This is a genomic window from Labrys methylaminiphilus subsp. lupini, from assembly GCF_051161885.1.
GTDB lineage: Bacteria > Pseudomonadota > Alphaproteobacteria > Rhizobiales > Labraceae > Labrys.
Genome location: NZ_JBMDIH010000001.1, coordinates 515,188 through 627,188 on the forward strand (window position 1 = coordinate 515,188; position 112,001 = coordinate 627,188).

Here is a 112,001-nt window from a genome sequence, read left to right on the forward strand (position 1 = left end):
CCTTCCTCCAGAGCGATGCGGCGGGCGAACTGAGCCAAGGCCGAGGCGAAATTCACGGTCGAGCCCGCGGTTTCGTCGATTTCCATCATCAGCGTTTCCATGTCCTGGCTGATAGCGGCGACGATCAGGGCCGTCTTGGTCGGGAAGTGGTGCAGCACACCGCCCTTGCTGACGCCGGCTTCCGCCGCCACCAGATCGATGGTGAGGTTGTGAACGCCGACGCGCTCGATCACGCCGACGGTAGCGGTCAGGATCTGCCCGATGGTTTCCATGCTGCGCCGTTGCAACTTGCGCGCGCGAAGAGTTTGGGGCGGGGGAGGAGTCTGGGGCATAATTCCTGAAACGATCTCGATATAATAAAAACCGTCTGGACGGTTTTGTTTTTAACTGATATGGGAACGCTGTGCAAGCGGAGAGTCCCGCTGCTGGCTGAGTGATCTTCCTAAAGCGTTTTGCGATTTGGCGGAATCGCCTTGAATCGCAGAGTCGCGTCGAAACAAGAAGTTGGAGCAGGACGGTGTTTCCATTTGAACACGGTTTGCTCCGGACGCTGCGGAGCGGCAAGGGCGATGCGTGGACTGCAAGGGCTCGGGCCTTCCCGTCGAAACGACCCAATCGAACGACATTCGCATGAAACAGCGAGGGCGACGATGATCTCAAACCTCAGCAATCCCATGCAATTGCGCCGTGCCCTTCTTTTCGGAGGCCTGGTCGCGGTGCTCTCGCCTGCTATCGCCTGGGGCGGAGGGCCGCCGGCGCGCGTCGGCATCGTCACGGCCCGGGCCACGGATTACCGGCCGAGCGTCAGCCTGACCGGCGATGTCGAGGCCCAGGTGCAGAGCGATATCTCCTTCCGCGTGAGCGGGCGCATCATCGAGCGGCTGGTGGATGTCGGCGATCATGTCACGCCGGACCAGGTACTGGCTCGCGTCGACGGGCAGGAACAACGCATCGCCCTCGACACCGCCAACGCCGCCCTTGCCTCGGCGCAAGCGCAACTGCAGCAGAGCCAGGCGGCCTATCAGCGCCAGAAAACACTGATCACCAGCAACGCCACCTCGCAAAGTTCCCTCGATGCGGCGCAGGAGAATCTGAGTGTGGCACAGGCGTCGGTTTCGGCCGCGACGGCCCAGGTCGAACAGGCCAAGGAGCAGCTCGGCTACGCGGATCTTCGCGCGGGTGTGGCCGGCACGGTGACGGCACGCAATGCCGAGACGGGGCAGGTGGTGCAGGCCGGCCAGACCGTGGTCAGCATTGCGCAGGACGGGCCGCGAGACGCGGTTTTCGACGTCTATGAGGCCTTGATCGACAAGCCGCCGGGTTCGCCCGAAGTCGGCATCACGCTGGTAGCGGACCCTCGTGTGAAAACCACCGGCCATGTCCGGGAGGTCTCGCCCATCGTCGATGCCCGCAAGGGCACGATCCGGGTGAAGATCGGCCTCAAGGAGACGCCACCCGGCATGTCGCTGGGCACGGCAGTGCGTGGTGAGGCGAGCCTTGCCCCGCAGCGGCGTTTCGTGCTGCCGGCTTCGGCGCTGTTCGAATGGCAGGGCAAGCCGGCGGTGTGGACCGTGACAGCCGATCAACATCAGGCGCAGCCGCGCGCGGTCACGCTCGACCGCTACACCACGCATGACGTCGTGCTGTCGGGCGGGCTCGAGGATGGCGAGGCCGTCGTCGTGCAGGGCGGCCAGTTGCTGCGCCCCGGCCAGATTGTCGAGACTGTCCAGATCGAGAAAGCCGTCCAGAGCGTGGAAACAATCTTGGAGCAAGGGCAATGAGGCCAACCACACTCGGCGCTGCCATATCCGCGCTGCTCATCGGCGCATTTCCCGTGGCCGTGGCTTTCGCCCAGGAGCCTGCCAGGCCGGTGCTGACACTGACGGCCCGCAGCGTCGATACGGCGAGTTTCGGGCCTTTCGTCGGCAGTGTCGATGCCCGTTTCCAGACCAATCTCGGCTTTCAGGTCGGCGGGCGCATCATCGCGCGCGAAGTGAATGTCGGCGACAGGGTCAAGCAGGGCGCCAGGCTGGCGGCCGTCGACGCCACCTTGCTGCGGCTCGCCGTGCAATCGGCCCAGGCCGACCTTGCCAACGCCAAGGCACAGCTCGCCAATGCCGTGCTGACAGAGAACCGCAGCCGTGCCCTCGTGGTCACCGAAACGGCTTCCCGGGCCCAGGTCGACACGGCGGTGGCAGCCCGCGAGACCGCCGCAGCCAAGGTGTCTCAGGCCGAGGCCTCGCTGCGGCAGGCCCAGAATGTCCTCGGCTATGCCGAACTGGTGGCTCCTTATGAGGGGGTGATCACCGCCGTGAATTCGGATGTCGGCAAGGTGGTGTCGGCCGGCGACATCATCGTCACCCTGGCCCGGCCCGATGTGCGCGAGGCCGTGGTCGATGTGCCGGATTATCTGTCGGACGAACTCAAGGCCTATGCCAGCTTCGACGTCGTCCTTGCGGGCGAGCCAAGCATCCGTACGACCGCCACGCTGCGCCAGCTCGCCCCCGCTTCGGACGCGGTGACACGCACCCGCCGGGCTCGCCTGGCGCTGCAGGATCCACCCAATGCCTTCCGCCTCGGCTCCACCATCTCGGTCTCGGCCACGCGAAAGGTCGCTCCCTACATCGCCGTTCCGGTTTCGGCTCTGGCTGGCCCTGCCGACAAGCCATCGGTCTGGATCGTCGATCCGGTCAAGGCCGTGGTCACGGCCCGGCCGGTGAAGCTGGTCTCCCGCAAGGCGGGCTATGCCGTTGTGGATGGCATAGAGAACGGCGACATCGTGGTGGAGGCCGGCGTCGGCACTCTGCAGGCCGGCCAGGCCATCGATCTCAAGCGCAGCCAGAACCCAGAGGGGCAGAAATGAGCGGATTCAACCTGTCCGACTGGGCGCTCAAGCATCGCTCCTTCATTTGGTATCTGATGATCGCCTCGGTGATCGCCGGAGCCCTCTCCTATGTCCGGCTCGGCCGCGAGGAGGATCCTTCCTTCGACATCAAGACCATGGTCGTCCAGGTGAACTGGCCGGGGGCGACGCTGGAGGAGACCCTCAACCAGGTCACCGACCGGGTCGAGAAGGAACTCCAGCAGATCGGCGCGCTCGATTACACCAAGAGCTATACCCGGCCCGGTACGGCCACCATCATGGTCAACCTGAAGGACACCACCAATGGCCGGGCGCTGAGCGATGCCTTCTACCAGATACGCAAGCATGTGAACGATATCTGGTACACCCTGCCGAGCGGTGTGCAGGGACCGTATTTCAACGATGAGTTCGGTGACGTCTACGGCAATGTCTATGCCTTCACCGCCGACGGCATCGATTTCCGGCAACTGCGCGACTATGTGGAGCAGGTCCGCGACCGTGCGCTCGCGGTGCCCAATGCCGGCAAGACCCAGATTCTCGGCGCGCAGGACGAGGTTGTATATCTCGACTTCGACACCGCGCGTCTTGCCAGTCTCGGGCTCGACCGCCAGGCGGTGATCGCCTCCCTGCAGGCGCAGAACTCCGTATCGGCCGCCGGTGTGATCCAGGCGGGCCAGGACCGCGTCAGCGTGCGCGTCGATGGCGGCTTCAAGTCGGAACAGGACCTCAGTGCCATCAATTTACGCGTCAATGACCGCTTCTTCCGCCTGAGCGACGTCGCCACCATCACACGCGGCTATGTCGATCCGCCGAGCTCTCTGTTTCGCTTCGATGGCAAGCCCGCCATTGGCCTGGCCATCGCCATGGCGCCCAACGGCAACCTTCTCCAGTTCGGCGAGGACCTGAAGGAAGCCATGGCCGAGGTTACCGCTACCCTGCCGATCGGCGTCGGCGTGCATCTGGTCTCCAACCAGCCGGCGGTGGTCGAGGAGGCGATCTCCGGCTTTACCCGGGCGTTGCTCGAAGCCGTGATCATCGTGATGGCGGTCAGCTTCGTCAGCCTTGGCCTGCGTGCCGGGTTGGTGGTTGCGATTTCAATTCCCCTGGTCCTGGCCATCGTCTTCCTGGTGATGGAATATACCGGCATCTCCCTGCAGCGCATTTCGCTGGGCGCGCTGATCATCGCCCTCGGCCTTCTGGTCGACGACGCCATGATCACGGTCGAGATGATGATCAGCCGGCTGGAGGCGGGTGACAACCTCCTCAAGGCGGCGACCTTCGCCTATACCTCGACCGCCTTTCCGATGCTGACCGGCACGCTGGTGACGGTGGCCGGCTTCATCCCGATCGGGCTCAATTCGAGCTCGGCCGGTCAATATACCTTCACTTTGTTCGTGGTGATCGCGGTTGCGTTGCTGGTGTCCTGGATCGTCGCCGTGCTGTTTGCGCCGCTGGTGGGCGTGACGGTGCTGCCGGCCACCATGAAGAAGCACGACGAGAAGCCGGGCCGCTTCGCCGCCGCTTTCAAGAGCGCGTTGCTCGCGGCCATGCGATGGCGCTGGGTCACCATTGCAATCTGCCTCGGCCTGCTTGGCGCCTCTGTCGTGGCCATGGGCCATGTGCAGCAGCAGTTCTTCCCCTCATCCGACCGGCCTGAACTCCTGGTCGACATGACACTGCCTCAGAACAGTGCCATCGGCGAAACCAAGGCGCAGATGGACCGCTTCGAGAAGGCTCTGGCCGGCGATGGCGACGTGGTGCGCTGGAGTTCCTATATCGGCCAGGGCGCCGTGCGCTTCTATCTGCCGCTCGACCAGCAGCTCTCCAATCCCTTCTTCGGCCAGGCCGTCGTGGTCACCAAGGATATCGAGGCGCGAGATCGGGTGCAGAAGAAGCTGGAGGTGCTGGCGCGCGACAAGTTCGTCGGCATCGACATTCTCGTGCATCCGCTCGAGCTCGGCCCGCCGGTCGGGCGCCCGGTGCAATATCGCGTCAGCGGCGCCGATATCCAGAAGGTGCGCGAGCAGGCGATCAAGCTGGCCGGCCTGATCGCGACCGATCCCAATCTCGGCACCATCACCTTCGATTGGAACGAGCCGGCGCGCGTGCTCAAGGTCGAGGTCGACCAGAACAAGGCCCGGCTGCTCGGCGTCACCTCGCAGGACATCGCCTCCATCCTCAACGGCACGCTGGCGGGGGCCGCCTTCACCCAGGTGCGCGACCACATCTATCTGATCAACGTGGTTGGCCGGGCGACGGCGGACCAGCGCAATTCGGTGGAGACGCTGGAGAACCTGCAGATCCCGCTTTCCGGCGGCACGGTGGTGCCGCTGCGGGCGGTGGCAAATATCGGCTACGGCATGGAGCAGCCGATCGTCTGGCGCCGTTCACGCCTGCCCACCATCACGGTGCGGGCGGCGCTGGAAGGCAATGTCCAGCCGGCGACCGTGGTCGAGCGCCTGGCGCCGAAACTGGCGCAGTTCAAGGCCCAGCTTCCCGACCACTACAAGCTCGAGGTCGGCGGCGCGGTGGAGGAATCCGCCAAGGGCCAGGGACCGATCATCGCCATCGTGCCGATCATGCTTCTGACCATGATGACCATCCTGATGATCCAGCTCCAGAGCTTCCAGAAACTGTTCCTGGTGGTCAGCGTGGCGCCACTCGGCCTGATCGGCGTGGTGCTCGGCCTGCTGCCCTTCAACCAGCCGATGGGCTTCGTTGCCATCCTCGGCATTCTCTCGCTGATCGGCATCATCATCCGCAATTCGGTGATCCTGGTGAAACAGATCGAGGATCACGAGGAAGAGGGCATGGATCGCTGGACGGCGGTGGTGGACGCAACCGTCCACCGCATGCGCCCGATCATGCTGACGGCCGCGGCTGCGAGTCTGGGCATGATTCCGATCGCCCGCGAAGTGTTCTGGGGACCGATGGCCTATGCCATGATCGGCGGCATCCTGGTGGCGACCGTGCTGACGCTCCTGTTCCTGCCGGCCCTCTACGTGGCCTGGTACCGGATCAAGGAGCCGAAGACACCGGCTGCCGCCTGACGAGCGCCTCTAGATCGTCCCAGGCATAGACGAGGTTATGCGAGCGCCAGAGCGGGCCGGGATCGGTATAGGATCCAGCTTTCCTGCCGCCCTGCGCCTCGTAGAAGGCGATCGCCGGCTGATTGCCGGCGACGACGCCGATGGCGGCGCTTCGGCGTCCCTGTTCGACCAGCCGTGCCGCGATGGCCTCGAGCAGGGTTCGCCCGATGCCCTGGCGCTTGTGCAACGGATCGACATAGAGGTGCTTGATCTCGCTGCGTCCGTCGAAGATCGCCTGCGAGGGGCGGCCCGCCGCGGCAAAGCCGACCAGTCCGGCTCCGCTCTCGGCCAGCAGCACGATCTGGTCTGTAGCGGCCGAGGTCAGTCGCTTGTGCCAACTGGCGAAGCGATGCTCTTCGTCGAGCACGACGAAGGCCTTGGAGGGCGCGAGGGCATGATAGGTGTGGCGCCAGACCGCGACATGCAGGTCGGCCATGGCTCTGGCATCGTCGAGATGGGCAGGTCGGATGCTGACTGCGCTCATTCCATCACTCCGAAAGCTTGTGCTGGGTCTTCATGGGACTGCGATCCGCGGTAGATATCGCCGGGATATCCACCGGCAAGGCCTCTGGCACCCCAGTCAAGCACAGCAGCGGGCGGGATGAAAGTATCGTTGGCGTGAGGGGGCGGAAGCAGCCGCCCTGCCGGAGACGTTCTACAATCGAGCTTGCGTAGTGCGCGGCGTGGCGAGCAGCAGGTGGGTCTCGGAGGCGGTGACGCCCTGGATCAGGCGCACGCGACGCAGCACGGCGTCAAGGTCGCTGAGATTGAGGGTGGCGAACTCCACCACGATGTCCCAGCGGCCATTGGTGGTATGCACGGCACTGATTTCCGGAAAGCCGCCGAGGATGTCGATGACCCGGTCGGCTGCCCGCCCTTCAACTTCGATCATCACGATGCCGCGCACCGGCATGGCGATCGCGTCGGCCTTGAGGATCACCGTATAGCCGATGATGTCGCCCTGGGCTTCCATGCGCTCGATCCGCGCCCGCACCGTGGCGCGCGACAGGCCGAGTTCGCCGGCGAGGTCGGAAATGCTGCGCCGGCCGTTATGGCGCAGCAAGGTGAGGAGCTGGCGGTCGATGTCGTCCATGAGCCTGCCGAAATGATCATGAGTTTATGCCAATTCGATAAGGTATATTGAGCTTTTTGCCAATTTGCATCGTTCATACCGCCAAGCCTGGGCGATAGACTGCCGCCGATTTTCAAGAGGCTCTCATGACTTCGAAACATTGTATCTTGCTGGGTGCGCCACTGCAGGAAGGCACGGGGCGGCTCGGCTGCGACATGGGCCCGAGCGCCTTTCGGGCCGCCGGCCTGGCCGGTGCCCTGCAGGAACTCGGCCACAGCGTCGAGGATCGCGGCAATCTCACTCCCACTCCCCAGCGTGCGATCCGCCACGCCAATCCCGCCATCAAGCACCTGCCCGAAGTGGTGGCGTGGACCGAGGCTCTCACCGAAGCGGCCTATCGCCTCGGGGCCGAAGGCCTGCCGATCGTCATCGGTGGCGATCACGGCATGGCCGCCGGCACGCTGGCGGGCTTCAGCCGCCGGGCAGCCGAGACGGGACGGCCCTTCTTCGTGCTGTGGCTCGACGCCCATCCCGATTTTCACACGCTGGACTCGACGGTGAGCGGCAATCTCCACGGCTGCCCGGTTGCCTATGCCACCGGCCAGCCGGGCTTCGAAGGGTATTTTCCCCCGCTTGCTGCACCGGTGAAGCCCGACCACATCTGCATGATGGGCATCCGCAGCGTCGATCCGGCCGAACGGACGGCGCTCGCCGCTGCCGGCGTCACCGTGCATGACATGCGAGCCATCGACGAGCATGGCGTCGGCCCGCTGCTGCAGGCCTTCCTGAGCCGCGTGGCTGAGGCGAACGGGGTGCTGCATGTCAGCCTCGACGTCGATTTCCTCGATCCCGGCATCGCGCCGGGCGTCGGCACCACGGTGCCGGGTGGTGCGACCTTCCGTGAGGCACATCTGATCATGGAGATGCTGCATGACAGCGGCCTGGTCGCCAGCCTCGATCTCGTCGAGCTCAATCCTTTCCTCGACGATCGTGGCCGCACGGCTCTGCTGATGGTCGATCTCGTCGCCAGCCTGATGGGGCGCCGCGTGATGGATCGGCCGACCCGCGCCGGCACGGCCTAGCCTTCAGCTCTCTTGCTGATTTCGGCGCTTTCTCAACCGTTCCTGCGAGCCTGGCCATTCATTCGATCGGCAAGGCTCGCAAAAACCCGGAAATCAAATCTTTCGCTGTAGTATCGGGGACGGGAGACCCGCGTCGCGATTTCGCCGAGGCGGACCGGCAATTCAGGGAGGCCGCATGCCACACAGTGTTCGTGATACCGGGGCCATGATTGCCGGCATGACCCCACGCCTCAAGGAAGGGGACTTTGTCTTCTGCACCACGACCTCGCCGGCCGTGATCGAGGCGGCTGCCAGGCAGGCTCTGTCATTCTTCCGGGAAGAGGAAGGCGTCACTTTGATCTTGCTGGTGGAAGAAGCCGCCACCCTCGGCTTCGACACCGCCATGGCGATGAAACGCATCGAGCTGGAGGTTTTCTCGGCGCTCGATGGTGTCGGATTGACGGCCGCGGTCGCCTCCGCCCTGGCTGACGCCGGAATCCCCTGCAACATGGTGGCCGCCTATCATCACGATCACGTCTTCGTTCCTGCCGGGATGGCCGAGCGTGCCGTCGCCATCCTGGAGGCCGCACAGCGGCAGGCTGGGGGCTGACGTCGCCCCATCACCCGCCGCGCAAAAGCCGCTCAGTCATGAACGCGCTTTGCTCCAGCGACATAGGGCAGCACGAACATATAGAGGCCGCTGAACAGCAGCAGGAAGAGCGGCAGCAGGGGCGCATAGACCACGAAGGCAGGCGGTTCGCCTAACGCCATGGCAACGAAATTGGCGATCACGCTTAATGTGAAGACAATGGACAGCCAGCGATGGGTCCGTCGAATCCAGGCATTGATGTTCAAGGAAGCCTCCCTTTGTCGATATCGAGCGGGTAACCCGCGATGGTATAGGGGCCAAGGCTTATTCCGACCGCGCCAGGACCCGCTCCAGATTGGCGAGGAACTGCTGCCAACCGGTCTTGGCGCCGCCATAGGCCTGGCGCTGGGAGGGCCGGAAGCCCGCCTGCTCCATGCGCAGATGCGTGCCCGCGCCGGTGGGCGTGAGCGTGAAGGTCACCACGCTTTTCAGATCGTAGGCGGCATCGTCATGGCTGAAATTCCAGCTATAGGACAGGCTCCGATGCGGCTCGACGGTGAGGACTTCGCAGTCGAGTACGCCGCCCCATTCGCCGCGCAGATTGAAGCGATGACCGACAACCGCGTCGAAGTCGTTCTTCATCAACCACTCCTCGATCAGGTGGGGTTGGGTGAGGGCGCGCCAAAGCTTTTCGGGCGGATGCGGAATCTCGCGCTCGACGACGACGGTACGGGTTTCGCTCGCGCTGTTGGTCATTGGTCCATCCTGTTCAGCAAATCTTCGAGATCGTCGAACCGGGCTTCCCAGAATTGCGTCATCTGGCTTGCCCAGTCGATGAGGGGGCTGAGGGCGCCGAGTTGCGCGCAATAATGGGTCTGCCGGCCTTCGTGGCGGTCGCGGACCAGCCCGGCTTGCTTCAGCATCGCAAGATGCTTCGAGACGGCCGGCTGCGAGACCCGGGCATGGGCCGTGAGGGCTCCGACCGTCTGCTCTCCCTTGCGGCACAAGCGCTCGAAGATCGCCCGCCGGGTCGGATCGGCGAGCGTTCTGAACAGGAGGTCGGGGGAGAGCGGCGTCAAAATCAATAACTCCTCAGCTATGGATTTAATCCATAGCTGAGGAGTTATGAATTCGTCAAGTCTGCAGCAAAGAGCGAGATCGCCGTCGATCCATGATATGGCTCGAAACTGGCCGCCCAGGGCACCCTCCGGAAAGGCAGTTCTGCCTTTCGCAAAGGAGACGCCTCAAAACGAGGCGCTGGATCGGGTGGAGCAGAATGCCACCGATGCCAGTGCAGATGTCATCCAGCGGCGCGCTATCCCGACGCCGCAAGCGTCAGGAGCAGGGCCACTTCTCCTGCAGGGCCGTGGTGGCAAGGACCACGAAGGGTTCCTTGAGCCGGTCTGGATGGGCATCGAGGAAGGCGGAGACGACGGCTGCCGTCTGTGCAACAGAGACGTCGACCGGCTTGCAGATACGCTTATCCGAGGTCAGCAGGCGCCCCATCGAGGCGAGATCCTCGATCTCGATGGCGCAGTCCAAGGAGGGAAGTACGAGTTCATTTGGCGTCGGCGCGGTATTGGCCGCCAGACTGCGGCATGCGGCGCGATAATAGTCGCCGCTGTTCGGCAGGGTCTGGGCCGCCGCGGGCACGCATAAGCCGGTCAGGCAAAGGGCTGAAAGCAGGAATTTTCTCACCATGGGAAATCCTCCATGTGCCAGCTGGTTCCCGGCAAGCTGACATTTCCGGGGCTACATGGTCAATCAAGGCCTGTACCCAGGTGCGCTTTAGCCCGGGATGCACCAAGCTCGGGGGGGCATCGTGCTGATCTTTCTCAGGCGGAGTGACGATACCGGATTTCAGCCTTAGGCCTCCAGGCGTCATCCAGGAGAAGTTGTAACCACTGAGGGAAACTTCCCGTTCGAAGGCTTCGTTCTGTTTGTAATATTTAAATTCTGCACATATTTTCTTTGATCTTAAGTATATATTCTATTGGAATTGAGTGTTCTAGATAACTATTTCTAGATAGTACTGGATTTTAGCAATTTTCAGGCCTATCAACGGCTCGTTAATTGGAATCTTGTCTTTCATCATGAAATCTTCGAGCCTGTTCTCCGCGGTTCTCCTCGCCAGCACCGCCCTCTCCAGCCATGCCTTCGCGCAGATGCAGCAACCCCTGGTCGAGATCGAGGGCGGCCTCTTCCAGAACAAGGGCTATGGAGGCATCGGCGTCTTCCTGCCGTTTCTCATCGATGATCGGAATGGCATCTTTTTCGATGCCAGCGGCAGGCTCGCCAAGGGCTCGGCCCGGCAGGCCTCCCTCGGCCTGGGCTACCGCCGTCGCTTCGGGCAGAACTGGGTGATCGGCACCTATGGTTATTTCGATCTCTTCAAGAGCGACTATGGCAATCGCTTCAATCAGTGGTCCTTCGGCGTCGAGGCGATCGGCCCGGCCTATGAGGGTCGCGCCAATGTCTACCTGCCCGGGAGCCGGGAGGCCTATCTGCCCGGCCTGAGCCGCGCCTTCGTCTCCGGGGACGAGCTGCGTTTCCAGGCCGGCCGCGAGTTTGCCCGGGCAGGCGGCGATGCGGAAGTCGGTTTCCGTGTGCCCGATTTCCTGGAGGAGATGGCAGCGCAGGTGAAGGTGTTCGGCGGCGCCTATTGGTATGACGGCCGCAATCGCGTCGACGATATCCCCGGGGTCAAGGCCCGGACGGAAATCACCTTCGCCAAGGTGCCGGGCCTTCCCGGGGCGACCTTCGCGCTCGGCGCCTCCGTCTCCTACGACAGGGAGGACCGCACCAAGTTCGGCCTGACGGCCCGGCTGCGCGTGCCGCTGGGCGGCAGCGCGCGTGGTGGAGACGGCGCCTTCGACGCCATGTTCCAGCGCGTCGAGCGCGCCAGCCTGGTGCGCACCTATGCCGGCGCTTCCGGCCCGATCGAGCGGGCCGAATATGTCGCCAGCGGCCAGGCCGTCGGCAAGGTCGTCAAGATTACCTCCGGCAGCGGTCGTGCCGTGGTGATCAACGACAGGCTTGCCGCGGGCGGCGACAACGCACTGGTGCTCGCCAATGGCGAGATTGCCCTCGACCAGTCGCTGCAACTGGGTCAGGGACAGCATCTGCTCGGCGGGGGCGGTGGGATCGCCGTGCGCGGCGCCTCCAGCCGGCAAGAAACCGTGTTCCGCAACCAGGGGCCGACGGCCCGGCTGACGGGTAGCAGCCCACTGGCCAATGTCGTCACCATGGCCAGCGGCAGCGAAGTCGCCAGCCTGGCGATCTCGGGCGGGCTGGCCGGCATTGCCGGCAGTGGCGCCAGCAATCTGACGATCCGTGACGTCGATATCAGCCGCACGGCGGGCGACGGCATTCGGCTCGACAACGTCACCGGCGCTCTTATCGATGGGGCCAGGATTCATGACCTCTATATCTGCGACAACAACAGCGAATGCGAATTCGCTGTTGGCAATCCCAACCGCGCGCCCCATGCGGCCATCAGTGCTCTCGGCAGCCGGGATCTCACCATCCGCGACACGGCGATCGACAGCGTGACCTACGGCATCTTCATCGGCAGCCGTATCGACGACAGCGACTGGCCTGTTGTCATCACCCATGCGGCAGAGAACATCAGCATCGACAATGTCGCCATCAGCCGCTCGCGGCGCGAAGGCGTGCTGCTGGTCGCCGCCAAGGGGGTGACGATGAACAAGGTCGGTGTCGACAATTCCCAGCAGGGCCTGGACATGGATCTGGTGGTGCTGCAGGCCACCTCGGATGTCACCATCAGGGACATGAACCTGAAGGGCGGCATCAATGGACTGATGCTGGTTACGGCCTCGACCCTGCCAGAGGCGGCCAGGACCACCAATTTGCGCGTGGATGGCCTGACGGTCGACGGCACCCGCAATGCCGGCATCTTCCTCAACCCGGTCTCCGACATCCATTTCAAGAACGTCTCGATCTCGAATGCCGGCACCTACGGTGCCTTCATCTATGGCAGTGACTGGGATTTCCTGGGCGGTCCGGTAAAGAATGTCAGCTTCGAGAATATGCGCGTCGACAAGGCCGGCACGGCGGGGCTCTATTTCATGGGCCCGGCGATCGACATCCGTGGTGACGTGGCGGTTTCCGGCACGCCCCGCAATTGCCTGGTCTCGAGTTTCGGTTCCTATGTCAATGGCTCGCTCACCCAGCCCGCGGGTTCCAGGCTCACGCTCAATGGCAGCGAACTCAACGCCGGCAATTTCGAAGCGAATTGCCTGTAACCGCCAGTGATGAGGGTGACCACGTCGGAGCGGAGCCAGGAGTGGTAACAAGGCGGGGGCGGTTGTCGTAGGATAGGGGAGGGGTCTGACGACCATCCTGCGAGGAGACTTGCCCATGCCGACACGCCGCGATTTTCTGGGCCTCGTGCTGCTGGGAGGCACGAGCTTCGCCTTCACGCAAGCGGCTGCGGCGGGTCCCGCTCGCCTTGCGCTCAGCGATGATGAATGGCGCCGGCGGCTGACGCCATCCCGTTTCGCCATTCTGCGAGAGGCTGGTACCGAACCGGCCTTCACCAGTTCGTTGCTGCATGAACAGCGGGCAGGGCGCTTCGTCTGCGCGGGCTGCGGCGCGGCCCTGTTCTCGTCCCGGACCAAATATGACAGCGGTACCGGCTGGCCGAGCTTCTGGGCTCCGATCAGCCGGTCGGTACGCACCAGCCGGGACACCAGTCTCGGCATGGTCAGGACCGCGGTCGCCTGCACCCGTTGCGAGGGGCATCTTGGCCATATCTTCGACGATGGTCCGAAGCCGACGGGGCTGCGCTATTGTATCAATGGGCTGGCTTTGGTTTTCGTGCCCGACAGGGCCTGATAAGTCGCTTCTGAAAAGAAACGGCCCTCGAGGCATGGCCGTAATTTGTTCGTGAATTGTTCTTGTTTCTGGCACGCGCCAAGGTATGATTGCGCATTCCTTCCTTTCGGAGAGATTGCGCAATGCCCACCTTCAGCCGCGCCGGCCTGGCCCTCATGGCGCTGATTGCCCTGCAAACCGGGCCTGTCCTGGCCGAGACGACGGCCTGCAAGCCGTTCAAATGGTCGCTTACGCGGGAACAGGGCTGGTTCCAGGCCTCACCGCCAACCTTGGCTTCGGGCGCAACGCTGGCCAAGGTCGACGGGGCCGCCGACCTCCAGCTCAGCCCGGTGTCGGATCTGAAATTTCCCGTGACGTCCGGCCGCAAGCCGGCAACCGATACCTATGGGGCCTTGCTGACCCTGCCGCCGATCGAAAAAGCCGGCCTCTATCAGGTCACGCTCTCGGAAGAGGGCTGGATCGACGTCGTGCAGGCTGGGGCAACGGTGAAATATTCGGCCGCGACGGGCCAGAAGGCCTGCACAGGCCTGCGCAAGAGCGTGCGCTTCAACCTGCAGCCGGGGCCGGTCTCCCTGCAGATCAGCGGCGTGAAGGCGCAGACCGTCAAGCTCGCTGTGGCGCCGGCCGAATAGCCGCCGGCGCGCGCTGCTCATCCAGTGTGGTTGCCCGCTGGACTGGACAGGTCCGGTCGAACATCGCACGCGCCTCCAAAATGGCGGCGCGGTTGGCGAAGGCCCATTGGCCGAGCGCATTCACCGGCATGCGCAGGGAATGGCCGAGTTCGGTGAGCTCATAGTCGACGCGCGGCGGAATACTGGGCGTCACTCTGCGGCTGATGAGGCCGTCGCGCTCCAGGCCCCGCAGTGTGAGCGTCAGCATGCGCTGGGAGATGCCGTCGATCCGGCGCTTGATCTCGCTGAAACGCAAAGGCCCCTGGCTCAGCGCCATCACGATCAGGATGCTCCATTTGTCACCGATGCGCGACAGGATCTCGGTGACCGGCCGGCAGCTCTCGGTGAGGCTGCCCTTGTCCTCGTTCATGCCGGTTACACCCATGTCACCTACGGCCATGAATGTGCCTCCTTGTGCCTTACATGCCTGTACCATATTTAGCCTCAGTTACGTTTTGTAACCAGAAAATTTCAACCTGGAAAACCCGGGACGCTTCGTTCCCGGTGAGGCGCGATACATATGGAACTCGGCCTGTACACCTTCGCGGAAACCACCGCGGATCCCGGCACCGTCATCGGCGCCGAGGAGCGCATTGCCAATCTGATGGAGGAGGTCGAGCTTGCCGACGAGCTCGGTCTCGATGTCTTCGGCATTGGCGAGCATCACCGTCCGGATTTTGCCGCTTCCACCCCCGCGGTACTACTGGCGGCGGCGGCTATGCGCACCAAGCGCATCCGCCTCACGAGCGCCGTTACCGTACTGAGTTCGGACGATCCGGTGCGGGTGTTCCAGGAATTCTCGACCGTGGACCTTCTGTCGGGCGGGCGGGCCGAAATCCTGGCGGGGCGGGGCTCCTTCATCGAGTCCTTCCCGCTCTTTGGCTACGACCTCAAGGACTATGACAGCCTGTTCACGGAAAAGCTGGAACTGCTGCTGAAATTGCGCGAGCAGACCGCGGTGAGCTGGCAGGGCGAGCATCGCGCGCCGCTCGACCGCCAGAGCGTCTATCCGCGGCCGGTCCAGCAGCCTCTGCCGGTCTGGGTCGGTGTCGGCGGCAATCCCCAATCGGTGATCCGCGCCGGCACGCTCGGCCTGCCGATGGCACTCGCCATCATCGGCGGGGAGCCGGCACGCTTCAAGCCGCTGGTCGATCTCTATCGCGAGGCGGCGCACCGGGCCGGGCACGATCCGGCCAAGCTTCCGGTCAGCATCAATTCGCATGGCTATATCGGCGAGGACGGCGACAAGGCAGCGGACGAGATCTTTCCCTACTATGCCGACGTCATGGGCCGCATTGGCCGTGAACGCGGCTGGCCGCCGCTGAGCCGGGCGCAATTCGAGGCCTCGCGCGCGCCTCGCGGTTCGGATTTCGTCGGCGATCCCCAGCAGGTCATCGACAAGATCCTGGCCGAACACGAATTGTTCCGGCACCAGCGCTTCCTGATCAAGTTCTCGATGGGCAGCATTCCCCATGCCAAGATGATGAAATCGATCGAGCTGTTCGGTACCGTGGTCGCCCCCGCCGTCCGCAAGGCGCTGGCTCCCGTCCCGGCATAGGGATCTCAAAGCAACACTTTTGCTTGAAAGTATACAAAAGTGTTGCTTTGCTGGGGCTGACGCCTAAGCTGGGCCTGTACCAGAGCAAAACGCGTTCAAGTGTGAACGCGTTTTGCTCTGGACTCTTCGGTTCGACGCGTCTTTGCGATTCTTGGCGGTCCCGCCAGATCGCAAACCGCTCTTGCAGGAAAGGCGCAGCCATGACACGTCGCTATCTGATCGGCCTCGACTATGGCACGGAATCGGCGCGTGGCGTGCTTGTCGATGCCGATAGCGGCGAGCAGGTCGCCAGCCATGCGCTGCCCTATCGGCATGGCGTGATGACCCGCCTGCCGGATGGTCCGGCCCTGCCGCCGCTCTGGGCGCTCCAGAACGCGGACGACTATGTCGAGACGGCCCAGGCGATCCTCTCGGCTCTCGGCCGAGACAGGCAGATCGAAGGCATCGGCCTCGGCTTCACCGCCAGTTCGCCGTTGCCCGTTACGGCCGAGGGCGTGCCGCTCTCCCGCCTCCACCCGCGAGAGCCGCATGCCTATGTGAAGCTGTGGAAGCATGGGGCAGCCCAGGCGCAGGCCGAGGCCATCAATGCTCGGGGAGGGGCCTTCCTCGACAATTTCGGCGGGAAACTCTCGGCCGAATGGCTGCTGGCAAAAGCGGCGCAATTGGCGCAGGAGGCGCCGCGGCTATGGCACGAGACGGAACGCTTCATCGAGGCGGGTGACTGGCTCGTCTGGCAATTGACGGGCGCGGAAACACGCAGCCTCGGCTTTGCCGCCTACAAGGCGCAATACGCCGAAGGGACGGGCTATCCCGACGGCATCGTTCCCGATCTCGCCGATCGCCTGACGCAGCCCCGGCGGGTCGGTACCTCGGCGGGGGGCATGTCGCCGGCCTGGCGCGAACGCACCGGGATTCGCGGGCAGGCGGCGATCGCCGTGGCGGTGATCGATTCCCACGTCGTCCTGCCGGCCGTCGGCGGCGTCAGCGATGGCTGCCTCGTCGGGGCGCTTGGTACCTCCGCCGTCTATCTGATGCTGGGGCGGCAGTTCCGGCCCTTGCCACAGGGGATCGAGGGCGTGGCCTTCGACGGATCGGTGCGGGACCTATGGTGCTACGAATCGGGGCAGGCTGGTTTCGGCGATACGCTCGCCTGGTTCGTTAAAACCTTTCCGCGCGCTGCTGAGACGGCGGAGAATTTCCGGCTCTACAATGCCGAGGCAGCCGGCCTGGTGCCAGGCTCCAATCACCTCCTGGCGCTCGACTGGTGGAGCGGCAACCGCGTGCCCCTGGCCGATTCAGGCTTGAGCGGTTTGCTCGTCGGCCTGACCACGGGCACGACGGCTGCCGGCATCTATCGGGCCTTGCTGGAATCCCTGGCCTATGGCGCGCGCAGCATCCGGGATCTCTTCGTCGCCGGAGGCTTTCACATCGATCGTCTCATCCTGTCGAGTGGCCTGGCCCGCAACAACCCGCTGCTGGTGCAGATCATGGCCGATGTCTTGGCGCAGGAGGTCGGGGTGCCGGAGATCGACAATCCCACCGCGGTGGGCGCCGCCATCCATGGCGCGGTCGCGGCCGGCGTGGTCGCCGACTATCCGGAAGGCGCGGCGCGGTTCGGCGCGCGCGAATTCAAGATCTATCGGCCGGGGAGCGAGGCGGCATCCGTCTATGCCGATCTCTATCGCAACTATGCCGCGCTGGCAGGCGATACATCCCTGCGTGGCGTGATGCATGCGCTCAACCGGATCGGCAATCCGCGCTAGCCAGGAAGACGCACGGGTTGTTATGCCTGAAAACAAGCAAAATATATTTGCATTCATTCAGCGATGATGCATTAATCCGCAGCCTACGATGGAAAGGCCATCGTCGAGAAGAGAGCGCCAAGCTCCATTCATAAATCTGGGAGGATTTCATGTCAGCGCTCCGCCTGAGCCGCATCTTCGCATCCACTGCTCTCGCCACCACGGCCGCCCTCGGCTTTGCCGTGTTTTCGTCCCTCGCCGTGGCCGACAAGGCCCAGGCGGCAGGGGAGGTGATCGTCGGCCTGGTCACCAAGACTGAGGTCAACCCCTATTTCGTCAAGCTGCGCCAGGCCGCCGAGGCCGAAGCCAAGAAGAAGGGCATCAAGCTGATCGCCCGCTTCGGCAAGTTCGACGGCGACAACGAAGGCCAGGTCGCAGCGATCGAGGATCTCATCTCGGCAGGCGCCAAGGGCATCCTGGTGACGCCCAACAACTCGACCGGCATGCTCGGCATCATCAAGAAGGCCCGCGACTCCGGCGTCCTGGTGATCGCGCTCGACACGGCGACCGATCCTGCCGATGCGGTCGACGCCACCTACGCCACCGACAATTTTGAGGCCGGCGTGAAGCAGGGCACCTATGCCAAGAAGGCCCTGGGCGACAAGAAGCCGGTGCTCGCCATGCTCGACGGCACGCCGGGCGGCACGGTCGATACCTTCCGCCACAACGGCTATCTGCAGGGCTTCGGCATCAAGGAGGGCGACCCGGTCATCGCCGGCTCCGCTATCACCAATGGCGCGCAGGACAAGGGCCAGACCGGTATGGAGAACCTCCTGTCCAAGAATGGCGACATCAACGTCGTCTACACCATCAACGAGCCGGCGGCGGCCGGCGGCTATGCGGCGCTGAAATCCTTCGGCAAGGCCAAGGGCGTGATGCTGACCTCGATCGACGGAAGCTGCCAGGGCGTGAAGGACGTCAAGTCCGGCAAGGTCGCCGCGACAGTGATGCAGTTCCCCTACAAGATGGCGGTCGCCGGCGTCGATGCCGTCGCCGAATACGCCAAGACCGGCAAGAAGCCGAGCGGCTTCATCAACACCGGTTCGGAACTGATCACCGACAAGCCAATGTCGGGCCTCGATTCCAAGGACACCGCCTGGGGCCTCAAGAACTGCTGGGGCGGCGAATAAGCCGCACTGGTATCTCAGTTTGTTGGAACCGGTATACCCGCATACCCTGCGTGCTCGGAATAGAGCGCAGGCTTTCCTTCCCCGGCTTTTCGGGGAAGGTGGCATTTCGAAGAAATGACGGAAGGGGGAGGGTGGCGTGACAGGGCAATAATCTGTCAGGTTGCGCTACTCTCCCCCTTCCGGCCCGGCTCTGCCGGTCCACCTTCCCCGAAACCGGGGAAGGATACTCGCGCATTATTCGGCTTGGCCAGGGGATGCGTACCGCCATCCGTATCGTCGAGGATTGTATGAGCACGACCACGGTTCCCGCGCCCGAAGAGAAGCGCAGCCTCCTGGCGCGTATCTTCGCGGTGCCTTCGGCTGGACCCTTCCTGGTACTGGCGCTGTTCTGCGTCATCTTCGCCAGCATCAACGAGCGCTTCCTTGCGCTGCAGAACATATCGCTGATCCTGCAGCAGACCGTGGTGGTCGGCACGCTGGCGATCGGCCAGACCCTGATCATCCTGACGGCGGGCATCGACCTCGCCGTGGGCGCGATCTGCGTGCTCGGCACCATCATCGCAGGCAAGATGGCGGCGCTCGGCTATGATCCCGTCCTGTCCATGGGCGTGGCAATCCTGCTCTGCACCCTGTCGGGCACCGTCGCTGGCGGCCTGATCAGTGGCCTGAAGCTGCCTCCCTTCATCGTCACGCTCGGCACGCTCGGCATCATCACGGCTGCGCTTCGCCTGATCTCGGCCGGGGGGGCCTTTCCGGTCGACGATGAATTCCTGAGCTGGACGGGCAATGGCGAGGTGATCGGCGGCTTCGTGGTCACCTATGGCGTCATCGCCATGCTGCTGCTTTATGCCCTGGTCTGGTATCTCCTGAACCAGACCAAATGGGGCCGCCATGTCTATGCCATCGGCAACAATGCCGAAGCGGCAAGGCTGGTCGGCATCCCGGTTCGCCGGCACCTGCTTTCGGTCTATGTGCTCGCCGGCCTGCTCTATGGCATCGCCGCCTGGCTGGCGCTCGGCCGCATTCCCAATGCCGATCCCAATTCGCTGCAGACGGCCAATCTCGACTCGATCACCGCCGTGGTGATCGGCGGTACTTCGCTGTTCGGCGGCCGCGGCGGCATCATCGGCACGCTGATCGGCGCGCTGATCGTCGGCGTGCTGCGCAACGGCCTGACGCTCGCCGGCATCGATCCGCTCTGGCAGGACCTGATCACGGGTGTGCTGGTGATCGTGGCGGTGGCCTTCGACCAGCTCTCGCGCGGGAGGCGCTGATATGACGGCACCTTCTTCTTCCGAGGTCATTCTCGAGGCCCGCAACATCATCAAGCGCTATGGCCATGTCACGGCGCTTGACGGGGTGGATTTCGAGCTGCGCAGGGGCGAGATCCTTGCCGTTGTCGGCGACAACGGCGCCGGCAAGAGTTCCCTGATCAAGGCGCTGACCGGAGCGCTGCGGCCCGACAGCGGCGAGATCCTGCTCGACGGCCAGACGGTGCATTTCAAGGGGCCGCTCGATGCCCGCCATCGTGGCATCGAGACCGTCTACCAGGATCTGGCGGTGGCGCCAGCTCTAGACATTTCCTCAAATCTCTTCCTCGGGCGCGAGCTGCGCATGCCCGGCGTGCTCGGCTCCGTGTTCCGTCGCCTCGACAAGACACGCATGCGCGAGGAAGCGCGCAAGGCCATGGCGGAACTGAAGTTCCGGTTGCCTTCGATCCATAATGCCGTCGAAGCCCTGTCGGGGGGCCAGCGCCAGGGCGTGGCGGTGGCCCGCGCCGCTTTGTTCGCCAAGAAGCTGGCGATCATGGACGAGCCGACGGCGGCGCTCGGCGTGCGCGAGACCGGCCAGGTGCTGGAACTGATCCGCACTATCCGCGATCGCGGCCTGCCCGTCGTGCTGATCAGCCACAACATGCCCAACGTCTTCGAGTTGGCCGACCGCATCCACATCATGCGCCTGGGCCGCCGGGCCGCCGTGGTAAGCCCCAAAACCCATTCGATGGCCGACGTGGTGGCCATCATGACCGGCGCAATCAAGGTCGAGGATTTCGAAAAGCGCGGGCAGGGGTGATGCCGCCGAAGCGATCCTTCCGGATCGTACGTCGTGGCCGGGATTTGTAGCTCGCAACGGTCTGAGATAGGGCAGAACAAGGCGCGACCCGCCTTCTCCACGCAGTGGGGAAGTCCGCCACATCTTCGAAACGAAGATGTGGCTGTTCATTTCGCAGAAATGACGGATGGGGTGTAGCGGGCAGCGCACGGAACTCAAAAGACTGGCACGACCGTCGTGCCAACCTTCGAAGGATACTGCGCGGCACGCCACACCCCATCCGACCCGGCTTCGCCGGGCCGCCTTCCCCGCTGCGTGGAGAAGGCGGGTCGCGCTTTATTTACCGTGGATGCGGCTATTACACGCTGTACGTCGAACGATGCCGCCCGGCGTTCGTACGCGTCCATAAGCCCATACCAAGGTATGGTTCTCACACACCAAGGCACGGTTGACCCTGCTTTGGGGCAATGACAGAAGGGCTCTGTATTCGCGGTGCCCGACACCTTGGATATCCATCGAAAAATCAGCTGTGGAAGCACATGGACAACGATCGCAGTAGCCGTCCGGCTTCGGTCCTAGGCCGTCGCCGGAGGGGTGCGCCATCGATCTGGAACGCCGGCGGTCTCGCGCGCCGGGCGATGACCGGCCGGCTCTAAAGCGTTTTGCTCTAGTCCGCGCCGGCTTGCCTCGCGGGTCTGGCCAAAGGCGGCCCGACGAGGTGAAACATGAACAACGTCATTCCGTTCCGCGGCCGTATCTCGGCCGCCACGCCGCATGTTCGCGGCGCCGTCATCCTTGCCTTCCAGGCCAAGGCCCGTGCGGTTGCACCTGGCGCATCATTCAAGGAATTGGATGCGTCTTTCCGATCCGGTCGGATGGAAAAGCGCCCTGGCGCGATCCGTAGCGGTCTCCTGGCATCCTGGCACCTGAATCCGGATACGGGGCGGCTCGAATGCCGCTGGAGCCCGTCCGGCGCCGGTGAAGAGACGGATGCCTCCCAATCCCTTTGTTCGAAATGCGCCGGGATGGCCGGCACGCACTGAGCGTGTCTCGGGAGGAGCCCCCTGCGTCCAGAGCCCGTCTGCCTCCCGACATCCCGCCTTTTCCGACCTTGCCCTCCAACGAGGTTCGCCATGGTTTTCCTACCCCATGACCGTTCCGGTCAGCGCTCAGTCGCAGCTTTCGCCCGCGGGCGCCTCCTGCCCAATCTCTACGATCTGATCGCCTGCGGGCTGGTGATCGCGCTCATCGCCCTGGTGCTGCATGGCGCTGCCGCGATGCGGACACCGCTCGATGCCCTCTCGGGGGCTCCGGTCTCGCTCGATCCGGCCCGCCTGCCGGAATATGCGCTGCGCACCACCTTGCGCATGTTCGCCGCCATCATCGCCTCGCTGGTCTTCACCTTCGTGGTGGCCACGCTGGCGGCCAAGAGCCGGCGGGCCGAGCTGATCATCATCCCGGCCCTCGACATCCTGCAGTCGGTTCCGGTGCTGGGTTTCCTGACCTTCACGGTCACCTTCTTCATGGGCCTGTTTCCCGGCAGCCAGCTCGGGGCGGAGTGTGCCTCGATCTTCGCGATCTTCACCAGCCAGGCCTGGAACATGGCCTTTTCCTTCTACCAGTCCCTGCGCACGGTGCCTGGAGACCTGGACGAGGTGAGCCGTGGCTTCAGGCTGTCCGGTTGGCAGCGTTTCTGGCGCCTGGAGGCGCCGTTCGCGGCGCCGGGGCTGATCTGGAACACCATGATGTCGATGTCCGGCGGCTGGTTCTTCGTGGTCGCCTCCGAGGCGATCACGGTGGGCAATACGACCGTGCAGCTTCCCGGCATCGGCTCTTTCCTGGCGCTCGCCATCGACCAGAAGAACTTCGTCGCAGTCGGCTGGGCCGTGGCGACCATGGGCATTCTGATCATGCTCTACGATCAATTGCTGTTCCGGCCGGTGGTCGCCTGGGCCGACAAGTTCCGGGTCGAGCAGACGGCCAGCCAGCAAAGGCCGCGGTCCTGGGTCTACGATCTCATCCGCCATACCAGGCTGGTGAAGCGCCTGATCGCGCCGCTGGCCTGGATCTGGCAGCGCCTGATGCTGGTGCGCGTCGGACGATCGGACAAGGCATCCTTTCGGTCCGGACGGGCGACCTCGCCTTTGATCGATCGCCTCTGGCTTGGCCTGGTGCTGGCCGTCACGGCCTGGGGGATCTGGGTGGCGATTGCCTATATGCGCCAGACGCTGTCCTGGAACGACGCGCTCGAAGCGCTGGGCGGCGGCCTCGCGACGCTGCTGCGTGTCATCGTCCTCATCGCAGTGGCAAGCCTGATCTGGGTGCCGATCGGCGTGCTGATCGGCCTGCGCCCGACTCTGGCCGAGCGGGTTCAGCCTTTGGCCCAGTTTCTGGCCGCCTTCCCGGCAAATGTGCTGTTTCCCTTCGCCGTCATCGCCATCGTCGGCACCGGGGCAAGTCCCGACATCTGGCTGTCGCCCCTGATGGTGCTGGGAACCCAGTGGTACATCCTGTTCAACGTCATCGCCGGAGCAAGCGCCTTTCCGACCGACCTCAGGGAGGCGGCTTCGGTCTACCAGATCCGGTCCTGGACCTGGTGGCGCCGGGTGATCCTGCCCGGGATCTTTCCCTATTACGTGACCGGCGCCCTCACGGCTTCGGGTGGCTCCTGGAACGCCAGCATCGTCGCCGAACTCGTTAGCTGGGGAAATACCAAGCTCGAGGCCTATGGCCTCGGCTCCTACATCGCCAGGGCGACCGAGGCGGGAGACTTTCCGCGCGTCGTGCTCGGCATCGCCGTGATGTCGCTCTTCGTCACCTTGTTCAACCGCCTGCTGTGGCGTCCGCTCTACGTCTTCGCGGAACGCCGCCTGCGCCTCGACTGATCTTCCGGAGATATCGCCATGAATGCTCCCCTCACAATGAATGCTCCCGTCACCATCAAGGATACCCCGCTGGTCTCCGTCCTCGGCGTGCGTCAGACCTATGACAAGGGCGGGTCGAGCCCGCTGGTCGTGCTCGACAGGGTCGACCTCGTGCTGCAGGCCGGCGAAATCGTCGGCCTGCTTGGCCGCTCCGGCTCCGGCAAGTCGACGCTGCTGCGCGCCATCGCCGGGTTGCTCCGGCCCAGCGAGGGGCAAGTCTCTTTCCAGGGCGAGCCCGTCCGCGGCACACGCAGCGGCATTGCGCTGGTTTTCCAGAGCTTTGCCTTGTTTCCCTGGCTCACCGTGCAGCAGAATGTCGAGTTGGGGCTCGAGGCACAGGGCGTCCTGCCGGCCGAGCGCCGCAAGCGAGCCCTGGCCGCGATCGACCTGATCGGGCTCGATGGTTATGAGAATGCCTATCCCAAGGAGCTTTCGGGCGGCATGCGCCAGCGTGTCGGCCTTGCCCGTGCCCTCGTGGTGCACCCCAAGCTGCTCTTGATGGACGAGCCCTTCTCGGCACTCGACGTGCTCACCGCCGAGACCCTGCGCACGGATCTGCTCGATCTGTGGTGCGAAGGCCGCATGCCGATCGAAGCCATCCTGATGGTCACCCACAACATCGAGGAGGCGGTGCTGATGTGCGATCGCATCCTGATCTTCGGCTCCAATCCCGGCCGGGTGATCGGCGAGGTCCGGGTCGATCTGCCCCAGCCGCGTAACCGGCTCGACCCGGCCTTTCGCGCCTTGGTGGAGGATATCTATGCGCGCATGACGGCTCGCCCGGGTTCGGCTCCGGCGCGGGATGGCCTCTTCCCCGGCACCGGCATCGCCATGGTGCTTCCCAAGGTCTCCTCCAACGAACTCGCCGGCCTGATCGAGGCGGTGGCGGCGGCCCCCTATCACGGCAAGGCGGACCTGCCGCCCTTGGCCGCAGGCCTGCATCTGGAGATCGACGAACTCTTCCCGGTTGCTGAAACCCTGCAGCTGCTGCGTTTCGCCGAGCTGGAGGGCGGCGACATCCGCCTCACCGCGGCCGGCAAGCGCTTCGCCGAAAGCGAGATGGACGAGCGCAAACGGCAGTTTGCACAGCAATTGGCGACCTATGTGCCGCTGGCGGCCCATATTCGCCGCATCCTCGACGAAAGGCCGAGCCATCAGGCGCCGGCCCGCCGCTTCCGCGACGAGTTGGAGGATCACATGTCCGAGGACTATGCCGCCGGCACCGTGCAGGCCGTGATCAGCCTTGCCCGTTATGCCGAATATTTCGCCTATGACGAGGCGGCTGATCTCTTCACGCTGGAGAATCCCAGTTGAACGCCTCGACGGCTTGATCATCGTCGATATCGTGGTCGTGCTCCCGCCACCGGCGCCGGCGGGAGCCTTGCCATCCTTCATGGTGAAGGCAGGTGAAACATGCTCCGGGACAATGAAGAACTCGCGCGGGCCCTCATCGCGCTGCAGGAGGCAGGCGGTCGGGTCGAAAACAGGGCATCTTTGCTGGCCATCGGCCTGCTCCTGTCGGGAGCGGACGGACTCTCCCGGCTCACGCGCCGGCTTTTCCTCCGCCGCAAGCTGTTGCCATCGGAGACACGAGGCTTGCTTCGGATTGCCGGAGGCTTCAACAAGATGGGTATCGTGCTGTTGCGCCGACATCTGAGGCGGCATTCCCGCCATCGCGCCTGATCATCCTGGTCATGCGCTTCGTGCGGATGGCGGCGGCAATATCTGGCAGGAAAGTGCGATTTCTCCGAGGAGCGCTGCTGGTGAGACGCGAACGCCTGGAATCGATGGTCGACACACCCCTGCTATGGCTCGCCATGGCAGGGTTGGCCTTGCTCATTTTCGTCGCCGATACCGTCACCGATCTGGAGATCGCCGTTGCCGTGCTGCATGTCGCCGTGGTGCTGATCTCGGTATGGACAGGGCGGCCGCGGACCGTGTTGATCGTCGGGCTGGTCTGCAGCATCCTCACCGTGCTCAGCTTCTTCATGACGGTGAGGGGCGATACCGAGGCCGGCATCGCCAATAGCTGTCTCAGCCTGCTGGCCATCGGCGCAACCACCTATCTTGCCATCCGGATCGAACTCGCCGATCTGGCGGTGCGCCGGGCGGAGGCCGATCTTGCCCGTATCTCGCGCATCACTATGCTCGGTGAACTCACGGCTTCCATTGCCCATGAGGTGAGCCAGCCCCTGGCGGCAATCGGTGCCAGCAGCAATGCTGCGCTGCGCTGGCTCTCGGCCTCGCCGCCCAACCAGGCCGAGGCCCAGCATGCCCTCAAGCGGATCGTGGAAGCCGCCGAACGGGCAGGCGAGGTGGTGGAACGGGTCCGTCGCCTGGTGCGCCGGGCCCCTCCCTCGCGCGAGCCTGTCGACATGGTCGACGTGATCGACGAGACCTTGGCGCTGATGCGGGGCAAGCTGCGCGCGAATGCCATCCCGCTGCGGACCGAGCTGCTGCAGGGTCCGTTGCCCGTCATGGGCGATCGGGTCCAGTTGCAGCAGGTCCTGCTCAATTTCATCACCAATGCCATCGAGGCGATGGTGGAAACGAAGCAGGGAGATCGGGAGATAACGATCAACACCTCCGCGGACGACAGGGGGGTCACCATCGGTGTCACCGATACCGGGTCTGGCCTGTCGCCGCAGGCGATGGAGCACGTCTTCGACCCCTTTTTTACCACCAAGGAAGACGGTATGGGGATAGGACTGGCCATCAGTCGTTCCATCATCGAGGCACATGGCGGCAGTATCGAAGCCAAGGCTGCCGCACCGCGCGGAAGCGTCTTTCGCTTCACTTTGCCGTTGGCACGTGGACGCAAGGATTAGACCCATGTCGGAAGAAATCGCGACCGTCTATGTGGTGGATGATGATCCCATGGTCCGGGATGGGCTGGACAGCCTGCTGAGATCGGTCGGCTATCGTGTCCGCTGCTTTGCCTCACCCCGCGAGTTCATGCAGCAACCGCGCTCGAAGGGGCCTGCCTGCCTCGTGCTCGATGTGCGCATGCCCGGACAAAGTGGGCTTGACTTTCAAACCGAACTGGCCGGGGCAGGGGATGCGATCCCGATCGTCTTCCTGACCGGCCATGGCGACGTGCCGATGTCGGTCCGCGCCATCAAGGCCGGTGCCATGGAATTCCTGCTCAAGCCTTTCCGCGAGCAGGATCTTCTCGACGCTGTGACAGCATGCCTGGAGAAAAGCCGTGCGGAGAGTTTCGAAACGGGTTTGGTGGCAGACCTGCGCAAGCGTTATGCCACCCTGTCGCAGCGCCAGCAGGAGGTGATGGCGCTGGTGGTGCAGGGGCTTCTCAACAAGCAGACGGCCGCGGAACTGGAATTGAGCGAGATTACCGTGAAGATCCATCGCGGCCAGGTGATGCGCAAGATGCAGGCCGATACGCTGGCCGATCTCATCCGCATGGCGGACCGCCTCGGGCTGCCGGGCAAACCGGCAGGTCGGGGATAGCGGCAGCTATGTCGCCAAAGCGCTTGACGGGCCTTGCGACGCGGCCCCATATCCGGGCCGAGATGATAGCTGAAAAACCCGCCCTCACCATTCTGCTCTGCTCTCCCCGCGGTTTCTGCGCCGGGGTGGTGCGGGCGATCGACGCCGTCGAGCAGGCCTTGAAGATCTATGGCCCGCCGGTCTATGTGCGACATGAGATCGTGCACAACAAATATGTGGTCGAGAATCTCAAGTCGAAAGGCGCCATCTTCGTTGAGGAACTCGACGAGGTGCCCGAGACGCGCGCGCCGGTGATCTTCTCGGCCCATGGCGTCGCCAAGTCGGTGCCAGCCGCCGCCGCCGATCGCAATCTGTTTGCCATTGACGCGACCTGCCCGCTGGTGACCAAGGTGCATCGCGAGGCCGAGATCCATCACAAGCGCGGCCGCGAGATCGTGCTGGTCGGGCATCGCGGCCATCCCGAAGTCATCGGCACGATGGGGCAGCTGCCGGAGGGGGCCGTCAGCCTGGTCGAGACGGTCGCCGATGTCGCCGCCTTCACGCCGGCCAATCCGGACGCTCTCGCCTATGTGACGCAGACCACCCTGTCGGTCGACGACACCCGCGACATCGTCGCGGCGTTGAAGACCCGTTTCCCCTCGATCGTCGGCCCGCACAAGGAAGACATCTGCTACGCCACCACCAACCGCCAGGAGGCGGTCAAGGCGGTGGCGCCGCGGGTGGAAGGCTTCATCGTGGTGGGAGCGCCGAACTCCTCCAATTCGCAGCGCCTGCGCGAAGTGGCGGAGCGCTCCGGCTGCCTCATCTCGGAGCTGGTGCAGCGCGCCTCGGATATCGACTGGAGCCGGTTCGGTACCCTTAAATCCCTCGGCGTCGCGGCCGGCGCCTCTGCGCCGGAAATCCTGGTCGAGGAGATCCTCGATGCCTTTGCGGAGCGCTACGCCATCACCGTCGAGACCGTCTCGACCGCCGATGAGAGCGTGTTCTTCCCGCTGCCTAGGGATTTGAGGGAGAACGACGTGCGTAAAATTGCAGAAGATGTTGCTCGCTGATGGCCGTTTACACTGAAGTCAATGACGAGGATCTCGCCTGCTTCGTCGCCGAGTACGACATTGGCGGCGTGCTGGCCTGCAAGGGCATCGCCGAGGGCGTCGAGAACACCAACTACATCCTGCGGACCGAGAAGGGCGTCTATATTCTCACCCTCTATGAAAAGCGGGTGAAGCGGGACGACCTGCCCTTCTTCATGGCCTTGATGGAGCACCTTTCCGAAAGTGGCGTGACCTGCCCGACGCCGATCCGGCGGCGCAACGGCAAGGTGCTGGGCGAGCTGGCCGGGCGGCCCGCCGCCCTGATCAGCTTCCTGGAAGGCGTCTGGATCAAGAAGCCGAATGTAGAGCATTGCGGCGCCGTCGGCCGTGCGCTCGCCGCCATGCACAACGCCACGCTCGGCTTCCCGATGGAGCGCCCCAACGCTTTGTCTCTTGCCGGTTGGGAGGCCCTCTACCAGCAGGCGGACGGCCGGGCCGACAGCGTGCAGCCGGGGCTCGATGCAGCCATTGCCGAGGAACTCGCCTTTCATAGGGCCCATTGGCCGCAGGGTTTGCCGACGGGCGTCATCCATGCCGACCTCTTCCCCGACAATGTCTTCTTCCTGAACGGGCGGCTTTCTGGCCTGATCGACTTCTATTTCGCCTGCACCGATAGTCTGGCCTATGACGTTGCGATCTGCCTGAATGCCTGGTGCTTCGAGCCGGATCATGCCTACAACGCCACCAAGGGCAGGGCGCTCCTGGCCGGCTATCGTGCCATCAGGCCGCTTTCCGATGCCGAGGTGGCAGCCATGCCCGTGCTGGCCCGCGGCTCGGCTCTGCGCTTCATGCTGACGCGCCTGGTCGATTGGCTCAACGTGCCGCCCGGCGCCCTGGTGAAGCCGAAGGATCCGCTGGAATATTGGAAGAAGCTGCGTTTCCACCAGCGCATCGCCAGCCCGGCCGAATACGGGTTCGAGCCATGACGACCAAGAAGGTGACGCTCTATACCGATGGCGCCTGCTCGGGCAATCCAGGCCCTGGCGGCTGGGGTGCCATCCTGATGTTCGGTGAGCACCGCAAGACCTTGTGCGGCGGTGCCCTGGAGACCACCAACAACCGCATGGAGCTGCAGGCGGCGATCGAGGGCCTGGAAGCCTTGACACGCGGCTGCGCGGTCGACCTCCATACGGACAGCCAATATGTCAAGAACGGCATTACCGGCTGGATCCATGGCTGGAAGCGAAATGGCTGGCGCACCGCCGACAAGAAGCCGGTGAAGAACGAGGATCTCTGGCGCCGCCTCGATGCGGCACTGGAGCGCCACGAGGTCGAGTTCCATTGGGTGAAGGGCCATGCCGGCCACCCCCTCAACGAAGAGGCCGACCAGCTCGCGCGTGAGGGCATGGCGCCCTATCAGCAGGAAAAGCGGGATAGGGCGGCGGCTTTGTCGTGAGGGGCGGTGGGCCGGCCTTCTCAGCTCCATCGAGAGATGGAGGGGGGCCGGCCTCTTTCCGAAGGCATGGTGTTTCTATGCCGGTCCGAAGGCACACCGAGCGATCAGATCGCCCCGAGCAGCGTATCGGCGCCGGAAATGTCGAGCTTGCCGCCATCGTCAAGGTTGAGCACCTTCACCACGCCGTCATCGACCAGCATGGCATAGCGCTGCGAGCGCACGCCCAGGCCTGCCGCGACCCGGTCGAGTTCCATGCCGGTCGCCTTGGCGAAGTCGCCGCTGCCGTCGGCGAGGAATTCGATCTTGCCGAGGCCACCCGTGGCCTTGGCCCAGGCCTGCATGACGAAGGCGTCGTTGACCGCGGTCACCGCCACCGTATCGATGCCCTTGGCCTTGAAGGCATCGTAATGCTCCAGATAGCCCGGCAGATGATTGCGGTGGCAGGTGGGGGTGAAGGCGCCGGGAACGGCGAACAGCACCACCTTCTTGCCGCCGAAGATGTCGGCGGTGCTCTTGGGCTCTGGCATGTCCTGCGTCACCGCACGGAAGGTCACATCGGGGAGTTTGTCGCCGGGCTTGATCGTCACTGATATCTCCATTGCGATGACGAGAGTCTACGGCAACCGATATAGGCTTTCGACGCCTGCCTCGCCAGTCGAGAGCGTGAAGCGCAGTTCTTTTCCGGCGATGGTCGCGCCTTTCGGCAGGCCCTCGAGCGGCAGCACGAAGCGCTGAGGATTGGCCTTGTCGGCATCATCAGCCGGCTCCGGCATGGGCAGGTACCACTTCATCGGCCCTTCCACGAACAAAGCGGAGGAGGAGGGAGCCGTTACGTCGATGGTCAGGTGCGCCGGGTTGGTCGAGGTGTCGAGGCGGATCTGTTTGACGGCGAGGGGAGCGACCGCGCCGATCTCCTGTGATACCGGTACTTTCTTCAAGGCTTTCGCGATCTCGGCGCTGCCTCCCCCTTCCGCAGGCGTGCCGGGCGAAAGGGTGATGTCGGCATTGCCCTTGGCGGGGACGCAGATCGTCTTGCAGGCGGCATAGTCGAGGCCGAGTGCCAGCTTGACGGGCTTGGTCGGATCGATCGCGCTGATCTTGAGAGGCAGCATGACCTCATCGTGATAGACGGCCGACGATGCGCCCTCCTGGTCGTAGCGACTCGGCGCCGGCCAGAGCACCGTCACCTCGCGGAGATTTTCCGATCTGGACCAGTCGAAAGTCGGGGGAATGCCGGCATCGCCCGGATTGCGCCAATAGGTCTTCCAACCGGGCGCGAGCTGGATTTCAAGGCCCGCCAGGCCCTCCGGATGGGCTTGTCCCGGCAGCAGCCGGATCACGGCTTCCGGATCGGACTGGCTCGGATCCGATTGGCCGGCAAGGGCTGGCTGGCAGAGCCCGGCGAGAAGCCAGGCGAGAGCAGGAAGGGCAAGACGGCTGAACATTCGGATAGCTTGCGGCTCCAAGGAGGGATTATCGGCAGACGGATAACTACGAATGGTCAATAGCGCCATGCACGAAGGCGTGACACTCTTGTGAGGCTCGCCTTTGGCGCTTCGCCCAGGTTGGCCAAATTTATGCCTTAACAAAGCCGATACGATACGGCACGATCATGTCCATGACAGGCTACATTCCATTCGGCAGCGATTCATCCGGCGGTTTCCTCGACGGTAAAATGCTCGTGGCCACGCCGTCCATGCAGGATGAGCGCTTCGCCCGCACGGTGATCTACATCTGTGCGCATTCGTCCGATGGTGCCATGGGCATCGTGGTCAACCAGCCGGCCAAGAACATTCGCTTTCCGGACCTGCTCAAGCAACTCGGCGTCATCGACGGCGTCTCGGACATGCGGGCGCCGAGGGGCGCGCCGATCCGTATCGTCAATGGCGGGCCGGTCGAGTCCGGGCGGGGATTCGTGCTCCACACCAACGACGTCTTCATCGACAATTCGACCATGCCGATCGAGGACAATATCTGCCTGACCGCGACGCTCGACATCCTGCGCAGCATCGCCATCGGCGAGGGGCCGGAACAGGCCTTGCTGGCGCTGGGCTATGCCGGCTGGGGCGCCGGGCAGCTCGAGCGCGAAATCCAGGCCAATGGCTGGCTGCATTGCGATGCCGATCCCGGGCTGCTGTTCGACGATCAGGTCGCGACCAAATATACGCGGGCGCTGCGCAAGCTCGGCATCGAGCCCGGCCTGTTTTCGCGGGATGCCGGCCACGCGTAGATGCGGGCCGGCCACGCCTGATCTTGGAGCGCGGATAGGCTGCATACGCGACCTGGTCGATGCCTGTATCAGCCTTAAGTCCAGAGAGGCAACGTGGAGTATTTTTTCTACGGCCGCGACAATCCTGGTGTGATGCCGCTGCGCCAGCGGCTCGTCGAGGCTCACTGGTCCTTCATGGACGGCTACGCCGATGGGATGATTGCACGCGGACCGACGTTGGCGGAAGACGACCTGACCCCGACCGGCAGCGTTCATATCGTCGATCTGCCGGATTTTGAAGCAGCGCGCGTGTTTGCTTATGAGGAACCTAACTTCAAGGCTGGCGTCTACGAAGATGTCATGATCAGGCGCTGGCAGAATACCGTCGATCGCAAGATGTGGACATTCCCAGGCAATCCCACTGCCAATCAGCGCTTTCTGGTCATCGCCCATGGTCGAACGGGTGCGAATGCGGCCTGGAATGGTCTATCGGCGGCCTGCCAGACCTTCCTGCGCGAGCAAGATCGGCTCGAACGCCTGATCGTGGGAGGGCCGCTGTGGTCCGATGATAGTCTGGACTGGGCAGGTTGCGCTCTCATGCTGGAGCTCCCGTCCCGTGATGCGATCGAGATCATGTTGACTGCCGATCCCTGTTTGAGGGCCGGACTTTACGAACGTATCGAGATCCATCGCTGGCGTTTTGGCGGGCGGCCTGACGGGGTGCACGTTCTTTAGCTTCCCAGGCAATCTTAAACGCTCCGAGGTCCGCGCTCTGGATTACGCTCTCAGTCGTATCGGGCCGGCGATCAGCCTGCGGGCTTCTTCCGCCGTGACGGGATCGCCGAAGGCTTCGCCCTGGGCGAACTGGCAGCCGAGCTCGCCGAGCTCCTCCGCGTCGTTGTCGGCCTCGGCACCATCGGCGATGATCTCCATGCCGAGGTCGCCCGCCATGGCGATGATCGAGCGCAGGATCACCGGGCGACCGCGCTCGCCTTCCTTCACGAAGCTCGGATCGATCTTGAGCATGTCGAAGGGGAAGCGTTGCAGATAGGACAGGCTGGAATAGCCGGTGCCGAAGCCATCCATGGCGAGGCCGACGCCAAGATCGCTGAGCTGGGCCAGGATCTGTGCCCCATATTCGGGATTTTCCATCACCAGGCTCTCGGAGACCTCGAGCTTGAGCGAGCCGCGCTCGATGCCTGCCCGCGCCATCACCGCCTTGATGTCCTGGACGAGGTCCTGGCGCAGCAATTGCCGGCTGGAGATGTTGACCATGCCGAACAGCGGCGGCTCGACCTCGACGAGGCGCTGCCAGATCGACAGCTGGCGAGCGGTGCGGTCGAGCACGAAGAGGCCGACATCGACGATCAGCCCCGTCTCTTCGGCCATGGCGTTGAATTCCCCCGGCGGCAGGCGGCCGAGCTTGGGATGCTCCCAGCGCACGATCGCCTCGAAGCCGGCAATGGTGCGATCCTGCAGGCGCACTACCGGCTGGAACAGCACTTTCAGCTCGTCGCGTTCGATCGCCCGCCGGAGATCGGCTTCGAGGGAAGAGCGATCCGGCCGTTCGACCCGCATGGCCGCCCGGAAGATCTCGATGCGATCGCCGCCGATCTTCTTGGCGTTGTACATGGCGATCTCGGCATCCTTGATCAGCTCGTCCGCCTTCACCGGGGCCTGGGGATCAAACATCGCTACGCCGATCGAGGCGGTGAGGAAGATTTCGCGGTCGGCCACGGCGATGGGTGCGCGCAGCGAACGGCGGATCGACTCGGCGAAGGCCGAGATGCGTTCCGGGTCGGGTTCCGACATGAGAAGCACGCCGAACTGATCGCCGAAGATGCGGCAGACGCTGTCGCGGGGCTTCATCAGGCGTGAAAGCCGACGCGACACCGTCAGCAGGATCGAATCGCCGACCGAATGGCCGACGGCGTCATTGACCTGCTTGTAGCGGTCGAGGTCGAGGATCAGCACGGTCGGCTTGGTGGTACCGTCCTGCCTGGCCTGGACCAATGCTGCTTCCAGCCGGTCGGTGAAGAGCTCGCGGTTGGGCAGGCCGGTCAGGTTGTCGCGCACGGCGTCGTGCAACAGGCGCTCCTCGGCCGTCTTCTGCTCGGTGACGTCGGAGACGGTGCCGACGCAGCGCACCACTTCGCCGTCCGAGCCCACCACGGGCCGGGCCTTGAGGTTGAGCCACATATAGTGGCCGTCGGCGGCGCGGATGCGGAAATCCAGGCTGACGCGGCCGCGGCGCTGGTCGATCACCGCGTCGAGGGCGGTGCGGAAGCGGTCGCGGTCGAAGATGTGGACGAGCTCGAGCCATTCGCTGGCCGGTCCGTCGAGGGCGCCGGGGGCGACGCCGAGCAACTGGTCCGCCTCCGGGCTGACATAGATGCGATCGGCCGGCACGTCCCAGTCCCAGACCACGTCGCCCGAGCCGGTGAGGGCGAGGGCCTTGCGTTCGGTATCGGTCATCAGCCCGGGTGCAAAGGCACTGCCGGCGAAAGCGTGCTGCATCACCGTGAAGCCAATCAGCATCACCACCAGCACGAGGCCGCCGGTGAGGGCCGGCTGCACCAGGTCGTTGGTGAGATGGCCCATGATGGTCAATCCCGCCGCCGCCACCCAGCCCAGCAGCAAGGTCCAGGTGGGTATCAGCATCACGGCCCGGTCATAGCCGTAGAAGGCCAGCAGCAGGATGATCAAGAGGCCGACGACGGCGAGCGTGGCGATGGAGATGCGGGCGATGCCGGCGGCGACGGGCGCGTTGATCACCGCAAGGCCGACGAGGGTGGCGAGCGCGACCAGCCAGAGCGCCGAGACTACGGAATAGCGCACATGCCAGCGGTTCAGATTGAGATAGGCGAACAGGAAAACAAGGAGCGTTGCGGAGAATACCGCCTCGGCGCCCGCGCGCCACACCCTGTCTCCATCCGGCGGGATGGCGAGGAATTTGTGCAGAAAGCCGAAATCGATGGCGAGATAGGCCAGCACCGCCCAGGCCAGCGCGGCGGCGGCGGGGAACATCGCCGTGCCCTTCACCACGAAGGCAATGGTGAGGAACAAGGCGAGCAGGCCGGCAATGCCGAGCACGATGCCCTTGTAGAGGGTGAGCGAGTTGACCTTGTCCTTATAGGCATCGGGATCCCACAAGAAGAGCTGGGGCAGCTTGGTGGTACGCAACTCGGCCACGAAGGTCACACGTGAGCCCGGATCCAGTGTCACCCGGAAGACGTCGGCGTCGTCATCCTCCTGCCGTTCGGGCTGGAAGCCCTGGCTGGGCGTGATTTCCGCGATGCGCGATGCGCCGAGATCCGGCCAGACCAGCCCGGAGCCGACCAGGCGGAAATGCGGCGCCACCACGATGCGGTCGATCTGCTCGTCGGTGGTGTTGGCGAGGGCGAACACGATCCAATGCGGATTGGTTCCCGGCTGCTTCGAGCGCACTTCGATACGGCGCACGATGCCATCGGCGCCCGGCGCGGTCTGGATCTGGATGCGGTCACCCTGGCTGGAATAGTTTTCGACAGCGGGCAACAGGTCGATGGCATCGACCTCACCGTTGACGTCAACCGGCTCCAGGGCATGCGCAACGCCGCCGACCATTGCCATGACGAGCATCATGACCACAGAGGCTGCGACGACGCGAATGAACTGCAACATACGATCTCCAGCCAGGCTTCCCGACGCCCCCTTGCGCGGGTCCTGGTTCATCTCTCTTCGAAGGGCCTGCCCACCTGCCACTCAATTGTGTCGAGAAGCAGTAGCCAGCAATGTGAAATTGGGCAAGCTGCACCGGTCGGATTCCTGTTGGCGGAATGATCGGGATGGTGAATGCGATCTCCATGCCCCTCGTCACATCCGGGCTCCAACGGGCAGAAATCAGTGGGAAGTTGGGGGCGATTTCGAATCCACCTCATTTTTGACGCTTGGGGCAGGCAAGGGCGAGATTGCTGCAAGGCCAGACTCTGAGTAGGGTCTCTTAAACTGTTCCTTCATCCGAGGGGGCAATAAGAACAATCAACCTTCCCCAAGGGCATGTATCAAAGGTTTCCAATGACGCGCATTCGCAAAGCTGTATTTCCCGTCGCCGGCCTCGGCACGCGCTTTCTGCCTGCCACGAAGTCGGTGCCGAAGGAGATGCTCACCGTGGTGGACAAACCCGTCATCCAGCATGTGGTGGATGAAGCCCGCGAAGCCGGCATCGAGCACTTCATTTTCGTGACCGGCCGCAACAAGGGTGTGATCGAGGACCATTTCGACATTGCCTTCGAACTCGACGCCACGCTCAAGGAGCGCGGCAAGATGGAGGCCTATGAAGAATTGCAGCGTTCGCTGCCGGGCGCCGGACAGACCAGTTTCACGCGCCAGCAGGCGCCGCTCGGCCTCGGACATGCCGTCTGGTGCGCCCGCGAAATCGTCGGGCGCGAGCCCTTCGCCCTGCTGCTGCCCGACATGCTGCATCACGGCAAGGGCAAGGGCTGCCTTGCCGAGATGGTGGAGGCCTATGACAAGGTCGGCGGCAACCATATCGCCGTGTTCGAGGCGCCGGAGGACCAGACGCATCAATATGGCATCGTCGGTAAGGGCGAGAGCGTGGGCGGCAATGCCTTCGAGATCACCCAGATGGTCGAGAAGCCCAAGAAGGGCACGGCGCCGTCCAACCTGGCGGTCTCAGGCCGCTACATCCTGCAGCCGGAGATCTTCGATCTCCTGGAAAAGCAGGAGCGTGGCGCGGGCGGCGAAATCCAGCTCACCGATTCCATGCTGAAGCTGGCACAGGGGCAGAAGTTCTACGGGTCGGTGTTCAAAGGCCGCATCTACGACACCGGCATGAAGATCGGCTTCCTGACCGCCAATGTCGCCTATGCGCTGGAGCGCGAGGGGCTGGGCGACGAGCTGAGGGCGGAATTGAAGGCCCTGCTGGGCTGACAAGGTTTTGAATGAAATGGCCCGGGAAACCGGGCCATTTTCCTGGGCGCGGACATCATGGCGACGATATCCGGGTTCAATCGGGAAACTCGTAGACCACGTCCGAAAAGCGCCCGGTCGGGAAAACATAGAAGAGCCGGAGTTCGGTATCGAGCTCATTGCGCAGCGCATGCCAGGCATTGCCGGGAATGAAGATCGCCGCTCCCTTGCCGACGAGGCTCTCCACGCCATCGACCGTGAGCACGCCGCTGCCTTCCAGGATCAGGTAAAGTTCTGGTTCGGCATGGCGGTGCGGCGGATTGTTGCCGCCGGCCGGCAGGATGGCGATCCCTGCGCTGAGGCTGTCCGTCGGCGTGATATCCGCACTGAACAAAGTGTGCCAGGCCACGCTTCCTTTGGCAGGATCGTCCCAGGCTTCCCGCGGCCGCTCCTCCGCTCGGGTGATGACAGTCCGAGATCCCATGATCATGTTGCTCTCCGCGCGGTGATGCCCTGAAGTTATACCAGATCGCCTTGGGATCGAATCTTCCTGGGAGCGCGGACATATTGTCCGCTCTTTGAAAACGCGACGCTCGCAAAAGGAAAAGCGGACATCGCGACATGAAGGCATGTCGCTGGGATGTCCGCTCTCCGGAAAACCCGTTACCGAATCTCATCACCCGACAGGATGGCGTAGAGCAGATGGTCGCGCCAGGCGCCGGCGATGCACAGATAGGAGCGGGCATAGCCCTCGCGGATGAAGCCGACGCGCTCCAGCAACCGGATCGAAGGGGCATTCTCCGGCAGGCAGGCGGCTTCGACACGGCGCAGGCGCAGCGTGCCGAAGGCATAGGGTAGCAAAGCGCGCACGGCGTCGCTCATCAGGCCCTGGCCGGCATGGGCCTCACCCATCCAGTAGCCGAGCGAACCGGTTTGCGCCACGCCGCGGCGAATCTGGCCGAGCGTGAGGCCGCCGACCAGCGCGCCGTCGCTCGAACGGAAGATGAAAAAGGGATAGGCGGCATCCGCCCTCGCGTCCTGGCCATAGCGCTTGATCCGGGCTCGAAAGGCCGGGCGCGTCAGGTCATTGGGCGGCCAGGTCGGTTCCCAGGGGCGCAGGAATTCCCGGCTTGCGCCGCGCAGGGCGGCCCAGGCCTCGAAGTCGCGCATTTCCGGGGCCCGCAGCTCCACCTTCTCGCCCCGAACCGGCGGCAGTACGTCGGCGAAGGAGAAGGGGCGGAGGAAGGACATTCTTTACTCGTCAGGCCAGATGGGCACGGATCTTATCGAGACGGGGCAGTTTCCTGACCGGTCCGAGGGCTGTCAGGGTCGGCGACGATGCCAGTACGGCTTCGCCCGCCTTGCGCACGTCCTCTGCCGTAACAGCATCGATCCTGGCAATCAGTTCGGCCGGCGGCAGAGGGCGCCCCCAGATCAGCATATGGCGGGCCATCTGTTCGGCCCGCATGGCTGATGATTCGAGCGCCATCAAGAGGCCCGCTTTCATCTGCGCCTTGGCGCGGGCGATCTCAGCCTCGGTGGGCGCGGAGGCGGCAGCGGCCACCGTATCCAGGATCACGGGCACGAGATCCTTGAGTTCACCGGCGCCGGCGCCCGCGGAAATGCCGAAAATCCCAGTATCCGCATAGCCCCACTGGAAGGCATAGACCGAATAGCACAGGCCCCGTTTTTCACGGACCTCCTGGAACAGGCGAGAGGACATGCCGCCCCCGACCAGGTTGGTGAAGATGCCCAGCGCCGGGCTCAAGGCGTCCCGGTAGGACCGGCCGGCAAAGCCGATCAGCACATTGGCCTGCTCGTGATCGGTCTCGATGACATCTTCGCCGCCCCGATAGACGGCTGGCACCGGTTCCGGACCACTGCCCTCGGGCAGGCCTGCGAAAAGGCGGGTTGCCTCCTCGACGATGCGCTCATGGTCGACCGCGCCGGCGGCTGATACCACCATGCGGCCGGCCCGGTAATGGGTGTCGAGATAGCTCTGGATCGCCTTGCGGTCGAACGACATCACCGTCTCGGGCGTGCCGAGTATCGGACGGCCGAGGGGTTGGTCCGGAAAGGCCGCCTGGTTGAACATGTCGAAGACCAGATCGTCCGGCGTATCCTCGACGGCGCTGATCTCCTGCAGGATGACGTTCTTCTCTCGTGCCAATTCGTCGGCATCGAAGACGGACTGGGTGAGAATGTCGGCCAGGATGTCGAAACCGAGGCCGACGTCCTCCTTCAGGACCCGGGCATAATAGGCGGTCTGTTCGCCCGACGTAGCGGCATTGAGTTCGCCGCCGGCGCTTTCGATCTCCTCGGCGATGCGCTTGGCGTCGCGGGTGCGAGTCCCCTTGAAGGCCATGTGCTCGAGCAGATGGGCGAGGCCATGCTCCTTCTCGCCTTCCGAACGGGCACCGGCACCGGCGAACACGCCAAGCGAGGCGGTCTCGAGCTCGGCCATCGCATCGGTGATGACGGTCAGGCCGGACGGGAGGCGGGTAACCTGCACGCTCATGCGGCTGCGCCCTGGGCTGCGCGGGAATGCTTGCGAACGAAGGCTTCCAGCACCCCAAGATCGTTGGGCAGGACCGTGAAGCGCTCGGGCCGCTCATAGAGATCCGCCAGGGCGTCGGGCAGCTTGGGCTCGATGCCGGAGGCATCCTTGACGGCAGCGGGAAACTTGGCGGGATGGGCGGTGCCGAGTACGACCATGGGCACGCTGCGATCCGGCTCCGCTTTCCAGGCGGCCATCACGCCGACGGCGGTGTGCGGGTCCAGGAGATAGCCGGCGGTACGCCAGATCATGCCGATGGCCTTGGCGACTTCCCTCTCGTCCGCGCGCTCGGCGTCGAATTCCGCACGGATGGCCTCATAGGCACCCTCGTCGATCTCGAAGGCGCCGGATTGAGAAAGATTGCCCATCAGGCGGCGCACCTGGCTGGCATCGCGCCGATAGGCGTCGAAGAGCAGGCGCTCGAAATTGGAGGAAACCTGGATATCCATCGAGGGGGAGGAGGTCTCCTTTACGCCGCGCGCCTCGTAGACGCCGGTGGCGATGGTGCGCGCGAGGATGTCGTTGACATTGGTGGCGATCAGCAGCCGCTCGATCGGCAGGCCCATGCGCTTGGCGACATAGCCGGCGAAGATGTCGCCGAAATTGCCTGTCGGCACCGAGAAGGAAACCTTGCGATGGGGGGCGCCCAGCGCCACTGCCGCGGTGAAATAATAGACGATCTGGGCCACGATGCGGGCCCAGTTGATGGAATTGACGCCGGTCAGGCCAATCTCGTCGCGGAATTCGAGATGGTTGAACATCGCCTTCAACTGCGCCTGGCAATCGTCGAAATTGCCTTCCAGGGCGACGGCGTGCACGTTGGGCGCGTCGATCGTGGTCATCTGGCGGCGCTGCACCTCCGAAACGCGGCCATGCGGATAGAGGATGACGATGTCGACCTGGTCGAGGCCGCGGAAGGCCTCGATGGCGGCACTGCCGGTGTCGCCCGAGGTGGCGCCGACGATGGTGGCGCGCTTGTTGCGGGCCTTCAGGGCGTGATCCATCAGGCGGGCGAGCAATTGCATCGCCACGTCCTTGAAGGCCAGGGTGGGGCCGTGGAACAGCTCCTGCACGAACAGATTGTCGCCGATCTGCACCAGGGGCACGGTGGCAGGATGGTCGAAGCCGGCATAGGCATCCTGGATCATCCGGCGCAATGCCGCCGGCTCGATCTCGTCGCCGACGAAAGGCGAGATCACGGCCTCAGCCACCTGCCAGTAGGGTTTGCCCGCGAAGGAGGCGATCCTGGCATGGGAGAGAACCGGCCAATGCTGCGGCACATAGAGCCCACCATCGCGGGCAAGGCCGGCGAGGAGAGCGTCGCAAAAGCCGAGGACGGGAGCTTCGCCCCGTGTGGAAACATAGTGCACGGTTCTATCCTTTCGGTGTCGGCGGCGCTCCTGTGGCAGTGAAGCGCCGTCTTCGACACAAGTCTTCATCCTGTAATCCGCTCGGGCCTGACGGGCAAGGCGCGTATCGCCGCCTCCTGGCCTGCTAGAGCAAAACGCGTCCAAATATGAGCGCTTGTTTGCTCTCGCTCCTTGGTTCGACGCGTCTTTTCGATTCTTGGTGATTCCGTCCAATAGCAAAACGCTGCGCGCCGCCTCTATCGCCCCGGCCGTCGCTTCAGGCGCAGGACGAAGGCGATGTAGACCCCGACCAGGCCGAGAGCGAGGCCGAACCAGGTCAGCGCATATTGCAGATGGTTGTTGGGGAAGGTGAGGATGGTCTCCCCGCCCTGGGGCAGCCCGCCGGGCCCGCTGGCATCGGCATCGATGAAGAAAGGCGCGACGCGGGTCAGGCCCTCGGCCTTGGCGATGCCGGCGATGTCGCGGGTGAACCAGTTGCCCTTGCCGGGGTCGTCAGACGGCGTGAACAGATTGCGGTCCTCGGTCCAGCGGGCCAGGCCTGTGATGGTGACGGGACCTGCAATCTGTCCGGCCTGGCGGCTTGCGGGATCCTTGGCATCCTCGGGCACGAAGCCGCGATTGACCAGGATGGTGGAGCCGTCCGGTCGCAGGAGAGGCGTCAGCACCCAATAGCCGACGCCGCGAAACCGCCCCTTGGCGTCCGGCAGGTTGGTGAAGGACCGAATCTCCTTGGCATGGTCGAAGGTTCCCGCGACCTGCCAATGCTTGTATTCGAGACCGTCCCGCGTCAGGCCGGGCCAATCGGCTTCGGGCGGCGGAGAAACGGGGGCGGCGGTGGTGCGCTCGGCGATTTCCCGCAACAGGCCCTGCTTCCACTGCAGGCGTTCGAGTTGCCAGACCCCGAGCCCTATCAGGAAGGCGCACATCACCAGCATCGTGAGGGTCAGCGCGATGAGCGAGCGCGGGTGTGAGGAAACTGCGGACGTCGTCATTCTTCCAGCCGGCCCTCCGCCGCCTTGTTGGTGTATTGCAGGGCGACCAGCACGCCTTTCATCCAGCGCAGCAGGCCCAGGCAAACGATGAGCGAGAGCGGCAGCCAGAGCACGATGTGCACCCAGACCGGCGGCGAGAAGGTGAATTCGACATAAAGCGCCGCGCCCAGCAGGATGAAGCCGGCCACCAGGATCACCAACACGGCCGGCCCATCGCCCGAATCGGCGAAGCTGTAGTCCAGACCGCAGGCGCTACAACCAGGCTTGAGGCTGATGAATCCATCGAAGAGCCTGCCCTGCCCGCAGCGGGGGCATTTGCCGCGCGAGCCTGTCTGGAAGGGCGAAAGCGGCGCGTAATGGTGATCTTGCGGCATCGTGGGAGCCCCAAAAGGAAACGGCCGGGTGACCCCGGCCGCCCCGTTGATCCTAGAGCAAAACGCGTTCAGGTGTGAACGCGTTTTGCTCTAACTCTTTGTTTGGACGCGTCTTTGCGATTTTTGATGACACCGTAAAATCGCAAAACGCTATGTGAAGGCAGCTCAGCCGTGCACGCCGCCGGGACCATAGCCCCAGATATAGATGCAGGCGAAGAGGAACAGCCAGACCACGTCGACGAAATGCCAGTACCAGGCGGCAAATTCGAAGCCCAGGTGATGGCGCTGGGTGAACTGGCCGAGATTGGCGCGCAGCAGGCAGACCGCCAGGAAGATGGTGCCGACGATCACATGGAAACCATGGAAGCCCGTCGCCATGAAGAAGGTCGAGCCGTAGATGTGGCCCGAGAAGGAGAACGGGGCGTGGGCATATTCATAGGCCTGGCACAGCGTGAAGATCACGCCAAGGACCACCGTCAGGATCAGGCCGTTCTTCAGGCCCTTCTGGTCGCCTTCAAGCAAGGCATGGTGCGCCCAGGTCACCGTGGTGCCCGAGGTCAGCAGGATCAGCGTGTTGAGCAGCGGCAGGTGCCAGGGATCGAGGGTCTCGATGCCCTTCGGCGGCCAGACGCCTCCCGTCAGGGCTGTGCGGGCGACCTCAGCCGCATCACCCGGGAAGAGGGCGACGTCGAAATAGGCCCAGAACCAGGCGACGAAGAACATCACTTCCGAGGCGATGAACAGCATCATGCCATAGCGATGGTGCAACTGCACGACCGGGGTGTGATCGCCCTCGGACGCTTCCTTGATGACGTCCCACCACCACATCAGCATGGTGTAGAGCACGCCGATCAGGCCGACGCCGAACACCAGCGGGCCATAGGAATATTTATGCATCCAGGTGATCAGGCCGATCGCCAGAACGAAAGCCGCCATCGCGCCGACGAACGGCCACGGGCTCGGATTGACGAGGTGGTAATCATGGTTCTTGGTTTGAGCCATGGTTTTCTCCAGATGCCGGTCGCCCGGGAACTTATAACTGCGGTTTGCTCGAATTGTCGGTTTTCGGTTCGGCCGCCGCGACCGGTGTCACGGGAGGCTTGGCCGGATAGTAGGTATAGGAAAGCGTGATGGTGTGCACACCGGCGAGATAGTCGGCCTTGTCGATGGCGGGATCGACGAAGAAGACCACCGGCAATTCCTGGCTCTCACCCGGACCCAGCTTCTGGTTGGTGAAGCAGAAGCACTGGATCTTGGAGAAATAGGCACCGGTTTCCTGCGGCGTCACATTGTAGGCGGCCGCGGCATAGGTGGTTTCCGAGGAAAGGTTGGTGATCTTGTAATAGACCGTCTTCACCTCGCCGGCCTTGACCGTCACGGAGCGCTGCTCGGGCTCGAACTTCCAGGGCAGGGCCGGATTGATGTTCGAATCGAAGCGCACCTCGAACGTGCGGTCGAGGACCTGGCTCGGCGCGGTTTCGGCTACGCGCGTGGTGCCCCCGAAGCCGGTAACCTGGCAGAACAGCGTATAGAGCGGCACCGAGGCATAGGCCGCGCCCACCATCGATGCCACGAAGGCGATGCAGGACACCGCAATCACGCCATTGCTGACCTTGGGGCGGGGAGGAGGGGTGTCGGGCATTCCGGTCATCCTAGAAGCCCTTGTCCAGAACGCCGGGGCCTTTGACGAAGCTCACGGCATAGACGAGCAGGACGAAGGCGATCAGGGCGGCGGCGATCGCGATGGAGCGCCAATGCAGTTTGCGGGCCTGGTCAGGCGGCAACTGCCCCACCCAACTGTCCCGTGGCGGGCGCTGAAAGGCGAGGGGACGGAACAGGATGATCAGCAGCAGGATGATCAGCGCCGGCCCGACAAACCACAGATGATGCGCCATCATGCCAGTATCCTCATCATCAGGGCCTCGCCGAGCAGACAGGCGAACAGCACGAACAGATAGAGGATGGAATAGCCGAACATGCGCTTGGCCGGTCCCATGTCGTCGGGCTTGCGCCAGATGTCGACGGCCAGCCACAGCATGCCGAGACCGCCCAGCCCCGCGACCACGCCGTAGCTCCAATGCGCATAGCCGAGCAGCCAGGGCAGCATGCCGATCGGGGCGAGCAGCACCGTGTAGATCAGGATCTGGCGCCGGGTCTCGCGGGCTCCGGCCACCACGGGAAGCATCGGCACGCCGGCCTTCTCGTAGTCGCCCGACTTGAACAGGGCCAGCGCCCAGAAGTGGGGTGGCGTCCACATGAAGATCAGGGCGAAGAGCACGAGGCTTTCCACCGTGACGGTGCCCGTCACGGCCGCATAGGCCACCACCGGGGGAAGGGCACCTGCGGCGCCGCCGATGACGATGTTCTGCACCGTCCAGCGCTTCAGCCACATCGTGTAGACGACGACGTAGAAGAAGATGGTGAAGGCCAGCAGGCCGGCGGCGAGGAAATTGGTGAAGACGGCGAGCGCCAGCACCGACAGGCCGGACAGGATGATGCCGAAGGCAAGCGCTTCGCCGGGACTGACTCGGCCTGATGGTACGGGCCGGTTGCGGGTGCGCGACATCACCGCATCGATGTCGGCGTCGTACCACATGTTGAGGGCGCCTGAGGCACCTGCGCCGACGGCGATGGCGATCAGGGCCGCAAGCCCGACGACCGGATGGATATGGGCGGGGGCTACCACCATGCCGGTGAGGGCGGTGAAGACCACCAGCGACATCACGCGCGGCTTAAGCAAGGCCAGGAAGTCGCCAACCGACGCGATGCTGATCACGGGGACAGCATCGTCAGCCTCGCCTTGGATGGGCATGCCGATATCGGTCAATGAACGTTCCTTTTCGTCGTGCCGGCTTCAGTGGAAGGCTCTGAGGCCGGTTGCTTGCTCGAACTTTCGCAGAAGGCTCGAGGAAGCAACGGAAATCCGGTGGAGGCGTGAGGGCGGCCGTCGAAGCGGCCGCCCTCACGAAAGCTCATAGTTCGAGGGGCTCAGCGGATGCGGGGCAGCGTCTCGAACTGGTGGAACGGAGGCGGTGAGGACAGCGTCCATTCCAGGGTGGTGGCGCCTTCGCCCCACGGATTGCCGGCGGCCTGCTCCTTACGCACGAAGACTGCGTAGAAATTGATGGCCAGGAACCAGATCACGCCGATGAAGAAAATGAAAGCGCCGAGAGAGGAGACCCAGTTCCAGCCGGCAAAGGCCGGGTTGTAGTCGACGAGGTGGCGGGGCATGCCGGCCAGGCCGAGGAAGTGCTGCGGCATGAACAGCGTGTTGGCGCCGACGAAGGCGATCCAGAAATGCACCTGGCCCATCCAGTCGGGGATGATATAGCCGAACATCTTCGGGAACCAGTAATACCAGCCGGCGAAGATGGAGAAGACAGCGCCCAGCGACAGCACATAGTGGAAATGCGCCACCACGTAATAGGTGTTGTGCAGCGAGCGGTCGACGCCGGCATTGGCCAGCATCACGCCGGTGACGCCGCCGACGGTGAACAGGAAGATGAAGCCCGTCGCCCACACCATCGGGGTCTTGAAGTCGATCGAGCCGCCCCACATCGTGGCGATCCAGGAGAAGATCTTCACGCCGGTCGGCACCGCGATCACCATGGTGGCGAACACGAAATAGGCCTGCGTGTCGACGTCGAGGCCGACGGTATACATGTGGTGAGCCCACACCACGAAGCCGACGACACCGATGGCGACCATGGCGTAGGCCATGCCGAGATAGCCGAAGATCGGCTTGCGCGAGAAGGTCGAGATGATGTGGCTGACGATGCCGAAGCCGGGAAGGATCATGATGTAGACTTCGGGATGACCGAAGAACCAGAACAGATGCATCCACAGGATCGGGTCGCCGCCATTGGCCGGATCGAAGAAGGCGGTGCCGAAATTACGGTCGGTCAGCAGCATGGTGATGGCGCCGGCGAGGACCGGCAGCGACAGCAGCAGAAGGAAGGCGGTGATCAGCACGCCCCAGGCGAACAGCGGCATCTTGTGCAGCGTCATGCCCGGTGCGCGCATGTTGAAGATGGTGGTGATGAAGTTGATGGCGCCCAGGATCGAGGAAGCGCCGGCCAGATGCAGCGACAGGATGGCGAAGTCCATCGCCGGTCCGGGCGTGCCCTTGAGCGAGGACATCGGCGGGTACGCCGTCCAGCCCGTGCCCACGCCGAGGTCGTCGGCACCGGGGCCGCCGGGCACGAACATCGAGATGAGCAGCAGGCCGAAGGCCGGGATCAGCAGCCAGAACGAAATGTTGTTCATGCGCGGGAAGGCCATGTCCGGCGCGCCGATCATCAGCGGCACGAACCAGTTGCCGAAACCGCCGATCATCGCGGGCATGACCATGAAGAAAATCATGATCAGGCCATGCGCGGTCACGAACGCATTGAACGTGTAGGGGTTGGTGAAGAATTGCTGGCCCGGATACATCAGTTCCGCGCGCATCGCCACCGACAGGAGGCCGCCAATGACGCCCGCGACCAGCGCGAAGATCAGGTAGAGCGTCCCGATGTCCTTGTGGTTGGTCGAATAGACATAGCGGCGCCAGCCGGTCGGATGATCATGCGCGTCATGGGCATGATCATCATGCGCCGATGCGTTCTGAGCAGTGGCCATCACATTCAATCCTTTAGTCGAGCCGTCAGGCCGTTACTGTACTACGACGGAGGTCGCGGCTGCGACCTTGTCCGGGGCGGCGGCGTTCATTGCAGTCTTCTTGCTGGCCACCCACTTCTGGAATTCCTCGTCGCTCACCACGCGGAAGGCGATCGGCATGAAGGCATGGTCGCGGCCGCACAGGCGCGAGCACTGGCCATAATACATGCCTTCGCGCGTTGCCTTGAACCAGGTCTGGTTCAGTCGGCCGGGAATGGCGTCAACCTTGATGCCGAAGGAGTTCACCGAGAAGGAGTGGATGACGTCGTTGGAAGTGACCTGGACCACCACCGTCTTGTTGACGGGCACGACGACCTCGTTGTCGACCTTGAGCAGGCGCAGCGGGTCGGTCATCGGCAAGTCGCGCACCATGGTGGACGAGAAGGAAATGTCGCCATTGTCGGGATATTCGTAATCCCAGTACCACTGGCTGCCGGTCGCCTTGATGGTCAGGTCGGCCTTCGGAATCACTTCCTCCATATAGAGGAGCTTGAACGAAGGCAGGGCAATACACACCAGCACCAGAATCGGCAGCACTGTCCACGCCACTTCGAGGATGGTGTTGTGCGTGACCTTGGAGGGGACCGGATTGGCCTTCTTGTTGAAGCGGACGATCACATAGAGCAGCAGGACCATCACGAAGAGGGTGATGGGAACGATGAACCACATCACATAGGTATGGAACCAGTTGATATATTCCATGACCGGCGTGGCGGGTTCCTGCAGGCCCATCTGCCAGGGCTGCGGCTCGCCGAGGCCGCCCTTGGCTGGCTCTTCGGCGAAGGCCGTGCCGATCATGAGGCCCCACAGCAGCGATGACAGTGCCACCCCGCCCATTTTCTTCCTAGCCTGGAAAGCCATCCGCCTTCTCTCCAATTCCCCGCCGATACGACGCAGCCGATACGGCACGTAGTACGCCACCTGGCTCGTTACCGGTCGGGAGCGCCAATCGCGCAAAACTATCTGGCGCGCAGATTTCACGGATTGGAACTCATGTAAAGCACACGGTCACTCAAAAACCATAATCCACAGCGCATCGCAATGGTTCGACAGCCCCGGTTTGTGCGGCAATTGGGCGCGAAAGCGCCATGATGTGCGGTCAACCTGGGTCGGACGCCGTCGCGGCGCTAAGCTTGACAGGCAGGACCCGTCTGCTACCCGTCGCGGCTGAAATCCAAACCGGGCCCGCGGGCCCTGATTCGGCGAGGATGTAACTTGTTGGCACATATGCTGGACCATGCTCTTGCGGCCCGAGGTCTTGCGGCCCGAGGTCTTGCGGCTCGAGGCCTTGCGGCTATGGCGCGTCGCACCGCCGGCCTCTCCCTGGCGGGCCTGCTCGCAGCTGTCGTGCTCGGCGGTCCCGCCGTGGCGCAGCAGACCGATCAGCTCGGCGTGCTGCGCTCCACGCACGACAATTGGCAGGTGCGCTGCGATACCCCGCCCGGCGCCCAGCAGGAGCAATGCGCCCTGGTGCAGGCGGTCACGGCGTCCGATCGTCCGAACGTGGCCTTGTCGGTGCTGGTGCTGCGCACGGCTGACCAGAAGAGCCGGCTGTTGCGGGTGATCGCGCCGCTCGGCGTGCTGCTGCCTTCCGGCCTTGGCCTTAAGATCGACGGCAAGGATGTCGGCCGCGCCGCCTTCGTGCGCTGCCTGCCGACGGGCTGCCTGGCCGACGTGGTGCTCGACGATTCCCAGATCGGCATGCTGCGCACCGGCAAGGAAGCCACCTTCATCATCTTCCAGACCCCGGAAGAGGGAATCGGCATTCCCCTGACCCTGAAGGGCTTCGGCGAAGGTTTCGACAAGCTGAAGTGAAGTCGGAAGGCACCCGGTCATTGTCCCGGCGGACCGCCGGGCCGTGCGGTTTTCGGGGCGTTTACCAAATTTCGAGAATGCCGGCGGGCCCGGCATGACTCAGATTCTCGCACGATCCAGAATCGGCTGCAGGCTCAAGCCGGTGGGCAGGGCTCCGTAGCAGCCGCGCATGCCACCATTGAGACGGCCCGCCACGAAAGCCTCAGCCATCGCTGGGGGGCCGTGGCGGAGCAGCAATGAAGCCTCCAGCGCCAGGGCCAGGTCTTCGACCAGGCGACGGGCCAGCACTTCCTGCATCCCATCTGCCCGCATTCCTGCCTCGATGGCTGTGATGAAAGCATCGTAGCGCCGATCCAACCCGCGCGCGGCTTCCAGTTCAACGCGCAGGGCCTCGGCGGTCGCGGGCTCACGGCCGAGTGCGCGCAGTACGTCGAGCGCGTTGACGTTGCCGGAGCCCTCCCAGATCGCATTGACCGGGGCCTCGCGATAGAAGCGGGCGAGCGGACCTTCCTCGACAAAACCGTTGCCCCCGAGACATTCCAGCGCCTCGTAGCTCAGATTGGGCAGGCGCTTGGTCACCCAGAACTTGGCAATGGCGGCGCCGATGCGCGCGAATGCGCTCTCTTCCGGGCTATCCCCGTCGAAGGCGCGGGCGACGCGCATCACCAGCATGGTGGCGGCTTCCGCCTCGATCGTGAGGTCGGCGAGAACCGGCTGCATCAAGGGCTGGTCGATCAGGAGCTTGCCGAAGGCTCGGCGATGGGCGGCATGATGCACCGCCTGGACCGCGCATTGGCGCATCATGCCGGCGCAGACCAGGGCGGCATCGAGCCGGGTCTGGTTGACCATGGCCATGATGGTGGCGACGCCGCGGCCCTCCTCGCCGATACGCCAGGCCAGGGCCCCGGCATATTCGATCTCGGCCGAGGCGTTGGAGCGGTTGCCGAGCTTGTCCTTGAGACGCTGGATGAAGATGGCGTTGCGCCGGCCATCCGGCCGCCAGCGCGGCGTGAAGAAGCAGCTCAACCCACCGGGAGCCTGGGCCAAAGTGAGGAAACCATCCGACATCGGAGCCGAACAGAACCATTTGTGCCCGGTGAGTTCGTAGAGATCCTGGTCGACAGGCCTGGCGAGCGTGGTATTGGCCCTGACGTCGGAGCCGCCCTGCTTTTCCGTCATCGCCATGCCGATGGTCGCGGCCGCCTTGTCACCCGCCGGCCGGGACAGGGAATCATAGGCGTTCGCCAGGATGCGAGGTCCCCATTCGGCATAAAGATCGGGAGCCTGGCGCAGTACGGCCAGACTGGCGCCGGTCATGGTGATCGGACAGCACACGCCGGGTTCGATCTGCGTCAGCATATATTCGAATGCGGCATGAGCGACGAAGCCTCCGGCCTGCCCGGAGGCGGGCAAAGAGTGGATGCCGGCCTCCAGCCCACTGGCCATCAGGGCATGATAGGCGGGATGAAACTCGACATGATCGATACGCTGGCCGAAGCGGTCGAAACGATGCAGCTCGGGTGTATGCCGGCCGGCCGCCTCGCCGAGGGCGATGGCATCGGCGCTTCCGATCGACGCCCCGAAGGCGCTTGCGGCGTCCCGGGCCCAGCCAGCGCCTTCGCGCTCCAAAGCGGCCTGCAGGCCGGGATCGCTCTCGAACAGATTGTAGTCGAGCAGAGGCGGGACCTGGTTGGTCACCTGATGGGTCGGCAGGTCGGCGATCGGTTCTTGCGCAATCATGGCGTGGCTTCCCAGCCAGGCAGGATTCGTCAGCTTCGCCCCTAAAAGGCGTGAGCCTGGCGAGGCCCGCAAAGATTTGAAGTCCCTACAGAATGTGGCCGATCGAAACGGATGTCCAACCGTCCGCGTTCCGCTTGACAATAGGCTACCGCGTCGGGCCGCTTGTGGCGAGGGGCGCGAGAAGGGGCGAAAGGATTGGGGTTTCCCACCGTGGGATATCGGCCTATATCGAAGCCCTGACCGCCCGGCCACGGGCAAAGGGCAGGGCCGACCCGCCGCTGCGAGCCGCTTCGGGCAGCCTGTCCGTTCGAACTGGACTGAAAATGCGCCATCCTCAAGCCGACGACGACGCCTCGCCCGCCGAGGCGCCGGCGCAGCCGGCCTCCCTGTCCCCGACGGCAAAGTTCGTGACCGGCTCGATCATGCGTCATGTCGTGGTGATGACCACGACGGGCTCGATCGGGCTGATGTCGGTGTTCGCCGTCGACCTCATCAACCTTTGGTACATCGCCCATCTCGGCGATACTGCGGCGACGGCGGCGGTCGGCTATGGCGCGGCGGTGCTGTTTCTGGCGACCTCGATCTGCATCGGCGTGATGATCTCGGCGGGCGCTCTGTGCTCGCGCGCATTGGGAGCCCATAATCGCGAACTGGCGCGGCGTTACGGTGCTTCCATCCTGGTCTGGATGATCCTGATCAATGCCGGCGTGGCTGCGATCGCTTTTCCGCTGATTCCCTGGTTGCTCGCACAATTGGGGGCAACTGGCCGCACCCTGGAGCTTGCCACCATCTTCCTCCAGATCAGCGTGCCGAGCGGCGTGCTCATGGGCAGCGGCATGGCACTCTCCGGCGTGCTGCGTTCGGTCGGCGACGCCAAGCGGGCGATGTATGTCACCCTGTCGGGAGCTATCGCTGCGGCGATTCTCGATCCGATCTTCATCCTCTGGTTCGGCCTCGGTGTCGAAGGGGCGGCGATCGTGATCGTGATCTCGCGGCTGGTTACCGTCTGGGTCGGCTGGTATGGCGCCTCCCGCATCCACGATCTGGTCGGCCGGTTGTCATTGCGCGGGGCGCTCGCCGATACCAAGCCGATCATGGCGATCGCCGGCCCGGCCATGCTCGCCAATCTCGCCACCCCCGTGGCGAATGGCTACATGACGGCCGTGCTGGCTCCCTTCGGTGACGGCGCCGTGGCAGGCAATGCCGTGATGGGGCGCCTGATCGCTTTCTGCTTCGGCGGCATCTTCTCGCTCTCCGGCGTCGTCGGGCCGATTCTCGGGCAGAATTACGGTGCCGGGCGGCTCGACCGGGTGCGCCGTGCCCTGACCGATGCCTTCACCTTCACCACCCTCTATGCCCTGCTGGTATGGGCGGTGCTGGCGGCCGCCCACCAATTGGTGATCCGCCTGTTCAACATCGTCGATCCGCAGGCCGCCCAGCTCATCACCTTCTTCTGCCTGTTCGCGGCGGGATCGTGGGTTTTTCACGGGCTGCTCTTCGTTGCCAACGCTTCCTTCAACAATCTCGGCTTTCCTCTTGCCGCGACCTTGTCCAACTGGGGCAAGGCCACGCTGGGAACCATTCCCTTTGCCATGCTCGGCGCAAAATACTGGGGAGCGGAGGGGGCGTTGGCCGGGCAGGGGCTTGGCGCGGTGATCTTCGGCGTGTTTGGTGTATGGTGGGCCTATCGCTCGCTGCGGTGGCTCAAGATTCCCGAACAGGTCTGAGAGCCGCAACGGCGGTGGAATGGGAAGCGGCATGAACACACTCTTCGATCTATTGAACACCGCACAGAACGGGCAGGCGATCGACAATCTGGCCCGCCATTTCGAGCTCAGCCAGAAGCAGGCCCTGGCGGCCGCCGAGGCGCTGATGCCGGCTTTTTCGCTCGGTCTGAAGCGAGAGGTGGAGAAGGCGAAGACGGCGTCCGAACCGCCTGATTTCTTCGGCCTGTCGGGCGTGCCGCAGGTCGACAGCTTCCAGGACGCCGCGCTGGCCTTCACCCAACAGGCGACTCAGCAGGGCCAGCGCGTGATGGCCGCTCTGTTCGGCACGTCCGAGATGACCAAGGCGCTATCCCAGCTTGCCGCATTGCAGAGCGGTGTCGCCGCCCCAGTGATCTCAGCCATGCTGCCGTCCCTGGCCTCCATCCTGGTCAGCGGCCTGGCGCGGGCGGCCGTGCCGCCGGCACCCAGCCATCCGCTGGGCGAGATGTTCGATGCGATGATGCGGGCCTTCCAGCCCCCTCAGGCCAAACCGGCGCCCTGGTTCGATAACAGCGCCCTATCGGCCTTGTGGGCGCCGTTCCTGGCGCCGATGTCGGCACCTGCTCCCAAGAACGATGCGACGGCGGTGATGGATCAGATGCTCGAAGCGGGCAGCCAGATCCAGAAGGCGCAGGCCGAGGCGATGCAGTCGCTGCTCGAAACCTGGTTCGGCAAGAAGTAGCGGATGTGACATGAAAAAGCCCGCTTCAGGCGAAGCGGGCTGAGGTGCGGAAGTCACGCTTCCGGGGCGTTCTGCCGCAGGGGAAGCGGCCAGAAGTCGTGCCGGTCATGCATCAGACGTGCAGACCGACGAAATTGTCATGCTTGGCGGCTTTGACCGAACTGCGCCAATCCATTTGCGCAGCGACGAGCTGAGCCGACGGGTCGCGCCAGAGCGGCTGCGACAGGGCACCTTCGACATCGGTCGGCGTCAAGCCGAGATCGCGCAACATCGCCGCATCCGCAGTGGCCAACTGATTGATTTCTCGGCGATTGTGAAGCGCGACGGCGAGACGGGTTACCTTGCCGAACACAGCGCGCATCATCTCGACGAGGGTCGAGACGAGAGAGGAAGACTGGCTGTTGACGACAACGCTGTTCATCGGATTCTCCATCGGGCGGCCGGTGATGCTGCGCTCCCGGATGGACCGCTCAACTCATCACCAATACTGAACGGTAACACTATGAAACATTGGTATTGATCAATCCAACGAATGTTTCTAATGTTCAGCATAAGCGATTGTTATCGTACCCTCGATGGCTCAGCGAGGCACGCACCTCAGGCGATGTAGGGCGGAACGCGCTTTGTTCGAGGGGAGGGTGCCATGGCCGTGCTGTTGGATATCGATCAGCTCAGGACCTTCATCGCCATTGCCGAAACGGGCAGCTTCACCCGAGCCGCCGACATCGTCTTCAAGACGCAATCGGCCGTCTCCATGCAGATGAAGAGGCTGGAGGAGCGCATCGGCAAGCCGATCTTCGAGCGTGACGGGCGAGCCTCCAAGCTGACGGAAGACGGCGACAAGCTGCTCGACTATGCCCGGCGCATCGTCAAGCTCAACATGGATGCGGTCTGCGCCTTCTCTCAGAACGAACTGACCGGGCGCGTCCGCATCGGCATTCCCGACGATTACGCCGATCGCTATCTGCCGGAGATCATGGCGCGGTTCTCGCAGGCCAATCCCCGGGTCGAGGTGACGATCGTCTGTGAGCCGACACCGATGCTGATTGATCGCATCAACGCCAATGATCTCGACCTTGCCATCATCACCCATGTCGAGCACAAGGGGGCGGCCGAATTCGTGCGGCACGAACGCCTGCTCTGGGTGACCTCAAGCCGGCATCAGGTCCATACCGAGACGCCGCTGCCGCTTGCGCTCGGCCGAGCGAGCTGCGGCTGGCGGCAGGCGGCGCAGGAAAAGCTTGAAACGATCAATCGCAGCTATCGCGTGCTCTATTCGAGCTGGAATTCCACCGCGGTCGGCGCCATGGTCCTTGCCGGCCTTGCGGTCTCCGTGCTGCCCGAAAGCGCGCTGAAGCCCGGCATGCGCGTCCTCGGCCCCACCGACGGCTTCCCCCCGCTGCCGTCCTGCAAGATCGGCCTGGTGCGCAATTGGCGCGAGCAGACCTCGCTGGCCGATGCGCTCGCAAACCTGATCATCCAGAGCCTCGACAATCTGGCGCAGAACGAAGCGGCGGAATAGGGCGATGGACTGGCTCAAGCCCCTTTCCTATTTCCGCGACAATCTGGGCGGCGATGGCAAGCCGTTCTTCACGGGCATGGCGCACGGCTCGATGACGGTGGAGCTCTACAAGCCCGTCGGCCGTGATCTGCAGACGCCGCACGGACAGGACGAGCTCTATATCGTGATTGCCGGCAATGGCACCTTCTCCAAGGCCGGCGAGTTGCGAGCCTTCGCGCCGGGCGATGTGATCTTCATCGAGGCCGGCCTCGAGCATCGCTTCGAGAGTTTCAGCGAAGACTTTGAGACCTGGGTGATTTTCTGGGGGCCGAAAGGCGGCGAGTCCGCCGCCTGACCCGATCCCTCTCAAGCCACGCTCTTCAGCGGGCTCGGCGAACCCTGGTTCGCCAGGACCAGGGCCGAGGCGGGATTGAGGCTGTCCACCATGGACGTCGGGATCAGGATGGTCGCGCCCCGTTCCTTGGTCGTCTCGTAAATGATGTTCATGGCCCTGAGCTGCAGGGCGGCCGGATGGTTGGCATAGGTTTCGGCCGCTTCCACGAACTTGCTGGCGACTTCGGCTTCCGCCGAGCCGAGAATGACGCGGGCCTCTCTTTCCCGCTCGGCCTGGGCCTGGCGCGACATCGCATCCTGCAGGGCCACTGGGATTGCGACGTCGCGGATCTCCACTGACATTACGGTGACGCCCCATTCGGCGGTCTTGCCGCCGATGACGGCGCGCAGGCGCTCATCGGCCGCCTTGCGATCGGACAGCAGGGAGGACAGCATCGCGGCGCCGATCATTTCGCGCAACGAGGTCTGCGCCACGCGATCGATCGCCTCGCGGTAATGGGTGATCGCCAGCGCTGCCTTCTGGGCATCATGCACATGCCAGAAGATGATAGCGTCGACATTGACGGGCACGGTGTCGCGCGTCAGGGCCTGCTCGGCATTGAAGGCGGTGGTCTGGATGCGCTCGTCGATCACGGCGACGACATTGTCGATGACCGGAATGATCAGGAACAGGCCGGGGCCGTAGACGCCTTGCAGATTGCCGGCGCGCAGCACCACGAATTTCTGCCAGGTGTTGGCCATTTTAAGGGAGGCGGCGACGATGAGGGCGAGCAGGAACAGGAGGCCGGCGAGCCAGTATTGTCCGATATAGGCCGAGCCGGCGCCAGCCAGGGCGAGGACACTCGTGGCGAACAGGGTGATGGGGTTCATGGCGATACTCCCGGAGCCGAGCAGATCGAGGCGTAAGCGCTTCCTTGCTCTGGCTCTTGGTTCCGCCGCGTTTTGCGATCCGCGATGCCCCTGAATCATCAAAACGCCATGGCGGAGCAATCCCGAGCATGGCGGGCCGGGGCCGCATTCCCGCCTGTGATATGGCCCTGGCGGCCTCGAACTTAAAGGGGAGCGCCGGCACCGCTCGTGGAGTCCGGATCCGGCATCAGGGACGCGTCATCAGCTGGCTGATCAGCAGGCGCCGGTATAGCAAGGCGAGCACCACGGCGAAAAAACCGTCGAACAGCGCGAACCACAGGAAGCCGCCGCCGCAGAGGAGCCAGATCAGCGCCATCCACAGGCGGCCCGCGATGCCGATCAGATTGGGCATCCGGGCAATCAGCGGCCTGTACCAGCCGGGGACATACAAGGCGGTGACGAGCAGGAGCGTTGCACCCCAGCCGCGTTCCCAGCCCACCGGCATGGCTTCCGGCAGGCCCGCCATCTGCGAAACCCAGCCGGGGCAGAGAATGCAGGCGAGCCCGATCAGCACATGCACGGCCATGTTGAAGCCGAGGACGAGCCGGTAGCTGCGCAGGGCCCTGGCGGCCTGCGCCATGGTCCATCCGAGGGTGAGAGTCTGATCGGTCATGGCGGGTTTCTCCCGGTCAGAAGGTGAGCAGATAGGCAAGCAGGTCCGATTTGGCGGATGCGGGCAGATCCGTGCCGTAGAGATGGCCATCCTTGCCGTTGCCAGGCTTGGCGGTATCGAAGCAGAAGCCGGATGCCGGCGGCGGGGCCTTGGGATCGCAGGGCGGCGAGAGAAAGCCGCCATTGACGGGATCGACCACGTCACTGCCGCGTAGATAAGCAGCCGGACGCTGGGCGGGCGGCGCCAGCAGGTCCTTCAGCGTGGGTATGGCACCGTTGTGCAGGTAGGGCCCGCGCAGCCACAGGCCGTCGAGCGGCAGATTGGCATAGCCGTCTGTCTTTTCGAAGGATCTGAAGGCATAGGGCGTGCCGGCGAACAGTTCGGTGAGCTGCCTTTGCCGGAAGGCCGGCGTGTAGCTGTCGAGGCGGGCCCTGTCGGTGCCGAGGCTGGCGATCGGATCGACCTTGCCGATCGCGTCGCCCCGGAACTGGTAGCCTGCCGGATCCTGCTCGCCGTGGCAGGAACTGCAGGCAGCCTTGTAGGTGGCGCGGCCCCGCGCAACGGCTCCGGCCTCAGGCTGGTTGGGGGAGGGCGGCGGCTTGAGCGTGAGCAGCCAGTCGGCAACGCGCTTGATGGCGGCATGGTCGACCGTCTCGGGGGTGACGCCGGCGCCGAGCGCGGCCGAAAGGTTGCGTTCGGCCAGCGAGGTGTTGTTGCCGTCCCAATGCAGATGCATGCCCTCACGCGGCCCTTGTTCAAAGACCGCCGGGAAGTCGGCGGCGCCGATCACCTCGGCCGGCGTCAGTGTCGCGGCGGGGACCTTCATTTGCACCACCTTGTAGGGATTGAAGGTATCGACCCGGCCGGGGCCCCAGTCGGGCTGGTGGGCCAGCAGCGATTCGAGCCTTGCATGCCGAGCGATCAGGCCCTCGCGCAGGCTGGGCAGCACGAGATAGCGCCAGGCGACCTTCTCGACCGCGCCGAAGCGATGGCCGGCAGCTTCGGCCGCGGGAATCAGCGTGTCCGGAGCCATGCGCTCGTCGGCTGCGGTCGAGAGGACGAAGCTTACGAACCGCTCGAACTGCAAATTGTTGGACGGCATCGCCGGCACGATGATGCGGGGGGCATCAGCGCTTATGCGGTAGGTGCCGGTGTGGCAGACGGCGCAGTTGAGCCAGACCATGTCGACGCCGCGTACCGTCCTCCGCGAGACCCCGATGGGCAGGTCCCGCTGGCGCCCCAGGGCGTCCTTTTCATAGAGGAAGCCGAAGGCGCTGTAGTCGTCGCGCTTTTCGAAGGCATCCGGGAACATCCTAGGCAGGGCTTGCCAGACCCGGTAGGGGATGCCGCTTTCCGTCTCCGAGCCGATCGAGCCATATTTGAAATGCTCGATCGCCTCACCATAAACAGGCGTGTCGTTGCGGGTGAGGAGAATGGCGGCCGTCAAAGCGAGATAGAACACTGTCACCAGGGCAGCGATGAGCACGAGCCGCACCGGCTGCCATTTCCGGCGGCGCTGCGCCAATTGGCGCTCGACTTCGGTGACGAAATAGGGTTGCGGCATCGCGCTTTTCCTTGGCCGTGTTCGGGCAGCAGCCTCCGATCGGCTCATGAAACGGGGTGAGGGGTGTTGCGCTTTCTCGTGGTTCGGGCGGCGTTGGCCGGTGCGGGAGCAAGGCTCGAACTGGACGGCTCCATGCCGGGAATGACCAGATTGGGCTTCGTCGCGTAGATCGAGTAGAGGGCGGCCAGCATGGCGTCGCGGTCGGGAAAGCGCTGTTCCTCGTAGCAACCCAGCGGGTTCTTGGCCGCATTGACCAGGCATTTGTTGCAATAGGTGCAGGGATTGGCGGGGCGGTCGTGCCCCGCCTGCCATTGCTGCGGCAGATCGTTGTTGGCGATCAGGGAACGGGCGATCGCCACGCCGTCGCACTGGCCCGAGGTCAGGGCCTGCCTGACCACCGAGGCCGTCTGGAAGCCGCCGGTGACCAGCACCGGGATGGCAAGGGCCTGCTTGAATTGGCGCGCCTCCTCCAGGCTGATGCCTTCGATGCCATGGCCCTTCTTCATGCGGAACCACAGCCAGCGGAAGATCGGGCGCAAAGCCGGGTAGCGGAACAGCAGGAAATTGCGCAGGCCGTACAGGCCGGAAGCGATCATGGCGTCATAGACGACGGCCAGGGTCTCCAGCGAAAGGTCGCCCGGCGGGTTGAGCGGGTGGGGAAACAGCGAGCCGGTGGAGACGTGGATGGCATCGACCCCCGCCGTCTGGCAGTAGCGCGCCACCTCGATGGTCTCGTCGATGGTGTTGCCCTTCTTTTCCCAGGGAATGACGTTGTTGCGATCGACCGCGGAGAGCTTGACCTGCAGATGGAAATCCCGGCCGACATGGCTGCGGATCGAGCGGATGACCTCCAGGAGGAAACGCGCCCGGTTGGGCAGCGAACCGCCATAGTGGTCGGCGCGGTCGTTGATGCCGGAGGAGAGGAACTGGGTGAAGAGGTAGCCGTTGGCCGCATGCAACTCGACGCCGTCGCAGCCTGCCTCCCGAGCCCGCCAGGCGGCTCTCCCGAATTTCTCGACCAGGATGGCGATCTCGCCTGCGGTCATCGCCTGGGTCGGGAAGCCGTGCAGCGTCTCGCGCGCATTGGTGGGGCTTGCCACCGGGCGATGCTGGTTGGTGACACCGGGTACGTCCATCTGCCGGCCCGAATGGCTGAGCTGCATGATGAAGCGGCAGTCATGGACGTGGACTGCTTCGGCGATGCGGGCCCAGAGCGGGATAAAGGCATCGCGATGATTGGTGGCGTAGTTGGCTGCGATCCGTCCCTCGATCGCCACCGGCACGAAGGAGGTGATGATGGCGCCGATGCCGCCCCTGGCGAATTTGCTCTCCCAGTTGAGACGCGTCTGGGTGGGCGAGCCGTCCTCATTGTCCCAGCGCCCGGAAATGCTGGAGCGGAAGATGCGGTTCTTCACCGTGAGGCTGCGGAAATGAAGCGGCGTGAAGATCGGATCCTGGGTCATGGCGATGTTTTCCTGCGCAAGGGCTCCAGGCAGATTCCTCCTGATCGCGCCACAGGCCCGATCAGGAGGAATCTGCAAGATATCAAACATTTGCAGAGCTTCTGGGCGAGACCCATCCGTGGGTCTCGCCCAGAAGCTCTGCTTAGCGGCGCGCTCGCGTCCAGATCTGCTCCAGCAGCCTGAACACGAAGCCGGAGGCAGGGCAGGCGCTCCAGGAGGCCGACTGAAAGGCGGTGGCGGGGTCGAGCGTGCGCGCGGCCGCATGAGCGAGTTTGAAGCGCACCAGGGTCCCATGCGTCAGGGAGCCACCCGGGACGTCGGCGACGCCCTTGGCCTGGCGCAGCACGGAATCAGGCGCCGCCAGGCAAGCCATCGCCGCCGCCTTGCCGTCGAGAGCATGGCGGCTGGCGCTATCGTCATGGAGGGCGCGCAGGCGGTCGAGGCTCGCCATGATGTTGTGCACGGCGATGCCGATGGCGTGGATGGCCTCCGGATTGCGTCCGACCGCGGCAGCCAGGATGTTCCTGTCGGCATGCAGGGTGCCGAACACGGCCTGCTGCAGCCAACGCAGCGGATTGACTGTTCGCGCGGTGGCATCGAAGCGGATCGCGGCTTCCCAGAGGCGTTGTGCCGCCGCATCGTCCAGGGTGAAGCCAGGAACGAATTGCTGCGCGATCAGGGCCTGCAGGGCCGGTCCCGCTCTGTCGCGCGTTACGTCGCCGCGCACATAGGCGATCAGGGCATGGTTACCGGCGAGATCGGGCAGGAGGACATGCCGCAGCCTGTCGGCCAGGGCAGCCTGGGCCGCGCGCCGTCCGGCGTCGTCGCGGCCGCGCATGGTGGGCAGAAGGGTCCCGTCGATGCTGAACACCCGGGTCAGCCGCCCGGCCAGCATCCGGTTGAACAAGGGGCCGGCCTTGTCATAGGCACGGTCGAGACGGGGATCCCGGTCGATCGCACCGATGGTGGCGGCATCGTCGACCTCGAGAAGATCAATCAGCAAGGGGATATGGATGCGGCGGGTCATCTCACCTGCTCGCCTTGGTCCAGGGGAAGAAGACGTTGCGCGTCGCGGTGAAGGCCGGCGCGAGTTCCGGGGCATGGCGCTGCAGCACGGTGAGGAGCGAGTTCTCCTGGACCCAGCGGAAGCCGGCCGGCGTATAGATCTCGGGACGAAAATCCTCGGTGAAGAAGCGGTCGCTCTTGAGGCGGCGCGAGGCCATCAGGATGAAGATGCGGAAGGCCGTGTCCGAAAAGCCGAAGCCGGGCGGCGAACCATTATGGGCATTACTCTCGACCAGGGTGCCGACCAGGAGGTCGACCTGTTCGACCGTGCGGTAGACTTCGGCAAGCTCCGTGCGCCAGGTCGTGTCATTGGTCAGTTCCTCGAAATTGCGCGGTACCGGCGCGCCGATCTGGCGCCGGAACTCGCAATAGCGCGGCACGCCGCGCTCGCGGTCACGCAGAATGTCGATGGCGGCGAGGTCGACGAAGATGTTCTCCTCCACCCTCTTGTCGAGCCTTCTCAGCGTGTTGGGGAAATTATGCAGCACCAGGGCGCCGGGGTGGGAAGTGCCGAGCGAATAGACGACGTTGAGAAAGCCGGCTTCTTGGTAGACGGTGCGGGTCTTGCCCGCGAAGACGTCGGTGAGGTTGCGCTTGAACAGGGCGTCGTCATCCTCGTGACGGCGGAAGGAAAAGCTGTCCGGCATCAGCGAATGCAGGCGGTAGCAGGCGGCGAACTCCTCCGTCATGGCATAGGGCGCGCCGTGATGGTTCTTGGGGGAACCTGGGATGCCCGACAGGATCTCCCCGTCGCTGATACGGCCGAAGCTGTTCTTGTAGGTCTCGCCGAGCAGGCCGAAATAATTGCCGCGCATGGCAAAACGGCCGGACGGGGAGTTCATCAGGGCCGGGGTCCACTCGGCCGTGTGGATCTTGGCAAGCAAGGCGGCGTTGACCAGACGGGCCTTCTGGAACAGCCATTCGCCGGATTTGTCGGGATGGTCGATGCGCAGGCGGTCGACGATGGCGTTGTGCTCGCGGGCGAACAGCGTATGCAGCACGGAGAGGCCGACCCACCAATTGCCGTTGACGCCGGACAGTTCCGATCCCGCTTGTTTGGCTTCGGTGTCGACCGGCAGATGGCCGTGTTCGTCGAGATGGATCTTGCCGTCGGCACGGATCGCGCCGGTCGCGGGATCGCTGCGGATGCGGGTCTGCAGCGCGAGGCTGGAGCCATAGATCTGCGAGGCGTCCCACCAATGGCTCTCGGTGTTGGTGTAGGTGGCCGGCCGTCCAGGCTGGTCCGCCTCCGTCAGATCCGTCGGGGTCCGCAGCACCTCCATCGTCCTGGCCGGCCAGTCATCCCCCTCCGGGACGTCGAAGCGATGGGGATTTTCCTTCAGATTGGTGCCGTGGCTCAGCCAGTCATGCACCATGAACTGGATCCAGGCCGCCGCCAATACGTTCAGATGCGGTACGGGAACGAAGGCCTGGCGCGCCAGCAGTCTGGAACTGACCAGCCGCGGATTGGGCTCGTACAAGGTTGGCGCCACCTCGCCATAGGTCTTGTTCAATGCGACGTTTCGGCCGAAGCGTGTCTTGGCCCGCCCCATCCAGGGCTGGGCGAGATCGTTGTAGCTGCCGTCGGCCGTGCGGAACTGGAGAATGTCGAAGCCATCCGCCGGGTCGGGCCGCGCGGGTGCCGTCTCGGTATCGAAGAGGTTGTTCTGTCTCAAGATTCCCCGGCTGCCGAGCATGATGGCAACGCTCACAGGGAAGGGCCAGCGGTACCAGATGCGAAAGCGGCTCGTTCCCCGTGCCAGCAGGATCAGCAAGCGATCGACAATTCCAGTCATTGCATCCCCCTTAGTGGCAGCAATGATGGGTAGGAAGCGCAGGTTTGTCGACTTGCAAATCCCGGATGATCAATCCGGAATCACGGTATTGTCACGGTATTTAACGCAATGAATTCTTCAGCATCGAGAGCATGGTGGAAGATTATACCTCGAAGATGAAAATCTTCAGGGCGCGGATTTTGTTTGTCTGATTTCTGATGAATTTACATTGACGCAAAGGGAGGGGTGACCCTTCTTGTCTGTTCAAAAGTCGTCGCGCAGTTTCAGGCTGCGCGCGGGCGCTGATGCCGAAGGATGGTGCGCTCGATCGTTTCGAGGCGCGTCTGCATTTCGATGACGAGCAAGGCGGCCCCGAGCAGCAATCCGGTGGGCAGATCGGACTGGGCCGGCGCGATGGTGAGGTTGCGCGTGGCCAGCGGCAGCGAGCGCTGATAGACCAGCTCGCGAATGCCCGACATCAGGTCCTCGCCGGCCAGTGCGAGCGTGCCGCCGATCACGATCACGCTGGGATTGAGCACGCTGACCACGTCGGAGGTCACCTCGCCGAGCACGCGTCCGGCTTCGCGCACCAGCCGCACGGCTTCCGGCTCGCCCGCCTGGGTCAGCGCGATGATGTCGCGGGCGGCCGAGGCCTCGATACCGTGGCTCCGCAGATCGCGGGCGATGGCCCAGCCGGCGGCCCGTGCCTCGACGCAGCCGAGTTTGCCGCAGCGGCAGAGCGGGGCGGGGGCGTGGGTGAGCTGAATATGGCCGATGTCGCCGGCCGCGCCCTGGGCGCCGCGATAGAGACGGCCATCGGTGATGATGCCGCTGCCGATGCCGGTTCCCGCCTTGATGTAGAGGAATTGGCCGACACCGGGCCAGAAACGACGATATTCGGCCAAGGTCATCAGATTGACGTCGTTCTCGATCGCGACCGGGGCGTCGAATTGGCGGCGCATCCAGGTGCGGATCTCGAAATCGTCCCAACCCGTCATGACGGAAGGGCCAACGACGCGGCCGCCTTCGTGGTCGACCGGCGCCGGCAGGCCGAGACCGATGCCGAGTACGTCCCCGCTGTCGCGCCCGATCTCAGCAAGCAGCGCTCGGAACTGCTCGACGATCCAGCCAAGAACCGGCACTGGGCCGCGGCGAATATCGATGTTTCCCACCGCTTCCGCCAGGATCCGTGGTTCGAGATCGGTGACGGCCAGGCGCACATGGCTCTCGCCGATATCGGCGCAAAGCGTCACGCCGAAGGCGGTGTTCAGTCGGATGAGGCGCGCGGGCCGGCCGCCGCTCGGCATCGCATCGGGTGCTTCCTCGATCAGCCCGGCGGCGAACAGGGCGGCGAGGCGTTCGGTCACGGTGGAGCGCGACAGGCCGGAGGCTTCGATCAGGGCAGAACGCGATCGCGCCTTTCCGGAGGCGATCAGCCAGAGGATCGCGCCGGCTCCCGCCGCCGAGCCTGCTTCCTGTCCCGACCTGACGCTATCCTTCACCGCGGCTCCTCGCTGCCATACCTGTTTTGCCGGCCGGCAACCTTATGACCAGAATCAGTCATAAGCCAGGAGAGAAGGGTCCATTTTCGCGAGCTCGGACGTCCCCGTCCGCTTTTTCTTGCTGCAAGCGTCGTGGTTCCAAGCTGCGGATCGTCCGACACTCTCTCAAGTGTCGTAGGGACGTCCGCGCTTCCAGGGGCATGATCAGCGCCGCCCGGTCAGCATCAGCAGATTGCCGGCGAGCACGACCGCGAGGCCTGATATGGCGAGCGTGGTCCAGACATAGCCTTCGAAGATCGTCGAAATGGCCAGCGCGACCACCGGGAACAGCACGGTGGAATAGCCGGCCCGGCTGGCTCCGATGCGCGACAGCAAAGTGAGATAGGCGGCAAAGGCGGCGACCGAGGAGAGCAGGGCCGACCAGAGCAGGGCGCCGAGATAATGCAGATTAGGCTCGATGATGAAAGCCTGACCGCGTGCGATGCTGAAGACAAACAAGAAAAGCGAGCCGTAGACCATGCCCCAGGCGGTCGCCGAGGTCAGGGAAATGGCGCGTTTCTTCAGGCTGAGGGTCAGCATGTTGCCGAAGCAGAAGCTGAGGGTGCCGACCACGCACAGAACGAGGCCGGTGAGGGCCGCGCTCGAAAGATGGTCGCCGGCGAGTTGCGGCGCGAACATTAAGCCGACGCCGGCAAAACCCATCAAGGCGGCGATGACCGAGCGCGGGCTGGGCTTCTGGCCGAATATGAGGGCGCTCAGCACGATGTTGAACACCGAGGTCAGCGAAAAGACCACGGCGAGCAGGCCGGATGGCGTCGACAGGCCGCCATAGTAGAAGCACAGGAAATTGCTGGAGAAGAGCAGCAGGCCGAGCCCGGCGAAGCCGAGATGGTCCTTCCAGGCGAAGGATAGTGGGCCACCCGATAGCATGACCCAGCCCAGCATCATCACCGCGGCGAGCAGGAAGCGCCACAGCAGCGAGACTTCCGGCGCGACCACGCCGAGTTGCATGTGCAGTGCGATCCACGAGGTTCCCCACACGAAGACCACCCCGGCATAGAGGCCGAGATCGATGGCTCCGAGCGGTGCTGCCCCGCCCGGCCCTGCATTCAAAGTCGTACTGCTCATGGCCTCGATTATCGGGGGATTTGCCGGATCGGTCCAATCAAGCTCGCGAATGGAAGTCATCGCGCCGATTGATGGTTGCGGGACGCGGACGCTTCAACCGGGCCGGAATGACGGGCCTGCCAAACAGGCTTCGATACCGGCAGTGGCGGTTGGGCGATCCGAATTTTCACTGGCCCGATTGACAAGGAGCTGCAGGGATTTTTACTTATATGAATATTTTTTTCTAATTAGTGAAGCGTTGTATTGGGAGCTTTCCGCTAACCGATAGGAGAAATGCGTATGTTGAGGCGTACCAGGTATCCAATTCGTCTATTTTTGACTGCCGCGGTCGTTGCTTTCCTATTTTCCTCAGTGCCGCACGCGATAGCGTTTGAAGACACCAACAGATATCTGCCGATCACCGAGGCAGAGGTCGAAAAGACGGTCACGCTGACGGGACGCGATCTTACCTACCGGCAGGTTGTCGAGATCGCCCGCAATGGCGCCAAGGTCGAGCTCAGCCCCGAAGCGCGTCGACGCTCGGCCGATGCCTATGGCCTTTTGCTGCAGGGCGCTGCCGAGAACGTCACGATCTATTGGTTCAATCGTGGTGCGGGAGATCAGCGCGAGACGGTGATATTCTCGGGCGATCCGACGACCCCGGAAAACACCAAGCTCTTGAAGGATCAGCAGCTCGCGCGCTTCAAGGACGGTGTCAGGGATGGCTATGGGCCGGAGATCCGGGAAGAGGCTCTTGTGCGGGCCATCATGGCCATTCGCGCCAATACGATGTCATACGAGGCGGCCAGTCCGCCTCTGACGCAAATTCTCGTCCACATGCTGAACAAGCGGGTCACTCCCGTCGTGCAGTCGCGCGGCACGCTCGGCGAGGGGGATCTGAACACGATGGGCAATATCGGGGCCGCGATGGTCGGGGAAGGGGACGCCTATTATCGCGGCGTCAGAATGCCCGCCTCCCAGGCTCTCGCCCAGGCCGGCATCAAGCCCCTCGAACCTTTTGCCGCGGACGAGGCGGCGTTGATCAGCACCAATGCCTATGCGCAGGCGCAAGCGGTTCTGCTGCTCGAAGACTCCCGGAGGCTCTTGGAATGGGCAGATCTCACTTACGCAATGGACCTGCTGGGCATGAATTCCAGCGTGACGCCGATTTCGGCTCCGGTCCAAGCGATGCGTCCCTATGACTGGCTGACCTGGGACGCCGCCCGCATCATGGACATGATCAGGGGCAGCTATCTGTTCGATGACGATCCCGCGCGCATCATTCAGGATCCGGAGAGCATGCGGGCCTCGAGCCAGCGACAGGGATCGGCCTGGCATGCCTGGGCGGAACTCAGGGATTCCGTCAGCCTTTCCATCAATTCATCGGACCACAATCCGGCCACCATGCCGGGGCTCACGCCCGAAAGTTCCTGGGAACTGAGCACACCCCAATTCATGAAATACCATGTCAAGGGTGGGCCTCTCAGTGGCGGCAAGCAGGGTTACATCTTCTCCAACGCGAACTGGGACCCCTATCCCCTTGCCAATCAGGTCGAAGCGTTCACCATTGCACTGACGAATATGGGCGCTGCGGTCTCCCAACGGATCGAACGGTTCAAGAACCCGTTCTTCACGGTGGTCAAGCCGGCCGATATCCTGAACGCCGAAACACGCAGGAACACGCCAACGTTCGGCGGATATCTGCCGACCGACCTGTGGCAGGAACTTTCGGAGATGGGTACGCCCGTCACGCCGGCCGGGCAGGCCATCGTCTCGACGGTCGAAGACCTCCAGGCGCAGACCAGGATCAAGACCGAGCGCGCCCGCAAGGCCGTCGACCTGTCCTTCGAATTGCTCGCACATGACCTGCTCACGGCGAGCTATTGGATGGAAATCCGAAAGATCCAGAATCCATCCCGCAATTTCGGCAAGGCACCTTCCGAAGCTCTCGCGGCCTTGCGGCAAGTCGTGCCGTGGCAACAGCCAGGGGCGGAACGCCCGAAACGGCCGATCGGGATGGTGGTGTATGATTTCCTGCAGGCCAATCCGGCATCGAAATTCTATGGCGGCGGCCCAACACCTCCGGCGGCCCGACCCTTGCCGAAGGCCGGGCTGCAATAGCTGCCTGACGAATGGGTGCTGGGCCAAGCAGCACCCGTTATTTCGCAGCGCCAGAGCGTTTTGATCGAACGGACTTTGCCCGGCTGGTTCAATAGGCCTTTTCGTCGAAGACCGGATCGATCTTGCCGCCCCATTCGCCATGGAAACGGGCCAGCATCTCATCGGCGGCGGTGACGCCGCTTTCGACGACATCGTCCAGGCCGTCGAGGAAATGCTCCTCGTTGCGGCCTTCCCAATCCTCGATGTTGCGCGCCTTGAGTCCCTGGCGCGCGATGGCGAGGGTCCTGAGGGCGATGTCGCGGATGCTCTCGCGGCGGAAGGGAGTCTTCAGGGCCTGCCGGCTGACGGAATCGCGCAGGGCCTGGCGTTCGGCCTCGTTCCAGTCCTTCACCAGGTCCCAGGCCGCGTCGAGCGTCTCGTTGGAATAGAGCAGGCCGACCCAGAAGGCCGACAAGGCCGCGAGCTTGCCGGTCGGCCCGGCATCGGCGCCGCGCATTTCCAGATAGCGCTTCAGCCGCACTTCCGGAAATAGCGTGCCGAGATGGTTGGCCCAGTCCGACATGGTGGCGCGCTCGCCCGGCAATTGCGGCAGGGTGCCGGCCAGGAGATCGCGGAAGGAAGAGCCGGCCACGTCATGATAGACGTCGCCGCGCTTGACGAAATAGAGCGGCACGTCGAGGGCATAGTCGACATAACGCTCGAAGCTCATGCCATCCTCGAAGGCGAAGGGCAGCATGCCCGTGCGGTCGAGATCGGTGTGGCGCCAGACTTCCGAGCGTAGCGACAGGAAGCCGTTGGGTTTGCCGTGCAGAAAGGGCGAATTGGCGAAGATGGCAGTGGCGATCGGCTGCAAGGCGAGCGAGACGCGCAGCTTCTTCACCATGTCGGCTTCGGAGGAGAAGTCGAGGTTCACCTGCACCGTCGAGGTCCGGTACATCATGTCGAGGCCCATCACGCCGACCTTGGGCATGTAGTTCGTCATGATCTCGTAGCGGCGCTTGGGCATGCGCGGCGTTTGCTCCCGCGTCCATACCGGCGACATGCCAAGGCCCAGGAAGCGGATGCCGAGCGGGCCGCCGATCTCGCGTACCTGGGCGAGATGGGCGTGGATTTCCGAACAGGTCTGATGGATCGAGGGCAGGGGCGCGCCGGAGAGTTCGAACTGGCCGCCGGGTTCGAGCGAAATGGCGCCGCCGCCGGTAATGTCGAGCATGCCGATGATATGCTCGCCTTCCATGATCGGCTCCCAGCCGAGCATCGCCTGCATGCCCTCGAGCAAGGCGCGGATGCCGTTGGGACCTTCATAGGGAACGGGCTGGTGCGTGCCGGCCCGGAAGGGGAACTTCTCGTGCTCCGTGCCGATCCGGAATTGGGACGGCGGTTTGACGCCCTTTTCGATCCAGGCGACGAGTTCGTCGCGCGAGCCAATGGGGGTTGAATCGATTACGTCGCGGGCCATGCGGGGAGAACCTTACAAAACGGCCCGGACCATAGACAGTGCCATCCGGGAAAACAATCAGGCGCCGATACAAGATCGCGTCAAAAGTGAGAAGGGGTACTGGAGCGCGGACATGGCAGCGATATGCTCGCATGTCGCGATGTCCGCACTTTCCTGTCTCTTGAGAATTGTGAGTCCAAGAGCGGACTGGAAGTCCGCGCTCCATAGGAGATCCCGCCTCAGCGCCAATCTCCGCGGACAGCCTGCACCAAGGCGAGGGCTGCCACCGCCGCGGTGTCGGCCCGCAGGATGCGGGGGCCGAGTGAGAGGCGGGTATGGCTGGGAATGCGGCCGATGGCGCTGCGCTCGACATCGTCGAAACCGCCTTCCGGGCCGATCAGCACGGCGAGCGGCCCCCTGGGAACGGCAGCGAGCGCCTCGAGCGGGCTGGCGATCGCAGCGCTCTCGTCGCAGAAGATCAGATGCATGTCGGGGTTCCAGTCTTCGGCAAGACGCATCAGGTTCTGTTCCGGCTTGATCTCAGGCACGGAAATCACGCCGCATTGTTCGGCCGCCTCGATGGCATTCGCCCGCATGCGCTCGAGATTGACCCTGGAAACCTGGGTGCGGCGGGTGATCACGGGTTGGATGGTGCCGACGCCCATCTCCACCGCCTTCTGCACCATGTAGTCGAGCCGGGCGTGCTTGAGGGGGGCGAACAGCCAGCGCAGTGTCGGTATCGGGGTCTGGGGCCGGGTCTGCTCCTCCACCTCCAGGCCGATGCGCTTGCCTTCATGCGCGACCGCGGCGGCAAATTCGCCGTCCGTGCCGTTGAAGACCAGGATGCGCGCACCCGACTTCAGGCGCAGGACATTGCCCAAATAGTTTTGTTGCGTCTTGTCGAGCGCGACCGGCTGTCCTTCGCCGAGCGGCGCATCGACGAAAAGCCGGACGGAAAGAAAATCATAGGCGGCCATGTACCGGGTCTTTGTTCTAAGCAGAGTATTTCGAGGTCGCCCACCAGGGGGCAATATCGAGATACTCTGCAAATGTTTGAGATCTTGCAGGTTCTTACCGACCGAGCCACGTGCTCGGTCGGTAAGAACCTGCTTGCAGAAAAATAGGGGGTGGACACGCCATCAAGCTGCCCCGAACTTGCGAGATCAATAGTTCCTCTGTATCGAGAGTGTCACCACCAATCTTGCGGATGTCCTCATGTTGCGTCTCGTTTCGATTTCCCTCGTCGCCGGCACCTTGCTGGCCGCAGCACCGGTCGCAGCGCAGGAGTCGGCTCCGATCGGCAACCAGTTCTGCAACAAGGACCTGCAGCCGATGATCGATCGCCGTGGGAAGATCGCACTGGCTTTGCAGGCGATCAACAAGCGCGGGCGGCCCAAGACCTTCGAACAGGCCAAGAAGACATTCAACGAGTTCTGCGGCAGTCTCTCCTCCTACATCGAGAACGACAAGAAGATGCTGGACTACATGCAGTCCAACAAGGAGTTCTGCTCGATCACGGACGAGAATGTCAGGCAAATCTCGGCAGACCTGGCCCAGACTCAGAAAACCAAGGCGAAGATCTGCGCCCATCCGCCGCGCCAGCAGGCCGCGCCGCAGCCTGGTCGCGGCGGGGGTGGGCCTGCAGCGCCCAAGCCACCCGTCAATCTGCGCCTGCAGTAAAGGGAGAGTGCCGGCATGGTGCCGCGTCCCGCCGAGGCTGGTCTGACCGGGCTGGCGAACAAGGTGGCCGACGCACCCACCGGCAACTGGGTCGATCGCCACGCGCCGGCTGCCTGGCGACCTTTTCTGCGCCTGTCGCGCGCCGATCGCCCGATCGGCGGCTGGCTCTTGATGTGGCCCTGCTGGTGGTCGGCGGCCCTCGTTGCCCTTCATCATGGCACGGCCGGCCAGACACTCTGGCATCTGGCGCTGTTCCTGATCGGCGCCTTCGTCATGCGCGGCGCCGGCTGCACGCTCAACGATCTCGCGGACCGGGACATCGACGGCAAGGTCGAGCGCACGCGCTCGCGGCCAATCCCGTCGGGGCAGGTCACCGTCCTTGCCGCCGCGGCCTGGCTGGGGGCGCAGGGCCTGATCGGTCTTGTCATTTTGCTGCAGTTCAACCTTTTCGCCGTCCTGCTGGGGATTTCCTCGCTGGCGGTGGTGGCCGTCTACCCTTTCATGAAGCGGATCACCTCCTGGCCGCAGGCCGTTCTTGGCCTTGCCTTTTCCTGGGGCGCGCTGATGGGCTGGGCCGGCGTCGCGGCGGGGCTGGCCCTGCCGGCGCTGCTGCTGTTCGCTGGATCGGTGCTGTGGGTGATCGCCTATGACACCATCTATGCCTGCCAGGACAAGGAGGACGATGCGATCGTCGGCGTGCGCTCGACGGCGCTGCTGTTCGACGACAAGGCGCGCGGTGCGGTCGGTGCGTTCTACGCCGGCGCAGTGGTGCTGATCGGGCTGGCGCTGGCCACCAATGGCGCCGGCCTCCTGTCCTATCTCGGTCTTGCCGGCTTTGCCGTGCATCTCGCCCGGCAGGTCATGCGCTTCGATCATCGCGACGGCGCGCTGAGCCTGATCCTGTTCCGCTCCAACCGCGACGCTGGCGCCATCCTGTTTGCTGGTCTGATCGCGGATTGCCTCTGGAACTGGCTCTAGGGCGGCTGTCAGGTCATCATCGCCGGCAGGGCTGCAGCCAGGGCATCGACCGTCACGCGCACCTTCAGCGGCAGATGCGGCGTTTCAAGCCATAGCGCATAGGCGTCATAGAGAAAATCGGGCCGGTCCGGCAGGAGCTTGACCAGGGCGCCGGCCTGAATACGTTCGCGGACCAGCCAGGAAGGGAGCCAGGCCAGCCCCATGCCGGCCGCCGCCGCATCGGCGATGGCGTCGAGATCGTCCAGCCGCAACCGGCCGTTCGGCATGAATTCCCGCGGCTGTCCCTGCGCCGTCGGGAAAAGCCAGGGACGGATCCGGCCCGAGCGGCGATAGATGACGCAGGCATGACCGGCGAGGTCCTCGACCTGCATGGGCGTGCCATGATCGGCGAGATAGGACGGGGCGGCGCATAGGATCATGCGCTGGCGCGCGACGCGGCGCGCGATGATGCCGGCCCTGTCGTCCAGGGTGCCGGTGCGGATCGCCAGATCACAGCCATTCTCGGCAAGATCGATGATGGGGTCGCCGAGCGAAAGATCGAATGCGAGGGCGGGATGCCGCCGCGCCAACTCCAGCAGGACCGGCATGATGCAGTGGCGGCCGAACAGAGCAGGCATCGCGACCCGCAGCGTGCCTCGCGGTTCGGACAATTGGTCGGCGGCAAGGGCGTCCGCGGCCTCGGCTTCGGCGAGCACGATGCGGCAACGCTCGTAATAGGCACGTCCGAACTCCGTCAGGCTCTGGCGGCGGGTGGTCCGGTTGAGCAGGCGGACGCCGAGGCGCTCTTCCAGGAAGCGGACATGCTTGCCCACCATCGGCCCGGACAAGTCGAGCGCGGCGGCCGCCGCCGCAAAGGAACCGAGATCGACGGCCCTGACGAAGACGGCCATGCTCGCGAGGCGATCCATTATTCAAAACCAATGGTTTCTTCTGCTCTTCCTGACACAGCATTTATCCCGGAAATGAGGAGGTGCATACCATATTCGGTTCCATTGATTAGGAGTTCTACCAAATGGCTCGTATCGTTCGCTTCCATAGCCATGGCGGCCCGGAGGTGCTGCGCATCGAGGAGATCGCGCTTCCCACACCGGGCCGGGGCGAGATCCGCATCCAGGTCAAGGCGCTGGGGCTAAACCGGGCGGAAGCCTTGCTGCGCAGAGGCAGCTATATCGAGACGCCGGTCCTGCCGTCGGGCCTCGGCCTGGAAGCCGCCGGCGTGGTCGAAGGCATCGGTGCCGGCGTCGACGGTTTCTCGCTCGGCGACGCCGTCAGCATCGTCCCGCCGCAATCGATGGTGCGCTGGCCTGCCTATGGCGAGTTGGCGAGCTTTCCCGCCGAACTCGTGGTCAAGCATCCGCCGTCACTGGGCTGGGCCGATGCCGCAGCGCTCTGGATGCCTTATCTCACCGCCTACGGCGCCCTGGTCGACATTGCCGGGATCCGGGCGGGGGACTTCGTGGCCATCACGGCGGCCTCGAGCAGTGTGGGGCTGGCGGCGATCCAGATCGCCAATCGTGTCGGCGCCAAGCCGGTCGCGATCACCCGGACTTCCGCCAAGAGGCAGGCCTTGCTGAATCATGGTGCAGGCGACGTCATCGCTGCCGAGGAGGAAGACCTCGAAGCGCGGCTAGGGGCGATCGCCGGTCCGCAAGGGGTGCGCGCGGTATTCGATCCGATCGGCGGCCCGCTCTTCCTGCCCCTCACGGCAGCCATGGCGCGTGGCGGCATCTTGATCGAATATGGCGGATTGAGCAGCGCGCCGACCCCCTTTCCGTTGTTCACGGTGCTGAGCAAGAGCCTGACGCTGCGCGGTTATCTCGTCCATGAGATCACGGGTGACCCCGCGCGCCTCGAAGCCGCCAAGGCTTTCATTCTCGCCGGGGTACGGGAGGGCGCGCTCCGTCCCGTGATCGCCAGGACATTCGCCTTTGACGAGATCGTCGAGGCCCATCGCTTCCTGGAGAGCAACCAGCAGTTCGGCAAGGTCGTGGTGACGTTGTGAGCGAAACCCCTGGCTCTGGCCGGAACAAGGTCCGGACCGAAGCCAGGGGGCGACTTGTGAAGCCTCAATGGTCCTGCAACTGCTCGGCGAAGCGGATCAGATTGCCATGGCAATCGGTGATCGAGAACTCATGCGTTCCCCAGGGCTTGGCCTCGAGATGGCCTTTGCGGTGCACGATGTTGAGCGCGTTGAAATGCTCGTAGAGGGCCGCGATGCCGGTGACCTCGAGCCAGCAGCTTGTGGCCTGCGGCACCCGGCGGTTGCCCGTCAGCCAGAAGCTGAGACGCACGCCGTCGCGATGCAGGAGCAGGAAGGAGATGTCGCTGTGCAGGACCTCGAAGCCGAGCCTCTGGTAGAACTGCGTGGTTTCCTCGAAGCTGAGCGAGGCGAGAGTAGGGATCGCACCGGTGAGGCGCGCGGTCACGGCCTGGTTCATGACGTCACCGCCTTCTCCAGGATGCCGCGCCAGGATGCCTGCTGATCGGCCGTGGCGCCGTCATCGGCCTGCAGCCGCGCCGCCTCGCCGCCCGAAGCGAGGTGCAACACGAGGATCGGCCTGTCGCCGAGCTCGATGCTGCCGCCTGACAAAGGCTTCTCGTTGAGGTGCCAGTCGAAGCCGGGATCGAGCACGTTGAGCCAGGGGCCCATCCTGACGATCCTTGCCAGCGGCCCACGATGGCTTTGCCTGACACCGTGATTGGCGACTTCCAGCCTGACCGGAATGGCCTCGGCGGCGGCGGCCTCCAGCACAGCCTGCAGGTCGGTCGGGTTGCCGGCCGGAGCGGCGTCCGTCGATGCTGAGGCGGGGCGGGAGAAGGGAATGGGTTGAACGCCGTCCGGCCAGGCGAGTTCGGCCAGCAGTCGCTCGAAAGCGGCGTGATCGGCCTTGTCACGGGCATAGATCTTCCAGAGTGCACCGCCCGCCGCATCGAACAATTGGATGCTGCGCAACGGTCCCTTGGGGTTGGCATCCTCCACATAGAAGGCGTGTGCAACCGAAGATGGTATCAAGGTAAGGCTGAACCCCTCGCCGGCGAAGCGAATTTCGCCATCCGACTCGGCTCCGGCGGGAAAGGCGACATCCTTTTCGTGCACGGCCGACTCATTGCGGATGAGTGACATTACGGTACCCAGATGCGGCAGGGCGGCGCAGAGCGCGTCGACCCGGACGGCCAGGCGCCTCGCGCCTTCGTCGATCCGGGTCTCCAGCAGGGCGGCTTCCGAAACCCCCAATTGCGCCGCGGCATCGCGAATGCGCAATCCGGACTGACTTTCCCGGAGAGCCTGCCACCGTTGTTTTAACTCGCTCATTTCCCTTCTTTCCCTCGGTTCTGATCGGCGCAAAATAGAGAAATTCAAAACTGGGACCTAAGCTTGTTATTGCAGTTTAGAACTAAGCAAAACTGCGCAGATTATATCAATATAATCAGGCATTAATCCCTTGACACACCCCATTTGCTGCCGCAAATCGCTGAAAACTGTATGAAACGGCGCCTGCTTCTACAAGATAAATTATCTGCAGCGCAGTTTTGAATAATTATACGTTGCGGAGCCGAGATGGTCAGGTCGAATTACATGCGCAGTCGCAGCCTTGCGACGGTAGCCGCTCTTGCCTTGCTGGCGGGAAGCGTGACGTTGGCGCGCGCGCAGCAGGCTCCCGCCGGCCAGGCCGCCGCAGCCGACGAACCGGTGGTGCTCGACACCGTAACGGTGACGGCGACCAAGACCTCGGAAAAGCTGATCGACACGCTGGGTGGCGTCAGCCAGATCACCCAGGCGGAGATCGACCGGGCCCAGCCCGCTTCGGTTTCGGATCTGTTGAAGACGGTGCCGGGTGTCGCCACGCAGGTGAGTTCGAACGATCCCATGCAGTCGATCAACATTCGCGGCATGCAGGATTTCGGCCGCGTCAACGTATTGGTCGACGGTGCGCGGCAGGACTACCAGATCACCGGCCACAATGCGCAGGGCAGCTTCTATCTCGAGCCTGAATTCATCAACAATATCGACATCGTGCGCGGCCCGATCTCCAATATCTACGGTTCGGGTGCCATCGGCGGCGTGGCCTCCTTCACCACCCGCGGCATCGATTCCATCCTGACGCCTGACCAGAATTGGGGCGTGGAGCAGAAGGTCGGCGTTTCCTCCAATGGTCTGGGCGCCTTCACCTCGACCTCGGCAGGCATGCGCTTCGGCACGGTCGCCGACATCTATGGCCAGTTCATCTATCGCGGTGCCGGCGATTATCGTGACGGCAACAACGATCGCGTCACCTATACCGGCAAGAACAATTTCGGCGGCCTGCTGAAGTTCAACTATCATCCGGGCGACGGCCAGACCGTCAGCCTGAGCGCGATGAGCCAGAAGTTCGACTTCGACAACAACAATACCAGCCGCGGCAATTCACGCTGGCGCAATGATGTTGTCACCTCGACCTTCACGGCCGGCTACAAGTTCGAAAGCCCCGACAACCCGCTGATCAATTTCAACGCAAAGGTCTATTATTCGGAAACCGAGAACGAGAAGACGATCATCGTTCCCGGTACCTATGCCAGCCTGGGCGTGCAGCCGGGGGACAAGCTCTCCGACAAGGTCGGGACGTTCGGCTTCGACGTCTACAATACGTCGCGCTTCTCGACGGGCGCCTTCGACCATGCCTTGACCTATGGTGTCGACGCCGCCTTCGATCGGGTCGAGACGCGGGACGGGGCCGGCGGCTTCGTCACCGCCTTCACGCCGTCGGGCACGAGGCGCCTTCTCGGCGCCTATGTCCAGGACGAGGTCCGCTACGGCGATTGGCTCCGAGTGGTTGGAGGCCTGCGCTACGATCACTACCAGCTCGAAGGCGGCAAGTACGAATCCGACGGCAGTCATCTGTCGCCCAAGATCACCATCGGCGTGACGCCGATCAAGGGTATCGAACTCTACGGTACCTATGCGGAGGGCTACCGTTCGCCGTCGATCAGCGAAACGCTCATGGACGGTATTCATCCCATCCCGTCCTTCCCCATCAAGCCCAACCCGAACCTGCGGCCCGAAGTCGGCCACACCTTCGAGATCGGCGTGAATACCAAGTATGACAATGTCTTCCGGGAGGGCGATACGTTTCGTGCCAAGCTGAACGGCTTCGTCAACAATGTCGACGACTATATCGATATCGTCGCCGGTGCTCCCTATGTGCCGGGCTTCCCGGGCATTCCCCCGTTTGTCTGCAACGTCCCCAATCCGAACCCGCAGATCTGCTTCCCCACCCAGCAATATCAGAACATTGCCAAGGCGCGCCTGATGGGTGTCGAACTCGAGGCCGCCTATGACTGGGGTGCCGGTTTCGTGTCGATCGCCGGATCGCACACCAACGGCAAGAACCGGGTGACCGACCAGCCCCTGAACTCGGTGGCGCCCAACAAGGTCAGCGGTACCGTCGGCCTGCGTTTCTGGGATGATCGCCTGACCGTCGGTTCGCGGGTCACCCTGGTCGGTGCGACCTCCCGCAGGGTGACCGAACCCAGCGGCGGCTATGGCTTGGTCGACGTCTTCGCCAGCTACAAATACAGCGATAATGTCAGCGCCAGCCTGGCGGTCGATAACATCTTCGATCGCCGCTACAAGGCGTTCCTCAATTCCGATTACTCCACCGGACTGGCGGCGAAGTTCGCGCTTACCGTCAAGCTCGCGGGCAAGTGAGGAGGCGGTGATGAGAACTTCCGAACTCAGCCGTCGTGATGTCCTGGCAGGGGGCGTCTTGGCCGGCGCGCTCGCCTTGCTGGCCCTGCCGGGCATAGCTCGCGCCGAAGGCATCCAGCGCGTGGTCTGCGCCGGCGCTGATGTCACCGAGATCGTGGCCAAGCTTGCCGGCGTCTCGGTCATCCAGGGCGTCGATACCACCTCCAAGGCGCCGCCTGAGGTGACCAAACTGCCGTCCATCGGCTATCTCAGACAGATCTCGGTGGAAGGCATCCTCTCCCTCAAGCCGGACCTCCTGATCGCCAATCGCGATTTGGGACCGCCGACCGCGGTGGAGCAGCTGCGCAGCACCGGATTGCGCATCGAGATCGTTTCCTTCCCCTTGAACGGGGAGGGCATGGCCGCCAAGATCAAGCATGTCGGCGGCTTGCTCGGGCGCGAGAAGGAAGCAGAGGCTCTGGCGGGCACGGTGATTTCAACCATGGCCGATGTCTCCAAGCGTCTCGACGGCATCACCAGCCATCCCAAGATCGGCTTCATCCGTTCCATCGACGGCGGCACGCCGATGGCGGGCGGCAAGATGGGGCTGGTCGATGCCACCTATGCCCTGGCCGGCGGCGCCAATGCGTTCGGAGACTTCCCCTTGTTCAAGCCGGTGTCGCGCGAGGTGCTCGCCGCGACGCCGCCCGATTTCATCCTGGCGGATAGCGCTGTCGTCTCCAACACCGGCGGCGCGGCGGTCTTTCTCGAGCAGTTGGGACTGACCTCGGCCTTTGCAGGCAGGCCCGACCGGCTGGTCGAGACCGATCTTTCCACGCTGTTCAGTTTCGGGCCGTCGGCCGCCACGCAGATCCAGTCGCTGGCGCGCCGCCTGCATCCGGACCGCTTCTCGGGGTAGGGTGATGAGTCTGGTGCAAGCCACGCCGCGAAGCCTTTCCCAAGCTCTCTCGCCACGCCGGCGCGAGGCACTGGTGCAGGCTGGCCTTGCGCTGCTGCTGGCAGCGGCCCTGGCCATGGGCCTCAGCTTCGGCGGCGTGCGTATCCCGGTCTCGACCTGGTTCTCGACCGCGACTGGCAGCTGGGACCTCTATTCGGGCATCCTGGTCAATATCCGTCTGCCACGCGTGCTCCTGGGCATGCTGGTCGGAGCGGGCCTTGCGATGTCCGGTGCCGGCATGCAGGCGCTTTTTCGCAACCCGCTGGCCGATCCCGGCCTGACGGGGGCTGCTTCGGGTGGCATCCTCGCCGTGGTCGCCGGCATCGTCTTGCTGGAACATGTCGGCGGTACGGGTGGTCTCGGCAGCTATGCGCTGCCCGCCGCCGCGGCTGCGGCCTGCGGGCTGACCACAGTGCTCACCTACCGCATTGCGCGCGACCGTGACGGCCATGTCAGCATCGCCAATCTCCTACTGGCCGGCATCGGCATCAACGCCCTGGCGATGGCGGTGATCGGCCTGTTCATCACTATCGCCGACGATACCCAGCTCCGGTCGATCCAGTTCTGGATGATGGGCTCGCTCTCGGGCGCCAATTGGGTCGCCGTCGTGGCTACGGGCGTGGCACTCGCGATGGCGACGGTGTTGCTGGCTCGGCAGGCGCGCGGGCTCGACGCCTTCACGCTCGGCGAAAGCGAAGCCTTCCTTTCCGGCGTCGACACCGTCCATCTCAAGCGCACCGTGATCGCAGCGACCGCCCTTGCGATCGGCGCGGCCGTCGCCTTTACCGGTCTGGTCGGCTTTGTCGGCCTGATCGCGCCCCATTGCGTGCGCCTGCTGGGCGGGCAGCGCTACCGTTTCGTGCTGCCGGCTTCTGCTCTGCTCGGGGCCGCTCTGGTGGTGGCTGCCGATACGGTGGCCCGGGTCGCGATCACGCCGGCTGAGCTGCCGATCGGACTGGTCACCAGCCTGATCGGCGGGCCGGTCTTCATCGCCATTCTGAAAAAGGCCCAGCGCGCATGAGCCTCCAAGATGGCAATCTCCAGTTCGGCAATCTTCTGGTCCGTAACCTCACGGTCGAACGCAGCGGCCGCCCGGTGCTGCACGAGATCTCGTTCTCAGCCATATCAGGCCGCGTTCTCATCGTGATGGGACCGAATGGTGCCGGCAAGACGACATTGCTGGCGGCAATCGGCGGTGCCATGAGCCCGGCCGGCGGCGGGATCGACTTCGATGGCCGCCCGCTCATCGGCCTGCGCCCGCAGGCGATGGCGGCCCAGCGCGCCTATATGGCGCAGCATTTCGATTGCCCCTTTGCCTACAGCGTCGAGGACATCGTCGCCCTGGGCCGGCTCTGCCATGCCGGCACGCCGCGCGCCGCGCGGGACAAGGCCGCGATCGCGGCAGCGCTTGCCAGCGCCGATCTCGCTTCCCTGGCCCGCCGCCCCGTCACCATGCTCTCGGGCGGCGAGCGCCAGCGCGTGGCCTTCGCCAAGGCCGCGGCCCAGATCTTCGACCGCAGCATGGCAGGCGAGCCGCATCTCGTCATTCTGGACGAGCCGGTCTCCAGCCTCGATCCCGAGCATCAGCACCGCCTGCTCGGCCAGGCCCGGCAATTTGCGAAACAGGGCGCGACCGTGGTGGTCACCCTGCATGATCTGACGCTGGCCTCGATCTATGGCGACGATGCGCTGGTGCTCGATCGCGGCCGCATTGCGGCGCAGGGCGCCATGGCGCAAACCCTTACACCTTCCCTCATCGAGCGTGTCTTCAAGGTGCGCGTGGGCACGGCCATCCAGGATGGCGGCCCCAGCATCATGCACGCCGTTCCACAGGATCAAGCCGCATGATGAAACCGTCCCGCCTCGCCGCCGTTCTCGCCGTGCTGGTGCCCGTCATGGCGCCCCTGCCGGCCCTGGCTGCCGATGTGTCGATCGATCTCAACAAGCTCGAGACCCAGAATGGCAATTGCCGGCTGACCATGGTGCTGGTGAACGGGCGAGCGGAAGCGGCGCAGAGCCTGCGCGCCGATCTGGTGATGTTCGGCGCGGACGGCGTTGTCGCCAAGCGTCTGGCCGTCGATCTTGCCCCGATCCCTGCCAACAAGACCATCGTGAAGGCCTTCGACGTCGCGGGACTCGCCTGCGACGGCATCGGCAGCATCCTGCTCAACGACGTACCGACCTGCCAGTTCGTCAATGCCAAGGCGGGGGAAGCTTCCTGTCTCGAGGCGGTCAGCGTCAGTTCGAAGGCCGGACCCAAATTCTTCAAGTGAGGCCAAATTCTTCAATTGAGGCCTGATTCAAGCAGGCGTCGAAACAAAGAGTGAGAGCGAGAGTGCCATGACCGAAACCGCCACGCATTTTTCCTTCGTGAATATGCTGCTCAACGCCGATCCGGTGGTGAAGGCCGTCATGCTGATCCTCGTGATCTCCTCGGTGCTGTCCTGGGGGCTGAGCTTCGAGACGGTAAGGCGACAGGGGAGGCTGCGCCGGCTTCTCCGAGCCGCGACAGCCAAGGGCCTTGGCGCCGCGCCGACTTTGGCCCAGAGCCTTTACGGGCAGGGGGAGCAGTCGGCGCAACTCGCCGTCCCCGGCGAGACCGGCGGCGAGTATCGGGGGCGCATCGAGCGGGCGATGCGCGAGGCCGCTGGCGGGCTGGTCGGCGCCAGCGATGCCGGCCTGTCGATCCTCGCGACCATTGCCGCCGTGACGCCGTTTATCGGCCTGTTCGGCACGGTGTGGGGCGTGATGAATTCCTTCTCCGCCATTGCCGGCGCCAATGACACCTCGCTGGCGACAGTGGCGCCCGGCATTGCCGAGGCTCTGTTCACCACGGCGCTCGGCCTGGTGGCGGCCATTCCCGCGCTGATCGCCTATAACCGCCTGTCGCAGGGCATGGCCGGCCTCGGCCGGCTGTTCGAACAGATCCTGCGCCGCGAGGCGGAAGCCATGGCGACCCGCCGTGGCACGTCCGTCAAGGTTGCCGGCTTCAGGGAGGCGGCGGAATGAGCTTCTCCCTCCAGGAGCCCGAAGGCGGCGAAGGGTCTGGCTATGGGTCTTGGGCGCCCAAGGCCGTCTCCGACATCAATGTGACGCCCTTCGTCGACGTGATGCTGGTGCTGCTCATCGTCTTCATGGTGACGGCGCCCATGCTGGCGGCCGGCGTCAAGGTCGATCTGCCCAAGGCGAGCGGCGTGGCGGCGATGTCGCCCACCAAGGAGCCGCTGGTGGTTTCCATCAAGGCGGACGGCTCGCTCTATATCGGGCAGGACGCCCGCAGCGGCGAGGCTTTCGACACCGATATCCGCGCCCGTCTCGCCGCCGATCCCAAGGTGATGGCCCATATCCGTGCCGACGCCAGCGTGCCCTATGAGAAGGTGCTGGATCTGATGGCCAATCTCAGCCGTAACGGCATCAGCCAGCTCGCCTTCATCGGCAAGGCCGACAACGCGGCCCCGCGGCCGTGATCGTGCAGCCATGACATCGATCGACATCTTCAGGGACTGGCGCGTCGGCATGATCGCGGGAGCAGCGCTCCTGCATCTGACTGTCTTCGCCGGTGCCTGGGTAATGGTGCCGCATGACGGCGTGGAAACGCGCCTCGATCGTCCGATCGAGGCATCGCTGATGCCGGCACCGTCGAATGATGCCGTGAATGAGGCGAGCACGCCGTTGTCGCAGGAGGTCGTCTCGCCGGTGGCCGAGAGCGAAACGCTGACCGAGGATACCGTCACGGCGATTCCGCCCGATGCGGTGGCTGCCGAGCCGGTGACACCCCACGAGCAAAGCGTCGAACCTCCGCCCGCTCGGGCGGCCGAAGAGGCTCCGCCGACACCTGTCGAGCCAGAGAAGTTGGCAGCTCTGGTGCCTGACGTCGTCACCACGACGTCAACGCAGCCCAGTGCGACCGTCGCGACCGTTCCCGACACTGTGCCGAGCGAGACGGTGACTGAGCCGAAACAGCCGGTGATCGAGAAACCCGCTCCGGAAAAGCCGAAGAAGAAAGTGGAAAAGCCCAAGGACCAGCCTGTCAAGAAGAAGGCGGTCGAGGCGCCGGTCAAGGACAAGCCAGAGGTCAAGCGATTGGCCAAGCTCGATACGACCACGCAGATTCGCCGCGCTCAGAAAGGCGGGGAGGGGGCCATATCGGATATCGGTGTCGCGGAGAGTGCGCACACGCGTGCTGCGGCTCTGCAAAAATATAACGCTATTCTCGTTGCCGCGGTGAATGGACGTGTAAGGGCGATGGGCGGCATTGCTTGCCAGGGTGGTAAGCGAAGCACCGTTGCCTTCAACGTCTCCGCCTCCGGCAGTGTCGGCGGCATACGCCTCAACAGTGCGTCGGGGGATTCTGCATTGGACCGAGCTGCGCTTGCAGCCGTCCGCGCGATATCGCCGCCGCCTCCACCGGGAGGCGCCGTCTCGCGCATCGTGCCCGTCCAATGTCCAAGATCTTAACTCAAGAAAGGAACTATCCATGTTCATCGCTATGAACCGCTTCCAGGTGAAGAAGGAGTCCACCGCGGACTTCGAGACCGTCTGGCGCGATCGTGAAGTGCATATCGACAAGCTGCCGGGCTTCGTCTCCTTCCATTTGCTGCGTGGTCCGGAGCGGGAGGACCATGTGCTGTATTCCTCGCATGTGGTCTGGCGTTCCAAGGCCGATTTCGAGGCCTGGACCCAGTCCGAGGCCTTCCGTCTGTCGCACCGCAATGCCGGCAAGGGCCCGGCGCTGACGCTCGGCCATCCCGTCTTCGAGGGCTTCGAGGTCCTGCAGACGCTGGATGCGCCGGCCGAGAGCAAGGCGGCCTGATCATCACGCATTTCCCCCTGCTACGAGGGGAATGACGGGCGGGTTTCGGCCTCGTCCTCCCGGGAGAAGGCGACCTCCAGCTTCCGGGTCGACGAGGGCAGGGATCCGCCCGTTCCTATGCGGTGCTTTCACACTAGAGCAAAGCGCGTTCATGACTGAACGCTTGTTCGCTCTAACTCATTGTTTCGACGCGTCTTTGCGGTTCTTGGTGGCTCCGTCGAATCGCAAAACGCTTTAAGTTGCATAAAGTCTGACTCGTGTGTGCAACCTATAGTTCTGTCATTCTCAGCCCCGACTTGCGATGCAAGTCGGGGCGACGGCGCTGCTGAAGGCGGCGGGAAGGGAATCCAGAGGCCAAAAGTCGAGCCCTGCCGCCCCTGGATTCCCTTCCCCTCGCTGCGCTCGGCCGGGAATGACAGGTCAAACTTCATCCGACCTGGTATCAAAAGGTGCTCGTCTGGGATCGCAGGCATCTCAGCGACATGCTTGCTGCTCTTCCCGTCCATCTGCCGAAGTGCCCTTAAGGCAGGCAGGGACACCTGCGATCCCAGAAGTAGCGATCCCTCTCACAGCGCCGTTCGCTTGAGGATCTCCGCTGTCTCCGCATTGGCCGGATAGAAACATTCCAGCGCCAGTTCCGACAGGGTGATGTCGACGGGTGTGCCGAACACGGTGGTGGTGGAGAAGAAGCACATCAGGCCCTGCGGTGTCCTGAGCTCGAAAGGCACGACGATGCCGCCGAGATCGGCGCGGGGCTTGCCGCGCGAGGCCGGTACCGGATAGGCGGAAAGCTCATCGAGGAGCTCGGCCAGGATCTCGTCGCCGCTGACGGCGATCTGCTGGCGCAGGCGCTCGAGCAGATGATCGCGCCATTCGGGCAGGTTGGCGGTGTGGGGGGCCAGGCCGCCCGGGTGCAGGCCGAGGCGCAGGACATTGACCGGGGGCTCCAGCAGGCTCTTGTCGGAAACCCCGACCAGCAGGGGCGCGATTGCCTTGTTGGCGGCGACCAGCGTCCAATGGCGGTCGACTGCAAGGGCGGGGTAAGGTTCGTGCCCCCCGATCACCAGCTCGATTGCCTCGCGGGCCGGGGCGAGGGCCGGGTCGTCCAGCCCGCGCTCCTGAAAGACAGGCGCATAGCCGGCCGCGAGCAGCAGGGCATTACGCTGGCGCAGCGGTACTTCGAGCCTTTCAGCCAGATGCAGCACCATTTCCCTGCTTGGCTTTGAACGCCCGCTTTCCATGAAGCTGAGATGGCGTTGCGAGATCTCAGCTTCCAGCGCGAAGTCGAGCTGGCTCATGCGGCGATGCTGGCGCCAGGCGCGCAGATGGTCGCCGACCCCCCGGGCGGCCCTCGCCTGTGGCGAGGCGCCCGGGCGGCGGACGGCCTGGATGTTGCCGCGGGCGCTCATGCGGCCGCCGGAACCTGATCGAGGAAACCGCTGACTTCGTGCAGCCTTCCCTCGTCGAGCCGGGCGAAGTCGGTGCCCTTGATCGGCCCATCGGCGCCCGCCGGACCGAGCTGCCAGGAGAAACGGACATGATCGCCATGGCCATCCGCTTCGCCGATCAGGGAAAAGCGAAAGTCCGGGAAGCGCTGCTGCACGGCCGTGATCAATCCGTCGATCTGGTCATGACCCTGGCCACGCATCAGCGGGTCGACATAGAGGGCGTCCTGCGTCCAGGAAGCATCGAGCAAGGCACGCCGGCGGGCAGGATCGGTCTCGTTCCAGGTGGCGATATAGATGCGGGCGATGGTGGCGGGATCGGTCATCGACGTGTTCCTTTTGGCAAGCCTGATTGCTTCAGGCCCGCTCAGCATGGCCGGGAGAAGGGGGCGTCTCAATTACGCGTCAGGTAATCAAGGCTGCCTTCTTTGACGAATCCTGCCACAGGCACATTATCGCCGTTCTCGATTGCCCGCATCGCCGGGCGGTCTCAAATTTGGGACCGCACGGCGATGGCATGATTCCCTCCCCAGTTGGCGGGGATGCCCCGGTCGGCAGGCTGCAATTGCGTGAGCGGAGAACAATGTGTCGCTTGATCCACCGCCCATCGCCCTGTTCGGCGAGCGCCTTCTGCTCAGGTCCTTCGAGCCTGATGACGCAGACGAGATCTTTGCCTGCATCACGCCGAGCCTGACGCGCTTCATGGCATGGGAGCCTTCACCGTCACGCGAGGCCTTTGCTTCGATCTGGCGCAACTGGGGAACCTTGGCCGAGGTCGGCAGCGATTATATTTTCGTCGTCCGGCGGCGGGACGGATTGTTTCTCGGTCTGGCAGGGCTGCATCGGGCCGGAAGCAAGACGCCCGAACTCGGCATCTGGATCCGGGAAGACGAACATGGACGCGGCTATGGCCGCGAGGCCGTCGCTGCAGTTGCCGCCTGGGCGTCCAGGGATCCGGCCATACAATATTTCCAATATCCCGTCGCAGAGGCCAATCTGGCGAGCCGGCGCATTGCCGAGGGCCTGGGCGGAATCCCGGCGGCGGAGCGGCGCGACAGGAAATACAAGGCCGTGATTTATCACGTTCCGCGGCGAAGCCAGTAAGCGCCTTGCCCTGCCAACCGCTTCGAACCCATGGTTCTTGCTTGCACGCGCCGGTCTGCTCGCCTAAATCCGAGCCATGATCGAGAAGGATGGGGCAGGGCGTATGGCCCGGGCGTTGGGTGCGGGCGAGGCGTTGCCTCTGCTGGTCGAGGCTGTCAGGGAAGCGGGAGACATCGGGCTCGGCTTTGCGCGCGACGGCGCCCGCATCTTCGACAAGGCCGACAAGTCGCCCGTCACCGAGGCGGATCTTGCCATCGATGCGCATCTGGCCAAGCGCTTGCGTGATGTTTCCAGCGCGGTCGGCTGGCTCTCCGAAGAGGCTGTCGACACGGCCGAGCGCCTGGACAAGCGGCAGGTCTGGGTGATCGATCCCATCGACGGAACGCGTGGCTTCATCGCCGGCAATGGCGAATGGGTGATCTCGGCCGCGCTGGTCGAGGACGGGCATCCGCTGGCGGGCGTGCTCTATCGCCCGAGCAATGGCGATCTCTATACAGGCGGGCGCGGTCTGGGCGCCTTCAAGAACGGCGTCGCCCTGAAGGCCAGCCAGGGTGCCCTTGCTGCAATCCGCACGCTGGCCGGACCCAAGCCGATGTTCGATCTGGCGCAGCGTGCCCTGCCGCGGGTCGAGCGGGCCTCGTCGATGTCCTCGCTGGCCCTGCGCATCGCCATGGTGGCGGAGGGAAGCGTCGATGGCGCTTTCGCGTCGGGCTCCTCCCATGATTGGGATATCGCGGCTGCCGACATCATTCTCAGCGAAGCCGGCGGGCTTCTTACCACCGTGGCTGGCAATGACATCGTCTATAACCGCCCCGACCCCGTGCACCGGCCGCTCGTCATGGCCGGGCGCGAGCGCCAGGGCGCTTTGGTTGCCCTGTTCGAGGGCATGAATTGAATTTTAGAGCAAAATGACTTCTCTTCGAATCGTCATTTTTCTCTAACTCTTTGTTTTAGCGCGTTTTCTTGATCGAAAAGTCTGTCAACTTTTTTGGAAAACGCTATAGGAGTATGGGATGAGCGAACCTCAGAAACAATTGCTGCACCTGGTTTTCGGCGGCGAGCTGAGCTCGATCGAGGGCGTTGAGTTCAAGGACCTTCAGGGCCTCGACATCGTCGGCATCTACCCCAATTACGCCAGTGCCCAGGCGGCGTGGAAGGCCAAGGCCCAGGCGAGCGTCGACAATGCCCAGATGCGCTATTTCATCGTGCATCTGCATCGGCTGCTCGATCCCGCCACCGACACGACGAAACGCTGATAATCCTGCATGATCAAGGATATCGGCCGATCCCGCTTCGTCCAGAAGGCCATCGGCGAAGGTCTCGCCGCGTGGCTGAAGCTCGTGCACGGCACCAGCCGCTTTGCCGACAGTCCGGCCGATCTCTACGGGCCCATTCGCGATCAATATCCCTATATCGTGGCGATGTGGCACGGGCAGCATTTCCTGGTGCCCTTCATGCGCCGCGAGGGACATGAGTTCCGCATCCTGATCTCGCGCCATGGCGACGGCGAGATCAATGCTGTCGCAGTGACGCGTCTCGGCCTCGGCCTGGTACGCGGCTCGGGCGGCAGGCCCCAGCGCCAGCACCACAAGGGCGGCCCAGCGGCCCTGCGCGAACTGGTGGCCACCCTGAAGGACGGGCAGTCGGTGGGGGTGACGGCGGACGTGCCGCGCACCGGCGGCATAGCCGGGCTCGGTATCGTCACGCTCGCGCGGCTGTCGGGACGGCCGATCGTGCCGGTTGCCGTGGCGACCTCGAACATGATCCAGCTCTCCACCTGGGACAAGGCCGTGATCAACATGCCATTTTCGCGGGGCGCCTTCGTGGTCGGCGATCTCGTGCATGTGCCCGAGGATGCCGACAAGGCGCTGATGGAGGCGAAGCGCCTGGAGGTGGAACACGCCCTCGATGCGGCGCATCGCACCGCCTATGCCATGGTTGGCCGAAAATTCGTGAAGGCGGGCACGTGAGCGCGGTACTTCCCCTCAGCCTCAAGGCCTACCGGCTGGCGACCAGCTGCTTTCGCCCGTTCGCCGGCCTGCTGCTGGACAAGCGTCAGCGCCGCGGCAAGGAGGACGCTTCGCGCCGGTCCGAACGCCTCGGCATTGCCGGCCGGCACCGCCCCGAGGGGCGCCTTGCCTGGCTGCATGGCGCCAGTGTCGGTGAAGCCATAACCCTGTTGCCCCTGGCTGCGCGCCTGGCGGCGGAGGGTTATCGCATCCTGATGACGACCGGCACCGTCACCTCAGCCGCCCTGATGGCTGAACGGCTGCCGGCCGGTGCGATCCATCAGTTCGTGCCTCTCGATATCCCTGCCTATGTCAGCCGTTTCCTCGATCATTGGCGGCCTGATATCGTCTGTTTCCTGGAATCGGAACTCTGGCCGGGGATGATCGTCGAAATCAAGGCGGCGGGCATTCCCCTGGCGCTGGTCAATGGGCGGATGTCGCCGCGCTCCTTCGCGCGCTGGTGCCGCGTGCCGCGTACCAGTGCCGCCCTGCTGGGGAGTTTCGACCTCATCGCCGCCCAGAGCGAGGATGACGGCCGGCGCTTTGCCTCGCTCGGGGCGCCGCGCGTCGTCGTCACCGGCAATCTGAAATTCGATGCTCCGCTCCCGCCCGCCGATCCGGGCGTGCTGGAGGGGCTGCGACGGGCCGTCAACAGCCGCCCGCTCTGGCTCGCAGCGGTGACGCATGAGGGTGAGGAGGCACTGGCTGGCGAGGTGCATGCGACCTGGAGGGATCGTTTTGCGGGCCTGCTGACGCTGATCGTGCCGCGCCATCCCGAGCGCGGAGAGGCGATCGCTGCCGCATTGCGGGAAAAGGGCCTGACTGTCGCCCTGCGCTCGCAGGGGATCGCTCTCGAACCACAGCATGATGTTTATGTTGCCGACACGGTCGGCGAAATGGGCGTGTTCTATCGCCTTGCCCGCATCGTCTTCATGGGCAAGTCGCTGCTCGGCAAGGGCGGGCAGAACCCCATCGAGCCGGTCAAGCTTGGCGCGGCCGTGCTGCACGGACCCCATATCCAGAACTTCGTCGAAGCCTATGGCGCACTCGACGGCATGGGCGGCGCCGTGGTCGTGCACAGCGTGGCTGAAATGTCCGATGCCGTTGCAAGGCTGCTGGCCGAACCGGCAGAGGTCGAACAACTCGCCGCCGGTGGCGCCAGGGCGATCGCAGCGCTGACCGGAGCGCTGGATCGTACGCTTGCCGCCCTGCTGCCGCTCGGAGCGAGGCGAACATGAGCCTGCGGCGGCTCTTCAGCTTGAAGGCGCCAGCCTTCTGGTACCGGCCGCGCGGCTGGCTGGCCGGCCTGCTCACGCCGCTGGCTCGTTTCTATGGTGGCAAGGTCATCGCGCGCATGCGCCAGCCAGGCAGCCGAGTGAGCGTCCCTGTCGTCTGCATCGGCAATTTCACGCTTGGTGGGGCCGGCAAGACTCCGCTGGCGCTGGCGGTCGCCGATATCCTGATCGAGGCCGGCCAGCGCCCAGCCTTCCTGACCCGCGGCTATGGCGGCAGCGAGAAGGGGCCGCTGGTGGTGAGGCCTGATGATGCCGCCGACAAGGTGGGCGACGAGGCCCTGCTGCTGGCCCGCAAGGCCCTGACGGTGCAGTCCGTCGACCGGCCGGCCGGGGCGGCGCTCGCCATAGAGCAGGGCGCCAGCATCATCATCATGGATGACGGCTTCCAGAATCCGTCCCTCGACAAGGATTGCTCGATCATCGCCGTCGATGGCGAGACGGGCATCGGCAACGGGCTTTCCTTTCCTGCCGGGCCGCTGCGGGCCGATATCCATGACCAGATCGGCTTCGCTTCGGCGGTGGTGGTGATCGGGCCAGGCGATGCCGGAACGGCCGTCTATGATTTCGCCCGCGGCTCGAGCGTCGCCGTCTTCCGGGCCCGCATCGGCCTCGATCCACAAGCCCCGTCTCTGCGCGGCAAGCGGGTGCTCGCCTTTGCCGGCATCGGCCGTCCCGAGAAGTTCTTCAAGACCCTGGCGGATATGGGGGCGATCATCGCCGCGACCGAAGTCTTCGCCGATCATCATGCCTTCAGCGAGGAGGAGGCGGCCAGGATCGCGGCGCGGGCCCAGGCCGCAAAGCTCGTTCCGGTGACGACGAGCAAGGACATGACCCGCCTGGCCGGAGGCCCCGCGCGCACTGGCCTGGCCTCGATCAGCGAGATCGTGCCGATCCGGCTTTCCTTCGACGACGAGGAAGCGATGCACGATTTCCTGGTGAAGCGCTTCCGCCTGGCGGGGTGAGGGCGCTCGGAGCGCGGACATCCTGTCCGCTCTTGGAAGCGGAGCGTCTACAAATGAGGAAGAGCGGACGTCGCCGCCACATTGAACGAGGTTCAATGTGGCTGTTGTCCGCGCACCCGGATTCTCAGATCTCGCCGAGGCTCTTCAGCCGCTCCAGCACGGCCTCGCGGCTGGCATAGGCTTCCTGGCGGTCGACGTTCCAATAGCGCAATTCGTCGATCGGGATGTGGGTGCCGGTAACGGCGCAGCGCACGTAATTACCCGGCTTGAGGATGCGGAAATCGGAATCGAGGTACTGGACTTGTGCTTCGCCGGGCAGAGTCATGCGGCTTTCGTGACGGTTCATGGAGGCGCTGGCCTATGCGTTTGCAGAATTTCTCGAAACTATAACAGAGCCAATTCTAATCGTCGAACAGGCTCGGTTGCGTGCGGGCCGGTCCGCCCTTTGCTTTGGCTTTCGCCGGATTTGAGGTTGGCGTTGGAGCGCCGTTGCCCACGATGACATGGCCGTCGGCAAATTGCAGGTCAAGGCTCGAGGCAGCTTGCGCGGAGGCAACATTGCGTATGGGTCGGCCTTCCTCGTCGCGTACCAGCGCAAAACCGCGCTGCAGTACGCCCTGGTAGGAATAGGCCTCCAGCAGCACGGCGAAGCGGCCGAGCCTTTCGCGCTGGGCCGATGTGCGCGCGGCTGCGGCCTGCAGCAGGCGGCCGGCGAGGGTCTGCAGGCGCTCGCGCCCGGCTTCGCTGCGGCGGGACAGCAGCAGTGGCGTGAGCTGTGCCGCACGGCCGGTAAAGGCCTCGCGCTTGCGGGAGAGAGCGATGCGCGCCGAAGCCTCCAGGCGTTCGGCGACGGCATGAAAGCGATCGCGGCTGCGGTCGAGCCGGTTGGCCGGGCTCTGTGTCAGCAGCCGGCGGGTCAGGGCGTCGTAGCGCTGGTGGTGACGGCGGGTGTTGAGCGTGAGTGCGTGCACCAGGCGGCCGGCGGCAAGGTCGAGTTTCTGGCGCGGCGTCGCCAGCAGCGCCTCGCCACTGGGCAGGGCCCTGCCGAGATTGCGCAGATCCTGGCGCCGGCGCTCGATCATGCGCAGGGCATGGCCGGTGAGCCGAGCACCGAGATCGTGCAGATTGGCGAAGAGGTCGGCCCTGACCGGGACGGCCATTTCGGCGGCACCGGTCGGCGTCGGCGCGCGCCGGTCGGCGACATGGTCGATCAGCGTCCAGTCGGTCTCATGGCCGACCGCCGAGATCAACGGGATCGAACACGCCGCGGCGGCACGCACCACGATTTCCTCGTTGAACGACCACAGATCCTCCAGGCTGCCGCCGCCGCGCGCGACGATCAGCACGTCCGGCCGCGGGATGGGGCCGCCGGCGGGCAGGGCATCGAAGCCGGCGATGGCATTGGCGATCTCGGCGGCGGATGTCTCGCCCTGCACCCGCACCGGCCAGACGATGACCCGGCGCGGAAAACGATCGGTGATGCGATGCAGGATGTCGCGGATCACGGCGCCGGTCGGCGAGGTGACCACGCCGATCACGCGTGGCAGGAAGGGCAAAGCCCGCTTGCGCCCCTCGTCGAACAGGCCTTCGGCGGCAAGCTTCCGGCGGCGCTCCTCCAGAAGCGCCATCAGCGCGCCGAGGCCTGCTGGTTCGAGCCGGTCGATGATGATCTGGTAGGAGGACTTGCCTGGGAAGGTGGTCAGCCTTCCGTGGGCGATCACCTCCATGCCTTCCTCGGGACGCTGGCGCAGACGGGCGAGATTGCCCTTCCAGATCACCGCATCGATCTTGGCGCCTTCGTCCTTGAGGGCGAAATAGGCATGGCCCGAAGCGACCGGGCCGCGATAGCCCGAGATCTCGCCGCGCACGCGCACATAGCCGAAGGCATCTTCCACCGTGCGCTTAAGAGCGCCGGAGAGTTCGGAGACGGACCATTCGGGGGCGTTGGAGGGCTGAGAATCAGGAGGTGTGTCGGGCATGGCGGCCATCTTATACGGAGCGCGGACATCTCAGCGACATTAAGAAATGTCGCGATGTCCGCTCTTCGCTCCGGACCCCGACGGTTCAAGAGCGGACGTCACGACATGCAAGCATGTCGCCGTGATGTCCGCGCTCCAAGGAAATGACATGCGCCGGCACTATCCCGCAGACACGAATCCGGCCTAGAATTGTATGAACAATCAAGACAGCAGGCGGAGGCAACGATGAAGGCGGTGCGGCTCGACGCAGTGGGAGAGCTTTTTCTGAAGGATGTGGACAGGCCCAAGCCGGGGTCTGGGGATCTCCTCGTGCGGGTCGAGGCCTCCGGCATTTGCGGCACGGACCGCCATCTCCTCAAAGGTGAATTTCCCTCCAAGCCGCCAGTGACGCTGGGCCACGAATTCTGCGGCATCGTCGAGGAGGTCGGCCCGGGCGTGCAGGGCTTTCGCCCCGGCATGCGGGTGACGGGTGATCCCAACATCGTGTGCGGGCGCTGCGTGCACTGCCAGAACGGGCGGATCAATCTGTGTCGCAATCTCACCGCCATCGGCATTCACCGCGACGGCGGCCTGGCCGAATATGTGATCGTGCCGCAGCAGCAGGCCCATGAACTGCCGCTGTCCCTGAAGGCCAGCCATGGCGCCTTCTGCGAGCCGATCGCCTGCTGCCTGCACGGCATCGACATTGCCGACATCCAGGCCGGCTCTTCGGTGATCGTGCTCGGCGGCGGCGTGATCGGGCTGATCACGGTGCAACTGGCCAGGCTTGCCGGTGCGTCACGCGTGGTGCTCTCCACCCGCCAGGCCGCCAAGCGCGAGCTGGCCGAGCGCGTGGGCGCCACCGCCAGCATCGATCCCACGCAGGGCGATTTCATCGCCAACGTCACCGGTCCCGACGGCCTGCTGCCAGGTGGGGCCGACGTGGTGATCGAGTGCGCCGGCGTGGCCGAGACGGTGGAGCAGTCTTTCCAGCTCGCCCGCCCCGGCGGCACCGTGGTCATCCTCGGCGTGATGGCGCAAGGGGAGAAGGTGGCGGTCGAGCCCTTCGACATCCTGTTCCGCGAGCTGAAGGTGTTCGGCTCCTTCATCAATCCCTTCACGCATCGGCGCGCGGCCGAACTGGTGGCTGCCGGGGCGCTCAATCTCGACGAGCTGATCTCGCGCGAGGTCAGGCTGGAGGAGGTGCCGGCCATCATCGCCAGGCCGGCCGGACCGGGCGAGGTCAAGATTCTCTACGTGCCCTGACAACCCGCTGGACCGTAAACATTCCGTGAACAAAATGGTGGCGCGGGGCTGGCGACTCGGCTGGGAAGACCTATCTTGCAGGGCATGAGGGCTGAGAGCGTGCTCCCAGCCGCCCCGTATCCTGGCGAGATTGCATGCCCCGTAAACCGCCTTCCCTCGACAAGACGCAGGCCCGGCGCATCTGGCTCCGGGCTCAGCGTCTCGACAGCCTCTCCCCCTTCGGCGACGGCCCCCAGGCGACCCCTGCGGCGACCGCGCATCTGGGCTATGTGCAGATCGACACCATCAACGTGATCGAGCGCAGTCACCATCACATCTTGTGGACGCGCATTCCCGACTATCGCCGCGACCATCTCATCCAGGCACAGAGCGCCGACAAATCCGTGTTCGAATATTGGACGCATGCGCTTTCCTATATTCCCACGGCGGACCTGCGCTATTTCCTGCCTGACATGAAAGCCTATCTCGACAAGCCCAATGGCTGGTTCGAGAACGTGGCGAAATCAGATCTGCGCAAGGTCCTGACCCTGATCCGCAAGAACGGGCCCCTCACCATCCGCGACATCGACGACGACGTGCTGGTGGAGAAGACCCATCCCTGGGCGAGCCGCAAGCCCTCCAAGAAAGCGCTGCAGCTGGCCTTCTATACCGGGGTGCTGACCATCAGCGCCCGCATCGGCATGGTGAAGACCTATGAGCTGATGGAGCGCCATTTCGGCTGGGCCGAGCAGCAGGGCCTCAGGCCCAAGCCCGCCACTGAGCGCCAGCGGCTCGACTACATCATCGACAGGGCATTGCGCTCGCAGGGGCTGATCAGCCTCGATTCGATCTGTCATCTCGATGCCGGCCGCAAGGGCGCGGTGCGCGAGCGCCTCGAAACCCGGGTGCGGCGCAAGGAACTCGTCGCCGTCGAGGTCGAAGGGGCGGGGAAGACCGAGCATTGGGCCAGCCCTGCGACTCTCGACGCCGTTGCCGAGGCGCCACCGGCCGAGCTCGTGCATATCCTCTCGCCCTTCGACCCCCTGGTGATCCAGCGCAAACGGCTGAAACTCTTCTTCGACTATGATCACCGTTTCGAGGCCTATGTGCCGAAGGAGAAACGCGTTTTCGGCTATTTCGCCCTGCCGGTGCTGGTGGGCGAAGAGGTGGTGGCCGCCATCGATCTCAAGACGGACCGCGCCGCCGGCAAGGTGCTGATCCAGCAATGGAACTGGGTGGGCGATGCAGCAGCCCACAAGCCGGCGATCGAAGAGGCGCTGGGGCGGTTCGAGGCCTTCCAACTGGCGGAGTGATGCTGGGATGGCAGCACCGACGAACTGCAAATGGAGAAGCTGCCGGAGCATCAACGGGCGGTACCGTCATTCGCAATTGCTCGCCGTGGTGCAGCCCCTCAACGACAGGAGTGAGCATATTCTCGGTCGCCCAATGCTCCTTGCGTTTATTGGTGGTGCGATTTGAGAGTGAAATGCTCCGGGCATTGCCGTGCCGTTTCACCGGCACGGCAAACCGGGCAGGCTATTTTGCGTCGGCACTCAGCTTGTCGTTGTCGCGGTTCTGGTCGGGGAGCTTGTGGTCGGGATCGAGGGTGGCCTGCACCACCTTCTTGCCGGGCTCGACGACAATGGTTGTCGCGCCCTGCCTGATCCAGCTTTCGGCGGGCAGGCGATAGTCGCGATGGCTGCCGTCGGCGAAGTCGACCCGCAAGGTCACCGGCATGACGAGCTTGTCATGGCTGCTGACGGTGATGGCCGTGCCCTTCGGCTCCTTGGCCTTGTTGTCCTTGTCGTCGGTCGCCGGCGCGATCTTGTCGATGGCGAGGTCCAGCGTCCAATTCTGGTCGTACCAGCCCCGCCACCACCAGGACAGGTCCTCGCCGGTGCTGCTTTCCATCGCCCGGAAGAAATCGTCCGGCTTGGGATGCCTGAAGGCCCAGGCGGCGATGAACTGGCGGAAGGCCGCGTCGAAGCGCTCCGGTCCCAGGATCTGTTCGCGCAGCAGGACGAGGCCGAGCGCCGATTTGAAATAGGTCACCGGATGGCGGTATTTCTCGATCACCGTATCGGCGCGCGAGAGGATCGGCGGTGCCTCGCGGTCCTTCAGCACCGGGATGATCTCGTCGACCGGATTGCCGCCGCCCGGCGCATATTCGACGTCGCGCTTGGGCGCATATTCGCCATGGTTGAAGTCGTCCGATTCATAGACGTCGATGAAGGTGTTGAAGCCCTCGTCCATCCAGGCATCGCGCCGCTCGTCGAAGCCGACGACCATCGGAAACCAGGTGTGGCCGATCTCATGGGCGGTGACCCAGAACAGGTCCTTGGTCTTGTCGCCGATGCCATCGAAGAGCAGGCCGGGATATTCCATGCCGGCAAGATCGTCCGGGCCGGCGATATTGACCGCGACCGGCCAGGGATAGGGATACCAGCGGGTCGAAAAACGTTCGACGGCATCCTTGAGATATTCGGTCGAGCGGCCCCAGCGCTCGCTGCCCTGGCTTTCAGCCGGGTAGAAGGACATGGCGAGCGCCGACTTGCCGGCCGGCAGGTTGATGCGCGCGGCGTCCCAGGCAAAGGCGGCCGAGGCTGCGAAAACCACGTCGCGGCTGTTCTTCATGCGATAGTGCCAGGTCAGCGTGCCGTCCTTCTTCGGGCGCGACTTGGGATCATCGATCTCCTGGACGCTGCGGATCGTCACGGTCTTGTCGCTGGCGCGGGCCTTTTGCAGCCTGCTTTGCTGCTCTGCGGTCAGCACCTCCTGCGGGTTCGCCAATTCGCCGGAACCCGCAACCAGCATGGCGCTCGGTGCCGTCACCCAATAGTCGAAATTGCCATAGTCGAGATAAAACTCCTGGGCCAGATAGGGCAGCGTATCCCAGCCGCGGATGTCGTCGTAAACGGCCATGCGCGGATACCATTGGGCAATCTCGTAGACGGGCCCGGCCTTGGCCTTGCCCCAGCCCATGCGCCCGCCCCACTCGCCGGGAATGGTGAAGTGATAGCGGATATGGAGCTTGACCTGCCCACCCTTGGGCTCCAGGGGCGTCGGCAGGGCGATGCGCATGCGCGTGTCGCTGACGGTATAGGGAACCGGAGCTGCCTTGCCGCCGCCGATCGCGACGCTGTCGAGGACGAAACCCTCCGTCGTGCCGTCGCGCGCCTTGCCGTTGGCGTAGCCGCTGCGGCTGTCGGCCTTGTAGATGTTCTGGTCGAGCTGCAGCCAGAGCTCGGTCAGCCGGTCGGGGCTGTTGTTGGTATAGGTGATGACTTCATCACCGCTGACGGCCGGCTGGTCGGGCCGAAGGGTCGCATGAATCTGATAATCGGCCTTGTTCTGCCAATATTGAGCACCGGGCAGGCCATCGGCCGAGCGATAGGCGTTGACGGCCTGCGTCATCGGACGCGGAGCAAAGGTTTCCCGAGGCTGATACTGTGCCAGGGCCGGCGTGGCGGCCAGGCAAAGGAATACAATCGAAGAAAGGCGCGCGGGGCGCAGTCTACGGCGCAAGAAGTGTCGGTATGTTTCTACCATATTCATGGAAATACCTGCTGTCGATGGACTGTCCCCTCCATCCCAATCGGATATCCCCGATCGCTTCTTAGAGCATGAACGCTTTCCTCGCCATGGCTTGTATGACTGGCGCACCAGAATTGCGACATCGGCTGGAGGCAGCCCGATCCCGGTATCTTGCCGGCCCTTGTCGGCGCGAATAGAATGGGTGCGTCGATCGGATATTATATGTGCGACGTCCCGACATGGGGGGCCCAGGCGTGAGCGAAGCGGGGACAAGGAAGCCGGTCAGGCCCGAGAAGCGGGCGCCGCGGCTGTCCGTCGGCTTCATCCTGGCGCGGCACTTCACCCTGAATGCCTTCGCCAATTTTGTCGACGTGCTGCGGCTGGCGGCCGATGAAGGCGATCGCAGCCGGCCGATCCGTTTCGAATGGAGCGTGCTGTCCGACACCATGAGCCCGATCGCCTCCAGCAGCGGCGTGGTGATTGCCCCCACCGAGAGGCTCGGGGAACCCGGCAAGTTCGACTATATCGTGGTGGTGGGCGGGTTGATCGACGAGATCCCCAAACTCAGCCCCGCTTATTCGCGCTATCTCCAGCGGGCCGCCGCGGCGAAGGTGCCGCTCGTCGGCGTGTGCACGGGCGCCTTCATCCTGCACCATGCCGGGCTGATGGACGGCTATCGCTGCTGCGTGAGCTGGTTCCACCACACCGATTTCCTGGAGCAGTTCGACGGTCTTCAGCCGGTGTCCGACCAGATCTTCATCGTCGATCGTGATCGCCTTACCTGTCCGGGCGGTGCCAGTGCGGCCCATCTGGCGGCCTTTCTGGTCGAGCGGCATCTGGGCAAGGCCGCCGCGACCAAGAGCCTGCACATCATGATGATCAACGGGGCGGAGGTCGGCGAGGCACCGCAGCCGAGCCCTACGCTCGATTTCAACACCTCCGACCCCTTCGTCAGGAAGGCGCTGCTGCTGGTGCAGCAAAGCCTGGATGCGCCGCTCTCCGTCGGCCAGATCGCCCGGCATCTGGGAATTACCAAGCGCCGCCTCGAACGCCATTTCGAGAGCGCGCTCGCCACCTCGCCGCGTGCGGCCTTCATGGAGATGCGGCTGTCGCTCGCCCGGCATATGGTCGAGACGTCCAACAAGTCCTTCGCCAAGATCGCCATCGAGTGCGGCTTCTCGGATTCGGCCCATTTCAGCCGGCGCTTCCGCCAGCGATTCACGACGACGCCGAGCGAATTTCGCAAGAAGCAGCAGGAAGGGCAGGATGTTGCGTGAAGCCTTAGGCCGAGGCTCCCGGTCGGCGATGATCAGCCGTCGATCGCGCGTCCGGTTGCAGGGCTGTCATGCCCGCCGTCCGCACAATCGAGCATCCACTGCACGCCGAAGCGATCGGTCAGCTTGCCATAAAAGCTTCCCCAGGGCTGTACCGCGAGCGGCGTCGTGACCGTGCCGCCATCGGCCAGGCTGGCGAAGAGGCTGGCGGTCGTGCCGCGGTCACGCATGATCAGCATGTGGGCGGAGCCGCGCATCGGCTCCGCGTCCTGATTGTCCGAGGCAAAGAACAGGATGCCCGGGCCCTCGAAACGGGCATGCATCACTTTTCCCCGCATTGCCTCGTCGGCAAGAGGGATGCCGAGGTCGCCATGGCGCAGCAGGATCGAGGCCCGCCCCAATCCGCATTGGGCGTAGAAAGCGAGCGCTTCCTCGCAATGCCTGGTGAAGAACAGGTAATTGGCAAGCTGCATGGTTCATTCCCACCGAGATGCCGGATCTTCGAGATCAATGGCTTGGTGAAGCAGCCTGAATGGCATCGACGAGGTCGTTGTTGCCGAGACCGCGGCCGGCGATGCCCCACGCCCATTCGGGCGCGTAGACGATGTTGGTCCAGATGTGCTCGCGTTTCAGCCGGCCTTCGGCTGCATGTTCCAGGATATCCGTCGCTTTTTCGATGAAGGCTGTTTTCGCCTCGGGTGAAGCCAGGGCGATCTCGGGCAGCTTGAGTTCGATGAAGGCGGCGGGCGCCGGTTTTCCCGCGGCGAACACGTGGTCCCGCGCAAGCACGTTGATGGTGCCGACGATATTGGCTGTCATGAAGTTGTTGCCGGTGAGGCCGGAGACTTCGAGAAGCGCGTTCGTCAAGGCGGCAAAGGCCTCGGCCTGAGCCTGCGGGGACAGCAAGCCGTCTGGCAGGGTGAGCGTGATCGGCATCGAAAGCTCCTTGTTCGAGGGATGGCTGACGTCATATATATCGATTGCTCTCTATGGATACAGACCGATCGCTCTCTTTGCAAGCAATAAAGAGCGATCGCTCTCAATAGGTGATATCATGCGCTATAACGCCGAGCATAAGCGGGAAACCCGCGAGCGGGTGATCGCGGCGGCAGGACAGATCTTTCGCAAGGAAGGCTATGGCGGCGCCGGCATCGATGCGCTGACCAAAGCGGCCGGCGTGACCAACGGCGCCTTCTACGGACATTTCAAATCCAAGAGCGAAGCCTTTCGCACGGCCGTGCTGACGGGGCTGGACGAGTTGCGGCAGGGGATTGCGACCTTGAAAGCGGAGCAGCCGCGCGGGTGGCTGAAGAGCTTCGTCGGCTATTATCTCGGCTACAAGCGCACCTGCGGCCTGGACGAGGCCTGTGCCCTGCCGAGCCTGTCGCCCGACGTCATGCGCGCGGATGACGAAACGCGGCGCATCTACACGGCCGAGCTGCGCCGACTGATCGAAGAGGTTGCCGGCGGCCTGTCCAAACGCCCGTCAGGTACCAACGATCCGGGGGGTGCGGAGGAACGGGCAATCTTGCTGCTGGCCATGCTCAGCGGTGGCGTCACGCTGGCGCGCGCCGTTTCCGATCCGGGCCTCTCCGAGCAGATCGCCGCCGCCGTTGCGCGTATGGCGCTGGCCCTGGAGGGCCCGGAGGATGCGCCCGGCTGAGCCGAAAGCAGCTCCCAGGCCGTCGGGTGTCCGACCGCTCGGAGGAGAGTGACGGCGGGTCAATCATAGGGGCAGGCCATGACGATGGCCTGATTTCCGAACCAGGTCGTGCGAAAGACCTCCTTGCGCCCTCCCATCGTATGGAAGGTATCGGTCCGGCCATCCGCCGTCGTGCCCTTGCAGAACAGCTCATCGGTCGTTTTCTCCGGCGGTCTGCATTTCAAGGTTCCTATCTTCGCCACCGGGCTTTCGACCGTAAGAGTCGCCGTCTGGCCATCCATTGCAGCTGTCAGGGACGTTCCGATGAGTTTGGTCAATCGGAAGATGCCCTCGCCATGTTCGTCGATGATCCATGCTGCTTCGATCTTGCAGGCGATGGTTTGTGCAAGGGCCGGAGCTGGCGATATGAAAGTCAGGGAGGTGGCAAGTCGCGCGAGGCCGGCGACTACGCTCGTTGCGCTGGTGGGGCGGGAAGTGGGTTGGATGCTCATGGCTGTGTTCAATAACAGGCGACATCGCATGATGTGGTGCAGATGATGGCGAGAATCATTGCATTTGAAGTGGAGATTTGGCGCAGGGCATCCCTCTCCATTCCCTTCGGACCAAGTTTGCATCGCCATAGCTGCGTCAGCCCAGATGGCTCGTCATTTCTCACGGTATCAGATCGGTGTCCTTGACCGATTCCATCACCACGAAGGTCGAGGTGTTGGCGACATGGGGCAGGCTCGAGATGCGCTCGCCCAGCACCTGGCGGTAGCGGCGGATATTGGCGGTGCGCACTTTGAGGAGATAGTCGTAGGAGCTTGCGATCATGTGGCATTCCTCGACTTCAGGGATCTTGAACACCGCCGCGTTGAAGGCCTTCAGCGCAGCCTCGCGCGTGTCCGAAAGCTTCACCTCGGTGTAGGCGATATGGTCCAGGCCCATCTTGCCGGAGTCGAGGATGGCGCGAAAGCCGCGGATATAGCCCTCGTCGATCAACCGCTTCAGGCGCTGATGGCACGGCGTCTTGGAAAGTCCAATCTTTTCAGACAGTTCGGTAATGGAGATGCGGCCGTTCTCGACCAGCGCGTCGATGATCTTGCGGTCATAACTATCCAGATTTCCTGTTTCTGTCGATTTTGACATTCAAAAATCCTGCATAATTCGAGAACAAAAGATTTAATGCCTATGGATGCACATATCGTTGGTGAAAAAGCAACATCGGGCTGTGCTATCTGATCGTCGAAACGCCAAAGCGTTTTGCTTGAGGTATCATCGCCGATCCGGGCCAATGGCACCTGACGTTTTCAAGAGCGAGACCGCCATGACGACATCTGCCGCACTCAGCCAAAATCCTCAGTCAGCCGCCATGCCCTTCGCCGATTTTGCGCCGCCGATCCGGCCGCAGACGCCGCTGCGCCAGGCCATCACGGCGGCTTATCGCCGCTCCGAGGAGGAATGCGTGGCGGCGCTGCTGGAACAGGCCAGCCTGCCCGTCGGAACCCGGGAGGCGATCAGCGCCACGGGCCGCAAGCTGATCGAGGCGTTGCGTTCCAAGCGCCGGGGCGGCGGCGTCGAGGCGCTGGTGCATGAATATTCGCTCTCCAGCCAGGAAGGCGTCGCGCTGATGTGCCTTGCCGAGGCCCTGCTGCGCATCCCCGACATGGCCACGCGAGATGCCCTGATCCGCGACAAGATCTCTGATGGCGACTGGCGCTCCCATATCGGCGGCGGGCGCTCGCTTTTCGTCAATGCCGCGACCTGGGGCCTGGTCGTCACGGGCAAATTGTCGAATACGGTCAACGACCGTGGTCTTTCGGCCGCACTGACCCGGCTGATCGCCCGTTGCGGCGAGCCGGTGATCCGTCGCGGAGTCGACATGGCTATGCGCATGATGGGCGAGCAGTTCGTCACCGGCGAGACCATCGAGGAAGCCCTCAAGCGCGCCCGGCCGCTGGAGGAGAGGGGCTTTCGCTATTCCTACGACATGCTGGGCGAGGCGGCGACCACCGCCGCGGACGCGACACGCTATTACAAGGACTACGAGACCGCCATCCATGCCATCGGCCGCGCCTCGGCCGGCCGCGGCATCTATGAGGGGCCAGGCATTTCCATCAAGCTTTCGGCGCTGCATCCGCGCTATGTGCGCGCCCAGGCCGAACGGGTGATGGCGGAATTGCTGCCCAAGGTGAAGGCGCTGGCGGCGATCGCCAAGCAGTATGACATCGGCCTCAACATCGACGCCGAGGAGGCCGACAGGCTGGAACTCTCGCTCGATCTGCTCGAGAGCCTGTGCGAGGACCCCGATCTCAAGGGCTGGGACGGCATCGGCTTCGTGGTGCAGGCCTATGGCAAGCGCTGCCCCTTCGTGCTCGATTTCATCATCGATCTGGCGCGCCGCACCGGGCATCGCGTCATGGTGCGCCTGGTCAAGGGCGCCTATTGGGATGCCGAGATCAAGCGGGCGCAGGTCGACGGCCTCGCCGACTTCCCGGTCTTCACCCGCAAGGTGCACACCGACGTTTCCTACATCGCCTGCGCGCGCAAGCTGCTCGAAGCCACCGACGCCGTCTTCCCGCAATTTGCCACGCACAACGCCCAGTCGCTCGCCACCATCTACAATCTCGCCGGTGCCGACTTCAAAACTGGCCAGTATGAGTTCCAATGCCTGCACGGCATGGGCGAGCCGCTCTATGACGAGGTGGTCGGGGCACACAAGCTGCGCCGGCCGGCCCGTATCTATGCGCCCGTCGGCACGCATGAGACGCTGCTCGCCTATCTGGTGCGCCGCCTGCTCGAGAACGGCGCGAATTCCTCCTTCGTCAACCGCATCGGCGATAGCAATGTTTCGGTCGACGAACTGATCGCCGATCCGGCCGAGGTGATCAGGTCGATGGCGGTAGTGGGCGCGCGCCACGACCAGATTTCCCTGCCCTCCGAACTCTATGACGAGCGCGCCAATTCCGCCGGGCTCGACCTTTCCAACGAGACGACGCTCGCCGAGATCAGCGCTATCCTCAAGGAAAGCGCCGGCCGGGCCTGGACGTCCGTGCCGCAGCTCGCCGGTGCCGCCAGTGCTGGAGAGAGCCGGCCCGTGCTCAATCCCGGCGACCACAACGATGTCGTCGGCCAGGTGACGGAGGCCACCGAGGCCGATGTCGCGACGGCGATGGCGAACGCGCAAAAGGCGATGCAGGGCTGGTCCCGCTGGACGCCGAGCGAGCGCGCAACCTGCCTGGCGCGCGCCGCCGACATCATGCAGAGCGAGATGCCGGTGCTGCTTGGCCTGATCATGCGCGAGGCGGGCAAGTCCATGCCGAACGCCATCGCCGAGGTGCGCGAGGCCATCGACTTCCTGCGCTATTACGCCGACCAGGCCCGCCTTACGCTTGGCGTGGCCCATAAGGCGCTCGGTCCGGTCGTCTGCATCAGTCCGTGGAACTTCCCACTGGCGATCTTCTCCGGCCAGGTCGCCGCGGCTTTGGTGGCGGGTAATGCCGTGCTCGCCAAGCCGGCGGAGGAAACGCCGCTGATCGCGGCCCAGGCCGTGCGCATCCTGCACGAGGCCGGTGTCCCGGCCGACGCCCTGCAACTTTTGCCGGGAGATGGCCGCGTCGGCGCCGGGCTGGTGGCCGCGCCACAGACCGCGGGCGTGATGTTTACCGGTTCGACCGAGGTGGCACGCCTGATCCAGGCCCAGCTCGCTACGCGCCTTGGATCCAATGGCAAGCCGATCCCGCTGATCGCCGAAACCGGTGGCCAGAACGCCATGATCGTCGATTCCTCGGCCTTGGCCGAACAGGTGGTCGCAGACGTGATCGCCTCCGCCTTTGACAGCGCGGGACAGCGCTGCTCGGCCCTGCGCGTGCTCTGCCTGCAGGAGGATGTCGCCGACCGCACCCTCGCCATGCTCAAGGGCGCGTTGAAGGAGCTGCGTATCGGTTCGACCGACAGCCTGAAGGTCGATATCGGCCCGGTGATATCAGCCGAAGCCAAGACCACCATCGAGGGTCATGTCGAGGCCATGCGCGGCCGCGGCCGCAAGGTCGAGCAGGTGGAGCTCGGCGAGGAGACGCAGGGCGGCACCTTCGTGGCGCCGACGATCATCGAGATCAACGAGCTGGCCGATCTGCAGCGCGAGGTCTTCGGGCCGGTACTGCATGTGGTGCGCTACAAGCGCGACGACCTGGAGCGCCTGATCGATGCGATCAATGCAACCGGCTACGGCCTGACCTTCGGCCTGCACACCCGCCTCGACGAGACCATCGCCCATGTCACCAGCCTGGTGAAGGTCGGCAATGTCTATATCAACCGCAACACCATCGGCGCGGTCGTCGGCGTGCAGCCCTTCGGCGGGCGCGGCCTGTCGGGCACCGGCCCCAAGGCGGGCGGTCCGCTCTATCTCGGGCGCCTGGTCGACGCCCCGCCGATCCCCCCGCGGCACAGCTCCGTTCATACCGATCCGGTGCTGACCGACTTCGCCAAATGGCTGGGACAGCGCGGCATGAACAATCTGGCCCAGGACGCGCGCGAAATCGGCGGCGACTCCGCCCTCGGCCTGGAGATCGAGCTCACCGGCCCCGTCGGCGAGCGCAATCTCTATGCCCTGCATCCGCGCGGCCAGATTTTGCTGGTACCGCAGACCGAGATCGGCCTGCACCGGCAGCTCACGGCGGCGCTTGCCACCGGCAACAGCGTGGTCGTCGACACGACCTCCGGCCTGCAGCCCGTGCTCAAGACCCTGCCGACCAGCGTGGCGGCGCGGGTGAGCTGGAGCAAGGACTGGAAGAAATCAGGTCCGTTCGCCGGTGCCCTGGTCGAGGGAAGCGCGGGTGAGATCCAGGAGGCGAGCAAGGTCATTGCCGGCCTGCCGGGCCCGCTCGTCCTGGTGCAGGCGGCCTCCTCGCAGGAACTGGCGGCAAAGGCGGACGCCTATTGCCTCAACTGGCTGCTGGAAGAGGTTTCCACCTCCATCAACACCACGGCCGCGGGTGGTAATGCCAGCCTGATGACGATCGGGTAGGGCGCAGCAGAAAAAGGCCCGTTTTGCCTCCCCCAGCTTCATCTAGGGCATCTAAACTTCTCGACCGAGACGAGTAAGACTCAAATATCCCTCCCCGACTTCGGGGAGGGTGGGCCGGCGAAGCCGGGTCGGGTGGGGTAGCGCGATCCCGCCTTTTTCGGCTCCGTGGCGCCACGCTCCCCCATCCTCCGGTGCTGCGCACCGGCACCTTCCCCGAAGTCGGGGAAGGATTCTCGCGCCCTGTTCTGAAACCGCGAGATATGTATATGCCCTAGACGAAGCTGGGGGAGGAAACGCCTGCCTTCCTCGGCAGGGTCGCGATGCAGTCCTGTTCCCGGCGAAACCCCTATCCCCAGTCGAGCTTGAAACTTCGCACCATGGTGATTGTCTTGTCGCCGCGTGCCGATATCTTGGCGCCTGCGTCGATCCCATGAATCGGCGACAGTGGAGACGACGATGACGGATGGACGGCGGGCTGTAGCGAACACCGGGAGAGGCCGGACTTTCCTTGCTGCATCTTTGGCAAGCGCATTGATGCTGGGTGCCCCGGCGGTCCCGGCTTTGGCCGCGGCGATGGGCATGGGGGACGAGCCGCCCTCCACCAGCAGCGAGGTCAAGGGCGTGGCGTTCCGCCTTCTCACCACCCTGCCGCGCGCGCGGGGGGCCGTGGAAGGACTGGACGAGTGCAGCCATCTGACCGTCAAGCCGAGTTCGGAGGCTGGCCGCGCCGTGGCTGAGCGCGGTTGGGCCGTGACGGGCGAGGCCAAGCTGGGGACATCCCTGCGCGCCATCAGTTTCGCCGGCGGCTTCGAGCCGGGAACCAGTGGTACGTGTCTCGTCAATGACGGCAATGTCGGTGTTTTCGACGGCAGCAAACTGGTTGCCCTGCTCTATGCCGAAAAGGGCTCCAAGCAGTCGCTGGGCCGCGTTCAGGCTCTCGAAGGGGGCGGGGTGCGCGTCATCGACGGTGATTTTCTCGCCACGCCGCTCGGCGACATCCGCTCGATCGACGACTCCAAGTTCGAGTTCAACCCCGTGGCGGCCAGTGACGGCGCCTGCAACGGCCGCGCCAAGGTGCCCAACATCCACGACATGCCGATCGACAAGGCGCGTGCCGCGCTGAAGGCGAATGGCTGGGAACCCGTGCCTTCGAGCGAGCAGGATCGTACGGACAGCCGCGTCGCCGATCTCGTCAAGCTCGGCGTGGTCGAGGCGGAGAGCTGCTCGGGCACCGGCCTTGGCTATTGCAGCTACAATTATCGTGGCGCGGCGGGTACCCTGTCGGTCACCACGGCCGGCGACAACGACTACCCCTCGGTGTCGGACTATGACGTGAAGTGCAATTGAGGCTTTCTGGGATCGCAGGGATGCCTGCGATCCCAGAAAATGCCTGCCCTCACACCGCCGGGTCGACCCAGCCGAAGGGTGGCTCGAAGCCGGCCATGGTCGCGGGTCCCCAGGTCCCGGGCTGGTAGGGGGTCACGGGCACGACGTTGCCGATGACGGGGTCGAAGATGCGCCAGGCGATTTCGGCGGCATCCTGCCGGGTGAACAGGGCGTTGTCGCCTTCCATGGCATCGCCGATCAGCCGCTCATAGGGCGCGAGGTCGCCGGTGCCGTCATCGACGGCCACGAGTTCGACCGGCTCGCCCACCAGGTTCTCGCCGGGCGCCTTGATGCGCGAGCCGAGCCCGATGGTGATCTGCGGATTGATGCGGAACCGGAGCTCGTTGGAAGGCCCCTGCAGCCGTTCGGCGAACACGTCGTGCGGCGGCTTCCTGAACCTGACCACCACCTCGGTGCAGCGCACCGGCAGGTTCTTGCCGGCACGGATATAGAAGGGTACGTCGGCCCAGCGCCAGCTGTCGACAAACATCCTCACCGCCGCGAAAGTCTCGACGGTGGAAGCAGGCGCTACGCCGGGCTCGTCGTGATAGCCGACGAACTGGCCGCGCACCACGTCCTGCGGCGTCAGCGTGCGGATCGCCTTGAAGATCTTGACCTTCTCCTCGATCAGATCGTCCTCGAGCCGGCCGGCCGGCGGCTCCATGGCGAGCAGGATCAGCACGTTGACGAGATGATTCTGGATCACGTCCCTGATCGTGCCGACCTCATCATAGAACTTGCCGCGGCCCTGCACGCCGAAATTCTCGGCCATGGTGATCTGGATGCTCTCGACGAAATTGCGGTTCCAGACCGGTTCGAGGAAGGCATTGGCGAAGCGGAAATAGAGCAGGTTCTGGATGGCTTCCTTGCCGACATAGTGGTCGATGCGGAAGATCGCGCTCTCGTCGAAGAAGCGATGCAGGACGGCGTTGAGCTCCTTGGCGGAGGCCTCGTCATGCCCGAAGGGCTTTTCCACCATCAGCCTGGCATTGGCGGCGCAGCCCGATTCCTGCAGGCCCTGCGCCACCGTTTCGAACAGGCTCGGCGGGATCGCCAGATAATGCAGGGGGCGGGTCGCCTGGCCCAGGGCCGCCTTCAACTTGGCGAAGGTCTCGGGACTGCGATAATCGCCGCTGACATAGCCGAGGAGGTTGGAGAACCTGGCGAACACGCTTTCGTCGAAGGCATCGCCATAGGCCTTCACCGAGCTCTCGCGGGCCCGGGCGCGCAGCTTCTCCACGTCCCACGGATCGAAGGCGACCCCGATCACCGGCACATTGAGGGCGCCGCGCCGGACCATGGCATAGAGGGCGGGGAAGATCTGCTTATAGGCAAGATCGCCCGTGGCGCCGAAGAGAACGAGAGCGTCGGAATGCGGTGCCGGCATGATGTCTTCCCGAATTGAACTGCCACCCAGCGCAGCCCTCACGTTGGTAAAACGGAAGAGGCCTAATGGGAAGCCGGAAAGACGCTACGTCAGCTATGCGCTCCTCACCGGCACGGCCCGCCAGCTCGGCAACGCGGCGATGGTGAGCGCCCTCAGCAGCCATTCCAGCGGACCATAGGCGTGGTGGCGCAGCCACCAGGCGCTGAAGGCAAGCTGGAAGAGATAGAGCACGGCGGCGATCGCCAGCACGCCCAGGGCCGGTAGCTGGCCGACCAGGCCGAGGCCATAGGCGGTGAAGATCAGCGAGCAGGCGAGCGACTGGCTGAGATAGTTCGACAGGGCCATCCGTCCGGCAGGCGCGAGGACGGCCGCGAGGCGCATGCCGACCGTGGTGCGGAACAGCAGCATGGCTGCCGCGATATAGCCGCCGGCGAGAAAGGGGCCGGTTAGGATGCCGGCCGCCAGGCCCAGAACTTCCCAGCCGGCGCCGGGCAGGGCCATCGAGGTGCAGGTGTAGAAGGCGCTGCCCGGCAGGCCGATCAGCAACGCATGGCGCAGCAGCCGGCGGAGCAGGGGACGGGCCTCCTCGTCCTGCTCGAACAACCGCCGCCGGCCGGCGACGAGGCCGCACAGGAACATGGCGAGGGCCGAGGGCGCCTGGATCAGGCCCAGCAGGACCCAGATTCCGCTGAGTTCCTGCAGATGGGCGCCGATCACGGTGCCGGGCGTGCCGGCATAGGCGGCGAGGGCCGCTGCCGCCTCGGCATGGACGGTGAGGGGATCGACGGCCTCGCCCGCCAGCAATTGCAGCCCGCCGAGCGCTGCCCAGACCAGGCCGGTCGCCGCAATCAGCCAGGCAGCGAGGCGCATGGCACCCCGATCGCTGCAATGCCGCAGCATCAGCAGGATGACGCCGAGCACGGCATAGGTGGTGAGGATGTCGCCATGGAACAGCAACACGGCATGGGTGAGGCCGATCAGCCACAGGCCGATCTGGCGGCGCAGCATGCGCGGCACCAGCGGTTCCCCGGCCCGCTCGGCCGAGCGCATCTGCAGCGTGAAGCTGTAGCCGAACAGGAAGGAGAACAGCAGGTAGAACTTGGTCTCGAAGACGAAGGAGACCAGGCCTTCCACCAGGCGTCCGGTCAGGCTGGTGAAGGCTGGATCGGTGACGCCGCGCCCGTAATAGACCGAGGCGAAGGCGGTGATGTTGACGACAAGGATGCCGAAGAGGGCGAAGCCGCGCAGGGCGTCGACATTGGCGAGACGGGCGGGGGTGGTGGAGCGGCTCATGGCTGGCTGACCAATGGTGCATATTAATTAATAGACTAGTCGATCTAATAATTGGTGCCAATTGCGGATTTTTCAAGGTGGCTGGTCAGACCGATATCGTCAGGTCACGACGCCCGGGCGCAGGAAGCGCGTGAGCAGCAGTTGCAGCACGTCCCTCTGGCGGTGAAGCTCGAAGCCCGGATCCACCGCGAAGCGATTGAAGATGCCGTCGATCAGGGCGGCGATCCAGCGGGCGCCATCGGCCGGCGCCAGGGTTGGATCGACCTGTCCGCGCACCGCCGCATTGCGCAGGAGCATCCTGAGCGAATCCTGCAACGCCTGGTCATTGGCGGCGACCAGGGCGCCGATCTCGGCATCGCGCAGGGCTTCGGCAGCGATTTCGAGCTGCAGCCTGAGATAGGTCTTGTTGCTGCCGAGTTCGAGAATCAGGCCCATGAATTCAAGCAGTTCCGCGAACAGGTCCTGCGCCCGCTGGATCCGATCGAAATGAACCTTGGTCTGCCGTCCCTCCTCCTCGACGATGGCGGCGATGATGGCCTTCTTGTTCGCGAAATAGTGGAAGAGGTTGCCCGGACTCATGCCGGCCTCGGCGCAGATCTCGGCCGTCGAGGTCTGGTGGAAGCCCTTGCGGGAAAAGCAGGCGATCGCCGCATCGAGGATATGGCGGCGCTTGGCCTCGTATTTCTTCGGATCGACCTTGCGCATCGCCTGTCCGCTCAAAGATAAATGGATTGGTCGATCGAAGAATAAGCCTGCCGCAGCCCGACGCAACACGCATGGGCGGTACCTGATCTCGCGAGTGCAAAAAAGGACGCAATCGTAAGGTCTTGCAGGGATTTTCCGCCAAGTGACTCGAGAGACGGCTCGAAGCGTTCCTACAGTTTCATGCCCATATAGATGCTTGCCGGCCGCGCGATTTCCCGAAAACCCAGCTTCTCGTAGAAGCCGAGCACCTTGGCGTTGCCGGCGCTGACGCCCAGATGCAGGCCCGGCACGCCCTTGGCCCTGAGAGCCGCGAGTTCGGTCTCGACCAGGCGGCGGCCCCAGCCGCTGCTTTGGAACGGCGGCAGCAGATTGATATGGAGATGGGCCGGATAGCCGGCGAGCATGGCTGGATCCTTGCGCTCTGGGCGGCGGATCAGCGACAGCACCCGTTCGTCACTGGCCTTGCTGGGCGTGATGCCGGCGACCTGCAGGCGCACCCGCGGCCACCACTCGCTATCCAGCCGGTCGGCAAAGGCATCGGTATCGGGCGCGGCCACGACATAGCCCACGGCTCCGCTCCCTGCATCGAGCACAAAGGCGAAGTCGGGTGCCAGGACCTGGTAGGGCACGGCCCAGATGAAGCCGGGCAGGCGCGGCTCGGAATAGAGATGGCTGGCGTCCGAACCATTGTCGGCCGTCCGCAGGCAGATCTCGTAGAGGGCAGGGCGGTCGGCCTCGGTGGCGGGACGGATGACGGCAGTGTCGGCCAAGAAGGGGCTCCGTGCAGAACGCGAGGAAGGAAGAGCCGGGAGGAAACCCTCACCAGCCCTGCCGATCATGGGGGACTGCCGTTTCAAGCGGACGGAGCCCGCCTGTACGTCGTCTCCCCGAAACTTGGCCGATGCTGAAACGCCAGCCATTTCAGCACTATCGTCTTACCAATGAACAATTGCAACTTGCCAACCGCCTGCTTCCCCGTGATGGTAGCGCCAACGAAGAAAGGGCGCGGCCGTTCGCACATCCAAGTCGGACCGGTGACCGGCGCCCAGCATAACGCAACGCAGAGAGGGACCACCGATGTTGCGGACTGGGACGTCTTCTTTGAGAACCGATACTCTATTGCGTCGGCTTTTGCCTTGCCTGGCAGTCGCCACCCTGTGGTGGGGAAGTACCCTCCACGGCGCGGGAGCACAGACGCTGACCGTCTGGGACGATCAGGCCCTGCCTTCCCAGGCCAAGGTCATCTCGGAGATCAACGCCAAATTCGAGGCGGCCCATCCCGGGGTGAAGATCGCCCGCACGGCGCGCACTTTCGAGGATCTGGGCCTGACGCTCAAGCTGACCCTCTCCTCCGGAGGCGGGCCGGCGGTCACCAAGGCCAATCAGGGCGCGCAGCAGATGGGGGCCCTGGTCAAGGAGAAGCTGCTGCTGCCCATCGACGCCTATATCGCCAAATATGGCTGGGACAAGAAGCAGTCCGACGGCGTGCTGGCGCGCGACCGCTGGTCGGACAAGGGTGAGTTCGGCACTGGGCCGACTTACGGCATCTCCGCCCTCGGCGAACTGGTCGGCCTTTACTACAACGCCAAGGTGCTGAAGGAAGCCGGCATCGACAAGCCGCCGGCAACCCTGGACGAACTCGCCAAGGATGTGGAGGCGCTGAAGGCCAAGGGCGCCGTGCCCTTCACCATCGGCACCACCAAGGGCGACATGGCCCTGCACATGTTTGCTTCCCTGTCGCAGGCCATGATCGGCGCCGCCGACCGCAAGAGCCTCGACGATCTCGTCTATGGCCGGGGCGGCAGCTGGAACACGCCCGGCAATGTCGCCGCCGCCAAGCAGGTTCAGGATTGGGCCAATGGCGGGGCCTTCAACGAGGGTTTCCAGGGCATCGCGGATGACGATGCGGTGCAGCTCTTCGTGGGCGGGCAGGGCGCTTTTCTGATCAGCGGCACCTGGCGGCTCGGCGACATGCAGGCCAATCCTGACATCCACTTCATGGCACTGCCGCCCGCAGCCAGCGTGAAGGACCCGCTCATTGTCGGCGGCGTCGAGCTGGCCTGGACCATCACGGCACTCGCCAAGGACAAGGCGACGCAGGACCTTGCCGGCGACTATATCAACTATCTCCTGTCCGATGATGCGGCGGCGGCCTGGGCGGCGGCCGGCTATCTGCCGGTGGCGGCCCTCGAAAAACCCGACAAGGTCCAGATCCCCGCCTTGCTCGGCGAGACCATCAAGGTGTGGAATACGGTGAATGCCGCCAATGCTCTTGGCCACTATCCCGATTGGGCCAGCCCCACCATGCTGAAGACCTTAACCGATGGCCTGACCCGGGTGATTGCCAAGGAGGATACGCCGGAAGTCTTCATTGCTGCCGTCGACAAGGACTATCAGGGCTATATGGCCAGCCAGAAGAAATAAGGGACACAAGGCTCGTTCACGCCGCGTGACCTTGCCGCAGAAGGCACGACTTGCCCTCTCCGCGAAGCGGAGGGGGGCGAGCGAAGCGAGGTCGGGTGAGGTGCGGCGGGCAGCGAATGGCCTTTGAAGGCTTGCACGACGGTCGTGCAAGACTATCGCGCTGAGCGGGGTGCCCGCCACAACACCTCCGTCACGACTTCGTCGTGAACAGCCATATCTTCTTTTCGAAGATATGGCGGCCTTCCCCATTTCGTGGAGAGGGCTTCTCGCGCCTCTCAGGATCGGATCCGAGACAGCTCCATGCTCGACGCCTCCAAATATCGTAATCTTCTCTATGTATTGCCGTCGCTCTTGATTTATGGCGCCTTCGTGCTGGTGCCGATCCTCAGCTCCATCGTCCTTGGTTTTACCGCCTGGGACGGCATCAGCGCCCCGCGCTTCGTCGGCCTGGAGAACTATATCGCGCTGTTCTCCGATCCGGTGTTCTACATCGCGCTCAAGAACAACCTTGTTTTGCTGATCTTCTATGTGGCGTTGCCCCTGCTGCTCGGCCTGGTGATGGCCGCCGTCGTCACCTCGATCCGTTCGCGCGAGCAGCTCGTCCTGCGCACGCTCTATTTCATGCCCTATGTGATGCCCACCGCGGTGCTCGGCATCATCTGGCGCTGGCTCTACAATCCCGCCTTCGGACCGTTGAACCAGGCCCTGAAGGCGATCGGCCTCAAATCGCTCGCTTTGCCCTGGCTCGGCAGCTTTACCTTCGCCTTGCCGGCCGTCGGTCTCGTCGCCACCTGGTATTATGCCGGCTTCTGCATGGCCATCTTCATGTCTGGCCTGCAGCGCATCGAGTCCTCGCTCTACGAGGCCGCCAAGGTCGATGGCGCCACGCCCGTGCAGTCCTTCCGCCACATCAGCGTGCCCTCGCTGCTGCCGGAAGTGCGCATCGTTCTGCTTTTGACCATCATCTTCTCGATCAAGAGTTTCGACCTCGTCTTCACCATGACGCGAGGCGCCCCCGCCAATGCGACCTTGGTGCCCAATCTCTACATGTATCAGCTCGGCTTCGATCTCGGACGCTACGGCTACGCTTCGGCGGTGGCGGTGGTCG

The 112,001-nt window shown here is 64.2% G+C and carries 108 protein-coding genes (2 of these 108 only partly in view); 57 read left to right on the forward strand and 51 right to left on the reverse strand.

The genetic code is table 11. The annotated features are described in order from the left end of the window. Positions 1–272 carry the 5' portion of a TetR/AcrR family transcriptional regulator gene (locus ACN6KF_RS02285; protein WP_434955276.1) on the reverse strand. 250 nt of this gene lie to the left of the window's left edge, so the window shows 272 of its 522 coding nt (coding positions 1–272); its start codon is at positions 270–272; the stop codon falls past the left edge of the window. Positions 273–650: 378 nt separating this feature from the next. Here ACN6KF_RS02285 and ACN6KF_RS02290 point away from each other — a divergent pair, with 378 nt between their 5' ends. The 3 genes from ACN6KF_RS02290 to ACN6KF_RS02300 are packed head-to-tail and all read left to right on the forward strand — an operon-like array spanning position 651 to position 5,913. After that, positions 651–1,781, forward strand: a complete 1,131-nt coding sequence (locus ACN6KF_RS02290) for an efflux RND transporter periplasmic adaptor subunit (protein ID WP_434955277.1) — start codon at positions 651–653, stop codon at positions 1,779–1,781. Further along, positions 1,778–2,863: an efflux RND transporter periplasmic adaptor subunit gene (locus ACN6KF_RS02295; protein WP_434955278.1), complete on the forward strand. Its 1,086-nt coding sequence runs from the start codon at positions 1,778–1,780 to the stop codon at positions 2,861–2,863. Before ACN6KF_RS02290 ends, ACN6KF_RS02295 begins: the two co-directional genes overlap by 4 nt. Further along, complete coding sequence (locus ACN6KF_RS02300; protein ID WP_434955279.1) at positions 2,860–5,913, forward strand: efflux RND transporter permease subunit; 3,054 nt, start codon at positions 2,860–2,862, stop codon at positions 5,911–5,913. The genes ACN6KF_RS02295 and ACN6KF_RS02300 overlap by 4 nt, the downstream gene beginning before the upstream one ends. Here ACN6KF_RS02300 and ACN6KF_RS02305 read toward each other — a convergent pair. Both ACN6KF_RS02305 and ACN6KF_RS02310 read right to left on the reverse strand, forming a co-directional pair. Beyond that, entirely contained in the window at positions 5,882–6,436 is a 555-nt protein-coding gene (locus ACN6KF_RS02305; protein WP_434955280.1) for a GNAT family N-acetyltransferase, read from the reverse strand. The two genes, ACN6KF_RS02300 and ACN6KF_RS02305, sit on opposite strands and share 32 nt — an antisense overlap. A gap of 171 nt (positions 6,437–6,607) precedes the next feature. Further along, positions 6,608–7,045 (reverse strand): Lrp/AsnC family transcriptional regulator, encoded by a 438-nt coding sequence (locus ACN6KF_RS02310; protein ID WP_434955281.1) that lies wholly within the window; start codon positions 7,043–7,045, stop codon positions 6,608–6,610. 125 nt (positions 7,046–7,170) lie between these two features. On the opposite strand from ACN6KF_RS02310, the gene rocF reads away from it, so the two are divergent. Next, positions 7,171–8,106 carry an arginase gene (gene rocF, locus ACN6KF_RS02315; RefSeq protein ID WP_434955282.1) on the forward strand — a complete coding sequence of 312 codons (936 nt, stop codon included), beginning with the start codon at positions 7,171–7,173 and terminating at the stop codon, positions 8,104–8,106. Between the two features lie 175 nt (positions 8,107–8,281). Further along, positions 8,282–8,695: an ACT domain-containing protein gene (locus ACN6KF_RS02320; RefSeq protein WP_434955283.1), complete on the forward strand. Its 414-nt coding sequence runs from the start codon at positions 8,282–8,284 to the stop codon at positions 8,693–8,695. 32 nt (positions 8,696–8,727) lie between these two features. Here the strand turns inward: ACN6KF_RS02320 and ACN6KF_RS02325 are convergent, their stop codons facing one another. The 4 genes from ACN6KF_RS02325 to ACN6KF_RS02340 all read right to left on the reverse strand — a co-directional run bounded on the left by ACN6KF_RS02325 (position 8,728) and on the right by ACN6KF_RS02340 (position 10,375). Further along, on the reverse strand, positions 8,728–8,940 hold the full coding sequence (locus ACN6KF_RS02325; protein WP_434955284.1) for a hypothetical protein: 213 nt from the start codon (positions 8,938–8,940) through the stop codon (positions 8,728–8,730). A gap of 58 nt (positions 8,941–8,998) precedes the next feature. Further along, entirely contained in the window at positions 8,999–9,430 is a 432-nt protein-coding gene (locus ACN6KF_RS02330) for an SRPBCC family protein (protein ID WP_434955285.1), read from the reverse strand. Further along, complete coding sequence (locus ACN6KF_RS02335; RefSeq protein ID WP_434955286.1) at positions 9,427–9,753, reverse strand: ArsR/SmtB family transcription factor; 327 nt, start codon at positions 9,751–9,753, stop codon at positions 9,427–9,429. Before ACN6KF_RS02335 ends, ACN6KF_RS02330 begins: the two co-directional genes overlap by 4 nt. A gap of 256 nt (positions 9,754–10,009) precedes the next feature. Continuing rightward, positions 10,010–10,375 (reverse strand): Rap1a/Tai family immunity protein, encoded by a 366-nt coding sequence (locus tag ACN6KF_RS02340; RefSeq protein ID WP_434955287.1) that lies wholly within the window; start codon positions 10,373–10,375, stop codon positions 10,010–10,012. A 392-nt stretch (positions 10,376–10,767) separates the two neighbouring features. Between ACN6KF_RS02340 and ACN6KF_RS02345 the strand changes: the two genes are divergently transcribed. The 3 genes from ACN6KF_RS02345 (at position 10,768) to ACN6KF_RS02355 (ending at position 14,163) form a co-directional block, all read left to right on the forward strand. After that, on the forward strand, positions 10,768–12,939 hold the full coding sequence (locus ACN6KF_RS02345) for a right-handed parallel beta-helix repeat-containing protein (RefSeq protein ID WP_434955288.1): 2,172 nt from the start codon (positions 10,768–10,770) through the stop codon (positions 12,937–12,939). 115 nt (positions 12,940–13,054) lie between these two features. After that, positions 13,055–13,531 (forward strand): peptide-methionine (R)-S-oxide reductase MsrB, encoded by a 477-nt coding sequence (gene msrB / locus ACN6KF_RS02350; RefSeq protein WP_434955289.1) that lies wholly within the window; start codon positions 13,055–13,057, stop codon positions 13,529–13,531. Between the two features lie 122 nt (positions 13,532–13,653). After that, positions 13,654–14,163, forward strand: a complete 510-nt coding sequence (locus ACN6KF_RS02355; RefSeq protein WP_434955290.1) for a hypothetical protein — start codon at positions 13,654–13,656, stop codon at positions 14,161–14,163. Here ACN6KF_RS02355 and ACN6KF_RS02360 read toward each other — a convergent pair. Continuing rightward, positions 14,135–14,602, reverse strand: coding sequence for a winged helix-turn-helix transcriptional regulator (locus ACN6KF_RS02360; RefSeq protein ID WP_434955291.1), 468 nt, complete (start codon positions 14,600–14,602; stop codon positions 14,135–14,137). The genes ACN6KF_RS02355 and ACN6KF_RS02360 overlap by 29 nt on opposite strands. 120 nt (positions 14,603–14,722) lie before the next feature. Here ACN6KF_RS02360 and ACN6KF_RS02365 point away from each other — a divergent pair, with 120 nt between their 5' ends. The 14 genes from ACN6KF_RS02365 (at position 14,723) to rnhA (ending at position 29,623) form a co-directional block, all read left to right on the forward strand. Then, on the forward strand, positions 14,723–15,760 hold the full coding sequence (locus tag ACN6KF_RS02365; protein WP_434955292.1) for an LLM class flavin-dependent oxidoreductase: 1,038 nt from the start codon (positions 14,723–14,725) through the stop codon (positions 15,758–15,760). Positions 15,761–15,960: 200 nt separating this feature from the next. Continuing rightward, a complete protein-coding gene (locus ACN6KF_RS02370; RefSeq protein WP_434955293.1) occupies positions 15,961–17,523 on the forward strand; it encodes an FGGY-family carbohydrate kinase in 1,563 nt (520 codons plus the stop codon). 149 nt (positions 17,524–17,672) lie between these two features. Beyond that, on the forward strand, positions 17,673–18,692 hold the full coding sequence (locus tag ACN6KF_RS02375) for a substrate-binding domain-containing protein (protein WP_434955294.1): 1,020 nt from the start codon (positions 17,673–17,675) through the stop codon (positions 18,690–18,692). Between the two features lie 287 nt (positions 18,693–18,979). Then, complete coding sequence (locus ACN6KF_RS02380; RefSeq protein ID WP_434955295.1) at positions 18,980–19,966, forward strand: ABC transporter permease; 987 nt, start codon at positions 18,980–18,982, stop codon at positions 19,964–19,966. 1 nt (position 19,967) lies between these two features. Further along, positions 19,968–20,765, forward strand: coding sequence for an ATP-binding cassette domain-containing protein (locus ACN6KF_RS02385; protein ID WP_434955296.1), 798 nt, complete (start codon positions 19,968–19,970; stop codon positions 20,763–20,765). 704 nt (positions 20,766–21,469) lie between these two features. Continuing rightward, positions 21,470–21,787, forward strand: coding sequence for a hypothetical protein (locus ACN6KF_RS02390; protein ID WP_434955297.1), 318 nt, complete (start codon positions 21,470–21,472; stop codon positions 21,785–21,787). A gap of 90 nt (positions 21,788–21,877) precedes the next feature. Then, the gene (locus tag ACN6KF_RS02395) at positions 21,878–23,629 is read left to right on the forward strand and encodes an ABC transporter permease (RefSeq protein ID WP_434955298.1); all 1,752 of its coding nucleotides are present in this window, start codon (positions 21,878–21,880) and stop codon (positions 23,627–23,629) included. 36 nt (positions 23,630–23,665) lie between these two features. Next, complete coding sequence (locus ACN6KF_RS02400) at positions 23,666–24,982, forward strand: ABC transporter ATP-binding protein (protein WP_434959595.1); 1,317 nt, start codon at positions 23,666–23,668, stop codon at positions 24,980–24,982. Between the two features lie 99 nt (positions 24,983–25,081). After that, positions 25,082–25,351 (forward strand): hypothetical protein, encoded by a 270-nt coding sequence (locus ACN6KF_RS02405; RefSeq protein ID WP_434955299.1) that lies wholly within the window; start codon positions 25,082–25,084, stop codon positions 25,349–25,351. A gap of 80 nt (positions 25,352–25,431) precedes the next feature. Beyond that, the gene (locus ACN6KF_RS02410; RefSeq protein ID WP_434955300.1) at positions 25,432–26,496 is read left to right on the forward strand and encodes a sensor histidine kinase; all 1,065 of its coding nucleotides are present in this window, start codon (positions 25,432–25,434) and stop codon (positions 26,494–26,496) included. 4 nt (positions 26,497–26,500) lie between these two features. Then, a complete protein-coding gene (locus tag ACN6KF_RS02415; RefSeq protein WP_434955301.1) occupies positions 26,501–27,136 on the forward strand; it encodes a response regulator transcription factor in 636 nt (211 codons plus the stop codon). Positions 27,137–27,198: 62 nt separating this feature from the next. Then, the gene (gene ispH, locus ACN6KF_RS02420) at positions 27,199–28,188 is read left to right on the forward strand and encodes a 4-hydroxy-3-methylbut-2-enyl diphosphate reductase (RefSeq protein ID WP_434959596.1); all 990 of its coding nucleotides are present in this window, start codon (positions 27,199–27,201) and stop codon (positions 28,186–28,188) included. Continuing rightward, positions 28,188–29,153 carry a homoserine kinase gene (locus ACN6KF_RS02425; protein WP_434955302.1) on the forward strand — a complete coding sequence of 322 codons (966 nt, stop codon included), beginning with the start codon at positions 28,188–28,190 and terminating at the stop codon, positions 29,151–29,153. Before ispH ends, ACN6KF_RS02425 begins: the two co-directional genes overlap by 1 nt. Then, on the forward strand, positions 29,150–29,623 hold the full coding sequence (gene rnhA, locus ACN6KF_RS02430; RefSeq protein ID WP_149251830.1) for a ribonuclease HI: 474 nt from the start codon (positions 29,150–29,152) through the stop codon (positions 29,621–29,623). Before ACN6KF_RS02425 ends, rnhA begins: the two co-directional genes overlap by 4 nt. A 104-nt stretch (positions 29,624–29,727) precedes the next feature. Here rnhA and ACN6KF_RS02435 read toward each other — a convergent pair whose 3' ends face one another. Together ACN6KF_RS02435 and ACN6KF_RS02440 are read right to left on the reverse strand one after the other, a co-directional pair. After that, positions 29,728–30,210, reverse strand: coding sequence for a peroxiredoxin (locus ACN6KF_RS02435; RefSeq protein ID WP_434955303.1), 483 nt, complete (start codon positions 30,208–30,210; stop codon positions 29,728–29,730). A gap of 27 nt (positions 30,211–30,237) precedes the next feature. After that, a complete protein-coding gene (locus ACN6KF_RS02440; protein ID WP_434955304.1) occupies positions 30,238–31,068 on the reverse strand; it encodes a protein-disulfide reductase DsbD domain-containing protein in 831 nt (276 codons plus the stop codon). 173 nt (positions 31,069–31,241) lie between these two features. Between ACN6KF_RS02440 and ACN6KF_RS02445 the strand changes: the two genes are divergently transcribed. Further along, on the forward strand, positions 31,242–31,853 hold the full coding sequence (locus tag ACN6KF_RS02445) for a YqgE/AlgH family protein (protein ID WP_434955305.1): 612 nt from the start codon (positions 31,242–31,244) through the stop codon (positions 31,851–31,853). Between the two features lie 93 nt (positions 31,854–31,946). Next, on the forward strand, positions 31,947–32,567 hold the full coding sequence (locus ACN6KF_RS02450) for a YciI family protein (protein WP_434955306.1): 621 nt from the start codon (positions 31,947–31,949) through the stop codon (positions 32,565–32,567). 42 nt (positions 32,568–32,609) lie between these two features. Here ACN6KF_RS02450 and ACN6KF_RS02455 read toward each other — a convergent pair whose 3' ends face one another. Then, positions 32,610–35,492: an EAL domain-containing protein gene (locus ACN6KF_RS02455; RefSeq protein WP_434959597.1), complete on the reverse strand. Its 2,883-nt coding sequence runs from the start codon at positions 35,490–35,492 to the stop codon at positions 32,610–32,612. A gap of 396 nt (positions 35,493–35,888) precedes the next feature. Here ACN6KF_RS02455 and ACN6KF_RS02460 point away from each other — a divergent pair, with 396 nt between their 5' ends. Further along, complete coding sequence (locus tag ACN6KF_RS02460) at positions 35,889–36,764, forward strand: UTP--glucose-1-phosphate uridylyltransferase (protein WP_434955307.1); 876 nt, start codon at positions 35,889–35,891, stop codon at positions 36,762–36,764. A 76-nt stretch (positions 36,765–36,840) separates the two neighbouring features. On the opposite strand, the gene ACN6KF_RS02465 is transcribed toward ACN6KF_RS02460, so the two are convergent. The 12 genes from ACN6KF_RS02465 to coxB form a co-directional block, all read right to left on the reverse strand. Continuing rightward, a complete protein-coding gene (locus ACN6KF_RS02465; protein ID WP_434955308.1) occupies positions 36,841–37,233 on the reverse strand; it encodes a cupin domain-containing protein in 393 nt (130 codons plus the stop codon). Positions 37,234–37,406: 173 nt separating this feature from the next. After that, complete coding sequence (locus ACN6KF_RS02470; protein WP_434955309.1) at positions 37,407–37,994, reverse strand: GNAT family N-acetyltransferase; 588 nt, start codon at positions 37,992–37,994, stop codon at positions 37,407–37,409. Between the two features lie 10 nt (positions 37,995–38,004). Further along, a complete protein-coding gene (locus ACN6KF_RS02475) occupies positions 38,005–39,261 on the reverse strand; it encodes a M16 family metallopeptidase (RefSeq protein ID WP_434955310.1) in 1,257 nt (418 codons plus the stop codon). Next, the gene (thrC, locus tag ACN6KF_RS02480; RefSeq protein WP_434955311.1) at positions 39,258–40,670 is read right to left on the reverse strand and encodes a threonine synthase; all 1,413 of its coding nucleotides are present in this window, start codon (positions 40,668–40,670) and stop codon (positions 39,258–39,260) included. Before thrC ends, ACN6KF_RS02475 begins: the two co-directional genes overlap by 4 nt. Positions 40,671–40,906: 236 nt before the next feature. Then, the gene (locus tag ACN6KF_RS02485; protein ID WP_434955312.1) at positions 40,907–41,662 is read right to left on the reverse strand and encodes an SURF1 family protein; all 756 of its coding nucleotides are present in this window, start codon (positions 41,660–41,662) and stop codon (positions 40,907–40,909) included. Then, positions 41,659–42,036 (reverse strand): DUF983 domain-containing protein, encoded by a 378-nt coding sequence (locus tag ACN6KF_RS02490; protein WP_434955313.1) that lies wholly within the window; start codon positions 42,034–42,036, stop codon positions 41,659–41,661. The genes ACN6KF_RS02485 and ACN6KF_RS02490 overlap by 4 nt, the downstream gene beginning before the upstream one ends. A gap of 165 nt (positions 42,037–42,201) precedes the next feature. Continuing rightward, entirely contained in the window at positions 42,202–43,038 is an 837-nt protein-coding gene (locus ACN6KF_RS02495; RefSeq protein ID WP_434955314.1) for a cytochrome c oxidase subunit 3, read from the reverse strand. A gap of 31 nt (positions 43,039–43,069) precedes the next feature. Beyond that, positions 43,070–43,687, reverse strand: coding sequence for a cytochrome c oxidase assembly protein (locus tag ACN6KF_RS02500; protein ID WP_434955315.1), 618 nt, complete (start codon positions 43,685–43,687; stop codon positions 43,070–43,072). Position 43,688: 1 nt separating this feature from the next. Continuing rightward, complete coding sequence (locus ACN6KF_RS02505; RefSeq protein WP_434955316.1) at positions 43,689–43,934, reverse strand: hypothetical protein; 246 nt, start codon at positions 43,932–43,934, stop codon at positions 43,689–43,691. Next, positions 43,931–44,854, reverse strand: coding sequence for a heme o synthase (gene cyoE, locus ACN6KF_RS02510; protein WP_434959598.1), 924 nt, complete (start codon positions 44,852–44,854; stop codon positions 43,931–43,933). The genes ACN6KF_RS02505 and cyoE overlap by 4 nt, the downstream gene beginning before the upstream one ends. A gap of 170 nt (positions 44,855–45,024) precedes the next feature. After that, positions 45,025–46,656: a cytochrome c oxidase subunit I gene (gene ctaD, locus ACN6KF_RS02515; protein WP_434955317.1), complete on the reverse strand. Its 1,632-nt coding sequence runs from the start codon at positions 46,654–46,656 to the stop codon at positions 45,025–45,027. A 33-nt stretch (positions 46,657–46,689) separates the two neighbouring features. Then, complete coding sequence (coxB, locus tag ACN6KF_RS02520) at positions 46,690–47,532, reverse strand: cytochrome c oxidase subunit II (RefSeq protein WP_434959599.1); 843 nt, start codon at positions 47,530–47,532, stop codon at positions 46,690–46,692. Positions 47,533–47,991: 459 nt separating this feature from the next. Between coxB and ACN6KF_RS02525 the strand changes: the two genes are divergently transcribed. Continuing rightward, a complete protein-coding gene (locus ACN6KF_RS02525) occupies positions 47,992–48,510 on the forward strand; it encodes an invasion associated locus B family protein (RefSeq protein ID WP_434955318.1) in 519 nt (172 codons plus the stop codon). Positions 48,511–48,609: 99 nt separating this feature from the next. On the opposite strand, the gene ACN6KF_RS02530 is transcribed toward ACN6KF_RS02525, so the two are convergent. After that, a complete protein-coding gene (locus ACN6KF_RS02530) occupies positions 48,610–50,250 on the reverse strand; it encodes an acyl-CoA dehydrogenase family protein (protein WP_434955319.1) in 1,641 nt (546 codons plus the stop codon). Between the two features lie 323 nt (positions 50,251–50,573). Between ACN6KF_RS02530 and ACN6KF_RS02535 the strand changes: the two genes are divergently transcribed. Further along, complete coding sequence (locus ACN6KF_RS02535) at positions 50,574–51,977, forward strand: MATE family efflux transporter (protein ID WP_434955320.1); 1,404 nt, start codon at positions 50,574–50,576, stop codon at positions 51,975–51,977. Between the two features lie 31 nt (positions 51,978–52,008). Then, entirely contained in the window at positions 52,009–52,698 is a 690-nt protein-coding gene (locus tag ACN6KF_RS02540) for a DUF937 domain-containing protein (RefSeq protein ID WP_434955321.1), read from the forward strand. 112 nt (positions 52,699–52,810) lie between these two features. Here the strand turns inward: ACN6KF_RS02540 and ACN6KF_RS02545 are convergent, their stop codons facing one another. Then, complete coding sequence (locus ACN6KF_RS02545) at positions 52,811–53,119, reverse strand: DUF1127 domain-containing protein (protein WP_434955322.1); 309 nt, start codon at positions 53,117–53,119, stop codon at positions 52,811–52,813. A gap of 222 nt (positions 53,120–53,341) precedes the next feature. Here ACN6KF_RS02545 and ACN6KF_RS02550 point away from each other — a divergent pair, with 222 nt between their 5' ends. Next, a complete protein-coding gene (locus tag ACN6KF_RS02550) occupies positions 53,342–54,220 on the forward strand; it encodes a LysR substrate-binding domain-containing protein (protein WP_434955323.1) in 879 nt (292 codons plus the stop codon). Positions 54,221–54,224: 4 nt separating this feature from the next. Beyond that, positions 54,225–54,554 (forward strand): cupin domain-containing protein, encoded by a 330-nt coding sequence (locus tag ACN6KF_RS02555; RefSeq protein WP_434955324.1) that lies wholly within the window; start codon positions 54,225–54,227, stop codon positions 54,552–54,554. 11 nt (positions 54,555–54,565) lie between these two features. On the opposite strand, the gene ACN6KF_RS02560 is transcribed toward ACN6KF_RS02555, so the two are convergent. The 8 genes from ACN6KF_RS02560 to ACN6KF_RS02595 form a co-directional block, all read right to left on the reverse strand. Further along, positions 54,566–55,423 carry a slipin family protein gene (locus tag ACN6KF_RS02560; protein WP_434955325.1) on the reverse strand — a complete coding sequence of 286 codons (858 nt, stop codon included), beginning with the start codon at positions 55,421–55,423 and terminating at the stop codon, positions 54,566–54,568. A gap of 226 nt (positions 55,424–55,649) precedes the next feature. After that, a complete protein-coding gene (locus ACN6KF_RS02565; protein WP_434955326.1) occupies positions 55,650–56,075 on the reverse strand; it encodes a hypothetical protein in 426 nt (141 codons plus the stop codon). A gap of 16 nt (positions 56,076–56,091) precedes the next feature. Continuing rightward, positions 56,092–57,639, reverse strand: coding sequence for a c-type cytochrome (locus tag ACN6KF_RS02570; RefSeq protein ID WP_434955327.1), 1,548 nt, complete (start codon positions 57,637–57,639; stop codon positions 56,092–56,094). Positions 57,640–57,683: 44 nt separating this feature from the next. Continuing rightward, a complete protein-coding gene (locus tag ACN6KF_RS02575) occupies positions 57,684–59,102 on the reverse strand; it encodes an NADH:flavin oxidoreductase (protein ID WP_434955328.1) in 1,419 nt (472 codons plus the stop codon). A 142-nt stretch (positions 59,103–59,244) separates the two neighbouring features. Beyond that, positions 59,245–60,129, reverse strand: a complete 885-nt coding sequence (locus ACN6KF_RS02580) for a hypothetical protein (protein ID WP_434955329.1) — start codon at positions 60,127–60,129, stop codon at positions 59,245–59,247. Position 60,130: 1 nt separating this feature from the next. Continuing rightward, complete coding sequence (locus ACN6KF_RS02585) at positions 60,131–61,963, reverse strand: peroxidase family protein (RefSeq protein WP_434955330.1); 1,833 nt, start codon at positions 61,961–61,963, stop codon at positions 60,131–60,133. A gap of 263 nt (positions 61,964–62,226) precedes the next feature. Continuing rightward, complete coding sequence (locus tag ACN6KF_RS02590) at positions 62,227–63,444, reverse strand: ROK family transcriptional regulator (RefSeq protein WP_434955331.1); 1,218 nt, start codon at positions 63,442–63,444, stop codon at positions 62,227–62,229. 204 nt (positions 63,445–63,648) lie between these two features. After that, a complete protein-coding gene (locus ACN6KF_RS02595) occupies positions 63,649–64,572 on the reverse strand; it encodes a DMT family transporter (RefSeq protein WP_434955332.1) in 924 nt (307 codons plus the stop codon). 351 nt (positions 64,573–64,923) lie between these two features. Between ACN6KF_RS02595 and ACN6KF_RS02600 the strand changes: the two genes are divergently transcribed. After that, on the forward strand, positions 64,924–66,672 hold the full coding sequence (locus ACN6KF_RS02600; RefSeq protein ID WP_434955333.1) for an aromatic amino acid ammonia-lyase: 1,749 nt from the start codon (positions 64,924–64,926) through the stop codon (positions 66,670–66,672). A gap of 88 nt (positions 66,673–66,760) precedes the next feature. On the opposite strand, the gene ACN6KF_RS02605 is transcribed toward ACN6KF_RS02600, so the two are convergent. Together ACN6KF_RS02605 and ACN6KF_RS02610 are read right to left on the reverse strand one after the other, a co-directional pair. After that, positions 66,761–68,131: a glutamate--cysteine ligase gene (locus ACN6KF_RS02605; protein ID WP_434955334.1), complete on the reverse strand. Its 1,371-nt coding sequence runs from the start codon at positions 68,129–68,131 to the stop codon at positions 66,761–66,763. A gap of 218 nt (positions 68,132–68,349) precedes the next feature. Next, a complete protein-coding gene (locus ACN6KF_RS02610) occupies positions 68,350–69,087 on the reverse strand; it encodes a 16S rRNA (uracil(1498)-N(3))-methyltransferase (RefSeq protein WP_434955335.1) in 738 nt (245 codons plus the stop codon). 238 nt (positions 69,088–69,325) lie between these two features. Between ACN6KF_RS02610 and ACN6KF_RS02615 the strand changes: the two genes are divergently transcribed. Together ACN6KF_RS02615 and ubiA are read left to right on the forward strand one after the other, a co-directional pair. After that, positions 69,326–69,790, forward strand: coding sequence for a hypothetical protein (locus ACN6KF_RS02615; protein WP_434955336.1), 465 nt, complete (start codon positions 69,326–69,328; stop codon positions 69,788–69,790). A gap of 18 nt (positions 69,791–69,808) precedes the next feature. After that, on the forward strand, positions 69,809–70,768 hold the full coding sequence (ubiA, locus tag ACN6KF_RS02620) for a 4-hydroxybenzoate octaprenyltransferase (protein ID WP_434959600.1): 960 nt from the start codon (positions 69,809–69,811) through the stop codon (positions 70,766–70,768). Between the two features lie 8 nt (positions 70,769–70,776). On the opposite strand, the gene ACN6KF_RS02625 is transcribed toward ubiA, so the two are convergent. Further along, on the reverse strand, positions 70,777–71,676 hold the full coding sequence (locus tag ACN6KF_RS02625; protein WP_434955337.1) for a LysR family transcriptional regulator: 900 nt from the start codon (positions 71,674–71,676) through the stop codon (positions 70,777–70,779). A 104-nt stretch (positions 71,677–71,780) separates the two neighbouring features. On the opposite strand from ACN6KF_RS02625, the gene ACN6KF_RS02630 reads away from it, so the two are divergent. Further along, positions 71,781–72,770: a zinc-dependent alcohol dehydrogenase family protein gene (locus ACN6KF_RS02630; RefSeq protein WP_434955338.1), complete on the forward strand. Its 990-nt coding sequence runs from the start codon at positions 71,781–71,783 to the stop codon at positions 72,768–72,770. A 64-nt stretch (positions 72,771–72,834) separates the two neighbouring features. Here ACN6KF_RS02630 and ACN6KF_RS02635 read toward each other — a convergent pair whose 3' ends face one another. Next, a complete protein-coding gene (locus tag ACN6KF_RS02635; RefSeq protein WP_149251795.1) occupies positions 72,835–73,206 on the reverse strand; it encodes a VOC family protein in 372 nt (123 codons plus the stop codon). Next, positions 73,203–74,081 (reverse strand): ChuX/HutX family heme-like substrate-binding protein, encoded by an 879-nt coding sequence (locus ACN6KF_RS02640; protein ID WP_434955339.1) that lies wholly within the window; start codon positions 74,079–74,081, stop codon positions 73,203–73,205. The genes ACN6KF_RS02635 and ACN6KF_RS02640 overlap by 4 nt, the downstream gene beginning before the upstream one ends. A gap of 246 nt (positions 74,082–74,327) precedes the next feature. Between ACN6KF_RS02640 and ACN6KF_RS02645 the strand changes: the two genes are divergently transcribed. The 9 genes from ACN6KF_RS02645 to hmuQ all read left to right on the forward strand — a co-directional run bounded on the left by ACN6KF_RS02645 (position 74,328) and on the right by hmuQ (position 82,204). Further along, positions 74,328–76,454 carry a TonB-dependent hemoglobin/transferrin/lactoferrin family receptor gene (locus ACN6KF_RS02645; protein WP_434955340.1) on the forward strand — a complete coding sequence of 709 codons (2,127 nt, stop codon included), beginning with the start codon at positions 74,328–74,330 and terminating at the stop codon, positions 76,452–76,454. A gap of 10 nt (positions 76,455–76,464) precedes the next feature. Then, entirely contained in the window at positions 76,465–77,352 is an 888-nt protein-coding gene (locus ACN6KF_RS02650) for a heme/hemin ABC transporter substrate-binding protein (protein WP_434955341.1), read from the forward strand. A gap of 4 nt (positions 77,353–77,356) precedes the next feature. Beyond that, a complete protein-coding gene (locus tag ACN6KF_RS02655; protein ID WP_434955342.1) occupies positions 77,357–78,412 on the forward strand; it encodes a FecCD family ABC transporter permease in 1,056 nt (351 codons plus the stop codon). Next, entirely contained in the window at positions 78,409–79,239 is an 831-nt protein-coding gene (locus tag ACN6KF_RS02660; RefSeq protein ID WP_434955343.1) for an ATP-binding cassette domain-containing protein, read from the forward strand. Before ACN6KF_RS02655 ends, ACN6KF_RS02660 begins: the two co-directional genes overlap by 4 nt. Next, the gene (locus ACN6KF_RS02665; RefSeq protein ID WP_434955344.1) at positions 79,236–79,664 is read left to right on the forward strand and encodes a hypothetical protein; all 429 of its coding nucleotides are present in this window, start codon (positions 79,236–79,238) and stop codon (positions 79,662–79,664) included. Before ACN6KF_RS02660 ends, ACN6KF_RS02665 begins: the two co-directional genes overlap by 4 nt. Positions 79,665–79,731: 67 nt before the next feature. After that, positions 79,732–80,400 carry a MotA/TolQ/ExbB proton channel family protein gene (locus tag ACN6KF_RS02670; RefSeq protein WP_434955345.1) on the forward strand — a complete coding sequence of 223 codons (669 nt, stop codon included), beginning with the start codon at positions 79,732–79,734 and terminating at the stop codon, positions 80,398–80,400. Continuing rightward, positions 80,397–80,858 (forward strand): ExbD/TolR family protein, encoded by a 462-nt coding sequence (locus ACN6KF_RS02675; protein ID WP_434955346.1) that lies wholly within the window; start codon positions 80,397–80,399, stop codon positions 80,856–80,858. Before ACN6KF_RS02670 ends, ACN6KF_RS02675 begins: the two co-directional genes overlap by 4 nt. 10 nt (positions 80,859–80,868) lie before the next feature. Then, a complete protein-coding gene (tolA, locus tag ACN6KF_RS02680; protein WP_434955347.1) occupies positions 80,869–81,849 on the forward strand; it encodes a cell envelope integrity protein TolA in 981 nt (326 codons plus the stop codon). Between the two features lie 19 nt (positions 81,850–81,868). Further along, complete coding sequence (gene hmuQ, locus ACN6KF_RS02685; RefSeq protein WP_105862441.1) at positions 81,869–82,204, forward strand: heme-degrading protein HmuQ; 336 nt, start codon at positions 81,869–81,871, stop codon at positions 82,202–82,204. Between the two features lie 566 nt (positions 82,205–82,770). Here hmuQ and ACN6KF_RS02690 read toward each other — a convergent pair. Continuing rightward, positions 82,771–83,613 (reverse strand): helix-turn-helix domain-containing protein, encoded by an 843-nt coding sequence (locus ACN6KF_RS02690; RefSeq protein WP_434955348.1) that lies wholly within the window; start codon positions 83,611–83,613, stop codon positions 82,771–82,773. Next, complete coding sequence (locus tag ACN6KF_RS02695) at positions 83,610–83,975, reverse strand: nuclear transport factor 2 family protein (RefSeq protein ID WP_434955349.1); 366 nt, start codon at positions 83,973–83,975, stop codon at positions 83,610–83,612. The genes ACN6KF_RS02690 and ACN6KF_RS02695 overlap by 4 nt, the downstream gene beginning before the upstream one ends. A 259-nt stretch (positions 83,976–84,234) precedes the next feature. Between ACN6KF_RS02695 and ACN6KF_RS02700 the strand changes: the two genes are divergently transcribed. From ACN6KF_RS02700 to lpxK, 6 genes are all read left to right on the forward strand, one after another. Further along, positions 84,235–84,753: a GNAT family N-acetyltransferase gene (locus ACN6KF_RS02700; protein WP_434955350.1), complete on the forward strand. Its 519-nt coding sequence runs from the start codon at positions 84,235–84,237 to the stop codon at positions 84,751–84,753. 103 nt (positions 84,754–84,856) lie between these two features. Further along, on the forward strand, positions 84,857–85,648 hold the full coding sequence (locus tag ACN6KF_RS02705; RefSeq protein ID WP_434955351.1) for a 3'(2'),5'-bisphosphate nucleotidase CysQ: 792 nt from the start codon (positions 84,857–84,859) through the stop codon (positions 85,646–85,648). A gap of 118 nt (positions 85,649–85,766) precedes the next feature. After that, entirely contained in the window at positions 85,767–86,009 is a 243-nt protein-coding gene (locus tag ACN6KF_RS02710) for a DUF4170 domain-containing protein (RefSeq protein WP_149251781.1), read from the forward strand. Between the two features lie 9 nt (positions 86,010–86,018). Then, on the forward strand, positions 86,019–86,723 hold the full coding sequence (locus ACN6KF_RS02715; RefSeq protein WP_434955352.1) for a lysophospholipid acyltransferase family protein: 705 nt from the start codon (positions 86,019–86,021) through the stop codon (positions 86,721–86,723). After that, positions 86,720–88,000 (forward strand): 3-deoxy-D-manno-octulosonic acid transferase, encoded by a 1,281-nt coding sequence (locus ACN6KF_RS02720; RefSeq protein ID WP_434955353.1) that lies wholly within the window; start codon positions 86,720–86,722, stop codon positions 87,998–88,000. The genes ACN6KF_RS02715 and ACN6KF_RS02720 overlap by 4 nt, the downstream gene beginning before the upstream one ends. Next, positions 87,997–89,019: a tetraacyldisaccharide 4'-kinase gene (lpxK, locus tag ACN6KF_RS02725; protein ID WP_434955354.1), complete on the forward strand. Its 1,023-nt coding sequence runs from the start codon at positions 87,997–87,999 to the stop codon at positions 89,017–89,019. The genes ACN6KF_RS02720 and lpxK overlap by 4 nt, the downstream gene beginning before the upstream one ends. A 124-nt stretch (positions 89,020–89,143) precedes the next feature. On the opposite strand, the gene ACN6KF_RS02730 is transcribed toward lpxK, so the two are convergent. Continuing rightward, a complete protein-coding gene (locus tag ACN6KF_RS02730) occupies positions 89,144–89,365 on the reverse strand; it encodes a DUF2093 domain-containing protein (protein ID WP_434955355.1) in 222 nt (73 codons plus the stop codon). Positions 89,366–89,420: 55 nt separating this feature from the next. Further along, positions 89,421–90,998, reverse strand: a complete 1,578-nt coding sequence (gene xseA / locus ACN6KF_RS02735; protein WP_434955356.1) for an exodeoxyribonuclease VII large subunit — start codon at positions 90,996–90,998, stop codon at positions 89,421–89,423. Between the two features lie 225 nt (positions 90,999–91,223). Here xseA and ACN6KF_RS02740 point away from each other — a divergent pair, with 225 nt between their 5' ends. Both ACN6KF_RS02740 and ACN6KF_RS02745 read left to right on the forward strand, forming a co-directional pair. Further along, positions 91,224–92,243 (forward strand): zinc-dependent alcohol dehydrogenase family protein, encoded by a 1,020-nt coding sequence (locus ACN6KF_RS02740; protein ID WP_434955357.1) that lies wholly within the window; start codon positions 91,224–91,226, stop codon positions 92,241–92,243. 134 nt (positions 92,244–92,377) lie between these two features. Then, positions 92,378–93,535: a winged helix-turn-helix domain-containing protein gene (locus ACN6KF_RS02745; RefSeq protein WP_434955358.1), complete on the forward strand. Its 1,158-nt coding sequence runs from the start codon at positions 92,378–92,380 to the stop codon at positions 93,533–93,535. 223 nt (positions 93,536–93,758) lie between these two features. Here ACN6KF_RS02745 and ACN6KF_RS02750 read toward each other — a convergent pair whose 3' ends face one another. Continuing rightward, positions 93,759–95,636: a M1 family metallopeptidase gene (locus tag ACN6KF_RS02750; protein WP_434955359.1), complete on the reverse strand. Its 1,878-nt coding sequence runs from the start codon at positions 95,634–95,636 to the stop codon at positions 93,759–93,761. Between the two features lie 359 nt (positions 95,637–95,995). Between ACN6KF_RS02750 and ACN6KF_RS02755 the strand changes: the two genes are divergently transcribed. After that, positions 95,996–97,033, forward strand: coding sequence for a GlxA family transcriptional regulator (locus tag ACN6KF_RS02755; protein ID WP_434959601.1), 1,038 nt, complete (start codon positions 95,996–95,998; stop codon positions 97,031–97,033). Positions 97,034–97,065: 32 nt separating this feature from the next. Here the strand turns inward: ACN6KF_RS02755 and ACN6KF_RS02760 are convergent, their stop codons facing one another. Both ACN6KF_RS02760 and ACN6KF_RS02765 read right to left on the reverse strand, forming a co-directional pair. Continuing rightward, complete coding sequence (locus ACN6KF_RS02760; RefSeq protein ID WP_434955360.1) at positions 97,066–97,503, reverse strand: VOC family protein; 438 nt, start codon at positions 97,501–97,503, stop codon at positions 97,066–97,068. A gap of 34 nt (positions 97,504–97,537) precedes the next feature. Then, positions 97,538–97,966, reverse strand: a complete 429-nt coding sequence (locus ACN6KF_RS02765; protein ID WP_434955361.1) for a tautomerase family protein — start codon at positions 97,964–97,966, stop codon at positions 97,538–97,540. A gap of 118 nt (positions 97,967–98,084) precedes the next feature. On the opposite strand from ACN6KF_RS02765, the gene ACN6KF_RS02770 reads away from it, so the two are divergent. Further along, entirely contained in the window at positions 98,085–98,693 is a 609-nt protein-coding gene (locus ACN6KF_RS02770; protein ID WP_434955362.1) for a TetR/AcrR family transcriptional regulator, read from the forward strand. Between the two features lie 59 nt (positions 98,694–98,752). On the opposite strand, the gene ACN6KF_RS02775 is transcribed toward ACN6KF_RS02770, so the two are convergent. Then, a complete protein-coding gene (locus tag ACN6KF_RS02775) occupies positions 98,753–99,313 on the reverse strand; it encodes a hypothetical protein (RefSeq protein WP_434955363.1) in 561 nt (186 codons plus the stop codon). Between the two features lie 31 nt (positions 99,314–99,344). Continuing rightward, positions 99,345–99,821 carry an Lrp/AsnC family transcriptional regulator gene (locus ACN6KF_RS02780; protein WP_434955364.1) on the reverse strand — a complete coding sequence of 159 codons (477 nt, stop codon included), beginning with the start codon at positions 99,819–99,821 and terminating at the stop codon, positions 99,345–99,347. Positions 99,822–99,999: 178 nt separating this feature from the next. On the opposite strand from ACN6KF_RS02780, the gene putA reads away from it, so the two are divergent. Next, a complete protein-coding gene (gene putA, locus ACN6KF_RS02785; RefSeq protein WP_434955365.1) occupies positions 100,000–103,698 on the forward strand; it encodes a trifunctional transcriptional regulator/proline dehydrogenase/L-glutamate gamma-semialdehyde dehydrogenase in 3,699 nt (1,232 codons plus the stop codon). Positions 103,699–104,232: 534 nt separating this feature from the next. After that, positions 104,233–105,045 carry a hypothetical protein gene (locus ACN6KF_RS02790; protein WP_434955366.1) on the forward strand — a complete coding sequence of 271 codons (813 nt, stop codon included), beginning with the start codon at positions 104,233–104,235 and terminating at the stop codon, positions 105,043–105,045. A 49-nt stretch (positions 105,046–105,094) separates the two neighbouring features. Here the strand turns inward: ACN6KF_RS02790 and zwf are convergent, their stop codons facing one another. From zwf to ACN6KF_RS02810, 4 genes are all read right to left on the reverse strand, one after another. Then, positions 105,095–106,471, reverse strand: coding sequence for a glucose-6-phosphate dehydrogenase (zwf, locus tag ACN6KF_RS02795; protein ID WP_434955367.1), 1,377 nt, complete (start codon positions 106,469–106,471; stop codon positions 105,095–105,097). Positions 106,472–106,564: 93 nt separating this feature from the next. Beyond that, positions 106,565–107,764 (reverse strand): DUF418 domain-containing protein, encoded by a 1,200-nt coding sequence (locus ACN6KF_RS02800; protein WP_434955368.1) that lies wholly within the window; start codon positions 107,762–107,764, stop codon positions 106,565–106,567. A 99-nt stretch (positions 107,765–107,863) separates the two neighbouring features. Next, positions 107,864–108,469, reverse strand: a complete 606-nt coding sequence (locus ACN6KF_RS02805) for a TetR/AcrR family transcriptional regulator (RefSeq protein ID WP_434955369.1) — start codon at positions 108,467–108,469, stop codon at positions 107,864–107,866. Between the two features lie 170 nt (positions 108,470–108,639). Next, on the reverse strand, positions 108,640–109,239 hold the full coding sequence (locus ACN6KF_RS02810) for a GNAT family N-acetyltransferase (RefSeq protein ID WP_434955370.1): 600 nt from the start codon (positions 109,237–109,239) through the stop codon (positions 108,640–108,642). Positions 109,240–109,588: 349 nt separating this feature from the next. On the opposite strand from ACN6KF_RS02810, the gene ACN6KF_RS02815 reads away from it, so the two are divergent. Both ACN6KF_RS02815 and ACN6KF_RS02820 read left to right on the forward strand, forming a co-directional pair. Then, positions 109,589–110,893 (forward strand): extracellular solute-binding protein, encoded by a 1,305-nt coding sequence (locus ACN6KF_RS02815; RefSeq protein ID WP_434955371.1) that lies wholly within the window; start codon positions 109,589–109,591, stop codon positions 110,891–110,893. A gap of 300 nt (positions 110,894–111,193) precedes the next feature. Beyond that, a protein-coding gene (locus ACN6KF_RS02820) for a carbohydrate ABC transporter permease (protein ID WP_434955372.1) crosses the window boundary here: on the forward strand, positions 111,194–112,001 show its 5' portion. Its footprint extends 71 nt past the window's final position; the window shows 808 of its 879 coding nt (coding positions 1–808); the start codon lies at positions 111,194–111,196; its stop codon lies beyond the right edge, outside the window.

Excerpts from the sequence above, each read along its gene's own strand:
- ACN6KF_RS02290 (WP_434955277.1), top strand. The coding sequence starts at position 651 with ATGATCTCAAACCTCAGCAATCCCATGCAATTGCGCCGTGCCCTTCTT.
- ACN6KF_RS02295 (WP_434955278.1), top strand. The coding sequence starts at position 1,778 with ATGAGGCCAACCACACTCGGCGCTGCCATATCCGCGCTGCTCATCGGC.
- ACN6KF_RS02300 (WP_434955279.1), top strand. The coding sequence starts at position 2,860 with ATGAGCGGATTCAACCTGTCCGACTGGGCGCTCAAGCATCGCTCCTTC.
- ACN6KF_RS02305 (WP_434955280.1), bottom strand. The coding sequence starts at position 6,436 with ATGAGCGCAGTCAGCATCCGACCTGCCCATCTCGACGATGCCAGAGCC.
- ACN6KF_RS02310 (WP_434955281.1), bottom strand. The coding sequence starts at position 7,045 with ATGGACGACATCGACCGCCAGCTCCTCACCTTGCTGCGCCATAACGGC.
- rocF (WP_434955282.1), top strand. The coding sequence starts at position 7,171 with ATGACTTCGAAACATTGTATCTTGCTGGGTGCGCCACTGCAGGAAGGC.
- ACN6KF_RS02320 (WP_434955283.1), top strand. The coding sequence starts at position 8,282 with ATGCCACACAGTGTTCGTGATACCGGGGCCATGATTGCCGGCATGACC.
- ACN6KF_RS02330 (WP_434955285.1), bottom strand. The coding sequence starts at position 9,430 with ATGACCAACAGCGCGAGCGAAACCCGTACCGTCGTCGTCGAGCGCGAG.
- ACN6KF_RS02340 (WP_434955287.1), bottom strand. The coding sequence starts at position 10,375 with ATGGTGAGAAAATTCCTGCTTTCAGCCCTTTGCCTGACCGGCTTATGC.
- ACN6KF_RS02345 (WP_434955288.1), top strand. The coding sequence starts at position 10,768 with ATGAAATCTTCGAGCCTGTTCTCCGCGGTTCTCCTCGCCAGCACCGCC.
- msrB (WP_434955289.1), top strand. The coding sequence starts at position 13,055 with ATGCCGACACGCCGCGATTTTCTGGGCCTCGTGCTGCTGGGAGGCACG.
- ACN6KF_RS02355 (WP_434955290.1), top strand. The coding sequence starts at position 13,654 with ATGCCCACCTTCAGCCGCGCCGGCCTGGCCCTCATGGCGCTGATTGCC.
- ACN6KF_RS02360 (WP_434955291.1), bottom strand. The coding sequence starts at position 14,602 with ATGGCCGTAGGTGACATGGGTGTAACCGGCATGAACGAGGACAAGGGC.
- ACN6KF_RS02365 (WP_434955292.1), top strand. The coding sequence starts at position 14,723 with ATGGAACTCGGCCTGTACACCTTCGCGGAAACCACCGCGGATCCCGGC.
- ACN6KF_RS02370 (WP_434955293.1), top strand. The coding sequence starts at position 15,961 with ATGACACGTCGCTATCTGATCGGCCTCGACTATGGCACGGAATCGGCG.
- ACN6KF_RS02375 (WP_434955294.1), top strand. The coding sequence starts at position 17,673 with ATGTCAGCGCTCCGCCTGAGCCGCATCTTCGCATCCACTGCTCTCGCC.
- ACN6KF_RS02380 (WP_434955295.1), top strand. The coding sequence starts at position 18,980 with ATGAGCACGACCACGGTTCCCGCGCCCGAAGAGAAGCGCAGCCTCCTG.
- ACN6KF_RS02385 (WP_434955296.1), top strand. The coding sequence starts at position 19,968 with ATGACGGCACCTTCTTCTTCCGAGGTCATTCTCGAGGCCCGCAACATC.
- ACN6KF_RS02390 (WP_434955297.1), top strand. The coding sequence starts at position 21,470 with ATGAACAACGTCATTCCGTTCCGCGGCCGTATCTCGGCCGCCACGCCG.
- ACN6KF_RS02395 (WP_434955298.1), top strand. The coding sequence starts at position 21,878 with ATGGTTTTCCTACCCCATGACCGTTCCGGTCAGCGCTCAGTCGCAGCT.
- ACN6KF_RS02400 (WP_434959595.1), top strand. The coding sequence starts at position 23,666 with ATGAATGCTCCCGTCACCATCAAGGATACCCCGCTGGTCTCCGTCCTC.
- ACN6KF_RS02405 (WP_434955299.1), top strand. The coding sequence starts at position 25,082 with ATGCTCCGGGACAATGAAGAACTCGCGCGGGCCCTCATCGCGCTGCAG.
- ACN6KF_RS02415 (WP_434955301.1), top strand. The coding sequence starts at position 26,501 with ATGTCGGAAGAAATCGCGACCGTCTATGTGGTGGATGATGATCCCATG.
- ispH (WP_434959596.1), top strand. The coding sequence starts at position 27,199 with ATGATAGCTGAAAAACCCGCCCTCACCATTCTGCTCTGCTCTCCCCGC.
- ACN6KF_RS02425 (WP_434955302.1), top strand. The coding sequence starts at position 28,188 with ATGGCCGTTTACACTGAAGTCAATGACGAGGATCTCGCCTGCTTCGTC.
- rnhA (WP_149251830.1), top strand. The coding sequence starts at position 29,150 with ATGACGACCAAGAAGGTGACGCTCTATACCGATGGCGCCTGCTCGGGC.
- ACN6KF_RS02440 (WP_434955304.1), bottom strand. The coding sequence starts at position 31,068 with ATGTTCAGCCGTCTTGCCCTTCCTGCTCTCGCCTGGCTTCTCGCCGGG.
- ACN6KF_RS02445 (WP_434955305.1), top strand. The coding sequence starts at position 31,242 with ATGACAGGCTACATTCCATTCGGCAGCGATTCATCCGGCGGTTTCCTC.
- ACN6KF_RS02460 (WP_434955307.1), top strand. The coding sequence starts at position 35,889 with ATGACGCGCATTCGCAAAGCTGTATTTCCCGTCGCCGGCCTCGGCACG.
- ACN6KF_RS02465 (WP_434955308.1), bottom strand. The coding sequence starts at position 37,233 with ATGATCATGGGATCTCGGACTGTCATCACCCGAGCGGAGGAGCGGCCG.
- ACN6KF_RS02470 (WP_434955309.1), bottom strand. The coding sequence starts at position 37,994 with ATGTCCTTCCTCCGCCCCTTCTCCTTCGCCGACGTACTGCCGCCGGTT.
- ACN6KF_RS02475 (WP_434955310.1), bottom strand. The coding sequence starts at position 39,261 with ATGAGCGTGCAGGTTACCCGCCTCCCGTCCGGCCTGACCGTCATCACC.
- ACN6KF_RS02485 (WP_434955312.1), bottom strand. The coding sequence starts at position 41,662 with ATGACGACGTCCGCAGTTTCCTCACACCCGCGCTCGCTCATCGCGCTG.
- ACN6KF_RS02490 (WP_434955313.1), bottom strand. The coding sequence starts at position 42,036 with ATGCCGCAAGATCACCATTACGCGCCGCTTTCGCCCTTCCAGACAGGC.
- ACN6KF_RS02495 (WP_434955314.1), bottom strand. The coding sequence starts at position 43,038 with ATGGCTCAAACCAAGAACCATGATTACCACCTCGTCAATCCGAGCCCG.
- ACN6KF_RS02500 (WP_434955315.1), bottom strand. The coding sequence starts at position 43,687 with ATGACCGGAATGCCCGACACCCCTCCTCCCCGCCCCAAGGTCAGCAAT.
- ACN6KF_RS02505 (WP_434955316.1), bottom strand. The coding sequence starts at position 43,934 with ATGATGGCGCATCATCTGTGGTTTGTCGGGCCGGCGCTGATCATCCTG.
- ctaD (WP_434955317.1), bottom strand. The coding sequence starts at position 46,656 with ATGGCCACTGCTCAGAACGCATCGGCGCATGATGATCATGCCCATGAC.
- coxB (WP_434959599.1), bottom strand. The coding sequence starts at position 47,532 with ATGGGCGGGGTGGCACTGTCATCGCTGCTGTGGGGCCTCATGATCGGC.
- ACN6KF_RS02525 (WP_434955318.1), top strand. The coding sequence starts at position 47,992 with ATGGCGCGTCGCACCGCCGGCCTCTCCCTGGCGGGCCTGCTCGCAGCT.
- ACN6KF_RS02530 (WP_434955319.1), bottom strand. The coding sequence starts at position 50,250 with ATGATTGCGCAAGAACCGATCGCCGACCTGCCGACCCATCAGGTGACC.
- ACN6KF_RS02535 (WP_434955320.1), top strand. The coding sequence starts at position 50,574 with ATGCGCCATCCTCAAGCCGACGACGACGCCTCGCCCGCCGAGGCGCCG.
- ACN6KF_RS02540 (WP_434955321.1), top strand. The coding sequence starts at position 52,009 with ATGAACACACTCTTCGATCTATTGAACACCGCACAGAACGGGCAGGCG.
- ACN6KF_RS02545 (WP_434955322.1), bottom strand. The coding sequence starts at position 53,119 with ATGAACAGCGTTGTCGTCAACAGCCAGTCTTCCTCTCTCGTCTCGACC.
- ACN6KF_RS02550 (WP_434955323.1), top strand. The coding sequence starts at position 53,342 with ATGGCCGTGCTGTTGGATATCGATCAGCTCAGGACCTTCATCGCCATT.
- ACN6KF_RS02555 (WP_434955324.1), top strand. The coding sequence starts at position 54,225 with ATGGACTGGCTCAAGCCCCTTTCCTATTTCCGCGACAATCTGGGCGGC.
- ACN6KF_RS02560 (WP_434955325.1), bottom strand. The coding sequence starts at position 55,423 with ATGAACCCCATCACCCTGTTCGCCACGAGTGTCCTCGCCCTGGCTGGC.
- ACN6KF_RS02565 (WP_434955326.1), bottom strand. The coding sequence starts at position 56,075 with ATGACCGATCAGACTCTCACCCTCGGATGGACCATGGCGCAGGCCGCC.
- ACN6KF_RS02570 (WP_434955327.1), bottom strand. The coding sequence starts at position 57,639 with ATGCCGCAACCCTATTTCGTCACCGAAGTCGAGCGCCAATTGGCGCAG.
- ACN6KF_RS02575 (WP_434955328.1), bottom strand. The coding sequence starts at position 59,102 with ATGACCCAGGATCCGATCTTCACGCCGCTTCATTTCCGCAGCCTCACG.
- ACN6KF_RS02580 (WP_434955329.1), bottom strand. The coding sequence starts at position 60,129 with ATGACCCGCCGCATCCATATCCCCTTGCTGATTGATCTTCTCGAGGTC.
- ACN6KF_RS02585 (WP_434955330.1), bottom strand. The coding sequence starts at position 61,963 with ATGACTGGAATTGTCGATCGCTTGCTGATCCTGCTGGCACGGGGAACG.
- ACN6KF_RS02595 (WP_434955332.1), bottom strand. The coding sequence starts at position 64,572 with ATGAGCAGTACGACTTTGAATGCAGGGCCGGGCGGGGCAGCACCGCTC.
- ACN6KF_RS02605 (WP_434955334.1), bottom strand. The coding sequence starts at position 68,131 with ATGGCCCGCGACGTAATCGATTCAACCCCCATTGGCTCGCGCGACGAA.
- ACN6KF_RS02610 (WP_434955335.1), bottom strand. The coding sequence starts at position 69,087 with ATGGCCGCCTATGATTTTCTTTCCGTCCGGCTTTTCGTCGATGCGCCG.
- ACN6KF_RS02615 (WP_434955336.1), top strand. The coding sequence starts at position 69,326 with ATGTTGCGTCTCGTTTCGATTTCCCTCGTCGCCGGCACCTTGCTGGCC.
- ACN6KF_RS02625 (WP_434955337.1), bottom strand. The coding sequence starts at position 71,676 with ATGGATCGCCTCGCGAGCATGGCCGTCTTCGTCAGGGCCGTCGATCTC.
- ACN6KF_RS02630 (WP_434955338.1), top strand. The coding sequence starts at position 71,781 with ATGGCTCGTATCGTTCGCTTCCATAGCCATGGCGGCCCGGAGGTGCTG.
- ACN6KF_RS02635 (WP_149251795.1), bottom strand. The coding sequence starts at position 73,206 with ATGAACCAGGCCGTGACCGCGCGCCTCACCGGTGCGATCCCTACTCTC.
- ACN6KF_RS02640 (WP_434955339.1), bottom strand. The coding sequence starts at position 74,081 with ATGAGCGAGTTAAAACAACGGTGGCAGGCTCTCCGGGAAAGTCAGTCC.
- ACN6KF_RS02645 (WP_434955340.1), top strand. The coding sequence starts at position 74,328 with ATGGTCAGGTCGAATTACATGCGCAGTCGCAGCCTTGCGACGGTAGCC.
- ACN6KF_RS02650 (WP_434955341.1), top strand. The coding sequence starts at position 76,465 with ATGAGAACTTCCGAACTCAGCCGTCGTGATGTCCTGGCAGGGGGCGTC.
- ACN6KF_RS02655 (WP_434955342.1), top strand. The coding sequence starts at position 77,357 with ATGAGTCTGGTGCAAGCCACGCCGCGAAGCCTTTCCCAAGCTCTCTCG.
- ACN6KF_RS02660 (WP_434955343.1), top strand. The coding sequence starts at position 78,409 with ATGAGCCTCCAAGATGGCAATCTCCAGTTCGGCAATCTTCTGGTCCGT.
- ACN6KF_RS02665 (WP_434955344.1), top strand. The coding sequence starts at position 79,236 with ATGATGAAACCGTCCCGCCTCGCCGCCGTTCTCGCCGTGCTGGTGCCC.
- ACN6KF_RS02670 (WP_434955345.1), top strand. The coding sequence starts at position 79,732 with ATGACCGAAACCGCCACGCATTTTTCCTTCGTGAATATGCTGCTCAAC.
- ACN6KF_RS02675 (WP_434955346.1), top strand. The coding sequence starts at position 80,397 with ATGAGCTTCTCCCTCCAGGAGCCCGAAGGCGGCGAAGGGTCTGGCTAT.
- tolA (WP_434955347.1), top strand. The coding sequence starts at position 80,869 with ATGACATCGATCGACATCTTCAGGGACTGGCGCGTCGGCATGATCGCG.
- hmuQ (WP_105862441.1), top strand. The coding sequence starts at position 81,869 with ATGTTCATCGCTATGAACCGCTTCCAGGTGAAGAAGGAGTCCACCGCG.
- ACN6KF_RS02690 (WP_434955348.1), bottom strand. The coding sequence starts at position 83,613 with ATGAGCGCCCGCGGCAACATCCAGGCCGTCCGCCGCCCGGGCGCCTCG.
- ACN6KF_RS02695 (WP_434955349.1), bottom strand. The coding sequence starts at position 83,975 with ATGACCGATCCCGCCACCATCGCCCGCATCTATATCGCCACCTGGAAC.
- ACN6KF_RS02705 (WP_434955351.1), top strand. The coding sequence starts at position 84,857 with ATGGCCCGGGCGTTGGGTGCGGGCGAGGCGTTGCCTCTGCTGGTCGAG.
- ACN6KF_RS02710 (WP_149251781.1), top strand. The coding sequence starts at position 85,767 with ATGAGCGAACCTCAGAAACAATTGCTGCACCTGGTTTTCGGCGGCGAG.
- ACN6KF_RS02715 (WP_434955352.1), top strand. The coding sequence starts at position 86,019 with ATGATCAAGGATATCGGCCGATCCCGCTTCGTCCAGAAGGCCATCGGC.
- lpxK (WP_434955354.1), top strand. The coding sequence starts at position 87,997 with ATGAGCCTGCGGCGGCTCTTCAGCTTGAAGGCGCCAGCCTTCTGGTAC.
- ACN6KF_RS02730 (WP_434955355.1), bottom strand. The coding sequence starts at position 89,365 with ATGAACCGTCACGAAAGCCGCATGACTCTGCCCGGCGAAGCACAAGTC.
- xseA (WP_434955356.1), bottom strand. The coding sequence starts at position 90,998 with ATGCCCGACACACCTCCTGATTCTCAGCCCTCCAACGCCCCCGAATGG.
- ACN6KF_RS02740 (WP_434955357.1), top strand. The coding sequence starts at position 91,224 with ATGAAGGCGGTGCGGCTCGACGCAGTGGGAGAGCTTTTTCTGAAGGAT.
- ACN6KF_RS02745 (WP_434955358.1), top strand. The coding sequence starts at position 92,378 with ATGCCCCGTAAACCGCCTTCCCTCGACAAGACGCAGGCCCGGCGCATC.
- ACN6KF_RS02750 (WP_434955359.1), bottom strand. The coding sequence starts at position 95,636 with ATGACGCAGGCCGTCAACGCCTATCGCTCGGCCGATGGCCTGCCCGGT.
- ACN6KF_RS02755 (WP_434959601.1), top strand. The coding sequence starts at position 95,996 with ATGGGGGGCCCAGGCGTGAGCGAAGCGGGGACAAGGAAGCCGGTCAGG.
- ACN6KF_RS02760 (WP_434955360.1), bottom strand. The coding sequence starts at position 97,503 with ATGCAGCTTGCCAATTACCTGTTCTTCACCAGGCATTGCGAGGAAGCG.
- ACN6KF_RS02765 (WP_434955361.1), bottom strand. The coding sequence starts at position 97,966 with ATGCCGATCACGCTCACCCTGCCAGACGGCTTGCTGTCCCCGCAGGCT.
- ACN6KF_RS02770 (WP_434955362.1), top strand. The coding sequence starts at position 98,085 with ATGCGCTATAACGCCGAGCATAAGCGGGAAACCCGCGAGCGGGTGATC.
- ACN6KF_RS02775 (WP_434955363.1), bottom strand. The coding sequence starts at position 99,313 with ATGGCGATGCAAACTTGGTCCGAAGGGAATGGAGAGGGATGCCCTGCG.
- ACN6KF_RS02780 (WP_434955364.1), bottom strand. The coding sequence starts at position 99,821 with ATGTCAAAATCGACAGAAACAGGAAATCTGGATAGTTATGACCGCAAG.
- putA (WP_434955365.1), top strand. The coding sequence starts at position 100,000 with ATGACGACATCTGCCGCACTCAGCCAAAATCCTCAGTCAGCCGCCATG.
- ACN6KF_RS02790 (WP_434955366.1), top strand. The coding sequence starts at position 104,233 with ATGCTGGGTGCCCCGGCGGTCCCGGCTTTGGCCGCGGCGATGGGCATG.
- zwf (WP_434955367.1), bottom strand. The coding sequence starts at position 106,471 with ATGCCGGCACCGCATTCCGACGCTCTCGTTCTCTTCGGCGCCACGGGC.
- ACN6KF_RS02800 (WP_434955368.1), bottom strand. The coding sequence starts at position 107,764 with ATGAGCCGCTCCACCACCCCCGCCCGTCTCGCCAATGTCGACGCCCTG.
- ACN6KF_RS02805 (WP_434955369.1), bottom strand. The coding sequence starts at position 108,469 with ATGCGCAAGGTCGATCCGAAGAAATACGAGGCCAAGCGCCGCCATATC.